74 protein-coding genes (2 of these 74 cut by a window edge) are annotated in these 115,343 nt (G+C 36.3%); 16 read left to right on the top strand and 58 right to left on the bottom strand.

Going from position 1 to position 115,343, the window contains the following annotated elements:
• From GIY83_RS05945 to GIY83_RS05910, 8 genes are all read left to right on the top strand, one after another.
• Positions 1 to 3,465: the 3' portion of a two-component regulator propeller domain-containing protein gene (locus GIY83_RS05945; RefSeq protein ID WP_194616220.1), read on the top strand. 627 nt of this gene lie to the left of the window's left edge; only the last 3,465 of its 4,092 coding nucleotides appear in the window; the start codon falls outside the window, past its left edge; it ends in the stop codon at positions 3,463 to 3,465.
• A 215-nt stretch (positions 3,466 to 3,680) separates the two neighbouring features.
• On the top strand, positions 3,681 to 6,683 hold the full coding sequence (locus GIY83_RS05940) for a TonB-dependent receptor (RefSeq protein WP_194616221.1): 3,003 nt from the start codon (positions 3,681 to 3,683) through the stop codon (positions 6,681 to 6,683).
• Positions 6,684 to 6,699: 16 nt separating this feature from the next.
• On the top strand, positions 6,700 to 8,217 hold the full coding sequence (locus GIY83_RS05935) for a RagB/SusD family nutrient uptake outer membrane protein (protein ID WP_194616222.1): 1,518 nt from the start codon (positions 6,700 to 6,702) through the stop codon (positions 8,215 to 8,217).
• 259 nt (positions 8,218 to 8,476) lie between these two features.
• A complete protein-coding gene (locus GIY83_RS05930; protein WP_194616223.1) occupies positions 8,477 to 9,655 on the top strand; it encodes a glycoside hydrolase family 88 protein in 1,179 nt (392 codons plus the stop codon).
• 92 nt (positions 9,656 to 9,747) lie between these two features.
• Entirely contained in the window at positions 9,748 to 12,165 is a 2,418-nt protein-coding gene (locus GIY83_RS05925) for a glycoside hydrolase family 2 TIM barrel-domain containing protein (RefSeq protein WP_208685652.1), read from the top strand.
• A gap of 62 nt (positions 12,166 to 12,227) precedes the next feature.
• On the top strand, positions 12,228 to 13,085 hold the full coding sequence (locus GIY83_RS05920; protein WP_208685651.1) for a hypothetical protein: 858 nt from the start codon (positions 12,228 to 12,230) through the stop codon (positions 13,083 to 13,085).
• Positions 13,086 to 13,122: 37 nt separating this feature from the next.
• The gene (locus tag GIY83_RS05915) at positions 13,123 to 14,931 is read left to right on the top strand and encodes a glycoside hydrolase family 2 protein (protein ID WP_208685649.1); all 1,809 of its coding nucleotides are present in this window, start codon (positions 13,123 to 13,125) and stop codon (positions 14,929 to 14,931) included.
• Between the two features lie 106 nt (positions 14,932 to 15,037).
• On the top strand, positions 15,038 to 15,601 hold the full coding sequence (locus GIY83_RS05910) for a DUF2911 domain-containing protein (protein WP_194616227.1): 564 nt from the start codon (positions 15,038 to 15,040) through the stop codon (positions 15,599 to 15,601).
• 153 nt (positions 15,602 to 15,754) lie between these two features.
• On the opposite strand, the gene GIY83_RS05905 is transcribed toward GIY83_RS05910, so the two are convergent.
• The 3 genes from GIY83_RS05905 to GIY83_RS05895 are packed head-to-tail and all read right to left on the bottom strand — an operon-like array spanning position 15,755 to position 19,586.
• Complete coding sequence (locus tag GIY83_RS05905; RefSeq protein ID WP_194616228.1) at positions 15,755 to 17,959, bottom strand: xanthine dehydrogenase family protein molybdopterin-binding subunit; 2,205 nt, start codon at positions 17,957 to 17,959, stop codon at positions 15,755 to 15,757.
• Positions 17,960 to 17,967: 8 nt separating this feature from the next.
• Positions 17,968 to 18,948, bottom strand: a complete 981-nt coding sequence (locus GIY83_RS05900; protein WP_194616229.1) for a xanthine dehydrogenase family protein subunit M — start codon at positions 18,946 to 18,948, stop codon at positions 17,968 to 17,970.
• On the bottom strand, positions 18,945 to 19,586 hold the full coding sequence (locus GIY83_RS05895) for a (2Fe-2S)-binding protein (RefSeq protein WP_208685647.1): 642 nt from the start codon (positions 19,584 to 19,586) through the stop codon (positions 18,945 to 18,947). The genes GIY83_RS05900 and GIY83_RS05895 overlap by 4 nt, the downstream gene beginning before the upstream one ends.
• 174 nt (positions 19,587 to 19,760) lie before the next feature.
• Here GIY83_RS05895 and GIY83_RS05890 point away from each other — a divergent pair, with 174 nt between their 5' ends.
• Complete coding sequence (locus tag GIY83_RS05890; protein ID WP_208685644.1) at positions 19,761 to 20,897, top strand: cysteine desulfurase family protein; 1,137 nt, start codon at positions 19,761 to 19,763, stop codon at positions 20,895 to 20,897.
• Positions 20,898 to 21,105: 208 nt separating this feature from the next.
• On the opposite strand, the gene GIY83_RS05885 is transcribed toward GIY83_RS05890, so the two are convergent.
• From GIY83_RS05885 to GIY83_RS05875, 3 genes are all read right to left on the bottom strand, one after another.
• Positions 21,106 to 21,696, bottom strand: coding sequence for an NTP transferase domain-containing protein (locus tag GIY83_RS05885; protein ID WP_208685643.1), 591 nt, complete (start codon positions 21,694 to 21,696; stop codon positions 21,106 to 21,108).
• Positions 21,693 to 22,823, bottom strand: a complete 1,131-nt coding sequence (locus GIY83_RS05880) for an XdhC family protein (protein ID WP_208685641.1) — start codon at positions 22,821 to 22,823, stop codon at positions 21,693 to 21,695. The genes GIY83_RS05885 and GIY83_RS05880 overlap by 4 nt, the downstream gene beginning before the upstream one ends.
• A 101-nt stretch (positions 22,824 to 22,924) precedes the next feature.
• Positions 22,925 to 23,698 carry a response regulator transcription factor gene (locus tag GIY83_RS05875; protein ID WP_208685639.1) on the bottom strand — a complete coding sequence of 258 codons (774 nt, stop codon included), beginning with the start codon at positions 23,696 to 23,698 and terminating at the stop codon, positions 22,925 to 22,927.
• Positions 23,699 to 23,801: 103 nt separating this feature from the next.
• On the opposite strand from GIY83_RS05875, the gene GIY83_RS05870 reads away from it, so the two are divergent.
• On the top strand, positions 23,802 to 24,557 hold the full coding sequence (locus GIY83_RS05870) for a DUF1349 domain-containing protein (RefSeq protein ID WP_208685637.1): 756 nt from the start codon (positions 23,802 to 23,804) through the stop codon (positions 24,555 to 24,557).
• Positions 24,558 to 24,687: 130 nt separating this feature from the next.
• A complete protein-coding gene (locus tag GIY83_RS05865) occupies positions 24,688 to 25,020 on the top strand; it encodes a YegP family protein (protein WP_194616236.1) in 333 nt (110 codons plus the stop codon).
• Between the two features lie 55 nt (positions 25,021 to 25,075).
• Here GIY83_RS05865 and GIY83_RS05860 read toward each other — a convergent pair whose 3' ends face one another.
• The 15 genes from GIY83_RS05860 to GIY83_RS05790 form a co-directional block, all read right to left on the bottom strand.
• Positions 25,076 to 25,462 carry a helix-turn-helix transcriptional regulator gene (locus GIY83_RS05860; RefSeq protein WP_194616237.1) on the bottom strand — a complete coding sequence of 129 codons (387 nt, stop codon included), beginning with the start codon at positions 25,460 to 25,462 and terminating at the stop codon, positions 25,076 to 25,078.
• Positions 25,463 to 25,683: 221 nt separating this feature from the next.
• The gene (locus GIY83_RS05855; RefSeq protein ID WP_208685635.1) at positions 25,684 to 26,097 is read right to left on the bottom strand and encodes a hypothetical protein; all 414 of its coding nucleotides are present in this window, start codon (positions 26,095 to 26,097) and stop codon (positions 25,684 to 25,686) included.
• 348 nt (positions 26,098 to 26,445) lie between these two features.
• Positions 26,446 to 28,380 (bottom strand): family 43 glycosylhydrolase, encoded by a 1,935-nt coding sequence (locus tag GIY83_RS05850; RefSeq protein WP_208685633.1) that lies wholly within the window; start codon positions 28,378 to 28,380, stop codon positions 26,446 to 26,448.
• Between the two features lie 58 nt (positions 28,381 to 28,438).
• Positions 28,439 to 30,985 (bottom strand): alpha-L-arabinofuranosidase C-terminal domain-containing protein, encoded by a 2,547-nt coding sequence (locus GIY83_RS05845; protein WP_208685631.1) that lies wholly within the window; start codon positions 30,983 to 30,985, stop codon positions 28,439 to 28,441.
• Entirely contained in the window at positions 30,985 to 32,355 is a 1,371-nt protein-coding gene (locus GIY83_RS05840) for a glycoside hydrolase family 27 protein (protein ID WP_208685629.1), read from the bottom strand. Before GIY83_RS05840 ends, GIY83_RS05845 begins: the two co-directional genes overlap by 1 nt.
• Positions 32,356 to 32,575: 220 nt before the next feature.
• Positions 32,576 to 34,996 carry a sugar-binding domain-containing protein gene (locus tag GIY83_RS05835; protein WP_208685627.1) on the bottom strand — a complete coding sequence of 807 codons (2,421 nt, stop codon included), beginning with the start codon at positions 34,994 to 34,996 and terminating at the stop codon, positions 32,576 to 32,578.
• A gap of 141 nt (positions 34,997 to 35,137) precedes the next feature.
• Complete coding sequence (locus GIY83_RS05830) at positions 35,138 to 36,724, bottom strand: glycoside hydrolase (RefSeq protein WP_208685624.1); 1,587 nt, start codon at positions 36,722 to 36,724, stop codon at positions 35,138 to 35,140.
• Positions 36,725 to 36,845: 121 nt separating this feature from the next.
• Positions 36,846 to 38,483 carry a glycoside hydrolase gene (locus GIY83_RS05825; protein WP_208685621.1) on the bottom strand — a complete coding sequence of 546 codons (1,638 nt, stop codon included), beginning with the start codon at positions 38,481 to 38,483 and terminating at the stop codon, positions 36,846 to 36,848.
• Between the two features lies 1 nt (position 38,484).
• A complete protein-coding gene (locus GIY83_RS05820) occupies positions 38,485 to 40,086 on the bottom strand; it encodes a RagB/SusD family nutrient uptake outer membrane protein (protein ID WP_208685619.1) in 1,602 nt (533 codons plus the stop codon).
• 11 nt (positions 40,087 to 40,097) lie between these two features.
• Complete coding sequence (locus tag GIY83_RS05815) at positions 40,098 to 43,130, bottom strand: TonB-dependent receptor (RefSeq protein ID WP_208685616.1); 3,033 nt, start codon at positions 43,128 to 43,130, stop codon at positions 40,098 to 40,100.
• A 45-nt stretch (positions 43,131 to 43,175) separates the two neighbouring features.
• Positions 43,176 to 44,573 carry a hypothetical protein gene (locus tag GIY83_RS05810; RefSeq protein ID WP_208685613.1) on the bottom strand — a complete coding sequence of 466 codons (1,398 nt, stop codon included), beginning with the start codon at positions 44,571 to 44,573 and terminating at the stop codon, positions 43,176 to 43,178.
• A 747-nt stretch (positions 44,574 to 45,320) separates the two neighbouring features.
• Positions 45,321 to 49,361 carry a hybrid sensor histidine kinase/response regulator transcription factor gene (locus GIY83_RS05805; RefSeq protein WP_229029230.1) on the bottom strand — a complete coding sequence of 1,347 codons (4,041 nt, stop codon included), beginning with the start codon at positions 49,359 to 49,361 and terminating at the stop codon, positions 45,321 to 45,323.
• Between the two features lie 351 nt (positions 49,362 to 49,712).
• On the bottom strand, positions 49,713 to 52,268 hold the full coding sequence (locus GIY83_RS05800; protein WP_208685610.1) for an adenosylcobalamin-dependent ribonucleoside-diphosphate reductase: 2,556 nt from the start codon (positions 52,266 to 52,268) through the stop codon (positions 49,713 to 49,715).
• A 403-nt stretch (positions 52,269 to 52,671) separates the two neighbouring features.
• Entirely contained in the window at positions 52,672 to 53,856 is a 1,185-nt protein-coding gene (locus GIY83_RS05795) for an MFS transporter (RefSeq protein WP_208685607.1), read from the bottom strand.
• Complete coding sequence (locus GIY83_RS05790; RefSeq protein ID WP_208685604.1) at positions 53,843 to 55,120, bottom strand: serine hydrolase; 1,278 nt, start codon at positions 55,118 to 55,120, stop codon at positions 53,843 to 53,845. The genes GIY83_RS05795 and GIY83_RS05790 overlap by 14 nt, the downstream gene beginning before the upstream one ends.
• 94 nt (positions 55,121 to 55,214) lie before the next feature.
• Between GIY83_RS05790 and GIY83_RS05785 the strand changes: the two genes are divergently transcribed.
• Positions 55,215 to 55,613, top strand: coding sequence for a helix-turn-helix domain-containing protein (locus GIY83_RS05785; RefSeq protein WP_208685600.1), 399 nt, complete (start codon positions 55,215 to 55,217; stop codon positions 55,611 to 55,613).
• An 84-nt stretch (positions 55,614 to 55,697) separates the two neighbouring features.
• Here the strand turns inward: GIY83_RS05785 and GIY83_RS05780 are convergent, their stop codons facing one another.
• The 15 genes from GIY83_RS05780 to rhaT all read right to left on the bottom strand — a co-directional run bounded on the left by GIY83_RS05780 (position 55,698) and on the right by rhaT (position 80,022).
• Entirely contained in the window at positions 55,698 to 56,600 is a 903-nt protein-coding gene (locus GIY83_RS05780) for a carbohydrate kinase family protein (protein ID WP_208685598.1), read from the bottom strand.
• A gap of 23 nt (positions 56,601 to 56,623) precedes the next feature.
• Complete coding sequence (locus tag GIY83_RS05775; protein ID WP_208685595.1) at positions 56,624 to 58,177, bottom strand: glycoside hydrolase family 32 protein; 1,554 nt, start codon at positions 58,175 to 58,177, stop codon at positions 56,624 to 56,626.
• Between the two features lie 21 nt (positions 58,178 to 58,198).
• Positions 58,199 to 59,596 carry a DUF4960 domain-containing protein gene (locus GIY83_RS05770; protein WP_208685593.1) on the bottom strand — a complete coding sequence of 466 codons (1,398 nt, stop codon included), beginning with the start codon at positions 59,594 to 59,596 and terminating at the stop codon, positions 58,199 to 58,201.
• Positions 59,597 to 59,615: 19 nt separating this feature from the next.
• Positions 59,616 to 61,307 (bottom strand): RagB/SusD family nutrient uptake outer membrane protein, encoded by a 1,692-nt coding sequence (locus GIY83_RS05765; RefSeq protein WP_194616254.1) that lies wholly within the window; start codon positions 61,305 to 61,307, stop codon positions 59,616 to 59,618.
• Positions 61,308 to 61,328: 21 nt separating this feature from the next.
• A complete protein-coding gene (locus GIY83_RS05760) occupies positions 61,329 to 64,433 on the bottom strand; it encodes a TonB-dependent receptor (RefSeq protein WP_194616255.1) in 3,105 nt (1,034 codons plus the stop codon).
• A 24-nt stretch (positions 64,434 to 64,457) separates the two neighbouring features.
• Positions 64,458 to 66,065 (bottom strand): glycoside hydrolase family 32 protein, encoded by a 1,608-nt coding sequence (locus GIY83_RS05755; RefSeq protein WP_229029229.1) that lies wholly within the window; start codon positions 66,063 to 66,065, stop codon positions 64,458 to 64,460.
• Entirely contained in the window at positions 66,028 to 67,386 is a 1,359-nt protein-coding gene (locus tag GIY83_RS05750) for a sugar porter family MFS transporter (RefSeq protein WP_208685592.1), read from the bottom strand. Before GIY83_RS05750 ends, GIY83_RS05755 begins: the two co-directional genes overlap by 38 nt.
• A gap of 224 nt (positions 67,387 to 67,610) precedes the next feature.
• Positions 67,611 to 70,355, bottom strand: a complete 2,745-nt coding sequence (locus GIY83_RS05745; RefSeq protein WP_208685589.1) for a substrate-binding domain-containing protein — start codon at positions 70,353 to 70,355, stop codon at positions 67,611 to 67,613.
• 252 nt (positions 70,356 to 70,607) lie between these two features.
• Positions 70,608 to 71,195 (bottom strand): LUD domain-containing protein, encoded by a 588-nt coding sequence (locus GIY83_RS05740; RefSeq protein WP_208685586.1) that lies wholly within the window; start codon positions 71,193 to 71,195, stop codon positions 70,608 to 70,610.
• Positions 71,188 to 72,588: a lactate utilization protein B gene (locus GIY83_RS05735; protein ID WP_208685583.1), complete on the bottom strand. Its 1,401-nt coding sequence runs from the start codon at positions 72,586 to 72,588 to the stop codon at positions 71,188 to 71,190. The genes GIY83_RS05740 and GIY83_RS05735 overlap by 8 nt, the downstream gene beginning before the upstream one ends.
• 105 nt (positions 72,589 to 72,693) lie before the next feature.
• A complete protein-coding gene (locus GIY83_RS05730) occupies positions 72,694 to 73,437 on the bottom strand; it encodes a (Fe-S)-binding protein (RefSeq protein ID WP_208685580.1) in 744 nt (247 codons plus the stop codon).
• A 439-nt stretch (positions 73,438 to 73,876) separates the two neighbouring features.
• Positions 73,877 to 75,238, bottom strand: coding sequence for an FGGY-family carbohydrate kinase (locus GIY83_RS05725; protein ID WP_208685578.1), 1,362 nt, complete (start codon positions 75,236 to 75,238; stop codon positions 73,877 to 73,879).
• A 98-nt stretch (positions 75,239 to 75,336) separates the two neighbouring features.
• Positions 75,337 to 76,611 (bottom strand): TIM barrel protein, encoded by a 1,275-nt coding sequence (locus GIY83_RS05720; RefSeq protein ID WP_208685575.1) that lies wholly within the window; start codon positions 76,609 to 76,611, stop codon positions 75,337 to 75,339.
• 195 nt (positions 76,612 to 76,806) lie between these two features.
• Positions 76,807 to 78,948 carry a bifunctional aldolase/short-chain dehydrogenase gene (locus tag GIY83_RS05715; RefSeq protein WP_208685572.1) on the bottom strand — a complete coding sequence of 714 codons (2,142 nt, stop codon included), beginning with the start codon at positions 78,946 to 78,948 and terminating at the stop codon, positions 76,807 to 76,809.
• A 24-nt stretch (positions 78,949 to 78,972) separates the two neighbouring features.
• Entirely contained in the window at positions 78,973 to 80,022 is a 1,050-nt protein-coding gene (gene rhaT / locus GIY83_RS05710) for an L-rhamnose/proton symporter RhaT (protein WP_208685569.1), read from the bottom strand.
• A 388-nt stretch (positions 80,023 to 80,410) separates the two neighbouring features.
• On the opposite strand from rhaT, the gene GIY83_RS05705 reads away from it, so the two are divergent.
• The gene (locus GIY83_RS05705) at positions 80,411 to 81,451 is read left to right on the top strand and encodes a GntR family transcriptional regulator (protein WP_194616265.1); all 1,041 of its coding nucleotides are present in this window, start codon (positions 80,411 to 80,413) and stop codon (positions 81,449 to 81,451) included.
• A 209-nt stretch (positions 81,452 to 81,660) separates the two neighbouring features.
• On the opposite strand, the gene GIY83_RS05700 is transcribed toward GIY83_RS05705, so the two are convergent.
• The 8 genes from GIY83_RS05700 to GIY83_RS05660 form a co-directional block, all read right to left on the bottom strand.
• Positions 81,661 to 81,921: a hypothetical protein gene (locus tag GIY83_RS05700; protein WP_229029228.1), complete on the bottom strand. Its 261-nt coding sequence runs from the start codon at positions 81,919 to 81,921 to the stop codon at positions 81,661 to 81,663.
• Between the two features lie 140 nt (positions 81,922 to 82,061).
• Complete coding sequence (locus tag GIY83_RS05690) at positions 82,062 to 82,415, bottom strand: hypothetical protein (protein ID WP_208685561.1); 354 nt, start codon at positions 82,413 to 82,415, stop codon at positions 82,062 to 82,064.
• Positions 82,412 to 82,768: a hypothetical protein gene (locus tag GIY83_RS24875; RefSeq protein WP_229029310.1), complete on the bottom strand. Its 357-nt coding sequence runs from the start codon at positions 82,766 to 82,768 to the stop codon at positions 82,412 to 82,414. Before GIY83_RS24875 ends, GIY83_RS05690 begins: the two co-directional genes overlap by 4 nt.
• A gap of 136 nt (positions 82,769 to 82,904) precedes the next feature.
• Positions 82,905 to 83,564 (bottom strand): IS1 family transposase, encoded by a 660-nt coding sequence (locus GIY83_RS05680; protein ID WP_208685559.1) that lies wholly within the window; start codon positions 83,562 to 83,564, stop codon positions 82,905 to 82,907.
• 171 nt (positions 83,565 to 83,735) lie between these two features.
• On the bottom strand, positions 83,736 to 83,882 hold the full coding sequence (locus GIY83_RS05675) for a hypothetical protein (RefSeq protein WP_208685556.1): 147 nt from the start codon (positions 83,880 to 83,882) through the stop codon (positions 83,736 to 83,738).
• 161 nt (positions 83,883 to 84,043) lie between these two features.
• On the bottom strand, positions 84,044 to 84,610 hold the full coding sequence (locus tag GIY83_RS05670) for a sel1 repeat family protein (protein ID WP_208685553.1): 567 nt from the start codon (positions 84,608 to 84,610) through the stop codon (positions 84,044 to 84,046).
• Between the two features lie 392 nt (positions 84,611 to 85,002).
• Positions 85,003 to 85,692, bottom strand: coding sequence for a LytTR family DNA-binding domain-containing protein (locus GIY83_RS05665; protein ID WP_208685550.1), 690 nt, complete (start codon positions 85,690 to 85,692; stop codon positions 85,003 to 85,005).
• Positions 85,689 to 86,711: a sensor histidine kinase gene (locus GIY83_RS05660; RefSeq protein WP_208685547.1), complete on the bottom strand. Its 1,023-nt coding sequence runs from the start codon at positions 86,709 to 86,711 to the stop codon at positions 85,689 to 85,691. Before GIY83_RS05660 ends, GIY83_RS05665 begins: the two co-directional genes overlap by 4 nt.
• Positions 86,712 to 86,852: 141 nt before the next feature.
• Here GIY83_RS05660 and GIY83_RS05655 point away from each other — a divergent pair, with 141 nt between their 5' ends.
• A complete protein-coding gene (locus GIY83_RS05655) occupies positions 86,853 to 89,243 on the top strand; it encodes an outer membrane beta-barrel family protein (protein ID WP_208685544.1) in 2,391 nt (796 codons plus the stop codon).
• A gap of 101 nt (positions 89,244 to 89,344) precedes the next feature.
• Here GIY83_RS05655 and GIY83_RS05650 read toward each other — a convergent pair whose 3' ends face one another.
• The 6 genes from GIY83_RS05650 to GIY83_RS05625 all read right to left on the bottom strand — a co-directional run bounded on the left by GIY83_RS05650 (position 89,345) and on the right by GIY83_RS05625 (position 99,328).
• Positions 89,345 to 90,058 (bottom strand): DUF1266 domain-containing protein, encoded by a 714-nt coding sequence (locus GIY83_RS05650; RefSeq protein WP_208685541.1) that lies wholly within the window; start codon positions 90,056 to 90,058, stop codon positions 89,345 to 89,347.
• 6 nt (positions 90,059 to 90,064) lie between these two features.
• Complete coding sequence (locus tag GIY83_RS05645) at positions 90,065 to 90,763, bottom strand: hypothetical protein (protein ID WP_194616272.1); 699 nt, start codon at positions 90,761 to 90,763, stop codon at positions 90,065 to 90,067.
• Between the two features lie 14 nt (positions 90,764 to 90,777).
• Complete coding sequence (locus GIY83_RS05640; protein WP_208685538.1) at positions 90,778 to 91,239, bottom strand: hypothetical protein; 462 nt, start codon at positions 91,237 to 91,239, stop codon at positions 90,778 to 90,780.
• 279 nt (positions 91,240 to 91,518) lie between these two features.
• Complete coding sequence (locus GIY83_RS05635; protein WP_194616274.1) at positions 91,519 to 93,372, bottom strand: rhamnogalacturonan lyase; 1,854 nt, start codon at positions 93,370 to 93,372, stop codon at positions 91,519 to 91,521.
• 329 nt (positions 93,373 to 93,701) lie between these two features.
• Positions 93,702 to 95,828: a hypothetical protein gene (locus GIY83_RS05630; RefSeq protein ID WP_208685535.1), complete on the bottom strand. Its 2,127-nt coding sequence runs from the start codon at positions 95,826 to 95,828 to the stop codon at positions 93,702 to 93,704.
• An 86-nt stretch (positions 95,829 to 95,914) separates the two neighbouring features.
• Positions 95,915 to 99,328, bottom strand: coding sequence for a DUF4450 domain-containing protein (locus GIY83_RS05625; protein ID WP_208685534.1), 3,414 nt, complete (start codon positions 99,326 to 99,328; stop codon positions 95,915 to 95,917).
• A 538-nt stretch (positions 99,329 to 99,866) separates the two neighbouring features.
• Here GIY83_RS05625 and GIY83_RS05620 point away from each other — a divergent pair.
• Positions 99,867 to 101,366 (top strand): rhamnogalacturonan acetylesterase, encoded by a 1,500-nt coding sequence (locus GIY83_RS05620; RefSeq protein WP_208685531.1) that lies wholly within the window; start codon positions 99,867 to 99,869, stop codon positions 101,364 to 101,366.
• Between the two features lie 139 nt (positions 101,367 to 101,505).
• Here the strand turns inward: GIY83_RS05620 and GIY83_RS05615 are convergent, their stop codons facing one another.
• The 8 genes from GIY83_RS05615 to GIY83_RS05580 all read right to left on the bottom strand — a co-directional run bounded on the left by GIY83_RS05615 (position 101,506) and on the right by GIY83_RS05580 (position 112,549).
• On the bottom strand, positions 101,506 to 101,682 hold the full coding sequence (locus GIY83_RS05615) for a histone H1 (protein ID WP_055095391.1): 177 nt from the start codon (positions 101,680 to 101,682) through the stop codon (positions 101,506 to 101,508).
• Positions 101,683 to 102,000: 318 nt separating this feature from the next.
• Positions 102,001 to 103,329: a glycoside hydrolase family 28 protein gene (locus GIY83_RS05610; protein WP_208685529.1), complete on the bottom strand. Its 1,329-nt coding sequence runs from the start codon at positions 103,327 to 103,329 to the stop codon at positions 102,001 to 102,003.
• Between the two features lie 91 nt (positions 103,330 to 103,420).
• Entirely contained in the window at positions 103,421 to 104,710 is a 1,290-nt protein-coding gene (locus tag GIY83_RS05605; RefSeq protein WP_208685526.1) for a DUF4861 domain-containing protein, read from the bottom strand.
• A gap of 35 nt (positions 104,711 to 104,745) precedes the next feature.
• On the bottom strand, positions 104,746 to 105,075 hold the full coding sequence (gene rhaM, locus GIY83_RS05600) for an L-rhamnose mutarotase (protein ID WP_208685523.1): 330 nt from the start codon (positions 105,073 to 105,075) through the stop codon (positions 104,746 to 104,748).
• Between the two features lie 28 nt (positions 105,076 to 105,103).
• Positions 105,104 to 106,174, bottom strand: a complete 1,071-nt coding sequence (locus GIY83_RS05595; protein ID WP_208685520.1) for a glycoside hydrolase family protein — start codon at positions 106,172 to 106,174, stop codon at positions 105,104 to 105,106.
• Between the two features lie 9 nt (positions 106,175 to 106,183).
• A complete protein-coding gene (locus GIY83_RS05590) occupies positions 106,184 to 107,716 on the bottom strand; it encodes a sialate O-acetylesterase (protein ID WP_208685507.1) in 1,533 nt (510 codons plus the stop codon).
• A gap of 156 nt (positions 107,717 to 107,872) precedes the next feature.
• Complete coding sequence (locus GIY83_RS05585; RefSeq protein ID WP_208685504.1) at positions 107,873 to 109,399, bottom strand: RagB/SusD family nutrient uptake outer membrane protein; 1,527 nt, start codon at positions 109,397 to 109,399, stop codon at positions 107,873 to 107,875.
• 6 nt (positions 109,400 to 109,405) lie between these two features.
• The gene (locus GIY83_RS05580; RefSeq protein ID WP_208685500.1) at positions 109,406 to 112,549 is read right to left on the bottom strand and encodes a TonB-dependent receptor; all 3,144 of its coding nucleotides are present in this window, start codon (positions 112,547 to 112,549) and stop codon (positions 109,406 to 109,408) included.
• A gap of 443 nt (positions 112,550 to 112,992) precedes the next feature.
• Between GIY83_RS05580 and GIY83_RS05575 the strand changes: the two genes are divergently transcribed.
• Positions 112,993 to 115,343: the 5' portion of a glycosyl hydrolase gene (locus GIY83_RS05575; RefSeq protein ID WP_208685497.1), read on the top strand. The gene runs 451 nt beyond the window's last position; only the first 2,351 of its 2,802 coding nucleotides appear in the window; the start codon lies at positions 112,993 to 112,995; its stop codon lies off the right edge, out of view.

Here is a 115,343-nt window from a genome sequence, read left to right as displayed (position 1 = left end):
AATTTTCCTTTAAACCATACGGATCTTCTCAATGTTCAGGCAATTTCCGAAGATTTGTCGGGTAATTTGTGGGTGGGAACAAAAAACAAAGGACTTCTTAAATTTGATAAAACATCCAATACTTTTGTTTCTTTTTTATCGGATGATAAATACCGCGAAATCAATACTGATATTCGTTCTCTGGCCTTTGATAATCAAGGTTCCTTATGGATTGGTGCGTATGACGGAATCTATATTTTAGGAAAAGATAAAAGCGTTCAAAAAATAAACAGCAGCAATAACAGCAACGGAATCGACAAGGTAAAATCGATTTACATGGATCGAAAAGGTTCTGTCTGGATTGGATGTTATTATAAAGGTGTGAATATTTGGGATATTTCGAATGTGAATTTCTCCAATTACAATCAGAATTCTAAAAAGATTTCGATGAGTTTTGATGTTGTGAGTTCTATTATTGCCGATAAAAATCAGAATATTTATTTTGGAACTGAAGGCGGCGGAATCACGATTTACAATAGAAATACCGAAGCTACGAGTTACATCAATAGCAAAAGCGGTCAAACCATTAAAAATGATATCAAATCGATGTGTCTTTCGGGCAATATTTTGTGGATTGGAACTTTCTCAAAAGGATTATCGGCTTATAATATTACTTCAAAACAAATCCAAGACAACAGAATCTCTGCTGAACTTAATCTTTTATTAAGAGAATCCGGCGTTTATTCTATCAAAGCAGAAGGAAATGATATTCTTTGGATTGGTACTTTTGGCAAAGGTTTGATTCGCTACAATATGATTTCTAAAACTTTTGAAGTAGTAGGAAACGACAATACAAAAGCCAATTATCTGACCAATAATATTGTGCGTACTATTTTAGTCGATCAAAAAAAAGGCGTTTGGGTAGGAACTCAAAACGGGCTAAATTATATTCCACTGAACAATTTTGCTCCTAATACATATTCGATTAAACATTACTTTTTCGATTCGGCTTCTTTATCGGGAGATGATATTTTAACTTTGTTTCAGGACAGCCAAAAGAAAATCTGGGTGGGAACAAAAGCAAAAGGTTTGCATTATTTTGATGGAAAAAAATTCAATAAAATCAATTTAAGAATCGGAAACACCGTTATTACTTCGATACATTCTATACTTGAAGACGATGGTAAAAACTTATGGATTAGTACCAATCAGGGTATTATAAAATACAGCACAATACTAAAAACAGTGGTTATTTACGATCAAAAAGATGGTTTGGCAAGTAATGAATTTAATGATAATTCGGCTTTAAAACTCTCTTCGAATCAATTTTATTTCGGAAGTCCGTCTGGCGCTACGTATTTTGATGCCAAGAAAATCTCCCTAAATACTTATGCCCCACAGGTTTTAATTACGAATCTAAAAATCAAAAACCAAAGCATTCATCCTAATGATTCTGTTGGTATTTTAGAGAGAAGTATTGGTTATACCAAGACCATTACCCTCGATTACGACAAGGCCAATTTCTCGATAGATTTTGCGATCCCAAATTACATTCGATCCAAAAACAATCAATACAGTTATCGTTTGGTAGGATTAGAAAACAACTGGACCACAACCAAAAGTACCGAAGCCATTTTTGCCATTCAGAATCCCGGAACTTATACTTTTGAAGTTCGTGGCTCTAATAATGACGGTGTTTGGAATAAAGTCCCTACTACCCTGACCGTTATCGTAAAACCTGCTCCATGGCGCAGTATCTGGGCATTTTTATTGTACGGAATTGTAATTGGTCTGGGATTATACGGCTTGATCTGGATCATGAAATCCAAAGCCAGACTGAAACAAAAACTGGAACTGGAATATTTGGAAACCAAACGAATTGAGGAAAATAATATTGCCAAGCTGGATTTCTTTACTAATATTTCACATGAATTCAGAACGCCGTTAACCTTGATTTTAGGGCCTTTGCAACAAATTCTAGCCAATTATAACGGTACTAACGAAATGTACAAAAAGTTATTGGTGATTGAAGGAAGTGCAAATCATCTTTTGAGTCTGATCAATCGTTTAATGGATTTCAGGAAACTCGAAAACCATCAGGTTACGCTTGAATCTGCTGAAGGAAACATTGTAAAATTTACCAGAGAAATCTTTTTATCTTTTATTGAATATGCCAAAGATGGCGGTTACAACTATACTTTCGAATCCTCTCAAGAAGAAATTCTGGTGTATTTTGATCGTTATAAACTGGAGCGTGTTTTTTATAATCTGATTTCAAATGCTTTTCGATATACTCCAAAAGGCGGAAATATTCACCTAAAAATATCACACGACAAGGAAAATCTTTTTATTGCCATAGAAGATTCAGGAGTTGGAATTGCGCCTGAGCATATTGACAAAATTTTTGATTTGTTTTTTGAAGTTCCAATGCACAACAACGTTCAGAAAAACTATAATAAAGGAACCGGAATTGGGCTTTCAATTGTAAAAAACATTGTAAAACTTCATAAAGGAGATATTGAGGTAACCAATAAAGAAACTCAGGGTGTAGTTTTTAAAGTTACACTCCCCTTAGGCAGAGCGCATCTTTTAGACAACGAAATTATTACCGATTTTAAAATTAGTGATGATATCGACCAATACACTGCTCAATTAGAAAAAACCGAAATAACAGAGCCTGAAGACATTGATGATTTTGTAGTCAACGACGAAAAGCAAACCATCCTGATTGTCGAAGATCACAAGGTTTTACGTTCGTTCATGAAAAATTTACTCAAAGAAGATTACAATATTATTGAAGCCGAAAACGGAAAAGTAGCCTTTGAGAAAGCATTACAGAATGTTCCGAGTTTAATAATAAGTGATGTTATTATGCCTGAAATGGTAGGAACGGAACTTTGTTCGAAAATCAAAGAGAATCTAAAAACAAGCCATATTCCGGTAATTTTGCTGACTTCACGAACTTCATTGGTCTATAAATTTGAAGGTTTAGAAAGTGGCGCAGATGATTATATCAGTAAACCTTTCAATTTAATTGAATTCAAGCTTCGAGTTAAAAACCTGCTGAATTCGACCGAACGATTGAAAAACAAATTCTCCAGCGATGATAATTTCATTCCGTCAGAAATAACGGTTTCTTCACTGGACGAAGATCTATTGAAAAAAGCTTTCAAAATTGTCGAGGAAAATATTTCGAACGAGCAATTCGATATTCCGTTTTTCTGTACAGAATTAGGTGTAAGCCGTACGATGTTATTTCTAAAAATAAAAGCGTGGACAAATTTTACGCCCAACGAGTTCATTCATGAAATACGATTAAAACGCGCCGCTCAATTATTAGAACAAAATAAATTAAACATCTCCGAAATTAGTTATAAAGTCGGTTTCAACAATCCAAAATATTTCAGCAAATGCTTCCAGAAAAAGTATGGGGAAACGCCAACTCAGTTTGCTGACAAATTTTTTAAATCTTCAGAAGTTTTATAGCAAATTCGCTGTTTTAAAGGGTTAAAAAAAGGGTATCTGTATTTTTAGATACCCTTTTTTGTATTTCTATATCGTTTTCGGCTACTACATTTGTCATTATGAAAATCAGAAAAACAAAATTCCTATTACTGCAAATTCTATTTGTGATAGTGATAATCGCAATGAGTTTATTGATTTTCTACTTTATCTGACATTAACCTAAAAAACCAAAATGAATGTTCACAAACCAAAATTTCAAATCGCTTAAATGGTGTTTGCTGGTAGCTTTTTTACTGGTGAATGTTATTGTAAATGCACAGGAGAGAAAAGTCACCGGAAAAGTTACTTCCAGCGAAGATTTACTTGGGCTTCCTGGTGCAAATGTTTATATCAAAGGATCTTCTGTTGGAGGATCTGCGGATATGGATGGGAACTACAGTGTTATCGTTTCAGAGAAAAACGCTGTTTTAGTTTTTAATTATGTAGGATATCAAACCGTTGAAGTTCCTTTGGGAAATAAATCTGTAGTTAATATCAGCCTTAAACCAGATACTAAAAATCTTGACGAAGTAATTGTGGTAGGTTACGGAACCCGTAAAAAGAGCGACATTACCGGTTCAGTTTCTTCGGTAACGGCAAAAGAACTTACTGCGTACCCTACTCTTAATGCAGAACAGGCTTTGCAAGGTCGTGCAGCGGGGGTTTCGGTACAATCTAATAATGGCGGTGAACCAGGTGCTCCGGTAAAAATCAGGGTTCGTGGAGGAACATCAATCAATGCAAGTGGAGACGCTCTTATCGTTGTCGATGGTTTTGCAGGAGTTTCTATGCCGGCACCTCAGGATATTGCTTCTATTGAGGTTCTTAAAGATGCATCGGCTACAGCCATATACGGATCAAGAGGTTCAAACGGGGTTATTATGGTTACAACCAAAAAAGGTAAACCAGGAAAACCGGTAATCGAATTCAGTAATTCAACATCGGTACAATCTGTCAACAACAAATTAGATTTATTAGATGGGCCACAGTTTGTAGCTTATAGAAAAAGTTTTACCACACATACAGATGGCGGAGCAAATACAGACTGGCAGGATGTAATTTATCGCGAAGGACTGATCTCGAATACCTCATTATCGTTCTCTGGAGGTTCTGATAAAATCAGGTATTATGTTTCAGGAAACTATTTCAATCAAAACGGAGTGGTCATTAATTCGGAAATCGATAAATACACCATTGTAAGTAACCTTGAAGCTGATTTAACAGACAAGTTTAAAGTTGGTTTGAATATGTTTCAGAGCAAACAAAACAAACAAGGAATTATCTCCCAGACGGGCGCCGGAGGAACAGGTGCAGCAGGTGTAATTGCAGCGGCTTACAGATTTATGCCTGATAAAGGAGTTTATAATGCCGACGGAACCTATACTACAACGGCTCCAATTGGCGACGATATCGATAATCCGTATGCAACAGCGATGGAAAATATTTTGGAGACCCTTACTACCGTAAACAGAAGCAACTTTTTTGCCTCTTACCAAATTACCAAAGATTTAAACTTTAAAACGACTTTAGGTCTAACCGATAATAATTCTCAAACCGGAAGATATATTCCCTCGACTTTGATTGCAGGAAAAAATGTAAAGGGAGAAGCTTCGATAAACAATACTAAATTTTCCTCTTTCCTTACAGAGAATTACTTAACGTTTAAGCGCGAGATTATCGACAAAGGAATTCTGACGGTTCTTGGAGGATATTCGTATCAAAAAAACAAAAACGACCGCGCTTATGCCGCATCAAGAGGATTTTTGACCAATTCTAATTCTTACCATAATTTAGGTGCCGGAACAGTGTATTTAAAACCGGAATCGAGTTTGTCTGAAACAGAATTAATATCGGCTTTTGGAAGGTTGAATTTTGATTATGACGATAAATATTTATTTACCTTTACAGCGCGTCGTGACGGTTCTTCAAGCTTTAGTGAAAACTACAAATACGGAACTTTTCCTTCTGGAGCAGTTGGATGGAACATCAGCAAAGAAAACTTCTTAAAAGACAACAAAACCATTTCTAATCTTAAATTAAGAGCCAGTTATGGTGCAACGGGAAATCCTTCTATCGATGCCTACTCTACGCTGTCTAAATTTTCTGAAGTGTATGATGTAAGTGGTGATGTAATTGTAAATGCGGTTCAGCTCACTGCAATCAATAACCCTAATTTAAAATGGGAAACATCTTATCAACAGGATTACGGAATTGATTTAGGTTTATTTGACAACAGAGTCAGCATAACAGCCGATTATTATAAAACGATTACCAAAGATTTATTGTTCAACAGACCTTTACCAGGAATCTCAGGAATTGCTTCCCAGCTTCAAAATGTGGGAGAATTAGAAAACAAAGGTTGGGAATTGGGCATTAATACTAAAAACTTTATTGGAGCAGATTTTACCTGGTCAACCAATTTTAACATTTCTTCGAACAAGAATAAAATCCTGAAACTGGCTGACAACAAAGATCTTTTGATCAACTCTGCACCTGGGCATTTCCTTGCAACAGAGTCTCAAATCTTAAGAGTTGGTCAACCGGTTGGTTCCTTCTTTGGGTTTGTGTATGATGGTGTAATTCAGCAGGGAGAAGCGGTTCTTCCCGGAAATTTTGAAACCATAGCCGGAGGAGAAAAATTCAAAGATGTAAATGGTGACGGAAAACTGGATTCTAATGATAAAACAATCATCGGAAACCCGAATCCAGATTTCATTTTCGGATTCAATAATGATTTCACTTATAAAAACATCGACGTAAATATCTTCTTTCAGGGTTCTGAGGGGAATCAGATTTTAAATTATACTTTGATGGAACTGGCTTCAGGAAATAACAATGCCACTACAGAAGTTCTGGATGCCTGGACTCCAACAAACACCGATACCAATGTGCCAATAAATGCGGCTAGAACTAAAAGAATTACTTCAAGATTTGTTTATGATGCAAGTTACATTCGTTTAAAAAACGTGTCTATAGGATATAGTTTAGACGATAAAGTAGTGTCAAAAATCGGCTTGAGTAAAGTTCGTTTCTACATCAGTGCACAAAACCTATGGACCATTACCAACTATCCGGGTTCTGATCCTGAGGTAAATTACTTAAATGATAACAATTCCAGAAGTAATACCAATTTAGGATTGGATTACGGAAGTTACCCTAATGTAAGAACCTTCACTTTTGGTTTCAATTTAAAATTCTAGTTTAAAAAACAACGTTATGAAAAAATATATAGCTTTTCTTTTCCTGGGAATATTCGCTTTTGGATGTTCAGATCTGGAAGAACATCCTGTAGGAACTATACGTCCTGAAAATTTCTTCAATAATACAGATGATCTGCAAGCTGCTGTAAACGGAGCTTTTGCCAACATTGCACACAATAATTATTGGGGAAGAGAATTTACAATAGCACTAATGTTGCGCGATGATATGGCCGATATTGGCGACAGAACCACTCAGGCGGCACGTATCGATGTAAATGATATGAATATGAATGATACTAACGCGCTTGTAGCCAACTTTTGGCCACAATCCTATATCATCATTGGCGCAGCAAATCAGGCCATAGCAGGTGCTAAAAAAACTCCGGGAGATCCAGCAAAAGTAAACGCAATTGTAGCGCAGGCTTATTTTGCAAGAGCTTTTACTTACTATCATTTGGTTCGCATTTTTGGAGATGTTCCTTATATTGATTTTCCTGTAAACGAAGTTTCTCAGGTGGATAAATTAAGCCGAACAAAAGAGTCTGAAATTTATCCCAAAATCATCGCCGATTTAGAATTTGCCAAACAATGGCTTGAGGACAAACCAAAAGTAAAAGCCGTTCCCGGAAAAGGTACAGCTGCGGGTTATTTAGCATCCGTTTATCTGACTTTGGGAAATTACCAAAAAGCGTATGATGAATCGAAATATGTAATTGCAAACGAAGCAAAATTTGGTTTAGGTTTAGATGCTGATTTTCAGGATTTATTTAATGCTACAAAAGCAGCGGCTCTAAAAGAACCTTTGTTTACAATCGACTTTAACAATTTAGTCTCAGGAAATTACGGCCAGGATTATACGGCATTTTTTACAGGATCCTTAAAAGATGACAGCTATAGTTACGGGCAAGGATTCTCAGTAGCAGTTCCTTCACTAAAAGTATTTAATACCTGGGATCAGAGAGATTACAGAAGAGCGGTAAGTTTTGATACGATTATCAGAAAGAAAACCGGTCCGGGCGGAGCCTTACAAATTTATCCTTCGAGCGATAACGAAAAAGCGCCACGTCCGCATATTGCAAAATATTACCGTTTTCCAGGAAAAGCTGGTGCTAACGGAAGAACATCCCAACACAACTATATCACTATGCGTTTTGCCGAAGTATTGCTAACTGCTGCCGAAGCCTTAAACGAAATTACCCCTGGGACTACAGAAGCTGATGGTTATATAAACCGAGTGCGTGCCAGAGCCCGAAACAAGGCCGGAAAACTGGTTTCTTTTCCCGCTAATGTAACACCGGGATTATCTCAGGCCGATTTTAGAAAAATGGTCATTGAGGAAAGAAGACTGGAATTCGCTTTTGAATACATCAGATGGTATGACATCAAAAGACTCAAAAACGGTCCTGAAGTTTTTGGTCCGAATGGTTTAGAGCCACACGCCAATTTTAATCCGGCAAAAGATTATTTATTCCCGTTACCGGGAACTGAGTTGGCGATCAATCCTAATTTAAAACCAAATAATCCCGGGTATTAAAAAGTCTGTTACAGATTAAAGGATTAAAAATGATTGTTTTACGCAGATTCTGCAGATTTTGGCAGATTTAATTTAAAATAAGAATCTGCCGCATCTGCTTAATTTTTTTTTAAAATCTGCGTCAAATAAAAAATTATTACACATTCCTATGTGCATCTTAAATAAGTAAAATACCTTTTTAAACTGCTAAAAACTATGTTTCTATGTGTTTAAAATTATGCCCAACGAAATTTAGATTCCGTTAAAAACAATAATAAGTATGAATAAAGTTAGTAATTTTGCTTTAATCCTGGGGTTTGCATTGCTGGTAACAGCGTGCAAATCAAGGATTAATTCCCCAACAAAAAATACCTCTGCAGCAGCAGATAATCTTCTGGAAACGCGATACAAAATGTTACTCGCTTATCGGGTTGATTCTATGTCGATGCCAAGAAGTATGAACATCAAAACAAATGAGATCAAAAAAGTTCCATCAAGAGACTGGACAAGCGGATTCTTTGCCGGAAATCTTTGGCAGTTGTACCGCTTAACAGGCAACTCTGAATATAAAAAACAAGCCGAAAAATGGACGCCTTTCAGCAAAAAAGAAAGCGTAAACAGAAATTCTCATGATGTAGGTTTCAAAGTATATTGCGCCTATGGAGAAGCATTAAAAGTAGAAAACAAACAAGAATACAAAGACGTCATCATCAAAGGAGCTGAAACTCTATGTACTCGTTTTGATGCAAAAGTTGGCGCAATCCGTTCTTGGGATTTCAATAAGGAAATTTGGGATTATCCTGTAATTATCGATAACATGATGAATCTCGAATTGCTTTTTGAAGCCACAAAACTATCCGGTAATAAAAAGTATCAGGATATTGCGATTCAGCACGCCAATACAACGCTCAAAAATCAATTTAGAAACGATAATAGCTGCTACCATGTTATTGATTACAATCCAACAACAGGAGCTCTTAGAAAGAAAACTACCCTTCAGGGATATAATGACCATTCGGTTTGGGCACGCGGGCAAGGCTGGGCGGTTTACGGATTTACCATGTCGTACCGATACACCAAAGATCCTGCATACCTAAAACAAGCTGAAGCTACCGCAAAGTTTTTTATGACAGATAAAAACCTACCGGAAGACGGAATTCCGTATTGGGATTTTCGAGATCCTGCTATTCCAAATTCGGCGCGTGATGTTTCTGCTGCAACCGTTATGGCTTCTGCTTTATATGAATTATACGGCTACACTAAAAACAACAGTTATTTGGCTTTCGCCGATAAAATAATCGCAACTCTACATTCGGATAAATACATTTTAGATCCAAAGATAAATGCGCCTTTTATATTTGATCACAGCACCGGAAACTGGCCAAAACACGACGAAATCGACGAACCAATAATCTATGCCGACTATTATTTTCTCGAAGCATTACTAAGAAGAAAGTAGCAAAGGTACAGAGTTGCAAAGGGACAAAGGTTTTTAGCCTATGAGCCTCTGTCTCTTTGAACCTTTGAACCTCAAAAAAAGCTTTATAATTTATGAACAACCCATCAAACCACTACAATACATTTTATACTTTTGCACTTTTTGTTTTTTTTCAAATTTGTCTGAGCAGCAGTTTTGCTCAGACAAAAATGAATATCAATGAGAATTGGCAATATCTGGAAAATCATACGCCAAGTCTTAGCGAAGCACAAAAAGCGACCAACTGGACTACTTTAAATTTACCCCATACCTGGAATGCCGAAGATGCGACTGATCTTAATCCGGGTTACAGGCGCGATGCAAGCTGGTATCAAAAAAAGCTAAACATTCCGCAAATAGATCAAAATAAGCGTTATTATCTCTATTTTGAAGGATCGAATGTAACCACAAAAGTATATGTAAACGGTAAAGAAGCCGGCGGACATATTGGCGGCTACATTGGCTTTACCATTGATATTAACAATTTTATCAAAGAAGGAAACAACGACATTTTTGTTAGGGTGGATAACAGTTATGATATTGAAGTTATCCCGTCTCAAAAAAGTGATTTCTTTATTTATGGCGGAATAACCCGCGATGTCTGGTTATTGTCTAAATACAAAAATCATATTGAGAATCTAAAAATTACAACACCAGAAGTTTCGACAAAAAAAGCGTCTTTAAACATTGTGGCTTCTACTGTAAATCCTGGAAATGCAAAAGATTTATCGTTGACGGTAATTCTTAAAAATCCAAAAGGGAAAAAGATTGCCAGTAAAACAATTCCGGTTTCGGATAAAACAACAACCATTAAATTTGAGAATCTAAAGAATCCTGAATTATGGGATACAGAGAAACCCAATTTATATAAAGTCACTGCTTTTTTATCAGAGAAAAATCAAGTTAGAGACAGCATAAACCAGAAAGTAGGTTTTAGATGGTTCGAATTTAAAGATCATGGTCCGTTTTACCTTAACGGAAAACGATTACTGATTCGTGGTACGCATCGTCATGAAGAGCAAGCTGGAGTCGGTGCTGCAATGAGCAACGAGCAACATCGCGCTGATATGGAATCGATTAAAAAAATGGGAGCTAATTTTGTTCGTTTGGCACATTATCCGCAAGATCCTGAAGTTTATGAGGCCTGCGATGAACTGGGTTTATTGGTTTGGGATGAATTGCCTTGGTGTCGCGGCGGAATTGGCGGTGAACTTTGGCAAACGAATACCAAAAATATGCTGGCCGAAATCATCAATCAAAATTACAATCACCCAAGTATTATTATCTGGTCTTTGGGTAACGAAATGAATTGGCTGCCTGATTTTCCTGACGGAGATAATACCGAAAAAACAAATGTATTCCTGACAGAACTCAACGACATCGCTCATAAAATGGATCCAACGCGAAAAACGGCCATTAGAAAATATTATGAAGGTTCGCAAATTGTAGATGTCTTCTCCCCTTCGATCTGGTCAGGATGGTATTCGGGAAGTTATAAAAACTACCAAAAAGCAATTGACCTTTACAAAAAAGAATACAAGCATTTTATTCACGCCGAATATGGTGGGGACAGTCACGTTGGTCGTCATAGCGAAAACCCAATTACAGGCGAAAACATTATAAAATCTGAAGGCTGGGAAGAAGCTATTGTACAAACCAAAGTGGCCAATATTGCACAAATTGGCGATTGGAGTGAGAACTATATCGTTGATTTATTCGACTGGCACTTGCATATATCCGAGAATGACCCAACGTTCGTGGGTAACGTTCAATGGGCATTTAAGGATTTTGCAACGCCGTTAAGACCAGAAGATGATATTCCATACATGAATCAAAAAGGATTGGTAGACCGTAACGGAAATCCAAAAGATGCTTATTATGTTTTTAAAAGTTACTGGAGCAATGAACCTTTTACCTACATCGAATCGCATACCTGGACAGAACGCCAAGGTCCTGAAAATACGCCAAGAACGTTGAGTGTTTTTAGTAACTGCGACAAGGTTACTTTATTTCATCAGGGAAAATCATTGGGACAAAAACAAAGAAACCTTTCGCTTTATCCCGCAAATGGCTTAACTTGGGATGTGAATTTTGTAAAAGGCGAAAATATCCTGATTGCTATTGGAGAAACAAAAGACGCAAAAAAAGTTTCGGACACGATCAAAGTAAATTATCGTTTCAATAAAAATGACACGGCAACTTCTTTACAATTATCATCACAAAAATTAAAAAATGGCAATTATCTGGTAACGGCAATTGCAATTGATAATAACAATTTACGTTGTTTAGATTATGAGGAAAGCGTTTATTTTCAGTGTCTGAAAGGTGGAAAAACCATGAGAAATCAGGGAACTCCAACCGGAAGCGAATCGATAAAAATGGCTAACGGAAAAGCTTCTATCGAAGTGGTTCCTGATGGATCAGGTATTCCGATTGAAATGACGGCTTTGAATCAGAGTTTTAAAGGGGAATATTTGAAGATTGCGAATTAATAATTGGTTTAATGGTTTAGTCGCAAAGTTGCAGAGGCGCAAAATAATAAAGATCAACAACTATGAAAAATACAATCTTCTACGCAATTGCTTTAGCACTCACCAGTCTTGCAACCAATGCACAAGTAACCTTAAATGCTGATGGTCCCGAGGGACTTGGCACCTGTGAATTAATTACAAAAGCATTAGCACCCGGAACAACAAACGGTGCCGTAGAAGCTCCAGATGTTATTCATCCCAGTTTTGGGCGTCATATTACGGAGGTTTATGATAATGATCTGAAGAAATACGTTTTCGAGTTTAATTTACACGTTTCCAATACGCCTTCGGACAATGAACCTGTAAAAGGTAAAACGGACAGGCAGCGTGTTGAAATAAAGTCATTCGAACCTTCTCCTGATAATTTAAAGGGAACAACTAGCGAAACGGTGCAATACAAATGGCGTTTTAAAATACCTACAGGTTTTAAACCTACTAAGGATTTTACCCATATTCACCAGATTAAAGCAGTCGATGGCGATGCGGGCAATCCTTTGTTTACTTTGACTTTAAGGAAAATGACAAATGGTTCGAACAAACTAGAACTTATTTATGTAAAGGACGAAGCCACAAAAATGATAAAATTTCAAACGGTAAATATGTCTCTGTTTGAAGGAATTTGGGTTGAAGCGACAGAAACTATTAAAGTTGCTTTAAAAGGAACTTATGCCATAACTATAAAAAAAGTAAGCGACGGAACTGTTTTAATGAATTACAGCAATCCTAATATTCAAACGATTCGAACTGATAATTCTTTCATTAGACCTAAATGGGGAATGTATCGCAGTTTGAAAGATATCGCTAATATGAAAGATGAAACAATGAGATTCTCTGATTTTTCCATACAAGAATTAACTATTTCTTCTGGAAAAGACAAGTAGTGACCAATAGTATAAAATGATCAAAATAAGTACAAGAATGAAAAAACTAATTACCTTATTACTACTAACAACTGCTTTTATCGGGCAGGCGCAAAATTTAATTTCAAATGTTCCTAATCGAAATACAACATCCTTAAACGGTGTTTGGAATTATATCATCGATCCTTATCAAACGGGATTTTACAGTTTTCACCTCGATCAATACGATAAACAGGCAAAACCATCAAATGGTGCTTTTTTTAATAATTACCATGCTGCAAACAAACAGGAATTGGTAGAATATGATTTTGATAAATCGGCAAAAATCAATATTCCGGGAGATTGGAATTCGCAGGTTCCGGAACTTAAATATTATGAAGGAAACGTGTGGTTCAAGAAATCTTTCGATTATGATTTAAAAGAGAAAAAACGTCTTTTTGTTTATTTTGGAGCGATTAATTATAAAGCCGATGTTTATTTGAACGGAAAAAAATTGGGCACTCATGAAGGCGGTTTTACGCCATTTAATTATGAGATAACTTCGATAATAAAACCAAAAGATAATTATTTGGTGGTAAAAGTCGATAATACACGCCATAAAGAAGATGTTCCTACGGTTAATACCGACTGGTGGAATTATGGCGGAATCACGCGCGATGTTACTTTAATCGAAGAGAATGAATCGTTTATTGAAGATTATAATATTCAGTTAAAAAAAGGAAATGCAGCTTTGATTTCTGGTTTTGTGAAAATCAACAATTTCAATGCGGCACAAAACCAAGTGGCGATTTCGATTCCGGAATTAAAAATCAATTATAAAGGAAAAGTGGGGGCTAACGGAATTGTAAATTTTGAAATTCCTGCTAAGAAAATCTCTTACTGGTCGCCTGAAAATCCAAAATTGTATGATGTCGTAATTGATTTTAACGGACAAAAACTGAAAGATAATATTGGTTTTAGAACCATTGAAACTCAGCAAGACAAAATTTTATTAAACGGAAAACAACTCTTTTTGCGCGGAATATCCATTCATGAAGAAAATGCAAAAGGCGGACGTGCCAATTCTGAACAAGATGCTTTACGTTTATTAAACTGGGCTCAGGAATTGGGTTGCAACTATATCCGTCTGGCACATTATCCGCATAACGAAAACATTATCAGACTTGCCGATAAACTTGGATTAATGGTTTGGGAAGAAATTCCCGTATACTGGACGGTGGAATTTACCAACGAAAAAACATATAAAAATGCCCAAGATCAATTGACAGCGGCCATTACCAGAGATAAAAACAGAGCCAGTATTATTATTTGGTCGATGGCCAATGAAACCCCTATTTCTGATGCCAGAAATACGTTTCTGAAAAATTTGGTGGTACATACAAAATCACTGGATAATACAAGATTAATCAGTGCTGCATTATTAACCCATAATGTAAAAGGTGTTGGAATGATCGATGATGAAATTGGTAAATCTCTTGATATTATTGCTTTCAACCAATATCTGGGCTGGTATGGCGGAAATTTAGAAAATGCTGAAAAGACCTTTTGGGACACGCCATACAACAAACCTGTAATTGTTTCTGAATTTGGTGGAGATGCCAAAGCTGGTTTTCACGGAGAAAAAAACGAACGCTGGACAGAGGAATATCAGGAATATTTATACATTCAGAATTTGAAGATGATCGAAAAAATACCTCATCTTAGCGGATTAAGCCCATGGATTCTGGTAGATTTCAGATCTCCAAAAAGATTGCTTCCGGGAATTCAGGACGGATATAATCGTAAAGGTTTAATTTCGAATGACGGTGAAAAGAAGAAAGCTTTTTATATCATGCAGAATTGGTACGCCAAAAAGAAAGATGAATAATAAAAATTAAGAACTATTATCAATTCATTAACAAAAAACAAACTGTAATGATATGATTTTTATTCATTATTAACTTACTTTGTAGTTATTCTAAAAATTGTAATCTATGAAAAAATTAAGTTTAATGGTAGTTACTTTGTTTGCTGCCTTTACAGTTCAAGCTCAGGAAGTAGTAAAATTTGCTCCGCTTGATGCAAGTCCGGTTGATATTTCTTATTTCCCAAACAAGGCAGTTAAATTCAAAAAAACTGATAATCCGAATCCTGTAGTAAAAGTTACTTACGCAAGACCTTCTGCAAAAGGACGTACAATTTTTGGTGATGTTGTAAAGTTTGGTGAAGTTTGGAGAGTTGGTGCAAACGAAAACACAGAAATCAAATTCTACAAACCAGTAACAATTGGTGGTAAAAAAATTGCAGCGGGTACTTATAGTTTATTTGCTATTCCTGAAAAAGACAAATGGACCATCATCATTAATAAAGAACTTGATTTATGGGGAGGTTATGCTTATGAAGAAAGTAAAGATGTTGTGAGAGTTTCGGTTCCTGTAAAACCAGTATCTGAAGTAATCGAAGCATTATCAATTGCTTTTACAAGTAAAGATTCCCTAGCAAATCTGGTAATTGGCTGGGATAAAACAACTGTTGAATTGCCTATTACGGTTAAATAATCCTTTACAATTGAAACAAAATATAAAGAGACACTAAATAAAAAATAGTGTCTCTTTTTTTGTTTAATATAATGGTTAAGTATATAATACAAATAAACCTAAAACAAACGTTATGAAAAATCAGTACATTTTAGGGATTTTATTTAGAGATAATTAGGCCGTTGCCACAGATGATTCTAATATTTTATCAAGTGTAATTGGCAAATCTCTAACACGTACTCCTGTTGCATTAAATACTGCATTGGCAATTGCCGGAGCCATTCCTACCAAAGCGGTTTCTCCAAGTCCTTTTGTTCCCATTGGGTTACTGATTGGATCTTTTTTATTGACAAAAAACACTTCCTGCTTTTCAATATCAGCGTTTACGGGAACATGATAATCGGCAAAATTATTGTTTATCGGACGGCCAAATCGGTGATCGATTTCCAGGGATTCCATCAATCCCATTCCGATTCCACCAACTGCTCCGCCATACATTTGCCCTGCCGAAGTTTTCTGGTTGATTACAGTTCCAATATCAGCGCAGGAAACCACATGTGCCAATCTGATTTTTCCAAGGTTGGGATTTATCAATACTTTTACAAAATGTACAGAGAAAGAGTAAATCGAATATTTTTTGGCTTCTTCTGAAGCTTTCGATTCATTCTCTACTACTAATTCTGCTAGTTTATTCGAGTTCAATACCGAAGCTAAAGAAACACTTTTTGAACTGTCTTTTTTTGAAGTTACTAAGCCATTAACAAAGGCCAGATCAGCAATTGGTATATTCTTTAATAGCTCTGATTTACTAGCCAGTTCAATAGCTTTGGTGATTAATAACTGACAAGAATCATTAACCGCTGATCCAACTGACGAAGTCGTTGCTGAACCTCCTTGGGTTGGTCCTTTTGCAAGACCGCTTTTTCCCATTTCGACCATAACATTTTCACTTGGCATTCCCATTACATCTGCACCAATTGCAGTCATCATAGTGGCTGTTCCGGGCCCCATATCGTTTACGCTGCATTGTAAAACTAAAGTACCATTGGTTAAAAATTTAGCTTTCACTGAAGTTGGACTTCTATAACAGCCAAAAGTTCCTGTTCCCATTCCGTAACCAACAAGCCATTCGCCTTCACGAACAGATCCGGGTTTGTTCTTACGGTTTTTCCAGCCAATGCGTTCCATACCGCCTTCGTAGCATTCCAGAAGATATTTGCTGCTCCAGGGTTTGTTTTGTTCAAGATCTTTTTCGGCATAATTGAGTTTACGAAATTCAATTGGGTCCATATCTAATTTGTGGGCCAATTCGTCCATAGCACTTTCTAACGCAAAAGAACCTGTTGCTTCTCCCGGACCACGCATCCAGATTGGTGTGCATGTGTCAAGAGGAACAATACGGTATCGGGTTGAAACATTGGCACAATTATAAATAAATCGGGACATGTTTACAGTGCCTTCCATAAAATCTTCATAACTCGAAGTCATTGCCACGGCTTCATGGGTTAATCCTGTTAGTTTGCCTTCTTTGGTTGCACCCAGACCCATTTTCTGAATCGTATAAGGTCGAAACCCTACATTGGTAAACATTTGTTCTCTATGCAATACTAGTTTTACAGGGCGGTTTATTTTTTTAGCGCCAATAAGGGCTGCAATTTCATAAGGCCAGGTGTGTAACCCCATCCCGAAAGCACCTCCCAGATATTCTGAATTTACAGATACATCTGCGGCAGGAATCCCAAATACATCTCCCACACTTCTGCGGGTTCCCTCTACACCCTGACTTTTGGTATAAAGTGTAGGTTTATTTCCGTCCCATTTGGCAATGATATTAGCCAGTTCCATTGGGTTATGGACTTCGGTTGGTATGGTATATTCTTCTTCTAAAATTACCTCTGCATTTTTATAGCCGTCCTCAACGCCACGGTGATAATCTTTTGCACGTTCCGGAGTTTTTCCTTTATCTTTTACTTTTTCAAGTTCTGTCGAGTGGTCTTCTTTTAGATAATCCGCTTTGACCAGACTGGCAGCATATTGCATACGCTCGAAGGTATCTGCAATTACCAAAGCAATGGGCTGATCATAATAACGAACAGAATCATCCTTGAAAATCTGAAGTGGCTGACCTAAATTATCACGTTTTTTGGGTTGTTCGTATCCAACTGGTTTATCGACATTAAGATGTGTAATAACAGCCAAAACTCCCGGAGCCCATTCGGCTTTTTTTGTATCGATGGTTTTAATTCTTCCTTTGGCAATCGTACTTCCTACCAGGCACGCATAAGCCACACCCGGAGTTTTATACTCGGCTGAATATGTGGCTGAACCTGTTACTTTAGCAAATCCGTCAACTCTGTTTATATTACTTGTCTTGCTCATAATTCAAATTATTTAGATGCCGCTATTGTTAATGCTTCAGTAATGGCGTTTGGTCCAAGTGTTAGTTTAAAATCATTATCACCGTAACTTCTTGCGCCATGCATAGCCAAATCAGCTGCTTGCCTGAATGTGGTTTGAGAAACTGTTTTTCCTTTCAAAAATTCTTCTGCTTCTGTAAGTCGCCATGGCTTATGTGCCACTCCTCCCATTGCAAGCCTTGCATCCTTAATTGTATTATTTTGAATATCTAAACCTACGGCAACAGATATTAATGCAAAAGCATAACTGGTTCTGTCGCGAACTTTTAGATAATGACTGTTCTTTGAAAAATTATTATCCGGAATTTCGATTGAAGTTATGATTTCTTTATTTTCAAGTGTATTGTCTTTTTCGGGCATATTGCCTGGAAGTCTATGAAAATCAGTGAACTTAATTTCTCTTTTCCCTTTAGGACCTTCAACAAAAACAGTAGCATCTAAGGCTGCAAGGGCCACACACATATCACTGGGATGCACTGCAATGCAACTATCCGAAGCACCAAAAATCGCATGCATTCTATTGGATCCGCCAATGGCGCCGCACCCACTTTTAGGAGTACGTTTATTGCAGGGCATATCGGTATTATAAAAATACGAACAACGCGTACGCTGTAACATATTTCCTCCTACACTGGCCATATGCCTGATTTGTTGCGATGCACCGGCAGCTAATGCCAAAGCCAGTAAAGGGTATTTTTCCTGTATTACTTTATCTTCGGCAACCTGACTGTTTTTGGCCATTGCGCCAATTGAAACTTTTCCTGTCAGGAATTGTATTTGTTTTAAATCGATTGCATTAATATCAATAAGCTTGTCAGGAGCAACAATATTTTTCTTCATCAAATCGACAAGATTGGTTCCTCCGGCAATAAACATGGCTGAGTTTTCTTTGGCAAGAGTAGTTACTGCTGATTTTGATGATAATGCTCTTATGATCTGAAAGTTTTTCATAATGGCTTCCCTCCTTCCTTAACTTCTGTAATGGCATCGACAATATTATGATAAGCTCCGCATCTGCAAATATTTCCGCTCATATATTCCCTTATTTCTTCTCTGCTGTTGGCATGACCTTCTTTGATACAGGCTATACCTGACATAATTTGTCCGGGAGTGCAATAGCCACATTGAAAACCATCCTTTTTAATGAAAGCTTCCTGCATGGGATGTAGTTTTTTTCCTTTTGAAAGTCCTTCGATAGTGGTTACCTGAGCATTTTGCTGCATGGATGCCAATGAAAGGCAAGAAAGTATTCTGGTGCCATTTACATGAACGGTACAAGCCCCGCACTGTCCATGATCGCAGCCTTTCTTGGTTCCGGTAAGTAACAATTGTTCTCGTAATAAATCAAGCAGCGTGGTTCTGGGCTCAACATTTATATTGTGCTTTACGCCATTTACTTCAAGTGATAAGGGAACGGTCTCTAAATATTCTGCGATTTTTTCATCCCATTTATTATCAGAAGCCATCACCAATGAAGGCGGAGTCAAAGCAAGCGCAGTAAATAAGCCTGATTTTTTTATAAAATCACGTCGGGAAGAACTGGATTCTTCTTCTACTGCTTTGTTAGTAATTGTTTTTTTGGCAGCCATGAATACTGTTTTTAAATTAGTAAAATCTAATGTTACTCCTAACAAATTTAAGAATCCTATGTGACAAAAAATCACAAAATTCACATAAACAACATTTTAAATACAATTTAGAATCATTAAAAAAATTAGATTTAAATTACTAAATTGTATTTTTACTTTATTAAGAATTTAAAAATGTCCCTACAGCAAACCATTTACCTCGATAATAACGCTACAACTCCACTTGATAAACGTGTACTTAATGCCATGCTTCCTTATTTTACTCATTCCTATGCGAATGCGAGCAGTGCTCATTTAGCAGGATTGAACATAAATGAAGCTGTCCAAGAGGCTGCATGGCAAGTTGCAAACCTAATTGGGGCAACTCCGGAAGAAATCATTTTTACGTCGGGCGCAACAGAATCAATCAACCTGGCTATAAAAGGGCTCGTAAATCAAAACAAGAAACATATTGTTACGGTTAGTACAGAACATAAAGCTGTTTTGGATACTTGTCAATTTATGGAAAGTATTGGTTTTGAGCTCACATATTTACCCGCGACTTTTGATGGTATTTTAGATCTTCAGCTTTTAAATGACTCTATTACTAATCAAACTTTAGTGGTTATTGTAATGATGGTCAATAATGAAATTGGTGTAATTCAGGATATTGATGCAATAGCAGAAATCGTTCACTCTAAAAATTCTCTTTTTATGTGCGATGCCACCCAGGCTGTTGGAAAAATGGCTGTTGATGTACAAAAATCAGGGATTGATCTTTTGTCTCTTTCGGCACATAAATTTTACGGACCAAAGGGTGTAGGCGCTTTATATCTTTCCGCGCAAGCGAAAATAAAATTAGCTCCCCAAATACACGGCGGAGGGCAACAACGAAAATTACGCAGCGGAACGCTAAATATTCCTGGAATTATTGGTTTGGGAAAAGTTTGTGAAATTGCCCAAGAGGAAATGAAAACAGATCAGGAAAGAATAAAAAATCTTAGGGATCAGCTAGAAAAATCTTTACTACAAATTGAAGGATCGTTTGTAAACGGAAACACCACCAACAGAATATATAATACGTCGAATATTTGCTTTCCGGGAGTGAATTCTGAAAGTCTGATTCTGGCTTTGCAAAATATTTCGGTTTCTAATGGTTCGTCCTGCTCTGCTGTTACTTCTGAACCTTCGCATGTGTTAAAGGCTTTGGGTTTATCTGATGAAAATGCTTTGAATTCGATTCGTTTTAGTTTAGGAAAATTTACCACTGAAGAAGAAATTTTGGTAGTGATTAAGAGGATTTGTGATTTGGTAGGACAGCTGAGATCTTAGTTTTTCTTCACTGTTAAGATGATTTTTTTAGTCGCTAAAGCGCTAAGATTCTGAAACGGAATTATATTTTGGAAATTTTGCTGAAAACTCAAATTGTTACTTTATCAGACTAAGATTAAACTATCCTTGTGTACCCTATCTCGATCCTTTATTGTTTTTTTTTACTCTGAATCTTTGTTCCTTTGCCTCTTTGAACCTTTAAACCTCCTTAAGAAATAAGCTCATTATAATCCTCTATGGTATCGATATCTATATTTCCTTTTTCAAAAGGAACTGCAATGGTATCTTCTAAGAATCTATTGATTATTTTTTTTGCGCCTTCCTGGCCTTTTAGTTGTAGTAATTCGTTGAAATATTTTTTAGCGAAAAGTACTGGGGTTCCTAAAGTTTCTGAGTATGTACAGGCTACAATTCCTTTTTGTGTTTTTTGATGTTCGCTTATCAGATTCTCAAACACTATACTTGTAAGATAGGGCTGATCACAAACTGCTAAAATTACTTTTTTGATATCAGGATTTAGGCCTAGCAATTCTTTTAAACCTTTTACAATAGAACACGACATACCCAATTCCCAATCAGAGTTAAAAATTGTTTTTATTTTGGTACCTATAATTTCTTTTTGGATCAATTCGTGATTCGATCCTGTCACGACTATAATTGTAGTATTTGGTATCTGAGAAGCTTGGGAAATTGTATTTTTTAAAAGAGAAGTATTTTTATACCAAAGCAATTGTTTGGGTTGTCCCAATCTTGAGGAGCTTCCGGCTGCTAAAACAACAATTCCTGTTAGCTCATTCATATCACACAAGTTCTATTGGTTGGAGTATGTATTTTTTCTGTTTTATATTTTAATGAAATACCTTGCTTACCGCTCATCACTGCTTTAATTTCTGCCAGGATCGATAAGGCTATTTCTTCTGATGTTTCTGCTCCCAAATCAAGTCCTATTGGGCCGTAAATGGTGTTTAGTTTTTCGTCAGTCAATTCTATGCCTTCGTTATTTAAATCATCGAGCATACGATTGAGTTTTGTTTTTGGACCCAAAATTCCAATATAATTACAATTGGTTTTTACCAGAAGTTTTAAAACTGCCAAATCATATCTATAATTGTGCGTGATCAGGACAAAATAAGTCTGTTGATCGATAATTATATTCTCTAATAATTGTTCGGGTTTTACAACTAAAATCTCTTTGGCTTGGGGAAATCTCTTTTTTGTAGCATGTGTGGCTCGGCCTTCGCCAATGGTAATTTCCCAACCTAATAACGAAGTCATTTTTACCAATGGCTGAACGTCATTTCCTGCTCCAACAATAATAAGAGAAACGGGAGGATTTATATAATCTGCCAAAAGCTCATTCTGCTGCTCATCGTGAAGTTTTTTTATCAATGTTGTTTTGGTATTCAATGCCTGTTTTACATCTTCCAGAATATCAGACATACTATCACTTCTGTAGATTGGGGCTTCATTTTCCCTGTAAAACAATATGGTTCCTTGCTGAGTCGCTTGTCTTTTTAATGAAAAAACGGTTGCTATGACAGCATCTTTTCTTTCCAGTTCTAATTGCTGCAAAAGCTTAATTGGATTATTCCCGACCTCATCATCAATATATTCAAAAAGGATATGCACAATTCCGTTGCAACCTAATTGCAAACCTACTTCGCTATCATCTTCATTACTTGTATTATAAGTAATTAATTTGTTTTGTTGCTGATGGATTGAAAGAAGCGCTTTTCGCAATGCATCGCCTTCTAAACAGCCTCCGCTAATGGCGCCTGTAAGCAAGCCATCCTCAGTAACGAGCATTCGTGCTCCGGGCTGACGGTAAGATGAACCCTCGACCTTTACCACAGTGGCAAGTGCTGTCTTTTTTCCGGTAGCTTTTGCCTGGGAATGTGCTTTTAGAATCTCGCTTATTTCCTTCATATTAATAAATCGTGCTTAACAAAAATAGCTAATTATTTTTTTGCCGAAGATCTAAATCTCTTAAAGTATTAATTCAAAAAAAATATTTTTAACCATGATATTTAAATCGATATGATTCCCATAACCATAGCTGTTTTTACCGCTTCGGTAGTATTGGCTACTTTCATTTTTTCGATAATATTTTGCCTGTGGCGCCGTACGGTATAAACCGAAATATTGAGTTGTGTTGCAATTTGTGTGCTGTTGCTTCCTTTTGCTACAAGTGTCAGGATTTCGAGTTCTCTTTTGGAGAGCAGGGTTTGCTGGTAATGTTTGTATTTTTCGATCGCAATAACCTCACCGGTTTCAATGTTTATTATTTTAGGGTCGATTCCTAAACGGGGTTGGGTATCTGCCGATGGCGCGTAAAGACACAGTGCCAGCCACACACTCCCATTACTAAAGCTTTTTAGATAAATGGTTCTGTGATTGATATAGGCACAATTCTCCAGTATATTTTGAGTACGAATACGGCTCGATGTACTGTATTTATGACTGTCCTGATAAGGCAGTGTTTTTAGATATTGAAAATAATTGAGTTCCAAAATATGACGCTCGATTAAATCGTCAGGATGAATTTTAGTAAAAATACATTCTTCGAAGGCAGAATCGATCACGGAGTTTTCTGCCGGTAAACCAAATACTTTGCCGAAATTACCGGCATAAATATAACTGCAATCAGCTTGAAAATCAGATAAAACGGCCACGCATTGATCCAGGCTTACATATCCTGCTACTAATTTTTTGAAGGTTTCTATATCATTGCATTCTTCTATCGAAAATGTTTGTTCTAATAAAGTGGCTGATAATTGACTCTCGACGGATACATTTGACATAAACAGGATTAAAAATGGTTAATTTTACGTATTGTGGCTTCTGGAAAGCAATGGTATTTTTGATAAACTAAAATATAATTTTTCTATTTAAAAAAAGCACTTTATGAAATCAAAATTTTATGTTTTCTGCGTTTTATCCGGTTTAACTTTATTATCGGCCTGCGGAAACAATAACCAAAAAGAAATATCAGAAGTAACTTCAAAAAACAGCCAAAAAACAGATTCTGCCTTTGTAAACGGCAGTTCTTGCGATATTAAACTTGCTAATATTCATTTTACAAAATCCATTAATGGGGCTGATACTTTGGCAAGAGCCGATACAAATGGTAAAGTAATTTTCCGCGCAGGTGAAAAGAAAGATTATTTTTCTGATCCAAATGGCGAATTATCCAACAATAGTGCTCCTATTTTGCTATCGAGAGTCGATAATACAAAACCTTTTACTTTAATTGCTAAAGTAACCCCTGAGTTTACAGAGAAAGGATTGTACAATGCAGGTGTTTTATATATTTATGTCAATGATAATTTCTACCAAAAATTTTGTTTCGAGCAAGACGAACGTGGCAATCATCGTGTGGTAACGGTACGTACCATTGGCACTTCGGACGATAATAATCATGATGTTGTCCAGAATCCAACGATTTATATGAAAATATCATCTGATACCCGCACGGTGGCTAGTTATTATTCTTTGGATAAGAAAAACTGGCAAATGGTTCGTTTGTACAAAAACAATTATCCTAAAACAATCTGGATGGGAATCAGTACACAATGTCCTGTCGATAAAGGAACACGAAGTATTTTTGAAGAAATTAGCCTGGATCAAAAAAGTGTGTCAGATTTTAGAATGGGGAATTAATTGAACCAAAACCTACTGTTTATTAACACCTTAAAAATCAATTATTTTTTGTATTTGTATGATTTATATGATCAAGTTTTGTATTTTTATCTGTAGCAAAATAAATAATATTTAACTTAAATAAAACTACATGGGAAAATTTGTAATTACTAAAAGAACCAATGGTGAATTCCAATTTAATTTAAAGGCAGGTAATGGCCAGACTATTTTAACCAGCGAAGGTTATACGACAAAGGCAGCTTGCTTAAACGGAATTGAATCTGTGAAAACCAATTCCAAGGATGATTCTAAATTTGATAAGCTGGAATCTAAAAGCGGAAAACCGTACTTCAATTTAAAAGCCAGCAACGGTCAAATCATTGGATCGAGCGAAATGTATGAAAGTACAAGCGCGAGAGATAACGGAATTGCATCTGTCAAAACAAATGCGTCCGAGGCAACTACAGATGATCAAACAGTATAATAATAGATTTTATAATTATAGAAAAAACGGGGTTATACTGCCCCGTTTTTTGTTTTTAGATTTGTCCAAATCTGTCTTTATAACGACATAATTCTTCTTCTGTTTTAAGTAGTAATTTTTCTAAAAGCTTTATTTTATCTTCATAAAGCACCTTAAGAGCAGCACTATTATCTGAATTAATTTGAATACTTCCGTTATTGTTTCCTCTAACTTTATTGACATTATTAAAATATCTCTGACTGTCAAAACTAATAACATCCTCTACACTAACTTCGAGAATACGGGCAATTTCGACCAATTTTACATAGGAAAGAATCGTTTTTCCTTTTTCAATTTTACTATAACCTGCCTGTGTAACTCCTAGTTGATCCGCCATATATTCCTGGGTATAATTTTTTAATTCTCTAATGCTTTTGATTTTATTTTTTATCGAAGTGGTCATAATTTTATTTGGGGTATTTTGTATAGCTAAAACTGACCGGTATTAAACTTTTAGTAGTACAGCTATACTATTAGGTTTAATTTCATACTACCACAATAGTAGGTTAGTGTAATAGTGTGTTTTCATTTTTTTTTAGTGGTAATAATAAAACCATATAAAATAGCCGCAGCCATCAAAACTAAATCGTAAGGGGAAATTCCTGATAATAACATGGCTTAATTTTATAGGTTGTTTTTTGTTTTCTGTAATAATCGATTAAAATTCAGAGTTAAGAAATGATCGATCTGTTTTCCTATTACAGAACGATCCATACCATTGATTTTTACTTTGGTTTCTTTTTTATAGATATCTTTGACAATGACATAATATTCAAATTCAATGTCATTGTGAAATCTCAAAATAATAAGAATTGTATATACCAGTAAGGTAGGCCCTATGTAATACAACTCAGATAAATTAGAGAAAACCATGCAATAATACGCTAAGGCTGTTACTGCAATAAAAGCGCAATTTTCAAGAAGATAAGTCTTCTTTTTTTTGAGTAAACCAAGTTCTACAATCTCATTATAGCTGTATTGCCACTGATTTGATCCATACTGAAATTGAACTAGGTCATGAGTAAGTGTAAAGAACATAATAATTGGGGGGATTATTTAAAAAAAATTATGCATTTATTGTAGTAAAGAATTAATAGAAACGGTTAAAACAACGATTTCATTTAATTATTTTAAAACAATATTCATCTTCGCAATATTACGCATTATCTCGTTTTTTTTTCCTACAAACCCTCTTATAGAATATAACTAAAAGTTGTAATTAAATCCAAAATGTAAATTTTTACTTCCAATTAGCTCCCCGCCCTTTACTATTTAGTTTATGAAAACATTTTTCTACTACACCTGTTTTTTAGAATCATACAAAAAAAATAAGGACTATTTCTATCGAAAGAAATAGCCCTTACTGACCAAAATTAATATATAAAATTATTTAATTGCTTTTATGCCCAAATGAGTTGGAATTACTTCTTTAATAGTCCCATCCTGATTAAACTCCAGTTTATCGATGCAAACCTCACGATGAAATCCGCCAGCATCTCCCATTTTTATTCCTGTTGGATATGAAAATCGATGATACACAATATACCACTGGTCTTTGTTTGGAACTTGCAAAACCGAATTATGTCCCGTTGCATAGATTCCCTGACCAGGATTTCCTTGTATGACAATATTGTTCTTAGGAATTTCTATTGGCCCTAAAGGCGATTTAGAAACTCCATATCTTACTTTATAATTTGGGCTTCTGGTATCGTCTTCGCTCCACAAGAAATAATATTGTCCGTTTCTGTAAATAACATACGTTCCTTCTCTATATGTATTGTCTACTTTGATGACTTTTGTAGTTCCTTCTTTAAGCGAAATCATATCGGCATTCAATTCAGCAACGGCCATATATCCATTACCCCAGTAGAGATAACTTTTACCTGTTTTAGGATCTGTAAAAACATCCGGATCGATTTCCTGACCGCCTTTGATACCTTCGGGTCTTGTGCTTATCAGAGCTTTTCCGCTGTCTTTAAAAGGTCCTGTAGGATTCTCTGAGAAAGCTACGCCCACTTTTTGAGCCGCTGTAAAATAATAGAAATATTGGTATTTTCCTTTGATCTTTTTCTCGACAATACAAGGTGCCCAGGCGTTTCTGTTGGCCCAGCTTACATCTTTTCTAAGATCTACAATAATTCCTTCGTCTCTCCAATCGGTTAAATTATCTGATGAAAAGGTTTTAAAATAATTTCCTGACCAGCCATCGAATCCGTCGCTGGTTGGGTAGATATAATATTTCTTAGTTTTATTGGAATACAAAATCTCAGGATCAGCATAATACCCTTCAAGAACCGGGTTATTATTTATTTTTGGAAATTTTTCCGGCATTCCCCATTTGGCAATAAGTTTTTTTAATTCAGAGCGGGTAATAGGTAAAATAGTTCCGTGACGTGGATTAAAATCCATCGAAATATCATTGTCAATTACTGTAAAGTTCTCCAGGTCTTTGGTTTTGGTAAACTGATATTTTCCTTTGGTATATACATCATACATCAGGATATAATCATCAGAATTGTTGAGTTTGAAAACGCTTGACCCCTCAACCCCATCATTAGTTTGTTGCAGATAATTGTCGTTTTCAATCCATTTCCCTGAAGTCAGATCTGTTGTTGTGGCCACTTTTATTCCGGCCTTTCCGCCTTCGGTTTTATAGAAAAGATGGTATACACCGTCTTTCTCGATAATATCTCCGTCGATACAAGCTCTCTGTGATTTTGGTACAAATAACAATTTTGGAGCGCTTTCCAGAGCCGTGAAATCTTTATTGGCATAAGCGTAATAAATTTTATCGGGACCTCCTGCATATTGCAGACTGAAGTAAATCATATATTTTCCTGCTTTAGCATCGTAAATGGTTTGTGGCGCCCAAACACGTTTCAGGTTTTCATTTCCAGGAAAAGTAGTTTGAATATTTACAACATTGCTTTCCCATTTTACAAGATCTGTACTTTTAAGCAAAATCATGGCCCGGTTACTGTCCCAGCCTTTAGACGAAGTCATATCGGTCAAGACCATATAAAATGTTTTACCATCATCGCCACGCAAAATATGCGGATCACGAACCCCGCCAGTTGAACTAATCACTTTACTGTCGATCACCGGTTTGTTATTATTTAAATGATAATAATGATAACCATCGGCACTTATGGCGTATCGTACTGCTTCTTCTTCTACAGAATTCCCTGTAAAATACACAAACAAGTAAGCTGTTAAATCTTTATCAGCAATTACAGGAGGTGTTCCTTTTGGGGTATTCTGGGCTTGTAAGAAATTAAAAATCACTAAAAATAATACAAGGCTAAAATGTGTTTTTTTCATTATCTATTCTGTTTATGTTTTTTCAACTTTTAAAAAATAACTTTAAATAGTCGAAAAATTATTTAGTTTTAATACGAATCACAGTAAATGAATAAGCAGGCAATTCTTTTGAAAAGGCTTCCTTTACTGTTATAGTTTGAGATATTGGTCTGGCGGTTGTGCTCTCAGAATTTCCTGAAAATGTAGTATAACCTGCATTTTCAGTTGTCGCTAAATTCGATACATCTATTGACGGAATCACAGCAACCGGAAGCATATTGACCAACTTTACAATCAAATCTCCCGAAGCATTATCCCGAACCACTGACACGCCAATTCGCTTATGAACTTCATTACTAGCATCTGATAATTTTATTTTATGCTGCAAATAAATATCACCCGGATTCTCTCCGTACAATTTCTGTACAAAATAATTTACTGTGGGTTTTACTTCGTTTCCTGTAAAATAAATCAAATCAGGATTCCATTGTGTGTGTTTCTCACGAGCTAATAAAGGCGCATAAGAAGCCATTGTAACTACATCGCCATTTCGTTCAATAGCAGTAAGATATAGAGCCTCGGCCAAAGCATTGTAAAATTTATTGCCACGAGATGCATATTCTCCCAAATACACTTTTGATTTAGAACGGTCGTAGCTGTCATAAAAATTCTGGTTATTGATAAACCAACCCGGACTTTGATAATAATGTTCGTCTACAATTGGCAGTTTCAAATCATTGGCAATTGCCCATCCTTCGTTATAATCTGTGCCTTCAAAAAAGGGTCCAACAGTACCAATAATGATAATTTCCGGATATTTTTTCTGCACGGCTTTTACAATCATTCTATAACGTTCTTCAAAAACATCACTAATTAAATCTTCATTACCAATACCAACATATTTTAAATTAAAAGCTTTAGGATGCCCTGCTTCAGCACGTTTTTTACCCCAAAGACTTGTTACGGGCCCATTGGCATATTCAATTAAATCCAGAACATCCTGTACGTATTGATCCATGTCCTGCATCGCAATACCAAATTGTTGTCCGGCACCACCGTCAGATGAATTTTGACACGGAACTCCTGCTGCTAAAACCGGAACAGGAAGCGCGCCCAGATCTTCACAAAACTGAAAATATTCAAAATATCCTAATCCAAGTGATTGATGATATCCCCAAATATTACGCATGGGAGTTCGGCTCTCTAAAGGTCCAATAGTATTTTTCCAACGGTAAATATTTCCTATTCCATCGCCATGAGCCACACATCCCCCAGGAAAACGAACAAACTTTGGATGCATATCGGCAATGGTTTGAGCCAAATCAGCACGAAGTCCGTTTTTACGGTTTTTGAAGGTTTTTTCAGGAAAAAGAGACACCATATCAAGGGCAACTTCTCCATCAGAACTAATTTCTAAATGAGCATCGCTTACTGTTTTGGATACTTTTAGCACTGCGCTAATTTTTTTCCACGAAGTATTGGGTTTTAGTGCGGCTTCCGCCAAAGTTTCTCCGCTAGCCCCAATTAGTTTTACCGTAAATTTTGCTCCTTTTGCAAAAACACTGAAATTATATTTTTCATTGGCTTTAAGCGGAATTCCGTCAAAACCTGAATTGCTGATTTTACTCTTTGTAAGTACAGCATAATGCGAATTATTAGGGTGAATTGGATTTTCCTTTTCCAGCTTAAAATTTCCACTCCAAGCCATTGTTTCATTCCAGTTCTTATCGCTGCCTTTTTTATCGTGCAGCGAATATTCAAAATCACGATTCTGGATCAATTCAGCATATAAACCACCATCTGCAGCGTAATTAATATCTTCAAAAAACATTCCCGTAAGCATATTGCTTATTTTTTTAGAATCTTTTGCATCAATGCTAATTTGAGCCCTTACAGGTTTCAGACCAACAAACATTACACTATCACTTTTGGGTGAAGTATTATCTTGTTTGTCCCTAAACTTTGATGATTCCATGTTTTTTATCAGCGAATCCACTAAAGTCCAATCAACTTCAGTAATAGTTCCTTTTTGAGTTTCGCCCTGAAGTGTAATTTCACTAAATCCAGGAGCGTTATTCTCATCAATTATTGCTTTAGAATATGTTTTAAAATCTTTGGTAACACTAGTGTAATTTGCGTTATCTGTCTTCCAATGAATGGTATATTCTCCTTGTTTTTTGCTGACTTTTATGTTTTGAATAATTGATTTTCCTGATTCATTTTTTGTTACATTTTTCATTGCCTGAGTGTAACTTTGTCTTGTCCAATTAATCAAATCTTTACTTGAAGCAGATGCAAAAACATCATCCCGCACTCCCCAAAAACAATGAAAAATTCCGTTATTATCTTCAATTAAAAAAGCTTCAGACATTGATTTACCCTCTGGTCCCCAACTCCCATAATCTGATTTTAAAAAAGAATGTTCAGGACCTACGCCAAACCAGTTTTTCTGATCTGTACTCCAGGCAAAATGAAGTCCGTTTTTTCCATTATTTTTTAATGTGGAGTACGCGAAAAGGTACACCTTACCTGGTTTGTCTTCTTTTGATTTTAAACCAAATGCAAATGAAATAAAAACTGCAAAAAGTACAATCAGAATTCGATGACCCAGTAAAAACTTCTTCATTATTTTTTAGCTTTTAATTGAAAAAGTACTGAGCTATGAGGTTTTAATTCTGCTGAAACTGCCGTAGCTAAAACTGTCGATTTCTCCCCTGTCCATAAATTAACAGCCTGAACCGAACCTGAAATTCCAAGATCTGATAAATTTACCGAAATCGTTTCTGTCGCCGTATCCGAGATATTGAACAACGCCAGATAAACACTTGCATCTTTTGGATTTTTTGAAGTCACCGCTATTTTTGCGTCTTTCTGGAAAAGCTGTTTTACATCGGTACTTTCATTGTGCATTTTTACCACTTCTTTATTGGTTAATAATGATAAAGTGAAAGCGTCGTTACTTGGTAAATCTCCTCCAAAAAACAACGGCGATTTAAAAATATTAAAGAAAGTAATCAAACTATATTGCTCGTCTTTTGTGAGTCGCGACATTCTGTCTTCGCCACGTTCTCCTCTGAGTGAAATACGTCCAAGGGGAATCATATCGCAATCTGGCCATGTTCCCGGCGCAATGTAAGGATACCATTTTTGAGCTACATTCATCAGATGTGTAATGTGTGGCCAGGTGTCCCAAACGTCGTCTACCATTCTCCACATATTGGCGTGAGTGGTTACGTGTGGTGCGGCTTCGATAGGAGTTTCTCCCGGCGAAGTGCTCAATACAATTTTACGTCCGCATTTGTCGATCGCGTTTCTAATCAGGTTGATTTCTCCTTGGTGATACGGTCTTGATAAATCATCAATTTTGATGAAATCAACGCCCCATTGTGCGTACAATTCAAATAATGAATCATAGTACTCCTGTGCTCCCGGCTTGTCTGCAACAACGGTATAATTGTCTCTTAACCATTCGCATTGTAATGCTGTTGAGTAAATCTGATCAGCGGTAATTCCGTTTGTACCTTTGATAGGCAATTTGTCTTCAACGGCTTTTTTAGGAATTCCGCGCATAATGTGAATCCCGAATTTCAATCCTTTTTTATGAATGTAATCTGCCAAAGGTTTAAATCCTTGTCCGTCTTTTGCAGATGGAAAACGATTTAAAGCCGGCAAATATCTTCCGTATTGATCCATTACATAACGTGGATCTGTTTGATTGTATCCTCCTGCTTTGTCATTTTCTACAAACCATCTGATATCAACTACGACATATTCCCAGCCAAATTTTTTCAGGTTTTTTACCATATAATCGGTGTTGGCTTTTACTTCGTGTTCTTCTACTGTCGAACCGTAAGAGTCCCAACTGTTCCAACCCATTGGCGGTGTTTGTGCCCATTGTTTGAATTCCTCTTTTTTGAATGTTGTGCTCTGAGCATTCGATGAAACAGATGCTAAAACAACGCCTATTGCCAAAGCAATTGTATTTTTTATTTTCATTTTAAGCTTGTAAAAATTAATAAATGTAAAACATACACTTCAAATATAATAAAATTTAGTCCTTAAACACAAGAACCTGCCTGTATAAACAGACAGGTTCCTTTTTTATCACAAATTAAAGTGAATTGTAATAAATTTTACTTGTGTTGATTTATTTATTTCTTAGACATTTTGTTAGACTTAACAGGTTTTAAAAACCTGTTAAGTCTTGCCGATTTTATTATTTCACATTAATGGTAACTTCAACGGGTTTTAACCACTGACTTGTAAAGGTTACTTTTATAGGCTGAGCTTCTCCAGTTGCCTGAATGTACGCGGCAATATGACCGTGATATACTCTTTGTACATTATCTGTATAATCAGTCATGTCGCTGTTGTTTCCTGCCTCTAGTCCTAATAAAACTCCAGGTCCGCTAATGGTGCAGGTAACTTCATTATCCGAAAGCATAACCGGCAAACCGTTTTGATCCTTCACCTGAACCATGATTTTAGCAACTCCTTTATCTTTAGAAATTGTGATGTTTTTGTCTGCAATTGTTAACTCTACAGGTTGTTGCGTAGTCGAAATAGCATATCTGCTTACCTCTTTGTCGTCTTTGCTTAAACCAATTGCTTCTAATTTTCCTGAAGCAAATGGAATATCCCAATAGATAATTCCGGTTTTTTCGTCGTAAGCTTTTGCTTCACCCACTACTTTTCCGTTCAGTTCTAAACGTGCTTTGGCTGCATTGGTATACACCACTACGCGAATTTTTTCACCTTGAGTGTAATTCCAAATAGCCCATGCATCTTTAGAAACATCTTTTACATCTTTTAACGGATAAGTTCCGATATATGTCATTGGTTTATCTGACCAAAGTGACTGACGGAAATATCCTCTAGGTTTGATTACTCCTGCAAAATCAACCAATCCTGAGTAAAAACCTCTTGATGGCCATCTTCCTGATTCTCCTAAATAATCAATTCCTGTCCATAAGAATTGTCCAAAGATGTGTTTGTTGTTTTTTACCGCTAACCAAGGTTCCATATCGTGAACATTTTCACTTCCAAAAATAACTCTGTTTGGGTATTTCTCGTGATCCGATTGGTATTTGCTTTCCGTATAATTATATCCTGTAATGTCTAAAGCACCTGGATATTCTGTTTCGTTAGACATTGCAACTCCGGCTAAACCAGCAGTTGTTGGACGTGATTTGTCGTATTTTTTAACCGCAGCTACCAAACGTTTTGCAATTGCTCCAAGGCGCATAGCATCCGGCGCATCTTTTTTGTAACCACCGTAATTGGCTTGTCCGAATCCGTCTTTTCCTTTATCGAGAACCGGGTGAGAATAAGGATCATTTGGATAATCTACCTCATTACCAATACTCCACGCAAAAACCGAAAGGTGGTTTCTGTCACGACGTACAAAATCTTCCAGATCTTTCTCTGCATAGTCTGCAAAAATATCAAAGGTACCTTCGAATCCCGGAGTTCCGTAATTCCATCCTTCCAGCCATTTGCGTTTTGGAAATTCCCATTCGTCGTAAGCTTCGTTTAAAACCAATATTCCTAACTCGTCGCAAAGTTCATAAAAAACAGGCGCTTGCGGATTATGACTGGTACGGATTGCATTTACACCAATTTCTTTTAATGTTTTCAATCTTGTTTCCCAAACTTCTCTTGGTACTGCAGATCCTAAAACTCCCGCGTCGTGGTGCAGACAAACACCTTTCATTTTCATCCATTTTCCGTTTAATGCAAAACCATTATTAGGATCGAATTTGAAATCTCTGAAACCGGTTTTGGTCACCGTTTCATCAATTTGTTTTCCGTCTTTAAAAACAGTGGTTTTAAGTTGATATAGATTCGGATTCTCTAAATCCCATAATTGCGGATTTTTTACATTTATTTTAGTGGAGATTTTTCCGCTTTTATTGGCTGCAATCTCTACTTTGGATGAAGATTTTCCAACCGATTTTCCGTCTTTTGAGATCAGTTCATTTACTACTGTAAGACTTGATTTTGCTGCTGAACCATTTTCTACTTCAACCTCAACATTTAGTGTTCCTGTTCCTTTTTTTACTTCTGGATATGCATAAACGCCCCATTGTGCAATATGGACCTCATTAGAATATACCAACCACACGTCACGATAAATTCCTGAACCTGTGTACCATCTTGAATCGGCACTTTGACTGTGATCTACACGAACCGAAATCGTATTTTCTCCACCATATTTTACATACGCAGTGGCATCATAAGCAAAAGAAATATAACCGTTTGGACGTTTTCCTAATGAATGTCCGTTGATAAAAACTTCGCTTCTGTTGTAAACACCTTCAAAATACAAATAGACTTTTTGGCCCGTTTTACTTTGAGGAATCGTAACTGATTTACGATACCAGCCAATTCCGCCTGGCAAGAAACCGGTACAACTAGCCAATGTTGGGCTCAATTGCCCTTTTACGCTCCAGTCATGAGGAACGTTTACAGATTGCCATTTGCTATCGTTGTAAGCTTGTTTTTGAGCATCCGGGGTATCCTGAAGATTGAATTTCCAGTTGTCATTGATTTTCTTTGAATCTCCAAACGAGATCTGACTGAATGCAGACAAACACGAAAAGAGAAATACGGGAAGTAAGATCTTTTTTGTAAACATTTTTTTTAAGGTGCTAAGTTGCTGAGAATTTGAGGTTCTAAGCTTTTGTTATTTTTAATTATTATTTTTTGTTTCAAGTTTCAGGCTTGAACTAAGACTGTCACTCCGACTCAAAACCTGAAACCTGAAACTTGAAACTTTTTAATATTGTAGCTCCCCCACAAAGGTCACTATCGATTTTGCGGGAATTTCGAGATTGCCGATTTTTTGAGTTGCTGCTCTTTTCAAATTCGAATTTTCTGAGGTTATGTAAGGTGTAAAATCATTGTTTTTCACAGTTCCTTTCGATAAATTGAATTTGTATTTCTGGGCTGATTTTCCAACGTTTACAGCCACTACAATTAGCTTTTTGTTTTCGAGATCTTTGTAAGCGGTTAGCATTACATCGTTTGCTGCTTCGAGATCGTTTTGGTTGGGAACATCGATTCTAAGCATTCCCGGACGTACAAACAAAGAGTAATTTCCTAAAGCCCAAAGTAATTTTGAATCGTGAAATTCTCCGTCATTTTTTACGTAATCCGGCGCTGTTCCTCCGTTGCTTTTTCCGTCATCAAGATAAATCAAACCGTCTTTGTAATCAACACGTGTTAGCGATGTCCACCATTGCCATGAAGCGGCATTGGCAACAGCAATGTCATTGTGAATCAAACGTCCTACAAATAAAGCCGTCTGCATTCCTAAATCTCTTCCTCCGCCTGAACCGCCAGGAATTTCAGCTTCTCCAGGATTCTCTAAAATACAATATTCCGATTGCCAGTATTTTAATCCCGGATTTTCTTTGATCTTGGCGGCAATTAATTTTCTGCTTAAAACCTGTCTTTCAATTGGCCAGGTGGTAAAATAACTATGTCCTAAAATGACGTTTTTTAGATTTGGGAATTTTGAAACGTTTGTTTTTGTTTTTCCAAAGAAATAATCAATTTGCTTGTCGCGGTTTTCCGAATTTACATTTTCGTATAAATAATCGATTTGGGCGGCTTCGGCAATGACTATTTCTGTATTCATTTTATTGGCTTTCAGTTTTTCCGAAAGTGATTTGGTCAAATCGTAAATTTCCTGATTGGTTGCCGGGGTTCCTTCCTGACTGTTGGTGTCGCCATGTTTTGGCATCCATTCCCATTGCGGCTCGTTGATCGGGCTTACATAATCAAATTTGATTGCTTCTTTCTTTTCCAATCCCTGAATACTTTGAACTAGAAAATCGGCAAATTTTGGAATTGCACCATCTTTTAGATTCAGCTTATTCTTTTCAGATGCAAAAGATAATCCGTTTTTGGTCATGTAAACCGGCGCACTATTGGTAAAAATCAGGAATTTTTCCACGCCACGCTTTTTCGCCGCCTGCAGGAACCATCTTTGTCCTTCTTGTTTATTGAAATCGTAAGTGCCATCTGCCTGCAAAAAAGATTCACTTCTTCTCCACTCGTCCGAAACTTTACTTTTTTCGCCTTGCTCTGTACTTCCCGCACCCAGATTAAATCTCCAGATCGAAAGTCCGATTCCTTTTGGATTTCCCTGTGCATCGATTTCTTTGCTAAAAAGTAAATCGGCAATGGCATTCTTTTTTTGTTCCGGCCAATTTTTACCCACAAACTGGCATCTCCAGGCATCAGAGCCTCCAAAACCGTCCATGGTTTGTACTACATTATCAGTGCTAATGGTTACGGTTCGCTGTGCATACGACAGCGAACTCATGACCAATAAAAGCGAGATGTATACTTTTCTCATTTATTCTTTTTGTTTTTTCAACCGCAAAGACGCTAAGTTTTCGCAAGGTTCGCAAAGTTTATATCAGCTTTGCGAACCTTTGCGGTCTTTCTTTGAGCGCTTTGCGGTTAATTTTTTAATCTTATTTATATGTCCCTACATAAGTCACAATTGACTTCGCCGGAATTTCAAAACCAGAAGCTTCAACAGCGGTTCCTTTTTTCAGACTCAAAGTTTCAGAAGTTGTATAAGGTGTCAATTTATTATCTGTTAATGCACCGCCTGAAAGGTTCAGTTTATAGGCTTTCGCCGATTTGCCAACGTTTACTGCTACAACTACTATTTTTTTTGTTGTCGCATCTTTGTATGCAGTTACCATTACACCATTGACCGAAGTGGCATTATCAACACTTGGAATCTGCACTCTGACCATTCCCGGCTTTACGAAGAATGAAAAGTTTCCTAATGCCCAAAGTGTTTTTGCATCTCTGACAAAACCGTCGTTTTTGCAATAATCTGCATTTCCGGCTCCGTTGCTTGAACCATCATCTACGTGAATTAAACCGTCTTTGTAATCTCCGCGGCTAATAGCGGTCCACCATTGCCATGATGAAACACCACCAACGGCAATATCTGTACTGATAATACGAGCTGTCCAAAGTGCAGTCTGGATTCCTAAATCTCTTCCCGGACCTGCTCCGCCTGGTAATTCAGCAGTTCCAGGGCTTTCTAAAACACAATATTCTGATGACCAAAGGCTTAATCCAGGAACTGACTGCGTTCTTGTTGCTGCCAATTGTCTTGAATACACCAACTCTGTCAAAGGCCATGCTTGCCAGTAACTGTGTCCTGAAATGGTCTTTTTTACGTTGGGTAATCCTGCAATATTTTTAGCCGAATTTACTCCGAAGAAATAATCGATCTGGTTTGATCTGTTTTCTTTACCAGAAACCGTTTTGTATAAGTGCTCGTAAGCTGCTGTTTCTCCTACCACAATTTGAGAAGTCAATCCTTTTGATTGTAATTTTGGAGAAAGGACATTTACAAAACTGTAGATATTGGTATTCGTTGCCGGTGAACCTTCTTGTCCTGAACCGTCCCACTCGTATTGTGGCTCATTAAAGGGAGAAATATAATCTATTGTTAAACCGTGTTCTGATTTTAGTTTATCCAAAGAGTTAGTCCAGAAATCAGCTAATTCTGACCATTTTCCATCTTTTAAATTATAAAATTCTTTGATGGATGCGTGCGCTTTTCCGTTTTGTGTTAAATACACCGGAGCACTATTGGTAAAAGCCAGTAATTTCTCTAAGCCACGCTCTTTTGCTGCTTTCATAAACCAAACCTGACCGGCTTGTTTGTTCATGTTATACGTAACTCCATCATTGGTAAAACATTCTGTACGTCTCCATTCATCTGTAATATCACTTGCATCACCTTGCTCAGCACTTCCTGAACCAAGGTTGAAACGCCATAATGATAATCCAATTCCTTTTGGATTTCCCTCTGCATCTAATTCTTTACTGAAAAGTAAATCGGCTATTTTATTTTTTTTATCCGAAGGCCAATTTCTTCCTATAAAATTACATTGCCAAGCATCAGAAGCGCCAAAACTTTCCATTGTTTGAAGATTTGCATCCAGATTGATACTCAACTCTGCTGTAGAATTGTCAGCATCTGAGTTTGTGTTGTTTTCTGAATCGCAGCTTACTAAAAACGAGTTTGCGAAAAGTAAGCCTGCACACAGCAGACTTACTTTATTGTTGTTTATAAATCTCATTTTAGTAATTAGGATTTTGAGTGATTAATCCGCCACTTAAATCAATTTCGATTTGAGGTATTGGCCATAATAAGTGTTTTGCAGGATTAAAATTGATTCCTTTATCCTGAGGTTCTCTTAAATTGGTTGTTTCGTACGGATCTGTAGAATTCAGGTTATACTGAACAAAAGTTCCGTTTGGTCCCATCAAAGATTCGATTACCGGTCTTCCTGTATTTGGATCTTTTTCACGACGAATATCATACAAACGCAATCCTTCGAAAGCCAATTCTAAACGACGCTCTTTGTAGATTTGTCTTAAAAGTGTTGGTCCTGATAATCCTGTTTTTGGATCTAATTTTACACGGGCTCTAATGATGTTGATATCACCTAAAGCATCTCCGCCAGTATGATAGTTAGCTTCTGCTCTTGTAAGATACATTTCGGCCAAACGAATTAGCGGAATATTAAGTGGTAAGTGTCCGTCTTTTTTGTCTAATGCACGACGTGTCGCGATCGGGATGTAATATTTACGAACGATACGTCCTGATTTATTATCGTTTAAACTGAATTTGTGTGTTGGATTCAATACCTCATCTCCGTAAGCAGCTTCTCCCCATTTTGTAATAGTGCTTCTGCGACGAATTACATCATTTTCAGAAAGATAAGCATTCTCTAAATCACTGGTTGGCATACACCATCCCCAACCGTCCAGAACATCTCCTGCATCATTACTCGGAAAGTTTTTCTTGTCTTCACCTCTGGCTCCAGCCAAAGTTGGTAAAGCAGCTCCAAGATTTTTATCCTGAACAGCTGAAGTTTGCGCTTCAAGAATAGATTCAACACCATTATGGTTGTTTACATTCCAGATATTTAAGAAATCAGACTCAAGAGCAAAAGGTCCTTCGGTAATTACTTTGTTTGAATATAATTTGGCTTCAGCCCATTTTTCCTGAAACAACGAAACACGTGCTAGTAAAGCATAAGCAGCCCATTTGTTGATTCTTCCGTTTCTTGCTACCGGAGTTTTATCCAGTTTTGCAGCAGATTCCTTAAGATCGGCTTCAATTTGAGCGTAAACAGCTGCAACAGGACTACGTTGCAGATTAAGATCAGAAGTTCCCAATACTTTTGTATATAAAGGAACTGCTCCATAAAGATTCACCAATTCGTAATAGCAGTAAGCACGAACGAATAAAGATTCTCCCATATATTGATTTTTCTGTGCATCAGGAATTGGCGATGCTGCCATTTTCTCTAACCCAATATTGGCTGATTGAATGGTGTAATAATGAGCGGTATAAGCACCATTCATATCTCCCATATTATCCGGGGTTATCAGGTATTGTGAAGCTGGTCTGTGTGCACTATTATCCTGACCTGTATTCCCCATCCAGGCATCATCAGTAGCCATTTCGTTGGTTACTCTTGGCGCGGTTAGTACCCACCAGTCTTTGGCAAGCAATAAACGTTGTGTAAGTTCATTGGCATAATTCTCACATTCCTGCGCGGTTTGAAAGTAGTTTTCTAAGGTTTGTTTCCCTCTTTCGTCTTTTTCAATAAAATCGCTGCATGAAACTGCAACCAGAGAAAAAGCTAGTATTGATAATATCGTTTTTTTCATGTCGTTTTTTATTAAAATGCTACGTTAAGACCCATCAAAATGGTTGGTTGAACCGGATAGTTCCATCCTCCAAAACCTGATCCTTTTACTCTGTCGCCTTTGTCAGGATCTCCTCCTGCAACTTCAGGATCAACACCATCGTATTTAGTCCATGTCCATAAGTTTTGTCCTGATAATGAGATTCTTAATTTGTCTAAACCAAATTTGTTGTAGAATGAATAACCAATCTGAAGGTTTTTCATGCGCACAAAAGAACCATCTTCAACATACAGAGAAGAGAATTTGGTAAAGTTTTCGTTGTTATCATCTTTTGACAAACGAGGAACACGGTTTGAAGTTCCCTCACCATGCCATGCCATTTGGTCTAATCCGCTTACTTTGTTAGTGAGGCTTGCTCCGTTGTATAAATCCGAAATGTTTTCGTTTACGATTTCGTTTCCAATACTTGAATAAAAGTTGGCCACTAAATCAAATTGTTTGTAAGCAAAATTCAAATTCAGACCTACGTTATAATCTGCCCATGGAGAACCAATTTTTGTACGGTCTTTTTCGTCTATTTTCCCATCACCGTTTACATCTTTAAAACGAACATCTCCCACTTGTGCATACGGCTGTAATTTTGTTCCGTGCTCATCTGTATGAGAATTTAATTGCGTTTGATTTTGAAATAAACCATCGGCTACATATCCGTAAAAGAATCCAGGCTCTTCTCCTTTTATTGTTAGGGTTCTGTTTCCTGATCCGTAAAGTCTTTCTCCTTCAGATGATAATGACAGCATCTCTATGTTTACAGTTGTAAAAGTTACATCAACTCCATAAGAGAAATCTCCTTTTTTATCTTTATAAGAAACCAATAAATCAATACCGCTTGATTGCATAGAACCTACGTTTGACCAGATTCTTGAATTGTCAGGAAAACCACTGTAAGTTGGAAATTGTTTCAGGAACAACATATCCTTGGTTTTCTTTTGATAATATTCTAAAGATCCTGATAGTTTGTTTTTCCATAATCCGAAATCAAGTCCAAAACTCATATCTTCTACTGTTTCCCATTTAATATCTTTATTGGCCATAGATGAGGGGAATGAAGTATCGCCCACTACATCGCCAATAGGATAAAATCCTTGCCCAATGTTTGATTGATAAACCGCTGTTGGCAAACCTTGATTTCCTACTTTACCCCAACCGGCTCTAAATCTTAAATCACTTAAAACATCTTTTGTAGACTCCATAAATCCTTCGTTAAGAATTCTCCATGAAACAGATGCCGATGGGAAATTAGCCCATTTATTGTTCGTCATAAATTTCGAAGATCCGTCACGTCTGAATGTTCCTGTAAAATAATATTTACTGTCATAGTTATACGAGAAACGAGAAATATAAGACATCAAAGAACTTGACCAGCTGTTACCACCACTATTGCGGTTTTTGGTTGCAGCATTTAATTCTCTCATGGCATCAGTATTATTAGGCACGCCTTCTCCGTATCCCCAAAGGTCTTTACCATTGTACTCTTCCATGGTATTGCCCACCATTAAAGAGAAATTATGCTTCTCTGCAAATGCTCTTGAATAGGTAATGGTATTTTGCCATGTCCAGTCAACATTTGTTGTATTCCATCTTTCGATCGTGTTGATCTCTGCTTTTTCGTGTGCAGCATCAATTACGAAATCAGGTGTAAATTTACTTCTTACTTTATCTCCTACTTCTACAGAAGCCTGAGTACGAATTACCAAACCTTTTATTGGCGTATATTGTAAATACCCGTTTGTATTTAAGTTGTACTGATCTGTAAAATCATCATAACGTTTTACAGATGCAACAGGATTCCAAACGTATGAAGGAGAACGTGCAAAAATGCTGTATTCATTTTCTAATCCTGTCAATTGATCTGCCGGTTTGTACACTGGGGTAATAGGATCAATTTTATCAAAATCAGCCCAGTTTCCAGGAGCTCCGTAAGTTTCGTAACGAGGATTTAAAGTAATTCCGGCAGAGAATTTATCAGAGAATTTAAAATCGTTATTGATTCTCATCGTGATTCTTTCCCATCCTCCTACTTCATAAATAGATTCTGAGTTATAGTAGTTTAAACTAATAGCATAGGTATGTTTGTCAGAACCTCCGCTTACTCCCAAAGAAGCATTCGTTACAGGCGCTCCGGACTTAATTCCAGCTTTCCACCAATCAGTCGTTTTTCCTTGGTATTGAGACGGATTTGGCAAATAATCTGCATATCCTGAGTTGTTGTAGGCTTTGTTCATAATAGTAGCATAACCAACAGCATCTGACATATTATAAGGATTGTTCATCATCTGAATCCCTGAACTCATATCAAAATTGAATCTTGTCTGACCGCTTTTACCTTTTTTGGTCGTGATCAGGATAACTCCGTTGGAAGCTCGAGAACCATAAATGGCACTCGCAGAAGCATCTTTTAAAACCTCCATCGATTCAATCTCGTTATTACTTAAAAAGTTGATACTGGTTCCCATCGGGATTCCGTCAACTACATAAAGTGGATCTGTGTTTAAGTTTACCGTAGAGATACCACGAATTAAAACCCTTGGCTGAGCGCCAGGACCACCCTGACCAGTAACCTGGACTCCGGCAACTTTACCCTGCAAAGATTCCGCAACGTTACCCACTGTCATGGTTTGTAATTCTTTTCCTTTTATAGAAGAAATCGAACTGGTAACATCGCTCTTTTTTACCGCGGCGTAACCCACCACAACAATCTCGTCTAAAACCTGACTGGATTCTTCAAGCGTTACATTGAGAACGGTTTGCTCTCCCACCGTGATTGTTTTATTGGCAAAGCCAATGAACGAAAACTCGATCTGGGCATTTTTATTGGGAACAGAAATCGTAAAATTCCCATCAAAATCTGTAGCCGCTGTACTAGCAGTTCCTTTTACCAATAAGTTTACTCCCGGAATGGGCACATTGCCTTTATCCTTAACGCTTCCTTTTACTGTTATTTGACCAAATGTCGCAGCACTGCACAACATGGTGATAAACAACCATATAAATCTATATTTCATATTAAGATATTTTTTAATTAAATGTTATAGCCAGAGTATAACCTACTATTTTTTAGTAACAAAAAGTCTTTCCAATTCGGTATCCAGCACTACTTTGTAAACTCCCGGAGCTGCAGGATATTTAGCATTTCCGTTTTCTCCCGGCGACATTGTGGCAATACCGTTTTTAATTAACCTCCATGATGGATTCCACCACTGACCTGTGAAAGTTGCCTCCATAGTTCCTGTCAGGGTATACTCTCCTACTAATTGGTAAGGGTTATTTGGATTATTGGCTAAGTGCAATCCTGTTTGAACCCAAGCCGTCCAGGTATCCCAGTCAGCACCTTGAATTCCTGATCCGCAAACACTCACAAAAGGTTTTCTTTTTGCTTCCTCATCATGCCATAATCCGTTGGCTACATCTGCCCAGACTTTGCTTGAAGGCGTATACTTAGTGGCAGTATATTTTAAAGTATTTGGATTTACTTTTATTACATAATATCCTTTTGTAGGTAAGATAATTGGTGTCGAAGCCACATCATCTGCCAATTCTCCTGAAGCATTTAAACCAAAACAATGTGGCGCAAAACCAGATTCCTGACCTAAGAAATAAATTTCTTTATTGTCTTTCTCTGCATAATATTTGAATTCGAAATCTTGTCCGTTTTTGTCATGGAAATACATCGGAACTCCAACAGCATCAGTGGTAAGATTTGTTCCTTTTGGCTGATCGCATAAGTAGATGGCCGGATACTCATTTGTAGCAATAACATTTACATTTAATGTTCCGGTATTTGGAATCGCAAATTTGTCTTTTGCCGTAATTGTTAAAGTGTAATTATCAGCCGTTACCGGTAAAGTGTAGGTTTTATTAAAAGTATACGACTGAGGTGATCCTGTTAATTGAACTGTTTCGTCGATACCCAATGCAGCACACTGAATTTGAATAAAATCGATTCCTGAATCGTCATTCACAACAAAATTTACCGGCATTTGATTGCTTGTCGACAATAAAATAACGCCTCCTTCTTTTGGAGTTATCATAGTTATGGATGGCGCAGCAAATTCTCCGTCAAGACGTAAGTTAATGTCTTGATCAATTGCGTTGCCTGAAACATCGGTAATGGTTAATTTTATTTTGAAAGCTTCAGAGGTTCCTCTATTGGCAGGAACTTCAAAAAAATAACTCAAATCGTATGATTTAAGTAAGGGATCAGTTGCAAAAGCAATGACTTTATCGAGTGATAATTCAGGGATTTGAATTCTCACGCTTTTTAATCCTAAATCGTCAGCCAAAGCGGCTTTAATTTCAAATTTCCTGCTTGGTGCTCCGTAAATTTCCTTTGTCGAAACAACAACAGTAGGATTATCAGAACTTGGAAAATCAGATTCGTTATTTTGACATCCTGTAAAAAGAACAGCAAAAACAGCAAGAAAAAATAAAAATACATTTTTTTTCATTTGATTTTTAAGGTTAGGTTAGTTAGGTATTGTAAAGTGATAGTTTAAAAAATTCTGTAGGTTAATTTGTCAGGATATTGTTGCTACTATTTTTTTAGGGGAAAAACAGAAGAACAAAAATTCATTATGTGGTTATTTTCATATTATTGGGTTTGGTTAATTGTTAGCTACTTTTTTTCTTTTTTCTTTATATACTTCTCGTCTTAATAAGACAACTTCTTACGGGTCTAATTGTACAATTAAACTTTATTTTACCCCGCAGCTTTCACTGCGGGTTTGATAAGTAAACATGTAAAACCAACTCTTACTATCTTATTTCAAGGAAGGCTCAATTCCTTTAAACAGATCAAAAAACTTATCGTAAAATAAACACTTATATTATACACAGTAATTCAACTAACAGATTACTATAAGTGCAAAGAAATGTATAATCAACACTTTTAAGGAGGGGTAAAATGGAAAAAAAAGGAGGTCAAAATTGCAATTAACTATTATTTTGGATTAAAAATTAAGGACTATGAAAAAATACTAGTGTATTTTTGAATTATATGTAATTAGTAAATAAAATGATGTTTTACAGCTAAAACGTTTGCGTTTTTTTTTGACAATAAGATATCAACTCAAGATTTATCATTTTGCCGGAGGAGAAATCTCCACGAGAAGCTCTACAAAAATTAGACTTTCGTTGCAGAGTTACTTGCGAAGATTTCTCCCTTCGGTCGAAATGACAAGTTTGAGCTTAAAAATCTATTTAATAACATTAAGATCTGAGTTGAAAGAACTCTTGTACTTTTTGATGTATTCAGAAGGCGTCATTCCGAAGAGTTTTACAAATTGCTGTCTGAAATATTTAGGGTCTTCAAAACCTACTTCGGCACTTGCCTGGGTAATATTGATATCTTCGGTAAGCATTAACATAGCCGCTCTTCGAATTCGAACCGAACGGATAAAAGCATTTAGGGTCTGGCCTGAAATGATTTTAATTTTCGTGTACAATGTTCGATGACTCATTCCCATCTCAAGGGCAAAGTTTTTTATTGTAAAATCTCTTTTATGAATATTGGCCTCGACAATCTCAATACACTTTTTGAGAATTTCCTGATATTCCTGCGGTACTTTCTGGGTATTCTCTTTGAGCGTGATACTATCTAAGAAATAGGTGCGCAAATTGCTGCGGTTTCGCAGCAACGATTCTACGCGCGCAACGAGAATATCATCATCAAAAGGTTTGGTGATATAATCATCGGCTCCGTCATTGATTCCCTGCAGATGGGTTTCGGGATTTTTTGATGCTGTTAGTAAAATAACCGGAATGTGAGACAAAGCGTCATTTTCTTTTATTTTTCGGCACAATTCCAAACCATCCATTTCTTCCATCGTGATATCACTAATCACCAGGTCAGGCATGTGTTTCTTGGTCAGTTTTAGACCTTCTTCCCCATTTTCTGCGCTGTAAACCATATAGGATTCTGAAAATAATTTGATCAGATAAGCTCTTATTTCGACATTATCATCAATAATCAAAACCATCCGTTTATCGGTAAGCATGATTTTTTGGAAATCACTTTCTGAAACTGAAGGATTCGCGGTCTGATTCTCCTGACCATCATCTATAATAAGTTCATCAAACAGCTGGCTTCTTTTTGGGATTTCATTTGTAATTTCTACATTATCAAAATGGCTGTCTCCTTTTAGAAATGTGAGTTTAAAAGTACTTCCTATTCCAATTTCACTTGTACAACTTACGGTTCCTTTGTGTTTGTCGACAAAATGTTTGACGATATAAAGTCCGATTCCAAAACCGGTTCCAATGGATACTTTCGATTTTATTTGTTTGAATTTTTCGAAAATCACTTCAATATCTTTGGCTTCGATTCCGTCTCCGCTATCCGAAATTTCTAAGTGAACCTGGTGATCGCTTTCTGTAAGTTTAAGATTGATTTCTCCGCCAATTGGAGTGTATTTAAAAGCATTTGACATTAAATTGAACAGCGAGATTTCAATTTTTTCATAATCGCCAATGATCACAATTTCATGATCGGGAATACCAAAATTGTATCGAATACTTTTATCTTTTGCCTGATTGACAAAACATTGGTACACTTCATTACAAAGATTATTCACATTTATAGGAGATAATCTGAGCGAATCTGCATCGTTCTCTGCTTTCCTGAAAAGCAACAACTGATCGACCAGACTCAAAAGTCTTCTGGCGTTTCTGTGTGCAATGGCCAAATCACTTCCCGAAGATCCGTTTTGTACACTTTCTTTCTGCACTGCTTTTTTAAGTGGATTTATAATCAGCGAAAGCGGTGTTCTAAACTCATGCGAAATATAGGTAAACATCGAGGATTGTTTCTCGGCAATTTCCTTTTCTTTCTTGCTTTCCAGTTCAGCAATTTTGACTTTATATTTTAGTTTTTCTTTGTTTTTATTGTATTGCAAATAAGCAAAAATAGCACCAATACCTGCCAGTAAATACAAGGCGTATGCCCACCAGGTTCTATACCATGGCGGTAAAACTTCAATAGTAATCAAGCTTACTTCTTTGTTCCAGCCGCCTTTAAAATTGGTTGTTTTTACTTTAAAAACATATTTTCCCTCGGTTAATCGGGCATAATTGGCTTTTCGGGCCTGACCCACATAATTCCATTGTTCGTCCCAGCCTTCTAAATAATAGGCGTAATTTATTTTGTCGGCATTGTTATAATCCAAAGCTACAAACTCGAGTGATAATGTGGTTTGATCATAAGGCAGGCTTACTTGCTTGATCTTACCATTCTCCCATTCCAGGTCGTTTTTACTCTCTTCAATAGGTAAATTGTTGACATAAAAATCAGACAGCAGTAAGTTGTTTTTTTGATTGAATCCTTTTATGGCTTCGGGAAAAAAGGCATTAAAACCGTTTATTCCTCCAAACAAAAATTCTCCTGTAGATAATTTAAGGCCGGCATTAAAACTAAACTGATTGCTTTGCAAACCATCATTGACAGAAAAATTACGGAATGTTTTTCTCTTTTTATCATACCTGCAAATACCGTTGTAGGTACTCATCCAGAGATTGCCTTCTTTATCTTCGAGTAATCTTAAAACCGTGTTAGAAGGTAAACCATCATCTGTGGTTAGTCTTTTAAAAGTGTTTGTTTTTCGGTCAAACAACAACAAACCACCTTCCTGGGTTCCCAGCCAGAGGTTTTTATCCTTGTCTTCATGAATGCATCTTACGGGATTTCCAATGGTAATTTTATTGATTTTTCGGGTTGTTTTTTCGATAGAAAATAAAGAACTATAATTTCCAGCCCACAATTTTCCGTCGCTGGTTTCGGTCATGCATTGCAAATTGGTAACCGAGGGATCAAAAAGTGTAAAACTGTTTTTTATCCTGTCTAAAAAATACAAAGCGCCCTCATTTGTACCACTTGCCCAGATATTGGCTTTTGAATCTTTGTAAACAAACCAAATATTCTTTTCGATTTGTTTGGTGTACGGATTGTAACAGGAATATGGCGTAACCGAATTGGTTTTTGGGTTAATTTTATTTACGCCTCCCGCCCAGGTCGAAAGCCAGATTTCGTTGTTATTGTCGCGTACAATTCCGGTAATGAATTTGCTGGAAAGTTTGCCTGTGTAATTGGTATACGTATTGTTTTTCCTGTCCCAATATTTTAGACCTGCACCATCTGTACCGACCCAAACATTGTTTTTTTCGTCTTCGCAAAAAGACAGGATAAAGTTTTCGACAAGATCTTTTGAATTGTATTTGACGCTTTTAAAATATTTAGGTGTATTACTGAGCATGCTTATTCCACCTCGCAAAGAACCAAACCATTTGTTGCCTGATTTATCTTCGTACAAACTCCAAACCGAATTACTTTTGGCAACCTGATTTTCTTTTATTGCATTTGCCGCAATAGCTTTTTTACTCTTACCAATGACTTTATAAATTCCAGAACCGTCTGTGGTAATCCAGATTTCATTTTTTTTATCTAAGAGAAGATCGGTAACGCTGCTTTTGGTGGAAAAGTAATTCTCAGACAGCGCGCCGGATTTCGTATTAAAGAGAAACAAACCTTCATCGGTTCCTAATAACAAGTTTCCGTCAACGGCCAGTTTCATTGCTTTAACTTCTATAGCAAGCGGGAAAACGACTTTTAAATTTTTAGAGGTATAACTATAACTGCAAACTCCTACATTCCTGATGTAAACCCAACTACGTTTATTTTTTTTATCATCCTGAATCGCAATCGCGTCATAATTATTGACGGTGATTCTGTTTCCCGGAACATTTAAGGCAATGTGTTTCCCTACAAAGGAGCCATTTTCGAAAGCAATTAAACCTAAGTTTTGAGAAGCTACTAAAACCAAATTATCCGAAACAGAACGCATCTGGTGAATAATATCTTTTAAAACCTCGGGCTTTTTACCCGATACAGTATATTGTACATTATGAAATGTGGCTGTGGTTTTATTGTAAATGCAAATACCATTGGAACCGCCGACCCAAATATTTTTTTTAGAGTCTCCCTCAATATTATAAATCGTATTGAACAACAATGATTTTTTATCGTTGATTCGGTTACGGAAAACTTTAAAGTTATAGCCGTCATAACGATTGAGTCCATCATAGGTTCCAAACCACATATAGCCGTCACTATCCTGAAAAATAGTAGTTACGGAATTGTTAGACAATCCATCAGAAATATCAAGAAATTTAACAGGATTGTCCTGTGCATAACTCATTGGAGAAAACCCAATTAGCAATGTAAAAAGCAAAACTAAATACTTCAAAATAAAAGGTGTTTTTTTGATTTTGTGTAAATAGTACAATTATAAGCTAAATTTCTATATATATCATAAAAATATAGTTATAAAAATCACTTTCATCCCAGTGTTTATAGGATTTTACCTTGATCTTAATTTTTAATAAAATAATCCCTACGCGAAAAAAAGTTGATGCCACGAAGAAACAAAGACACTAAGATTCTTTATTGCTTTGGGTAAAATAAAAAGTGCCATGAAGGCACCAAGTCACAAAGCTTTCAATCATTTATAAATTATAAAAAAACTTTGTTATTTGGTACCTTGGTGGCAAAACTTTATAAAAAACTTAGCGTATTAGCGCCTTCGTGGCAAAGAAAATTAACCGCACTTAGACGAACCGCAATCGCTGCAAGTAAGACAACCTTCCTGATAAATAAGATTATCTGAGTTGCAATTGCTGCATTTTTGTCCGCGTACTTCTGTTCCGTCTACGATGTAGCGTTTCAGGGCACGCGATACGCCATTTTTCCAGGTATTTATAGATTCGCTGTCTAGTTGTAAACTGCTAATTAAATCTACTACTTTATCAATAGGCATTCCGTGTCTTAGGGTACTTGAAATTAGTTTGGCATAATTCCAATATTCTGGATTAAATTTATGCGAAAGTCCTTCGATCGTAGTTTTGTATCCTCTTGTATTTTTATATTGAAAATCGTAGCGGGTATTTCCGTCTTCATTTTTATTTTTGATAATCAAGCCTTCAGAAACCCAACGCGGAATCAAAATACCATCTTGATCATCTACCAAACCAGTAAAAATTTCATACGGTTTGCCATCTAATAATCCGATAAAAGCGATCCATTTGTCTTTACTGTTTTGAAAACGCACTACATCGGCTTCTAATATTTGCGGACGTTTGGTTGTAAAAGTACTGGAATGCGTTTCAGTAGGTTCTTCTTTCTTTTCTGTATTCGAAATTAAAACTCCTGAACGTGAACCATCACGATACACAGTAACACCTTTACATCCGGCTTCCCAAGCTTCCATATACAGTTTGTTCACCATTTCCTCTGGTGTTTCGTTGGGTACATTTATGGTTACTGAAATGGAATGATCCACCCATTTCTGGATTTTTCCCTGCATTTTTACTTTATTCAGCCAATCGATATCATTACTGGTAGCTTTGTAATACGGCGATTTTTCGACCAATACATCAATTTCTTCCTCACTGTAGTTTTTAGAAGTATCGTATCCGTTGATCAGCATCCATTCTTTGAATCGGTGATGAAACACCACATATTCTTCCCAACTATCTCCTAATTCATCTACAAAATCAACTCTGGCGTCCTTATCATTTGGATTTACTTTTCTTCTTCGTTTATAAACCGGGAGAAAAACTGGCTCAATACCAGATGTAGTTTGCGTCATCAAACTTGTAGTTCCCGTTGGTGCGATTGTCAATAATGCAATATTACGACGGCCGTATTTTTGCATTTGGTTATATAATTCTGCATCGGCTTTTTTTAATCGAAGTAAAAACGGATTGTTCTTCTCTCTTTTAGCATCGTAGATAGTAAACATTCCGCGTTCTTTTGCCAGATTTACTGATCCGCGGTAGGCTTCCAATGCAAGGGTTTCATGAATTTTTTCAGCAAATAAAATACCTTCGTCGCTTCCGTAACGTAAACCTAATGCTGCCAGCATATCGCCTTCGGCAGTGATTCCAATTCCGGTACGACGGCCTTCATTGGCTTTATGTTTGATGTTTAACCAAAGATTTTTCTCTACCATTTTTACCTCATCACTTTCCGGATCCTGATTGATTTTTTCTAAAATAGCGTCAATTTTTTCCAGTTCAAGATCAATAATATCATCCATTATTCTTTGAGCTGCGGCTACATGTTTTTTGAAAAGTTCAAAATCAAAAGAGGCCACTTTCGTGAAAGGCTGAATGACATACGAAAAAAGGTTTATTGCCAATAAACGACAAGAATCATAAGCACAAAGCGGGATCTCGCCACACGGATTCGTAGATAAGGTTTTGTATCCTAAATCAGCATAACAGTCCGGCAAAGATTCGTTGATAATAGTGTCCCAGAATAAAATTCCAGGCTCAGCCGATTTCCAGGCATTGTGAATGATTTTGTCCCAAAGTTCTTTTGCTTTTATTACTTTAGAATACAACGGTTTATCGCTAAAAATAGGATATTTCTGTTCGTATAAAGCATCGTCTTTTACTGCTTTCATAAAAATATCATCAATTCTCACCGAAACATTGGCACCGGTTACTTTTCCCTGTTCCATTTTGGCATCAATAAAATCGGCAGCATCGGGATGATTTACAGAAACCGAAAGCATCAAAGCGCCTCGACGGCCATCCTGAGCCACTTCGCGAGTTGAGTTTGAATAACGCTCCATAAAAGGAACCAATCCTGTAGAGGTTAAAGCAGAATTTCTAACCGGAGAACCTTTTGGTCGAACATGCGACAAATCATGTCCTACTCCTCCTCTTCGCTTCATTAACTGAACTTGTTCCTGATCGGTTTTCATGATTCCACCATACGAGTCCGAGTTATCATTACCAATTACAAAACAATTCGACAATGACGCCACCTGAAACGGATTTCCTATTCCGGTCATTGGACTTCCCTGAGGCACGAGATATTTAAAATCTTTAATGAGATCAAAAACTTCTTTTTCGCTAAGCGGATTTGCATACCTACTTTCGATTCGCGCAATTTCTGACGCAATACGATGGTGCATATCATTGGGTGATTTTTCGAAAATATTACCCTGAGAATCTTTAAGAGCATACTTGCTTACCCAAACTGTTGCCGCAAGACTATCTCCTTTAAAATATTCTAAAGAAGTCTGAATTGCTTCATCCTGAGTGTAAATAATTGTTTCCTTTTTTGCAGCTAATAATTCATCCATGATTATGATATTTTTGACGTTTTTTACGAGTGGTAAATTTAGAACCAAATAAACTCTAAAAAAAATTAGATTAAAAAAGTTTACAAAAAATAACATCTAATTAATTGACAATAAATATATTAAAAATTTATAAACATCAAAAAGTTAACAAATAAATGTATTTATAACTCACAATTAACAAAAAATATGACAAAAATCATTGAATGATAATAATCGCACTAATACGTTAAATAAAAACATAAATCGATAATTTCTCTTACTTATTTTGAATGATTGATTTTTAACCAAGGGTTTTAGCAAAGCACAACTTTGTTTTAAAAATTAACCACAATTAAATAATAAAAAATACCCTCGAGAAGTAGTTAACTTTTTGAGGGTATTTTCAAATTTATCTGAAAGGATTTTATTTATTGCTCACCACAATGGGTACTACTGTTTTATTCTTCTTTTCTAAAATGCTTCTCCATACTACCATCAATAAAGCTAAAATTCCAAAGGCCATTCCGGCCCAAGGAATATTATTAATCGCGCTATGAGAAATAATCCAGCCTCCGACGGCTGTACCCAGAAATACGCCCAGATTACCAAAAGAAGTAGCCAGACTATTGGCAAACTCTAAAGATTTTGGTGCTGCTGAAATCATATAGGCCGAAGCATTTAAAAAACAGGGCGCATAAAAAAATCCCCAAATGATAATGACAATTACAGTTGTCCAAATGCTATCTCCTGAATAGACCAATATTACAGGAATAATGATGGTTCCGGAAAGAAAAAAAGCAATTGTATTTGTGATGCTTTTAGTGAGCATTTTTCCGGCAAGCCAATTAGAAAAAACGCCGACAACACCAAATAGAAGTAACATATAACTTATAGTTGCCATATCTAATTTTCTTGTTTTTACTAAATAATCGGCAAAATAACTGTAGGTAGAAAACCAGGATGCGATCATAAAAAAATTCATTGCAGTACTTAATATAAAGGGACTGTCTTTTAAAATTCTGATCTGACTTCCATATGATTTTTTCTCCGGTATGTCCCCGGATGGCATTGTTTTAAAAATAGCCACTAATGCTAAAGCACTAACAATTGTCTGAATATAAAACGAAACCTGCCAGCTAAAAATACTAGCCAGATAGGTTGCAAATGGCACGGTTGTAACCATTGCCAATGCAATTCCGCCAAGAACGATTCCCATTAATTGATTCTCCTGACTTTTTTTTCCGGATGCTACGGCAGCTGCAATTGCTGTAGCAATATAAACCGGTTGCAGAAATGCAGGCAACATTCGAACGATCATCAAAAGCCAAAAAGGTGGAGAGAATGCAGAAACAATTGTAGAAAAGAAAAAGATAAAAATAGTCACAAGCATAATTTTTTTTCTGTCAAAACCGGAAAGCAGTAAGGTCATAAACGGGCCTGTAAGTGCAATAACCAACGCAAAAGCACTTAATAAGTAAGCTGCTTTATCAATCGTAATTCCATAATAAACGGCAATTTGTGGCAAGATTCCAATTATCCCAAATTCTGTCGTTATAATCCCAATCATTCCCAAACAGCCAACGTATGCGATTTTTTTATTTAGCTTCATTACTTTTAGAATTAAGTGATGAATAAATGGCATTTTTAATCAACAATCCTAAATCCCAATAAGACTCAGGCATATATTCCTGGGTAAAAATCAGTCCAATAAGTCCTTCTTTAGGATCTGCCCAATAATGTGTATTGAATGCGCCTCCCCAATAAAATGTACCCACACTTGACAAATAGAGGTATTTGTTCTTTTCAGTCACTAGTCCAAATCCTAATCCAAACTGAAAGTCCTCGTCCATTCCATTTATTTTTACCTTGTCATTCAATTGATTCTCCATCATAAGCGCTATCGTTTTTTGCCCAATCAATCGTGTATTATTGTACACTCCTTTGTTTAAAAGCAACTGAAGAAACTTACTGTAATCAGCAGTTGTCGAACTTAACCCTGCTCCTCCTGATGCGTAAACTCCTTTGAATGCAGGATAATTTATTTCATTTCCTTCATAAATTGGAGTCTTTACTTTTTCTAATTTTGTATTTGTATTTTGAAAAACGGATACTAAACGATTCTCCTTTTCTTTTGGTAAAGAGAAATAAGTATCGTTCATATCTAAAGGTTCAAAAATTCTTTCTTTCAGGAAAACATCCAGCTTTTTACCACTCCATATTTCGATTAAATATCCAAGAACATCTGTATTTAAACCATACGTAAATGCCTCTCCGGGATTGTGCAGCAATGGCATATGAGATAATTTTATAATCTCTTGTTTTAAAATTCCTTTACTTCCTATTCCGGTTGCAATTCCGGCTTTGGCATAAATGGCATTAAAACGTTCGTCGATCGAAAATACAGGATAAGTAATTCCCGAAGTGTGGCGAAATAAATCCCGGATCGTAATTTCACGAGAAGCTGGCTTTGTAGTATAACTGCTGTCTTTTGAATTGAAGGAAACCAATACTTTTGGATTTTTAAAAGTTGGTATATATTTAGAAACAGGTTCATCTAAAAGAAATTTTCCTTCTTCAAAAAGCATCATTGCAGCAACAGAAGTAATGGCTTTAGTTTGTGATGCAATTCTAAAAATACTGTTGGTCTGCATTTGTTTTGTAGTTTCTATGTCTGCAAAACCAAATGCTTTATTGTAAATAACTTTATTGTTTTTAAGAAGTAAAATAGAGGCTCCTGCTATTTTATTTTGATCTACAAGTTGCTCTGCAATTTTATCAATTCGTTCATATTTTTCGGTTTTGGTGGTTTGTCCCTGAATGGGAATTCCTGTAATTGCTAATGCCATAATAAGCGTAAAAGTGTATGTAAACATGTTTGTAATTATTTTAGGGTTGCAAAATTACATTCAGTACATTAATTTTGTATGGTAAACCTCCCATTGTAGGGTACTAACAAAAAAGTAAGTAATGGCCAAAAGAAAAGAAAGTTCTACAAATACAGAAAACAGAAATTATATCACAACTTGTGATCTTACCTACGCTGTATGCCTTGTAGGCGGGCGCTGGAAACTCTTGATACTTTGCAAGCTTGAAAAGGGAAAACTGAGATTTGGTGAATTGAGAAACCAAATATGCAACATTACCGAACGTATGCTCACTTTGCAGTTGCGCGAACTGGAACGTGACGGAATGGTAAAACGTACAGTTTATGCCGAAGTTCCGCCAAGAGTAGAATATGAACTTACTGAAATTAGCCAAAAATTAGTTCCAATCTGGGCACAGCTAAGCCATTGGGGATCAGAGCATAAAGCAGGAATGTTATCTAAAATTGCTCTGCAAACAGAAAACTTAACAGAAATAGTATAAAGCTTTTTTAAGCAAAAAAACCACTCCTTATCGGAGTGGTTTTTACTTTAATGTTCTTCAAAAAACAATTATAAAGACTAAATATTATGAAACTTTAGTCATTAAATTTTCAATTTTAGAAGGTGAAATTTCGGGATTGGCACCTGGCGCTTTAGCAACCAAAGCTCCAACTGCACAGGCAAAATCTATAGCAGCCTGAGGTTCTTTTCCGGTAAGCAACGAAGTGGTTAGTGCTGCCAAAAATGAGTCTCCTGCTCCTACTGTATCTGAAACCTCAACAGGGTATCCGCTATTATCATAAAGTGTACCTTCCCACATTAACAATGCGCCATGTTTTCCTTTGGTTACACACATTGCCGTAACATTGGTTTTTTCTGCCATAAAATGCATATTCTCTTCTAAGCCGGTAAAAGGCGAATGCATAGCTTTGGCAATTTCTAATAATTCTTCGTCATTAAACTTTATAAAATTAGCCGAATGCATTAATTGCTCCAAAATCTCGTACGAATAATGTGGCTTTCTTAAATTCACATCAAAAACCTTATATACTTTTGTCTGTAACAATTCTTCCAGAGATTTTCTTGAAACTTCGTCTCTGCAAACCAAACTGCCGTAAATTAACACATCAGCATCGGCAACTATTTTCCTGGCCAAATCATTGAGTACAATTTTATCCCAGGCTGATGGATAGGCGATTTCATATGTTGCAGAACCACGCTCGTTTAATGTTACATTCACCAATCCGGTTGGAAAACTTTCTGACTGCATGATTGCATCTGTTTCAAGTCCCAGACTTTTGACCTGATTGATAATCGCTTCTCCGTCAGTATCTTTTCCTACGCAGCTAATCATGGCTACATCGCAACCTAATGTTTTCATGCGTAAAGCGACATTAAGTGGCGCTCCGCCAATCTTTTTTTCGTTATCAAAAACATCCCAAAGTACTTCTCCGTAGGCTACAGCTTTAAGGTTTTTTCCGTTATTCATTCTAAAACTATTTTATATTAATGTTATTCCGGTTGCGTAATCTGAAGGTTAGAAATACTACTATTTTGTCCTTCAGCAATTAATCCCCATTTATTTTTGTCTCTTCCGTAAATTCTATTCGTTAAAGCCACCTTTCCGTTGATGTAAAATACCACTACACTTCCTTCAACAATTATCTCAACATCGTATTTTGTACTAGTTTGCAGCTTAAACGGTATTGCGGTTGCTTCCTGCGATGCTGAATTATATCCTATTATTTTACCTTTGGTGATATCCAGTACAATTTTATAATAACTTCCGGTTTCATTGGTATGAAAAACAAATCCCGAAGTACCATTTGAACCAGATAAAGTAAGCTCTGCTTTTATTTTTGCTTTTTTACCTATAGTTTTAAACGTTACTAAGGCTTTATTTGTTGCCCCTGACAAGGTATAAGTTCCTGATGTTGCTGTTACATCTCCTAAAGTTGTCTCTACTTCGGGCGTTACTTTTTTAGAAAATAAATCTTTTACCTTTTGCGGTGACTGGATTGCTAAGGTTCCATCTGTATTTTGCGTTAGCTCATGAATTACCATATTTCCGGCCCAATCTTTATTTCCTAAATCATTTTCCGGTGTTTTTCTGGCATTCCATCCAAAAACATATCTTTTGTTTCCGTCAGAAGCTGTTTTTCCGGCATAAAAATATTCTCCATCGATTCTGTCAATTTCCGGCGTTGTCCACGGGCCATTGATCGAACTTGACATTTTGTAATGTGTTCCTTTATTTCCGCTCCAATTTTCAGAAAAAACCAAATACCAGTAACTTCCCATTTTGAAGATATCGGCACATTCCATCATCAGATAATTTTCCTGAGGAGTTGTGGTGTAAATTGGCGTTTGAACGTCCCACTTTCCAGAAACCGGATCAGCACTTGTAAAATGCAGCAGCACTGCTTTTCTTCCCGGTTCTGTTTGTGTACTTACCAACATCGAATACTTTTTAAGCTCATCGTTGTAAAACACATGCGGATCTCTAAAATCATAATTATAATATCCCTCTGGTGCTGTGATCTTAAATGAAGGCACTTTTGTCCAGTTTTTTAAATCAGAACTTGTCGCGCACAAAACACTTTCTCTGGCATTTGACTGCACAAAAGCAGGCGTTTCATTGTGACCTGTATAATAAAAGTAATAAATATTACCCACTTTTACAACTGATCCTGTGCCAACGGCAAAATCAGGATCAGTAGTTTTGCCAAATGGAATCATTTGCCCTTCGTAAGTAAAATGGGCTAAATCCGTACTTAAGTATTCATGAATATCATGAAATCCTTTTCCGGCGGGTTTATTCTGAGCGTCGTGAAGAAAGTAAATATGAAATTTTCCATTCTCGAAAAATGGCATGATATCTCCTGTATAACCCGCGCTATAGTAGGGATCACTGGCTCCCATCCACTGTGAGGGCGGAACAGGAAAGATACTTGCTATCTCGGTATTACCTCCTGAAATCGAACCTCCGGTATAATTATCGTCCTGACTGCATGAGGCAAGGGAAAAGAAGATACAAACTATGGTTATGATGTTTCTGTATTTCATTTTTTTTGAATTGAAAATAGATTATTTTTCAGCCAGATAATTGATGCTGTTTTGTGTCAAAAGCTTAATATTGCCAATAAACTCATTAGACTGACTTGGTACTCCGGAACTATTAGCTTCATTGTACCAATCGTAAGCTCCCATCGAGATCACAATTACATTTTTATTTGTTGCTGTATTAGGAAACTCTGCAATGGTCACTCTTCCGTCAAGGGCATTATCCCAGGCTTCACTGGCCAGGTTGATTCCTCCGGTTTGGTTTCTCCAGCCTTCTCCGTTTGTGTAACCTCCCCATTCGGGTAAAAACCACCATGCGGTATGATTTAACCTGAAAGTTCCGCCTTGCAGCAAATTGGCTTTTCCGGCTTCAAAAGTGGTCAATCCCTGAAATATTGGATGGTTCTCATGACCTACAAAAGACATTCCCCATGAATTTGCATCAACGAATCCGTTTGGAGGAAAATCTCCAAAAACATTATTAGGCCCTTTTCCTGAGGGAACAATTCCTAAAGCGTCCACATATTGTGATGCAAAAGAGGTTAAAAGTAAATTCCCTCCACTAGTTCTGAAATTTTTGAGCGCTGTTGTTACCGCAGGATTATACGCTAGAGCAGGTAAATTTGCAGCCGTATCAAAATGCCACCAGATCACATTAATATCACTTAAATCAGCTCCGTTTAAAACACTTTCGAATGAAATATATCTGGCGCCCGGGAAATTATCAAACAACCAGTTTGATGCTGTAACTTCATCCATATTCGTGATTGCTGATCTTGTTGCTGCCGTTCCTAAAAAGGCTACTACCAAACCTGTTACCGGAAGTCCTACATTGGCGGTATAGTTAACGCTTTTACCCTTTGAGGTTACTACAAAGGTTACCGAACTCGTAAAATCAATCGTAGTTCCTGAGGCCGGCGAAATCGAAACGCCCCCTGTTAATTCAATTACAGGCTGAAGTGCTTTCAGATTTGTATTTTCAGGTAAGGTCATTGTAATGGTTTTACTTACATCGTTTATCGCTGCTGCAACTCCATTAATAGTAAAACTCTTAATTGGACTTGAAACTACCGTTGTCACAGTATAATCTTTATATAAATTACCGTTTACCACTCTGAACTTTACAGGATTTGCAAAGTTTATTGGTGCAGTCAGATCCAGATTTGACCTTGCTCCTTCTGTCAAAACAACTTCAGGTTTTACCCCCGTTATGTCTGATCCGTAAGGCATTGTTATAGTAATTGCACCGGTTTTCTGGTCGATGGTTCCTGCAACTCCGTTTATTTTAAAAGAAGTAACATTCGATGGCGAATTGACATCAAAACCTCCGCTCTCAAAACTATTTTCGCAGGCTGTAAATACAAAAACGATAGCCAATACTGCAGTCACTTTGACCCAGTATGTATTGATGAGTTTTCTCATATTGATTTCTTAAAATAGATTAATAACCTAAATTTTGTTTGTACAATCCCTGACTAAAATTAATTTGCTTTAACGGAATTGGGCAATACTCTTCTTTATGAGCATCAAAAAAGGCATCCTGATAATAGGTACGTTTTGTTTTTTCTTCGCTGTAAAATGCATTCATTACTTCATCTGTAACGCCCCAACGAACCAAATCAAAGAAGCGATTTCCTTCCATCGCCAGCTCTAAACGGCGCTCAAAGCGTAATGCTTTACGGGCAAAATCCTGCGTCCAGTTGCAATTGCTTCCGTCTACATAAGTATTGATTTTAAAGTTTTTTGCATACGGAAGTCTTCCTGTACTTTGCCCCGCACGCTCTCTGATTTGATTGATTAATGGCAAAGCTTCTGATTGTCTTCCCAGTTCAATCAGGGCTTCGGCACGCATCAAAATCACATCGGCATAACGAATCTGGATTCTGTTTTTTGAGTTTCCGTAAAACGGATCAATATTTACAACGCAACTACAGCTTGGCGCTACGTTTTCTTTTAATGAAGCAAAATAACCATATGTTCCCGGAGATCTCACCCAAGCTTCTACGTACAAAAATTCAGGATCGTATTTATATGGTAAACCCGGCATGGCAACAGTATGATACAATCTTGGATCAACCGTATTGGCATCTCTGTTTTTATAATCAAAATCCTGATCGTTATAAGTATCAAATTCCGGCAAACCATTAGCACCTGTTTTAAATGCATTTACTAAATTCTGACTTGGTTTATGAAAATCGCAGCATCCTAAACCCTGAGGCGTAGAGAGTACATCTGAAAAATTTAATCGTCCGTATAAAGTTCCGTCATTATCTGAGAACTGAATAGAGAAAATAGATTCTGTCCCATTTTCAAAAGTTCCCGGCAAAAAGTTATTGGCAAAATCAGGCTCTAAACTTGCTTTCCCAATTACTTTATCTGTCGCTGCAATTACTTCCTGCAAATGTTGTTGATTGATTCCAGTAACTTTATACGTTTCGTCTTGTGTATAGGCCTGATACAAACGGGTTTTGGCTAAATAAGCATAAGCTGCTTTTTGAGTTGCACGACCCACTTGCGGCTGAGTTTCCGGCAGGGCATTTGCTGCAGCCTGAAAATCTTCGGCAATTTTGTTCCAAAGTTCTTCGTTTGAAAGTACTTTGTTTGAGATGGTTTTATAATTTTCAACCGGAATATCTTCTGTGATATAAGGAACACTTCTGAACATAATTTTCAACATAAAATAAAAATGTCCTCTTAAGAAACGCATTTCGGCCATACGTGTTTTCTTGAGCGGATAATCTGCTTCAGAAATTTGCTCTAATGCCTTCAAGGCTTTATTGGCTCTGGAAACCCCAACATAACTGATGTACCAGAAATTGTCTAATTCGGCAAAATCAGGTCTGATATTATTGGACACTTCAAAGAAGTGAAAATCCTGAATGTCGTTTGTTCCGCTTCCGCCTTTGTAAGCATCATCAGAGCGAACGTTTCCAAAAGGCCATAAACTATATGGCGAATCATAATGGTCATTCCCCAATTGTGCATAAGCTGCATTCATAAATCCTTCTACCGATTCCGGTGTCACAATATCTTCTTCTGAAAGTACACCACGAGGATCATTTTCCAGAAAATCTGAGCAGGAACCCAACATTCCAAGCACTAAAAACCCTGTTATATATAGTAATTTTTTCATTTTTTTTGATTTAAGATTTTATTATAAAGTAAAATTAAGACCAGCGGTAAAAGTAGTGGGCTGCGGATATCCAAATCCTGCATTTTCAGGATCTACACCAGTAAAACTTTTGGCGTCAATGATCAATAAATTTTGACCGCTGATGTACAATCTAAAGCTATCTAAATTCATTTTTTTCAATAAATCTTTTGGCAGGCTGTATCCTACTTGTAAAACGCGCAGTTTAAGGTAATTTCCGTTTTCTACATAATAAGTTGAAAATCTTGATTCGCCATTTTTATCAACTGTTGTTAAAGCCGGAATAGTCGAATTTGGATTATCCAATGACCATGCATTCAATAAACGGGTTCCTTTGTTCGAACCTACATCATCTACGCTCCAGAAATCAGTTTGGTATTTGGTATTATTAATCACGTCAACATCACTTGCTCCTTCCCAGAAAGTGGTGAAATCCCAGTTTTTATACCCTAATCCTAAATTAAATCCATAAATCAAACCCGGGTTTGGATTTCCTATCCAGGTACGGTCTTTATCTGTAATTACTCCATCTGCGTTTAAATCTTTGTAACGAATTCTTCCAAGGCCTTTCCCTTCCTGATTGGCCGAGTTGACTACTTCGTCCTGGCTTTTAAATAATCCGTCAGTAACATAGCCGTACATAGAGTTTATAGGGCGACCTAAAATATTATCATTTAGTCCATCTCCTCCATAATTATTTATTACTTCATCTGGTAATTTTGTAATCTTGTTTTTATTGGCCGAAACATTTGCCGAGATATCATATTTTAATCCAAATGATGTTTCATCGTGGTATCCTAAAGTAAATTCCCATCCCTTATTTTCCATTGAAGCACCGTTTACCCAACGATCTCCTCCTTCTCCTTTAACTGCTAAATAAGGTGGTGAAACCAAAATATCTTCTGTTTTCTTGATGTAATAATCAACAGAACCACTTAGTTTTTGTTTGAATAATCCGAAATCTAAACCAATGTTAGTTTGGGTCGTGGTTTCCCATTTTAAGTCATTGTTAGCAGTTTGGGTAGCTCTAAAGCCTGAGGGCAACAAGCCTTTTCCGTTTCCTGTAATATCATAAGCAGTACCAAAAGATGTGGCCCAGGTTGGACTTCCCCCTGCATAATCTGCTTTATAAAGGGAATAAATAGCGAAATTATCAATTTCCTGATTTCCGGTTTGTCCCCAACCTGCCCTTAATTTTAAATCAGAGAAAACAGGTGCATTATTTTTGATGAAATCTTCATTGCTGATTCTCCATCCTGCCGAAACTGCCGGAAAGGTTCCAAATTGATTGTTTTTACCAAAACGAGACGATCCGTCACGACGAATAGTACCCGAAAGTAGGTAACGATTATCAAACTCATAATCTACTTTTCCGAAGAAAGATAACAATGAATACGTTGTTGAGCTTCCGTTTGTAAAGGATTCTCCGGTTCCTGCGTCAGGATACATATAATCAGGCGTTTGGATCAGGAAATCGTTTTTACGCAAAATTGTCGTATCATAAACATCTTTGTTCATCTCTGTTCCTGCCAGCAGATTCAAATTACTTTTTCCAAAATTCAAACTATAAATTGCTGTGTTGGACCACGTCCATTTGTCGCTCAATGACTGATCGATAGTTACCGATGTCTGATCGTTTTGCAAATAACCCGACTGGTAACTTCTTTGCAGCGTACGCTTTTTATACGATCCGTAATCGATACCAAAACTACTCTTGATGTGCAGGTTTTTTATGATTTCCAAATCAGCATACATATTTCCGAAAAGACGCAGGTAATTGTATTTATTGTCTTTGTTATATTCTAAAAGTCGCACCGGATTTTGTCTGTCGTTCATTCCTCCCACTGGTCCTCCCCAGCCTTTTCCGTCAACGGTATGTACCGGAATTATAGGCAAAGCACGAAGCGCAGGATCCAGAACTCCCGGATCAGTAACCTCATTGGTACGGGTCATCGAGAAGTTCTCGCCAATAACCAGTTTGCCATCAAAATATTTGTATGAACCATTCATACGGGCAGAAATTCTTTGAAAATCGGTCGTTTTTACAACACCTTCATTGCCATAATATCCCAAAGAGAAAACATAATTTCCTTTATCTGATGCATTAGAAACTGATAAATCGTACGAATTTGCAATTCCGGTTTGTGAAATGGCATCGTACCAATCGGTATTCGAAGCTTTCAGGGTTTGAGCAGCATCTAAATATTCCGGAACCAAAACCTTGTTCAATTGAGGCTTGTTATTGTTTACTGACCAGTCAAACTGATAACGTAAATTATTGTTGTTCGGGTTTAATCCGTCGTTGATATTGGCCTGCCATAAAGCTTGCCCAAACTGATTGGCATTGAGTACATCAAGCTTTCTTGAATAATCAGACAAAGAAGTATAAGTGCTAAAATTAATTCTCATTTTTCCTTCTTTCCCTTTTTTGGTCGTGATGATAATAACTCCATTTGAAGCTCGCGAACCGTAAATACTTGCCGAAGAAGCATCTTTTAGAACCTGAATTGTTTCAATATCATTGGAATTCAGTTCATGCATTCCGGATTTTGTTGGCATCCCGTCAATTACATACAGAGGATCTGTATTGTTTAAAGTTCCTACACCTCGAATGATCACTTTTGTATTTCCTCCACTTGGCGAACCATCAGAGGATACTTTAACTCCGGCCACTCTTCCTTGCAGCGCTTTTATTGGGTTAGGTTCGGGTTGCTTCATGACTTCCTTCATGTTTACAACGGCAACGGCACCGGTAATATCAGTTTTCTTTTGTTTTGAATATCCTGTTACAACCACTTCATTGAGTTGATTGTTATCTACTTTTAAAGTAATGTTGAATGCTTTTTGTCCTTTTACTTCAATCGATTGCGGGCTGTATCCGATAAAAGAAACCACAATCTTGGCATTGTCAGCTACATTTTGAAAAGAGAAATTCCCGTCAAAATCTGTTACTGTACTTAAATTGGTTCCGGAAATAACAACGGTTGCTCCGGGAAGTGGCATTGCGTCGTCTGAGGAAATTACCGTTCCTTTTATTCCTGTTTCCTGCGCGGTTATCACCAGCATGGGAAAAAAGAAAAATAGAAAATAAATGAGTTTGGTTTTCATAGTTAGTGGTTTTTGGTTTTAAGGTTAGTTTATATTTAATTGGTTAATTTCTAAGTTGCTTAGCTCAACCCCAGTCTTTGAAGAAACAGAAAGAGTTGTATAGGGCTGGTTGGGGAAAAAGATTTCGGTAATTACTTTCTCGCCATTATTGTAAAATATTTCAATAGATGTTTTGTCCAGAATAATTTTAAAAACACCTTCTTTTTGACTTGCGTCTAAAGCTGCTTTGGTAATTGTTGAGGCAAACTTTTCCGAGAAATCAATTTTTCCTGATTTCGATCGATCCAAAAACAAATAGTGCTCTGTATTATTGATCCCGAAACTCACCGCTTCTCCATTTGGATTTGAAAGTGTAAAAGTGTAGGTATCCTGTTTCAGATTCTTGATATTAAACTGAAGCATTGCTTTTGTTAAATCAATTTTTCCTGCTTCAACCACAGCTAATTTCCCTTTTCCTTTCAGGCTTTTTACTTTGATTGTTTTACCAATATATTTATTGATTTCTTTTACAGGATTGTTAATCAAAATGTAATCGTTTCCTTTTTTGATAATCTGCAGCTCACGGGCAATTGTCGTGGCACTTCTCCAGGATTGTGTTGGAACTTGTTGTGCATACTCCCAATTTGACATCCAGCCAATAAATAATCGTCGACCGTCTGCAGCAGGAACATTATTCCAGGTTACGCCAGCATAATTGTCTTTTCCGTAATCCAGCCAGGCTGCTTTTTCTGTATCTATTTTTTTAGCAAAATTAGATTCAAGAGTAAAGGTTGTTCCGTCGAAATCGCCAATAAAATATTGTGTTCCGGATCCTCCGTTGGCTCCGCCGGGATTCAAATTCTGAATCAAAACCCATTTGGTTTCACTAGTTCCTTTTACTTTTATCTCGAAGAAATCCGGACATTCCCAAACACCTCCGTGAGCGCCAATATTTTTCCCAAACTCTGATAAATATTTCCAGTTTTTAAGGTCCTTAGAGGCATAAAACTGAGTTCGGTCTTGCGCCGCCAAGGACATAATCCATTGTTTATGGGCTTGATCCCAGTTTACCTTTGGATCACGAAAATCACGAATTCCAGGGTTTTTAATGACAGGATTTCCTTGTTCAAATTTCTGCCATGTAAAACCATTATCATTCGAATAGGCAATATCCTGCTGCTCCACATCGATCTTACCTTCTTTTTCTTTTGTCATATCATGTAGCGTGTAGATCGCTACAATTGGAGCCTTTTTACCAGTTCCTAAACCTGAAGTATTATGTGTATCTACAACAGCACTTCCCGAAAAAATATATTTGTCTTTGTCGGGATAAAGCGCAATTGGCTGCTCTTCCCATTTAATTAGATCTTTACTTACGGCGTGCCCCCAGTGCATTGGACCCCAAACACTTTTTTCAGGATAATGCTGATAATATAAATGATAAACTCCATCGGCATAGAACATTCCGTTAGGATCGTTCATCCATCCATTTTTTGGTGTAAAGTGAAAATTAGGACGGTACATTTTTTCTTCCGTAGCTATTGATGCTGACACGGCAGTTGTTTGTGCAACAGCCACATATGGCCTGAAAGCTCCTATCGATAATAATACGGCACTATATAATGCCAGGGGCAGATGTTTCTTTGATGTCATGTTTTTTGATGTTTTTTTTGGTTAGATTTTCACTTAAAACTTCTAAAGAGATCCCTTTAGTTTCCGGCATTATAAATATTACAAAGAGTAATTGCAGCACCATCATCAATGCAAAAATTAAGAATACTACTTCTGGTCCAATTTCTGAGAACAACATTGGTATTAGAGATGGAATAATGGCTGCTAAAACCCAGTGCACTGAACTCCCAAAAGCTTGTCCCGAGGCACGAATATGATTGGGAAAAATCTCTGAGATAAACACCCAGATTACAGCTCCCTGGCCAATGGCGTGCGATGCAATAAATAAGAAAAGAAAAGTAGGTACTGATAATCCTCCCCAATTGTAATAAAAAGAAGCAGAAACCAATCCCAAAGAAATAATATATCCAACTGAACCAATGTACATTAACAACTTTCTTCCTAATTTGTCAATTAATGCCACTCCGATCAGGGTAAATATAAGATTGGTTATTCCGATTCCGATACTGCTCAGTAAGGCTGTATTTTGTCCCAAACCTGCTTCTTCAAAAATTCTTGGCGCATAATATAAAAAGGCGTTGATTCCTGAGAACTGATTAAAAAATGCAATTAAAAAAGCCAGAATCAACGGGAAACGGTATTTTTTCATGAAAATATTCTCGTGTTTGGTCACTCCGTTTTCTCTTGAATCATCCATGATGTCTTTAAGATCAGCAGTGGGATCAATTTGAAACAAAACTTTACGGGCCTCTTCATCACGGTTTTTAGACAATAACCATCTTGGACTCTCCGGGATTGTAAGTATGAAAAGAATATAGATAAGAGAGGGAAAAGCCTGAACCCCTACCATCCAACGCCAGGCATTTTGGCCAATATCTTTTAAAAAGTAATTCGATATAAAAGCAATTAGAATTCCCAGTACAATATTAAACTGATACAAGGCTACTAGTCGGCCGCGTTTATCTGCCGGAGCAATTTCAGAGACATAAGCCGGAGCGGCAATTGTCGAGGCGCCAACTCCTAAACCACCAATAAATCTGAAGGCTGCAAAAACAAATGGATCGTTTGCAAAAGCAGCACCAATGGCTGAAATAAAATACAGGATCCCGATCCAGAAGAGTGTTTTTTTACGTCCTATCTTATTGGTTGGAATTCCTCCAAAAATGGCTCCAATAACAGTTCCCCAGAGCGCCATTGCCATAACAACAGAACCGTGAAAAGCATCAGATGAATGCCATAGAAGCTGTAATTGTTTATCAGCTCCAGAAATAACTACGGTATCAAAACCGAATAGAAAACCTGCCAGTGCAGCAGTAACAGACCAAATCAATATCTTATTCATTGTAGATGTATTAAAAACTTGTCGCTAAGATATCCGCAAAAAAAACAACTTATTTTTAATGATGTTACAATTTAATTCTATAATTATTGATAGTTTGACACTTTGAGATCAAAACCTTTATTGACAAGGCTTTACGCTTATTAAAATTTATTTACGAAAACCATGTAGTTTCGATTTTGTTACATTTAATATAAAAATGATACATGAAATGATACGTTTTTATACTAATTGGAATTAGAGGATTTGTATTCTTTTGGCGAAATTCCAAATTTATTCTTAAAAGCGGTCGAAAAATAGTTGGGAGAAGAGAATCCAAGAGAGTATGCAATTTCAGAAATATTCATCTCATTTGATTTTAAAAGCTCTGCGGCTTTCTCTAATTTGACATTATTGATATGATCACTAATATTAATACCGATAATAGCCTTTACTTTTCGATACAACTGAACTCTTGAAACACTTAGTTTGTCTGCCAAATCTTCGACAGAGAACTTAGGGTTTTCCACATTGATCTTAATGATATCATTCATTTTGGTAATGAAGGTTTGTTCCTGATTGCCAAATTTTGATTCGGGTTCGATGCGGTAAATGTTATTGGTATAATAATAACGGAGTTTTTCTCTGTTGAAAAGAAGCCCTGAGATAGATTGTTTTAGAATCGAAAGGCTAAAGGGTTTGGTAAGATATTGATCTACGCCGCTTTGCAAGCCTTTTAAAACAGCTTCTTTATTGCTTTGCGCCGTTAGGATAATAATTGGAATATGCGAAGAGCGTAAATCCTTTTTCAGTTCTTTACTGATCTCATAACCGTCTTTATCAACCAGATTGATATCGCAAATGATGATATCGGGCACTATTTCCATTGCTTTTTCAACAGCGTCGCTTCCATCAGAAGTATAAACGGTATATTCATTGGATAACTTAGCTTTTAGAAAAGTAACCAAATCGTTATTGTCTTCTATAATTAAAATAGCATGTTTCTCTGCATCAGAAATAACGTTCACCTGGTTTACATCTGATTCTATATCTAAATTATCTGTTATTAAATTTGGCGTTATGTTCAAATTTTCAGACTTATTTACAATTTCTGATGGCTGCAGATGGCTGTTACCTTTGAGTAATGTAATGACAAAATCACTTCCCTGCTTGGATTTTAGTTCGATAGTTCCGTGATGCAAAAGCACAAATTCTTTGGATAAATGAAGTCCGATTCCTGAACTGTTTTTATTATTATTTGAGGCCTTAAAAAAAGGACTAAACACGTTAGAGAGTTCATTTTCAGGAATTCCTATTCCGGAATCCTTGCAACTAATCTTAACGGTATTGTCCTGGTTTTCGATAATCGAAATGGTAATTTTTCCGTTATCGGGTGTGAATTTAAAAGCATTGGAAAGCAAATTAAAATATACCTTATCCATGAGTCCCCTATCGATGAACAATTCCAGATTCTTGTTTTTACAAATCAGCTGAAAATCGATGTTTCTACGAACTGCTTCACCTTTAAAATTGGTCATTATTTCATTGGTAAAATCATAAAACTTAGTATTTGAGGCTCTTAAAGTAAATTTTTGCTCTTCTATTTTTCTAAAATCCAGCAACTGATTTATCAAGCGGAGTAATCTGTTTGAGTTTTTATGAATGAGTTTTACCTCGTCAATAAGGGCTGTTCCTTTTATTTTTTCATTTTCGATCAAAGACTCCACATAGCTCATAATAAGGGTTATGGGCGTTTTAAATTCATGGGAAAGTCCGGTAAAGAAATTCAGTTTTGCCTCGTTGCTTTTCTCGGCAACCTTAGCCATTTGCTGAATTTCATTGTTTTGATCGATCACGGTCTGATTAATACGTTCGAGTTGTTTTTTCTTTCTGGAAATAGAAATCGTCGAATAAATACTGTAAATGGTCAAACTCAGAATAATCACTAAGAAAAAACTCAGCAGCCTCACCAAATTGTTTTGCGATGCATATTCTCTTTCCTGTACTTTTATAGCTCCTTGCTGTGACTCGATAACGGTTTGCTGCTGATCGACTTTATCCATTTGGTTCTCGATAATCTCAGCGTTATTATGGTCAATTACAATGGTATTGAGGATATTATTTTTAGAAATAGGTTCTTTATTGTACATTTTCAAAGCCAGTTTTAGCGCTTCGTTTCCTCCCGTAGGATATAAAATGGTTCCGTCTAAAACGCCGCTTTTTACCAGTTCAATTCCGCCATTGACAGAGTTTAATCCGTCGACTCCCAAAAATTTTATTTTATTTTCAAGACCTACTGTTTTAGCTGTTTCCCAGGCGCTTAATGCCATACGATCGTTATGGGCGAAAATGTATTCGACATCAGGATTTTGTAAAAGAATTGTTTTTAATGGTGCGGTTACGGACTCTTTTTCCCAATTGCCCTGAATGGTATTGACAACTCTAAAGCGTTTGTTTCCCTGAATAATCTGAGTAAAACCCAGACTACGTTCATAGGCAGGCGACGATCCGTTTGCGCCTGTAATTTCGATAATTTTACCCGAAGCTTTACTGTGCGAGATAATATACCTGGCTGCAATTCTGCCTATTTCGATATTATCTGCCCCCAGATAAGCGGTGTAGTTTTCGCCATCGATTTTGCGGTCTACCACAAGAACGGGAATTCCGGCTTTTATCGATTTTTCGACAACGGCTGTTAGAGGTTTTGATTCAATAGGCGATACTATAATTACATCTACTCTATTGGCGATGAACCTTTCGATATCATCGATTTGTCTGGCGACATTATTATTGGCATCGCTAATTTTTAAATCAACCTCAGGGCGCAATGAGGCTTCAATTTTCATTGAACTGGTCATTTGTTTGCGCCAATCATCTGTGGTCATGGCCTGAGAGAATCCAACCTTTATTTTATCTCCTTGTTTTTGAGTACAGGAAACTAAACTTAATGATGCTAAAAAAAGCAGCAAAATATATTTTACAAGTGAATACATGAATTATGAGTTTATGTAAATGAAAATGAGTTTTCAAAAAAAAATACCTTCTTAGACCTACAACCTGTCAAAATAATTAGGAAGGATTATTTTTCACTGACAAGTGGGAAGGCAATATATAATAAGGTAAAATTAAACTTTTATTTGATGTACACAAATGTTATAGTTATCTGTAAACAAAAAAAAGAGGATATTGAATCCTCTTATAATTTGTATTTTATAAACTGTAAAAAATTTCTTCTCTTAAATACTTTAATCCAATAAAAAAACAATCAATCCTCTTGCGCCGTGGGCACCTAATACTAATGATTGTTCGATATCAGCTGTTTTGGATGGTCCGGCGATAAAAGTCCCGAAACCGTATTGCTGATTTCCAATTCTTTCATACGCCTGATGCATAGTGGCCAAAATATCTTTTTTATGAACGATAATGGCCAGATATTGTGCGATAAAAGGTGACACACGTTGTCCTAACAAGTCGTCTGTAACCCAAAGCGCACTATTTTCGGCTACGCCAAAATGAGCTTTAATCACATTCAATTCGACATCGGCAAGCGAATGGGGATCATCGTTTCTCCAGTCTAAAGCTGCAATTTCCGAAAGTTCAGCAATTGTGGTTATGATGCGTTTTTGGATCGCATAATTGGCTTTTACATACTGAATAATTTCAGCATAATCGGCAACTTCTACAGGATCTCCTCCTATATTTTTGAGTACTGTTTTGTAGGTTGCTAGCACATCGAGATTCTCTGAGCTTAGAAGATTAAGATCAGGCAAGTCTGTAATTACAGCAGGTTGGTTTTGCTTTATTTTATTTAAAATATCTGCTTTACTACTCATTGTCTTTTGCTTTTGCTTCTCTTGAATTTTTCTTATACCATTCTCTAAAAGATTCTTGCGGGACCTCTGGCATTTCACGCTGATCGTACCATTTGTTCATTTTATTATTGACCAGATCGGGAATGTTTTTCATTACAAAACGACCTGATTTTCCGGCAATATTAAAAATTGTTGGGTTGGCCAGAACACTTGCCATGGTTTTCATTGCAAGAGTTTTGGCTGTTGGCGTATGCCCTTCTTTTACCAAAACCTGACGCCATTTGTACAATTGGTCGTGTATATCAATTTTTACCGGACAAACATTGGTACAAGAACCACAAAGTGTGCTGGCGAATGGTAAGTCGGCATTTTTACTCATGTCCAGATTAGGTGCCAGAATTGAGCCTATTGGCCCCGCAACGGCATTATGATAACTGTGTCCGCCACTTCGTCTGTAAACGGGGCATGTATTCATACACGCGCCACAACGAATGCATTTTAGGGAATTTCTAAAATCTTCTCTCCCTAATTGTGTGCTTCTGCCGTTATCGACTATCACAATATGAATTTCTTTTCCATCTCTTGGTTTCTTAAAATGGCTTGAAAATGTTGTTATAGGTTGCCCTGTAGCACTTCTGGCTAATAATCTCAGGAAAACGCCTAAATGTTTACGTTGCGGAATGAGTTTTTCGAATCCCATGCAGGCAATATGAACATCGGCCAGATGTGCGCCCATATCTGCATTTCCTTCATTGGTACACACCACAAATTCGCCGGTTTCTGCAATCGCAAAGTTCACTCCTGTTAAAGCGACTTTTCGGGTCAGGAATGTATTTCTTAAACTCAAACGAGCCGATTCTGTTAGATATTGGGGATCGATGTTTCCTTTTTCCGTGCCCAAATGTTCATGAAAAGTTTCACTTACATCTTCTTTTTTAAGGTGAATGGCGGGCAAAACAATATGACTTGGCGGTTCTTTACGAAGCTGCACAATATATTCTCCTAAATCAGAATCGATTACTTCGATACCTTTTTCGGCCAGATAATCATTCAAATGGCATTCTTCTGTAAGCATCGATTTTGATTTCACCATTTGCTTTACATCATGTTTTGCCATGATCGAATGCACAATTTGGTTATGCTCTTTGGCATCGGCTGCCCAATGTACTACTATACCGTTCTTTTGAGCATTAGCCTCAAATTCAATCAAATAATCATGAATATTAGAAAGTACATTGTTTTTGATTTGCGATGCAGTTTCACGAAGCAATTCCCAATAGGGGATTTGATGCGCCGATTTATCCCTTTTTTCACGAACAAACCAAAGTGTTTCATCGTGCCAGTTGACGCGTTCTACATCTTTGTTAAAACGTGTTGCGGCCTGACTGTGCGGTATAACTTTTTCTGATGACATCTCTTTCTTTTGTTTTTTTACCATTAAGATATTAAGTTCATAAAGCTTTGCCTTAACTTACTTAATCTCTTAATTGTGAAAAGAAAATTAAGTTTAATTTTAAAATCACTTAGTTTCCAACGAATTTAATATTTCGGCAATATGAATGGTTTTGATCGGGCTTTTTTGCCTTTTCAGAATTCCTTCTAAATGCATCAAACACGACATATCTCCACCGGTAATATAATCTACGTGATGGTTTTCATGATCTTTTATTCGGTCTTGTCCCATCTTTACAGAAACAGCTTCTTCGGTTACACAAAATGTTCCTCCAAAACCACAACATTCATCTTTTCTGGATAAAGAAACCAAATCTAATCCCTTTATATTGTGCAGTAATTTTTCAGGTTTAGAGAAAAATGGCGCATTAAGTTCTGTCATCTGCGAAAGCTTTAATCCGCGTTGGCCGTGACAACTTACATGCATTCCTACTCTGTAAGGAAAATTTCCGTCGATGGAATCTACTTTTAGAATATCGGTAATAAATTCTGTGAGTTCAAAAACTTTCTTTCGCATTTCTGCAGCTACTTTTTCTTGTTTCTGGTCATGCAAATGTTCTTTCACATGCAAAACACAACTTCCGGAAGGGCAAACAATATAATCGAATCCGGCAAAATTGGCGATAAAATTAGCATCACAGCCTTTGGTTAAATATTGGTATCCGCTATTGGCCATAGGTTGTCCGCAGCAGGTTTGCCCCATTGGAAAATGAACCTCGCAGCCCAATTTCTGCAAAAGTTCATAAGTTGCAATCCCTACTTTTGGGTAAAACTGATCGACATAACACGGTATAAATAATCCGATTTTCATATGCTGTCTTTTTAAACGCTTTGAGTTTGTTTATCAATATGAAGCGACTTTTCACTCCAAATAAATCTCAAAGTGCTAATGTAAAAAATTGTACTTCTTTTTTACGCACAAAATTTATGTTTTATGTGTAATCTATTTTTATAATATTATTTCACGCAGATTTTAAAAGATTTAAACAGATGTACACAGATTATTATCTAAAATTAAATCTGTGTAAATCTGCGTGAAACAAAAATCCTTTAATCTCTTGCTGTTTTTTTGTCTCGCAGATCTTGCAGATTAGCCAGATTTTTGCTTCTCTCATTTTTTACAATCCCGAGGAACGAGGGATGACAACATTGTATTAAAAAAAATCATTCTAATCCTTCAATCTGTGGCTATTTTTCTCTCGCAGATCAAGCCGATTTTTAATTTTTAATTCTAAATTTTTAATTAAACATCAATGCTTGTAAAACTTCAAATCAATCAAATCATTCTGGATGGGTTTTGGATTCCAGTTTTGATGAATCGCCAATGCAGCGCCCAAGGCACTCGCCTGCGCCATCGAAGCTGCAAAAACTTCGATATCGGGATAAGCTTCGGCCAATAAATTCATGAAAATGGAATTTTTGCTAAAACCTCCATCTACAAAAATCTTCTTTACCGGACTATTGTGAATGACCAAATTAGTCGAAAAAAACTGCTGTTCTACCAAATCCAGCATCAATTGATGATAGGCGATTTCGTAACTCTTATAATTGTTCAGATCTCTTTTTTGAAATGGACATTCTTTTAGAATATCAAAATCATACTTCTTTGGATAAATAATCTGAAAGTTTAGCGCTCGCAAATTCGACACTATCTTTTTATCAAAATAAACCTCTTTATAAGTATCTACAGGTACTTTAAAATGTTCTGCCAGTCTTTTTGTCTGCACTTCGTGTTCATTGCCTGAAAACAGACGTGCTGCTTTTACAGGCTTTTCAGTGTATTGCATATAACACAAACAATCGTTTTGCAATTCTTCAAAAGTCAATTGTTTATTATTGAAAGGATTCAGCGAAATACTCCAGGTTCCGGTGGACAATAAAACAAAAGGTTCTGTAAAATTTATCGTGTAGGGAATAATAGCCGATGAACTGTCGTGAAGTCCAACACCAATGGCTAGTCCGTCTTGTTTTTTTATAATATCCTTTCCATAGTGAAGCGGTGGGATTTTATCTGAAATACCTTCATTTTTAAGCCATTTATGATACTTCATCTTTTTAAAATTCCAAAGATTGGTATGGCATCCAATACTGGTAATATCAGCGTAAGCTTCACTGGTTAAAAGAAAACTCAAATACTGCGGTAAATGCAAACAGTATTTTACCTGATTAAATAATTCCGGTTTTTCTTCTTTGAGCCTGTAAATCTGCATTCCTGAATTCAGGCTTCCTAATAGGGGAGAAGCTGTTTTGACTGCAAAAGTTTCTTTTCCTTTGTATTTATCATAAAAATCATTTTTTAGCTTCTCCGGATACTCTTTTAAGTAATTATACAGAGGAGTTAAAACTTTTCCTTTTTGATCAATGTAAACAAAACTAGCACCGTAAGTACTAAAATTGATGGCTTTTAAAACATAATCCGATAGGTTTCTAATTTCTGTCAATCGATCGAATATCCAGTTTTCAAGGACTTCGATATCTTCGCAGGGAAAACCATCTTCGTCAAGGGTTTCGTTAAGATTTACTGATTTTTCCCAGACAATTTTATAATTTTCATCAAATAAAAATACTTTCTTGTTTGTTTTACCAATGTCAAAAATTGCAACTACATTCATTTAATTATAAGTTATGAGTTTTGAATTATGAGTTAGGAGTTAGTTTTTTGTTTTATAAAAAACTGCAATAGAGTATTACTATAACTCGTAATTCATAATTACAATCCTGTCGCCAATGTTTTTAATCCTCTTTCACCAATTAGATTTTTTCTAACAGAAAGACTTCTGTACAATTCCACCGGATTCAGTGCCGCTCCTGAGCGCAAACGAGCCTCAGCAACCAGTGCGCGAACATCTGTACGGAAAGCATCCTGAAGAATTTCCTGTGCTTTTACAACATCATTTTCTTGCTGAGCGGTTTCTAAGGCTTTTCTGTCTACCAAAAGTGCCTGGGCATAAGCAATCATAATAGCTTCTACTGATTGTAATAAATCTTCTAATGGATCTTTGATATTGTGTGATGCATCAATCATCCAGCCTAAATCTTTGGCGTGATTCATTCCGCGCGCATCCATTCCTTCTACTAATTCGTTAAAAATCAAGAATAATTGATATGGCTTTAAAGCTCCGGCGGTTAAATCATCATCTCCATATTTTGAATCATTAAAGTGGAATCCTCCGAGTTTTTCTTCCATCAATAATAATGAAACGATTTGCTCGATATTGGCATTTGGCAAATGATGTCCTAAATCGACTAATGTTTGTGCTTTGTCTCCTAATTTTTTCACATAGGAATACGATTGTCCCCAATCGGCCACTGTAGTGGAATAAAAGTTAGGCTCTGCGCATTTATATTCTAAAAACAATTTCCAGTTTGAAGGTAATGCATCGTAGATCTCTTCTAAACTTTCCAGTGTATTTTGGTAGGCTTTTCTAAAGTTTAATTGCCCCGGAAAAGAAGATCCATCGGCTAACCAAATTGTTAGTGATTCTGATCCTAATTCGATTCCGTGTTGAATAACTTCTATATTATGAGCAATAGCTTGTTTGCGAACTGCTTTATTTACGTTTTGTAATGATCCAAATTTATACGAATTGTCCTGACCTGCCTGATCCTGAAAGGTATTGGAGTTCATGGCATCAAATCTTAAATTGTGCTGCGCGGCAAGACTTTTTATGGCTTTGTAATCTTGCGGAATATCCCAGGGAATATGCAATGAGATCGCCCCTGAGGAATTGTTTAAAGCATGAAGCAAACCAACATCTTCGATTTTTTCTTCGATAGAACGTGGTTCCCCACCTCCTGCAAAACGTCCGAATCTTGTTCCTCCTGTTCCTAACGCCCAGGATGGAATTGCGATTTGAAAATCGATTAGTTTTTGAATAATAGATTCTGTATCACCAATTTCTGATACTGTAAAGGCAAATTTATTTTGATGTTTTTTTAATAAATCGTCGTTGTGAGATGCGATATTGTTTGATCCGATTAACATATTATTTTATCTTTTAATAGAGATTACAATATATAAATTATATAAATTGAACTCTGGTTTAACTTTACTCTTTTATGCTATTTGCGCATTTTTGCAGGGAGTTATGTCTAAAAAAATCTAACGTCCGAATGATATCGAACGTTAGACCACAAAAAACCACTTTTGCTTTAAACAAACTTAAAAACTTGAAACAATCTATCTGTAAAAACCCATTGATACTCCGCCGTCTACATTCAGGGCATTTCCTGTTGATTTGTCCAGTAAACCGCCAACGAATGCAAAACAAGCGTTTGCAATATCATCGGGCAATATAATTTCATTTAGTAAGGTACGTTTTGCATAATACGCCGGTAACTCGGCAACCGTAATACCGTATGCTTTTGCACGACCTTCTGCCCAGCCACCAGACCAAATATTAGAGTCTGAGATTACTGCATCAGGATTTACTGTATTTACACGAATTTTATCGGCGCCTAATTCAGCTGCCATGAGTCGTGTTAAATGCGCCTGAGCTGCTTTGGCCGAACCATATCCCGGATTATTTGGACCCGCAACAACTGCATTTTTAGAAACAATGTTTACAATGTCTCCGCCAAATCCTTGTTTGCGCATAACTTCGATTCCGGCTTTTGAAACAATAAATTGTCCTTTTACCAAAATATCATACAATCTGTCCCACTCTTCAAGGGTGTGTTCTGCAATAGATTTAGAAATACTAATTCCTGCATTGTTCACTATAATATCTGCACCTCCAAAAGCTAATGATGCTTCGTCTAATGCTTTTTCTGTACTTTTTTCGTCGGTTACATTTAGCAGTGTACTTGCCACGGTATCTTTACCAAACAAGTTAATAAACTCAGCTGTAGCCTGTTCTAAACGTTCTTCGTTGATGTCGTTGATGACCACACAAGCGCCTTCCTGAGCAAATTTTTTGGCAATTGCTTTGCCAATTCCCCCGGCAGAACCTGTAATTACAGCGACTCTTCCTGAAAGCGCTTTAGGTTTTGGCATACGTTGCAGTTTTGCTTCTTCAAGCAACCAATATTCGATATCAAAAGCTTCCTGATGTGGCAGCGAAGTATATTCTGAAACGGCTTCGGCGCCTTTCATTACATTTACTGCATTGATATAATATTCTGAAGCCAAACGAGCCATTGTTTTATCTTTGGCAAAGGTAAACATACCTACGCCAGGGTATAAAATCACCACGGGATTTGGGTCACGCATGGCCGGCGAATTCGACTTTTTGCAAGCATTGTAATAATCTTTGTACATCGCGCGGTAGCTTTCAAAAGCAGGTGTTAATTTTGCTTTGATCCCATCAACATCTGATAAATCTTCATTGGGTTCTAAAGTTAAAACCAAAGGACTGATTTTGGTACGCAAAAAGTGATCCGGACAAGAAGTTCCAAGTGGCGCTAACTTTGCTAAATCATTAGAATTAATGAATTCCAAAACCCTTGCATCATCTGTATAATGTCCAATCATCTGACGCTCTGACGAACAGAAACCTCTTAAAATTGGTGCTACTTTTGCTGCTTTTCTTTTACGGTCAGCCTCAGGAAGGCTCTCTATTTTTTTACCTCCAAAAACAGGGCGTTTTTTTCCGTAGTTACTTTCTAAATATTCCGCACATTTCTCGATTACTTCGAGTGTGTTTACATAACTTTCGTAAGCTGTATCTCCCCAGGTAAACAAACCGTGAGAACCCAGCATGATACCACGCAGTTTTTTCCCTTTTTTGGTTGCTTCTTCCAGACAGCTTCTCAGTTGAAGCCCTAAGTCAAAACCGGGACGCTGCCATCCTACCCAGCCAATTTCGCCACCAAATAATTCCTGGGTAATTTTAGCTCCGTCTTTGGCCGCTGCGATTGCAATTGCCGCATCAGGATGCAGGTGATCAATATGTTTGAAAGGTAAAAAACCATGTAAAGGCGTATCTATAGAAGGTGCTTTTGAAGCTAAATCGAAAATACAGTGATTGAATAATTCGACCATTTCGTCTTCGAATTCTATTCCTCTGTATACATTTTCAAGATTGCGAAGACGATCCAGATAAAGTGCCGCACAACCCGATTTTGTCAATGTACCAATGTCTCCACCAGAACCTTTAATCCACATTACTTCAGAGGTTTCTCCGGTTAGCGGATCTTTATCGGTAATTTTTACCGAAGTGTTTCCTCCACCATAGTTTGTCAGTCTTAAATCGGCTCCTAATAAATTAGATCGATAAATGAAAAGCGCTACTTCATCTCCTGCCAATGCTGCTGCCTTAGCGTCATCCCAAAGATAGCTTACATGCTTAAAAGTCATATTATTTATATTTATATTCGACATTGTTGTTATGTTATGTTTGTATGTTTATAATGAATTTCCAATTCCGACCAATACAATTGACAGCATGATTAGTGCAATTCCCCAACCAAAGGTTCTAAGTGTTCTTTTAGAAACTCCCGACCATTCTTTAAGATAAAAGCCCCAGAAATTTGCTGTCAGGATAATGGTTGCCATGTGCAGGATCCATGAACTTGCTCCGTTTCCTAATTTACTTTCTCCCATTCCGTAAAAGAAAAATTGTAAAAACCACATCGTTCCGGCAATACCTGAAAAAAGGACGTTTCTGGCAATTGGTGTTTTGGTATTGGTGTAATCCGAGAAGGTTTTATTTTTGAAATTAAGGTACATACACCAGATAAAATTGGTGGTTAAACCTCCCCACATCAAAACGATATAGGTCACGTTGTTTTGAAATAACGCGTTACAGCCATAATTTACTGCGGTTTCGGCCATTGGTTTTCCGGCCTCGATTCCGTAATTAAAAAACGAGCTCAGAATTCCCGAGATAACGGCGATAATTAAACCTTTTACCAAACTAAAATCCTTGTCTTTGTCTTCGTGTCCTTTTGCAAAATCTTTTTCTTTTAAGATTCCGGCTTTTCCTGAAATAGCAATACCTATAAGGCAAACTAAAACCCCTGCCAGAACAAGGCGTCCGCCTGGGTTTGATAGCATATCGGTAAACGAAATTTTACCTTCTGTTGGATATAAATCATAATAGATAGAAGGAACCAAGGCGCCAAAAGCAGAGCAAAACCCAAGGATAATAGAGTTTCCCAGTGACATTCCTAAATAGCGAACTCCCAAGCCGTATGTTAATCCTCCAACTCCCCAAATGAGTCCCATCAAAAACGTGAAAGCTTTTATGGTTGGTGATGCTGTTGCAATGATATCTACAAAATTTGGAATCGTTAAGTAGGCGGCAATGGGCGGTACTATTAGCCAGGAGAAAAATCCTCCCACAATCCAGTAGCTTTCCCAAGCCCACTCTTTTACTTTTTTAAATGGCATATAAAAACTACCTGAAGAGAATCCTCCGATAGAATGAAAAATGATTCCTAATAATGATTCCATTAATAATTTCGTTTTTGGTTAATTTGATAGTTAAATTGGTTTTGTAAAATAATAGAATGTAAAAAAGAAAACTGTCCTGTACTATCCTTTATAGTTTTGTTATTTATGTTAAAACTGAAGATTATTACAAACAACTGCCCGATATTATTGGAAATATAAATTTAAAATTTCTATTTTAGCAATCGATTTCGTAATTATATTATCCTCAATTTGCCTTAAACAAACAAATCAGCAAAAACATACAACAACCCTTATTTAATTTGAAAGCTTTTGTGAGAAAAGTACCGGACTGAATTATTTTTATCATTTTAGGCTAAAGCTTTTTACACAAATTATAACTCAAAATTATATCGCAACTCATTGCTGCATAATTTACAAGACTTACAAAATGATTAAACTTATTAAAATAGATGAAGAGTCCAGGATTCCTAAGTACAAACAAATTGTAGACTCGATCCTGCAAAATATTGCCAACGGAAATTTAAAAATAAATCAAAAAATACCCTCTATAAATAGCTTTAGCGAAGAGTTTTATATGTCCAGAGATACTGTCGAAAAGGCCTATAATATTCTAAAAGAGCGAAAAATCATTTCTTCCATCAGAGGAAAAGGATATTATATTACCCGAACAAAACTGGAATCTAAAGTAAATATTCTCTTTGTACTGAATAAACTTAGTGCGTATAAAATGAAGACGTACAATTCTTTCATCAATACTATTGGAGCAAATGCGCACACTGATTTGCATATTTACCATTGCGACGAGACTTTGTTTTTGAACTTACTGGACAAGTTCGAAGGTGCTTATGATTATTATGTAATCACAACCCATTTTAAAACAGACGAATTAAAACACCTGAGTTTTACAGATGAAGTTGCCAAAGCAATCCAGAGAATTCCCGAAGAAAAACTGGTTTTAATGGATAATATTAAAATTGGAATGGAAGGCGAAATCATCAAAATATATCAGGATTTTGAAAATGATATTTACAATGCCTTAAAGGAAGGACTTGCCAAAATAACAAAATACGAAAAACTTATTCTGGTATATCCGGACAAAGCGGTTTATCCGTATCCGCGCAGAATATTACACGGGTTTAGAAAATTTTGTGTAGAACATGAAATCAATTTTGAAATTTTAAGCGAAGTCTATGACGATATGATTCTTAAAAAAGGAGATTTGTTTATCACCATTGAAGAATCGGATTTGGTGAATTTAATGAAACAAATTCGCGATGAAAAATTTACCCTCGGTAAGGATATTGGCGTGATTTCGTATAATGATACGCCTTTGAAAGAATTACTAGGAATAACGGTAATGTCTACGGATTTTAATGTAATGGGAGAAACTGTTGCCAGAATGATTCTGAATAAAGAAAAAGGACAGGTAAAAGTGCCTTTTAATTTTATTGATCGAAATTCTATTTAGTTTTTTTGCCGCTAAGGCACTAAGTCGCTAAGTTTTTATGATTTGAAATTATATAAATGAAAGCTCTCGATGAATCTGTTTTTTTTTGTTGAAAAAATTGGGAGACTTTTATTAGATGTAAGATTTATTAGAACAAAAAAATTGCGCAAAGTCTAGACTGAGACATTTGAGCCGCTTTTTATGAGGAACTCTTCGGGGAGCGGGGATGCTTAGGATTTAAAATAAAATTCATACCCCCTCATTGAAAGCAAAAATACTCCCATAATTATAAAGAATAGCCAATATTTTTTGACTTTACCAAACATTACTTGATTATTTGATAATCTCATTGTTAGACCAGCAATAATTAATCCTAGTGGAGCAATAAAACTATTAATTTCTTCAAAACTCATATTTTTTATCTCTTTTATCCGATTGCTATGAAAAAATTTACTATCGCTGCGATGATTAGTCCAATTATTATAAGCCAATGTTTAAAAGTTTCAGCATATGTAAAAGGTTTGGATTCATCATTCTCATTTCTTTCTTTTGCCCACCATTTATGCAGCTTAAAAAAACCAAATGATGTAATGCTAAATAAAATAGCATATAATAAATTGTAATTCATAAATTATTTTCTTAATTCGTTAATAGTACTTACTGCTTTATCACTTGCTATAGTTTTTGTCGTTTCTTTCCCTATTTTTGCTAGTTCTTTTACAAACGGTGTTGCAGATGGATTAGGACCAGGAATTAGTTGATTAATTCCAAGACCAACCATTTCTCCGACAACATATTTAGCCCCATCTTTTGCTGCTTCAGGATCTTCAGTGATAAATTTAATCCCTACTTCTAAGGCTTTACCAACACTAGACACTGCTCCTCCTAATCCAGCAACCGTTAAACCTGGAGCCGCTCCCTCGCCACCTACAGGAGCGATGACTATTGCGGCGACCGCCGCACTGGCGAGTCCTGCAGTAGTCATATTATTGCCCTTTTTTGAATCATTTTAGCTCCTGATAACAATTGCTCTTTATGGTCTTTGATAAATTCTTGCCCTTTGTTTAAACCTGTACTAACTGTACTAACTACTTTTGATGTCACTTGTTGAACTTGACTTACAACTGAATCATATTTTCCTTTCGCATAATTTCCAAAACCTGTAGTAAAATCGTGAGGAGCCAATTCTAATCCTTCAAGTTCTCTACCCATTCCCATTTTATTCTCTTGGAATGCGTAAGTTGAATTGTAAGCATATTCTTCTGCTAATGGGTCAATGGACATAAACCTGCCAAGTGCATAATCGTAATTTCTCCACTTGAAGCTGTCCCAATTCAGTGATAGTTCGTCCTGACGTTCTTGCCCCTGGTACTTATACTTATAAGGGTTTGTGACTATTTTTACAAGGTTTTACCTGTTAAATACAATTTTTTTAAGAACATGATTTTAAAGGATAAACTTACTGTTTTATTGCTCAAATCCAAAAATAAATCTTCAAAACAGCAGTAAAAATAACCAAACTTTTACTGAAGCAGATTGTCCTGCGGTTGAGTCTTTTCAGATGAGTTCTGAGTGTCAGATTCTTCCTTTCAATATGATTTGTTCCGAAACGTTTGATAGAATGCACTTTCTCATCAATCAGATACCTATAGTTTTTAAGTCTGTCCGTAAATATCTTCTTAGCGTCAAATAATTTGAGAGTTTCCAAAACACTATTCAGCGTTTTATTATTTCGTTTCCCAACATTAAAACTCACCACATTTTTAGAGTTCTTTTCCAGAGCATAAACCAACCATATATAATTTTTCTTGTGTCTGATATACGTGCACAGCTCATCAACTTCATAAGTTTTGCCTCTGCTGATAATTGGTTTAGTAATACTTCTGGCAATTGAAACAATTCTTTTCAATAATGTTGTGGCTGATATTTTTAATATTCTTGCTGTGCTTCTTATTCCTAATCCTTCTTTTGTGAACAACACTATCTCCTGATTGATATTCCTTTTGTAAGCATTATATCTATAGACAATCTGCTGTCTTTTTTGACAAACACAACATTTATAACGCTGATTTCCGTTAGATTGAAATCCATTTTTTATGCATTTACCATTGCAAAAATTACATTTTATTTTCATGACCTAATTTGAAACACTAAGGTAAGGCAAAAGCATTTTAAGCCTTATTAAAAGATAAAAAACGAAAGAGACGACCTATTGGTCGTCTCTTTCTCTATTCAATAATTAAAATTTTATATTCTTTTTCAGGTAGTTACGTGGTTACATTATAAAAACACCTAATCTGCAACACTACCCGATATCTGCAAAAACAGAATAGACATTTTGATTTGTATGATTATTTTGACATCTATTAAAATTTACATCTAAAACAATACCTGTTTCACAATCTGCCATTAAAACAGTAAATTCATTTTCTTGTAAAGCTGGAAATTTCATAATTATATATTTTTAGCTTTCTAATTTCTCCCTACTCACAATAGCATTGATAGTACCTTCTTCTAAAAATTTCGATTTTAATTTGACTTTAAGAAATATTCTATTTTATTGAATTAAAGCAAAATTCTCGCTATTATAGATTATTTTAACTATACACTCTTTTATTCTAAAATTCCGCCACTTAATTTTTTCGCTTCTTGTAAAAGAGAATTTCCTAATGTGACATTTTTAGGAACATACTTGCCTTGTAAATAATATTTCCCAAGAATATATTTTGCGTTCGGGTTTTCTTTATTAGAAGCTTTCTCTAAATAATGTAAAGCCATCTGTCTGGTTTCTTCATCTAAGAAATCAATTTGAGGTAAATCTGTAGATGAATTTTCTTTATTTAGTCCGGTTAATCCCATAAAAACATTTAATGATGCTTCTGAGTAATCCCATTTATTTGAGACTATTATAGAATATATTAATGAATTTTGATAAGAGCCAACTTTTATTATACTATCGTAAAGCTCTTTATCAAATTTATTGATTAACCTTTCTTTAATTTTTGGAATTAAATTATTTTTACTTTCTATATCAGCTAAGTGAGTGTCATTGAATTCAGCAACATACTTTTTTTCATAATCTTTAACCGCTGAATTAGAAACGTAATCTGTATAATATTTCAATGCTATTACTAAAATTATTAGACCTAGAGCAATACTTAAAAGCAATTTTCTTTTCATATATTTTTTATTAATCTTACTTTTTTGTTGTTCAATATACCTTTCTAAACATAAGAACTTCACAAAGAGTAACTACACTTTTATTAAATATCAATTTTGAAAAATACCCCTAGTAAAATAGACAAAACATAATAAAAAACTAAGAGAAGTAACACTAATGAAGCTATTTTTTCTTTGCTTATTTTATAGTTAAAACGTTTAAATAGATATACTAAAATAAAATATATGACTACTAAAATTATTAACTCAATTAAAAATGGCAGATAATTTTCTTTAATTAATTCCATATATATTATTTATCAAAATGTTAAGATGTAAATTCATACAAATATACATCTTGAAAAATAAATTCAAATTCCTCCAGAGCTTTTTCTTAAATGTTATCAAATCTCCTAACTCAACCAATCACTAACCAACTTTCTATAAGTTTCCCCGATAGGAAGGTATTCCCCGCTGGTTAATTGTATTTGATTCCCTTCGATAATTTTTATTTTATTTTTTGGAATAATATACGAACGATGAATGCGTACAAATTGATTGATGGGAAGTTTCTCCAGTATGTCTTTCATGTTTTCTAAAACCATCACTTTTTCGCCTTTTGTATGAATTCGGATATAGTCTTTTAGTCCTTCGATATAAAGAATATTTTCTGTTGCAATTTTGTGATGTTTTCTGTCGGCTTTTACAAATAGAAAATCTTCGGTTTGATGATTTTGAAAAGTTTCCTGCCAACGGATAAATTTCTCAACGCTTTGATAAAAACGGTTAAAAACAATTGGTTTGAGTAAATAGTCAATCACATGAAACTGAAAAACATCTAAAGCATAATCGGGATAAGCCGATGCAATGACGAAATTATGTTTTTGATTGAACATCTGCATTAACTCAATACCGGTTAATTGCGGCATTTGAATGTCAATAAAAACCAAATCAACGGCTTCGGTATTTAAGATTTCTATTGCTTTAAAAACATCTGAATCTGCGTATAAAACATTCAGTCTTGGCACTTTTGAAGCATAATCTGCCATTAGTTTTACAGCAAATGGTTCATCATCTAATATGATACAATTTATTTTTTTCATTTTAAATCTATTTCGAGTTCAGCCCTAAACTGGTTATTGTGATTGGTTAATTTTATTTGATGTTTTTGTGGATAGTGAATTTCTAATCTTTTTTTTAAATTGTCCAGTCCAATGCCTCCCAGTTTATCTTTCTTTTGTAAAGCAATGTCATTTATGACTTTAAAATTAAGTTTTTTATCTTCTAATTTTAAATCAATTACAATGGGTTTTACATTAGAGGTTACACCATGTTTTAAAGCATTTTCGACTAATGGCGATAAAATATAAGGCGGAATTTCTTCGGAAATATTTTCTGTTTCCACTTTAAAATCAATACAAGTACTTTCTTGATGTCTTAATTGTTCAAGCTCGATATAGGCTTTTATATAATCGATTTCATCTGTTAGTTTAATCTTTTCTTTTTGAGATTCGTAAGTGGTGAAACGCATGATCTGACTTAACTTTTCAATTGCTGTCAAAGATTTATCCGACTGAAAATAAACCATCGAATAGATGTTATTTAATGTATTGAAAATAAAATGCGGGTTAATCTGTGCTTTGAGGAATTTGATTTCGGTATTCTTATTTTCTTCCAGAATAATCTGATTGTATTCAAGCAAACGAATAAAATAAATTACAAACCAAAGCAGCGAACTCAAAATAATAGACATGCTGCTGTAATGCAGATTATCCTCCATATAGCCAAAGAAAGTTGGATTTACGTAATTTATTTTATTAAATAGGATTTTGGTTATTACTTGCTCAAATAGCCATCTTAAAAAAGTAAAAAAGAAATAAGAGACTAATACTCCGGCAAAAAAACGTTTCCATTGAAAGGATTTGAAAACCAGTTTCATCACAACAAAATAATGAAAGTAAAAGGTCATTACAAATACGATCATATAAGTAGAGAGAAATAAATCCGGCATATAATTTTTGGCTAAAACGAGATTTTTGACAAATGTAAAATACCCCATCAAAAGCCAGTATATAATATGAATGAGTACTTCTACCCTTTTTGATAATGTTCCTTTATACATGTTTTTGTAATTTTTTTCAAAGATATACATTCATAAAAAAGTGTAAAGACGGGTTTGTAGATTAATAGAGGGGGTTTGTCGATAAAAGTAGTTTTCGGCGTTTTTTCAGCACAGTTTTGCACTGTAATTAAATCAAAAACCATGAAAAAAATTAGCCTTTTACTACTTGTCTTTTTATATCAAACCTATTGCTTTGCTCAGCAATACGAACTTAAAGGAAAAGTTAATAGTCAAAACAAACAAGCTGTTGAATTTGTAATCAGCAGTTTACTGGACAATCAGAAAAAATTAATCGCACAGGCAACAACGGATAGTTTGGGAAGTTTTTCTATAAAAGCCGAAAAAGGAAATTATCGTTTGATACTCGAACAATTTGGCACGGAATATCTCAACAAAGAAATTACAATGAACCAAAACATGGATCTTGGAATAATCGAAATTAAACAATCAGTACAACTTGAAGGTGTAACTTTAAAAACAAGAAAAAAACTCATTGAACAAAAGGTGGACCGACTTGTTTTTAATGTCGAGAATTCGGTAACGGCAACCGGCGGAACGGCTTTGGATGCTCTAAAAGCTACGCCAACTGTAAGGGTTCAGAATGAGATTATTTCGGTTGTGGGCAAAGGAGAAATTCTTGTTATGATTGATGATCATTTGCAAAGAATGCCACAGGAGGATCTGGCTGCATTTCTGAAATCAATTCCGTCAGATAATATCAAAAGTATCGAAGTGATTACAACTCCTCCTGCAAAGTATGACGCAGAGGGTAACAGCGGACTCATTAATATTAAATTAAAAACGGCAAAAGCAAATTCCTGGAATGCCAATATTGGAACTTCTTACACGCAAAAAACATACGCAGGAGGAAACGTAAACGGATTATTTACTTATAATCATGATAATCTTTCTGTGCAAACTTCTGTTAGTAAAGGAAAACAGACATTATTAACCACTTCTCAGAGCAATATTTTTTATAAAGATGAAACCTGGAAACAAGAAGTAAAAAGCAAATCGATTGCCGATGTATTGAGTGTAGGTTTAGGCTTTGATTATAAACTAACGAGTAAATGGAGTACCGGTGTTAAATACCTGGGAAGTTTTACAGATAAAACGGCATCCAATAACCCGTTTACCACCCGATACAATAACGAAAAAGGAATGATCGATTCTTATATTGCTTCGAATGTTAATGCCGAAAATAATCCAAAAATGAATGCTGTTAATTTTCATAATACTTTCGTACTAGACACTTTAGGAAAAAACATTGCTGTCGATTTGGATTATTTTGATTACAAAAAAAATGATTATCGTTTCTTTTCAGGAAATGAATTAGACGCTAATAAAAATACTATTCCGAAGAGTTTCTTTTCTTCTACCAATTCTAACATGAATACCATCAAAAATTACTCGGCCAATATTGATGTTACGCTACCTTATGAATGGGCTAACATCACTTTTGGAGCAAAAGCTTTTCATAATAATACCCATAATAATCTGGTTGTATACGACAACGAAACAGGAAGCCCGGTTTTCAATATCAATCAGTCGAATGTTTTTAATTATAAAGAATACAATCAGGCGTTGTATTTTTCGGCAAGTAAAAAAATAAATGCCAAATGGGAAACACAAATTGGTTTACGAGCTGAAGCGACACAAACCAAAGGTTATTCTGAAAATCTGGATCAGACCAATACCAATAATTACATGAAGTTATTTCCAACGGCTTATGTAACTTATGTTCCTAACGAAAACAATTCTTTTTCATTAAATTACAGCCGAAGAATACGCCGACCTGATTTTGACTATCTAAATCCTTTTGTAATTAGAACTAGTCCTTATTATTATTCTCAAGGAAATCCGTATTTGAAACCTTCACTGATTGATAATTTCGAATTTTCATTTATCCGAAATCAAAAATGGGTGAACTCTGTTTATTTTTCTCAGGTTTCAGATTTCGGACAGGAATTATCTATCATCGATCCCGATACAAACGTTACCAGAAGTACGCCTATAAATTATGCTAATACGTATCAAATTGGACTTTCCACTTCATATAATTTCAATAAATGGTCGTGGTGGAATAGTTTTACGGGATTTAATCTTAACTATCAAAATGTAAAATCAAAAACAGATTTCATCGCGTCTATTGATGGATATAACGGATACATTTACAGTAATAATGATTTTACAATCAACCAAAACAAAACCTTATTTATTGGGCTGAATTATGGCCTGCAGCTTGCGGGGCGTTATCAAATTTTTAATATCTCAACTTTGAACATTTTAGATATCTCAGTTAAACTATTGACTGTAAAGAAAAACCTGTCCATTACAATTCTTGGCGAAGATTTACTAAACGCCCAAAAACCATTAATTAGCTATAGTTCTAACGGAATTAAAACTAACGTAAAAAGTTATAGTGATACAAGAGGTTTCAGAATTTCGCTGAGTTATAAATTTGGTAACCAAAGCATGAAATCTAAAGAAAGAAACTTTGGAAATGATGAGCAAAGAAATAGAATAAACTAACATATACGACAAAAAAAAGAGACGCAAAGCTATGTTGTAAACACTAGGCTTTGCGACTCTTTTTTTGTATTTATTTCTTCTAAAAACAAATGCATTTGCTTTTACAAATACTTTTTATTTTTTAAAGGGCTTTTTTCGTTATGAAGTAAATCATCTGCAATCTGAATCATTCCGCTGTTGTTTGGTCCTCCCCAAAGTGCTCTTCCAAAAATGTAACTAATGGTGTATTCCTGCCATGTGCTACAATATTTTTTTAGATTTGTAAATGATTTTCTTAGATACTCTTTCATTTCTGATTCTGAAAGATAACCCGCCTCATAACAGCAACGTGATAAAAATGCTCCCCTTCCATAATTCCAGGCAGCATCTTTTATTCTTTTTATTTGGGCAAAATCTTCAATGACATTTTCTTCTATAAGCTCAGGTACGACATTATTTAGATTTCGATAAATATCTAAGTAGCCTCTAAAAATTTCCTCTTCAGCAGGAAGATTTGATTTTAAGATCGTAACGTAATTGCTTTTATTTTCGAAAGCATCATAAACGAAATTTATGTATTTATCCTCGTTTCTATTTTGCAAATCCAAAAGTATTTCGATTGCAGTTTCTTTATCAAAAACGCTCCAATACTCTTCTAAAAGCTTTTTTATTGTGGCTTTACTGAGTCCGGTTTCATACGAATTCAGATAGGCAGATTGTTGTTCTGCATACATCGAACTTACTAATAAATAGTCTAATTGCTGACCAACTACTACATTTTTATCGTTTAATCGAATGCTTTTAAATGCATTGAAAATTTTTGAAAATACGCTCATTTGCTATTATGCTACTTGTAGATTTGGAAACTTATTTTGCAATACTTTTACAAAGTTCTCTCCTACTACCTGATATTTTGCTCTTGTTAGTAATTGTTTGTTCAAGTTTAAAATATCTGTTGGATCCGGTACATAGTGTAATCTGTCGTGAATTTCAAGTGCCAAAGGATTACCATCTATATTAAATGTAATAATATGTGTTTTTGGTAAATACTCCTCAGATGATTTGGAGTACAATCCTAATTGTGATTTTAAAATACCACCATATTCGAGTTGCGCCTCTTCGATACGGAAATTATCAAACACAACGTGCTCGTCTAATTCTCCAACAGCATCAGTGCTAAAAAAATGCAAATCATTACCGCTCAAAACCCAGAAACATTCGGTTTCGACACGTTGAAGCTTTACACCTACAGCAGAAAGGGCAACATTTTTAATTCCGTCAGTTACAACTTCCTGAACTTTATTGGCCTTGGTCTGAGGAACAGATCCAGAGGTGTACGCATCTATTGATTTTCCTTTCATCCATTGTTTTAATTGCGAAAAATCTTGTTTTAAAACTTCTTCTTTATGAAGATCGTATTTGGTTCTTTCAAGATCTAAGTCAATTTCTGTTTTTGCGGCTGCATGTTTTTTATTCATGATTACCATAAAAATGATACCGGCAATTACTAATACAACGGGAATTAAAAAAAGTGGATTCATAATCTAATTATTTATTAAAGGTTAATTGGTTTCACGTCTTTCTTTTTGTCTTTTCCAAAAAGCCCATACAGAATTAAACATACCAGTAAAAACAGAATTATTTTTCCGCCATATTGCGTATAAAATCCTAATTTCAGTAATTGATCTTTGTCTAATTTATTGGTACTGATTATTTTTTCAAGCTCTTTGTTCGAGAGTTCGTAGTATCTGTCAGAATCCGCTTTTGCTAATACCAGCTTCGGCTCCTGGGTGATCCAAACCGGTATCCATGCGATACTATATTGCTGATGTAATCGGGCAAGATCCAAATGTGTATTTGATTCTTCTTTTGAGAGGTATTCGTCTGTATTGGGTAAATCTGAAACAATCTCTAATTTGTCAATTTTACCAATTGGTATTCTTGCTTTAGCTAAAGTCAAATTGTAAGAGCAGAAAGTAATAATCGTTGTTAAGAAAAGTTTCTTGATGTAGGTCATAATTTTATCGCCTCAGTTTAATTTTGGTTTATTTTGGATTACTATTTAATGGATAACACAAAAAAAGTGATGTGTTAATACACCCAAAAAAGCCATTTACTGAAAGCTTCTTTAACAATTTTGTTCAAATATATTTAATTTTTCTTACAACAGACAATAAAAAAATTAGATTTTGCATTTTAATAAAACACAAAATCTAATTTCCAAAATATTTATACTGATGTGCTTTAAATGTTAAAATTATCGTTTAAAAAAATGAATAACATTAAAAATCACGTTTTAATTATCTTTAAATTTAACCAGTACAATATTGGGTTTTGGCGCAGTTTTCATGCCCGCTCCCATATAAAAACTAGTATGTGGCGGCTGATTGTATCCCACATTTTGCCATGCAACACTTAGTCTGTATTGCGGATCGTGCATGAGTGTATATTGCCTTATTTCAGTTGGAATTGTAGTGGAATAAATCCTTAATTGGGTATTATCTTCAGATCTCAGGATTAGTTCTTCGCGCCAGTCTCCCAGAATATCTGCAGAAAGCGCCGGTGTTGATTTTGTGCCATTATTTGATACGGCTCCACTTGCGGTAAATAATCTCCCTGCATTGTATTTATCAATGTAATTAGAATTTAAAAGTTCTCTTGAAGTATCTGCGTCCCAATAAATTAAAAAATTGATAGAACCTGGCGCTTTTCCTATTTCGTTTCCTTTCATATCATGCAAATAAGGAGAGCCTGACCACCAGCATTGTACGCCTTTTCGGGTTGGATCGATATTATCAGCAACTCCGCGACCTACATCTTCGTTGATAGAACTGGTAAACAAAACTTTGCCGTCAGCGGCAGAAAACAATGTTACACCCGGGCCTGTAGTTCCATTTTCTATTTCATGAATTCCAAAAACTTCTAAGCCAGGAACATCAAGATCAAGATCTGAAACATGCAGAGCATCTCCATGTCTAAAACCTGTGGTATACAAACCTTTTCCGTCATCATCCACGCACATTGAGCCGTAGATGATTTCGTCTTTTCCGTCGTTATCCACATCCGCAACCGTTAGACCATGATTTCCCATTCCCGAATATGGATTCTCGGCATCTTTACTATCAAAAACCCATCTCGAGGTCAGTTTCTTATCTTTAAAATCCCAGGCTGCCAAAACGGTTCTTCCGTAATAACCACGGCACATTACCACACTTGGATGAACACCATCCAAATAAGCAATACAAGCCGTAAAACGATCAATTCTGTTTCCTTTAGTATCATTTCCTCCGCTGCCGCCATGTCCGCCCCAACCGGCAAGATCACCGCGCTCGGGAATATAATCTGTAGTAGTAATTAGTTTTCCTGTTCTTCCCTCAAAAACCGAAAGGTATTCAGGACCTTTTAGAATTTTTCCTAAAATAGGAGAATTCGGGTCTCTCTCCACCCAGTCTTTTGAAGCATCACCCACAACATTATTCTCACTGTCTGTTGTACCATCGGCTGTTTTACAGACAAATTCCGATATGCCGTCACCGTCTAAATCGTACACCATAAATTGTGTATAATGAGCCCCTTCGCGAATGTTTTTTCCTAAGTTTATTTGCCATAAAAATTTACCATCTAAAGTGTAAGCCTGGAATATAGGCGGATCAGTAATTCCCGTATGTGAGTTATCATGCGCCTTTCCAGTCATGTGTACAATCAGATCGTATCTTCCGTCTCCGTCTAAATCGCCAACCGAAAGATCATTGGGTATATATCCTTCAACTGGTTTTAATTTTATTGATAAATAGTCTTTGTCGGGACTTTGGGCGGGAATGGTAAAACTTCCTTTTGCATCGGTTTCTTTCCCTTTAAGAACTGTTTTTACAAACCAGGTATTTTCCTGCTGACTACTGGCTTTGGTGTCTACAAAATTGGTTGCGCCCAAAATGGGTTTTTCGTTTAATTTGATGGCTTTCTTAGTACCACTTTTTCGGTATAAATTAAAAGCCAAATTATCTGAGTCTGTTCCTAAAACCCGCCATCCAATAAAAAAATGACCTTTGTCTTTTATTGCAATTACACCACGATCTAAATCTTCCATTTGCCTTTGAGCGAATGAAACTAAGCTTGATAAAAGAAATAATAGTAAAATTTTATGCTTCATGATTGGTGTTTTTTATACTTAGTTATTGGCCACTGATTGAACGGGTTTTAGCTGGTTTTCACGGATTTTTTTTATTTGTCGCAAAGTTTTTAAAATCAAATTTGTCATTTCATACAAACTAGACGAAAATATTGTTATGAAAACGAATGCCCTAGCCCAGATAGAAGTGGAAATCCTTTTGTGGCGGGTTTCGCCACAAAGGATTGCAACGGATAGCGGGATTAGCTCCTGAAAAAAAATATTTTTATCATAGAAATCGAAATGCCAAATTAAACCATAATAAAAACTTAGCAACTCAGAGTCTTAGCAACTTAGTAACTCTAAAAAAATTAAAACATCTTTTTAAATCCTTCACTTTGTATTTTCCAGGTTCCGTCTTTTGGAAAACCCGGATTTTGTTCTGTGCTTCCGTCCCAACCGGCGCACATCATGGCCACAGCGGTTAACAATCCTCCGTTTCCGGGAAGGTAAAGCGTTAATCTTTCTGCCTGATAATTGTGTCCGTTTTTTAAATACGTATTTGTCGTTACATTCATAAACAAGGCATCAACTGCTTTTTCGGGCATTTGCAAACGTGCTGCCGACATGGCTGTCATTGGAAAATCCCATCCCCAGGTTTTATCCCATGTCCATGTTTTCCAAACCAGATCAAAAGTATTTTTCATGATTTTTTTATCTAAAAGCGACGTTTCTGGCAGCATCCCAAAAGTTCCTAATACCGATGGATGATCGGTTTTGAATTCCGGATTGGTATAGGAATCTTTGGCGCTTTCTGTTGCCAGATATACCTGATCTGCAACTGGTAAGGGAGATAATTTAGCCAAAACATTTTCCCATTTTTCAGGTACTGGTTGGTTTAGTTTTTTCTTCCAGGCAATAGCTGTTTTCAAAGCCCAGTTCCAATAGGCTAATTCATAAGTTGGGTTGAAAGTTTCCATTGCTTTAAAACGTTCCTGAGCCGGAATAACACCTGGTCCTAAAACATAACGATCTGTTTTACTGTCGTAGTTGGCAAACGAAGCCATGAAATCAGCCGTTGCAAAAACACGTTCGCTATATAAATTTAAAGTTGCTCTGGTGGGTTTGGCGCGGTAAATCAATTCAGCATAAGTGATAAAATGAGGCTGCTGCCAAATCAAAAATGAGCCTACAGAAGAAGGACTTTCGTTCCCATCAGCATCTACCATTTTTTGCCATCTGGCGCCTTCGAAACCTTGTCTTTTGGCAATGTTTTTGGCTTTATCAAAAACTTTCTGGTACCACGGCAAACTTTTCTCTAACAATTCTGGTCGGTTCCATAGTGCAAAGTGAACACCATGCCACCAATGCATCTCTAAATGCGGTTTTCCGTACCAACTGTTGTAAGTTAAACCCGTTTCCTGAGGCGGCACTTTTCCTGTACATTGTACTTTGGTCAAATATTGCGAAAGGATTACTCTTCGTTCCAATTCTTTGGCACGCGGATCTGTACTGCCTGAAAAATCTACAGCAGCGCCACTTTTCCAGAATTGCTCCCAACCTTTTATACTGCTGTTTTGAATCTCTGCGAAAGAAGAATTGGATATTTTTTTATTGGCTAAAGCAAAAAGACAGCTTAATTCTAAAGTATTGGTATTAGATGCTTCGAGCACAAAATAATGATCAGCAGTTTTTTTAATCTGTGCATTTCCTTTCCAGTTCAAATTCACATTATAAGAGATGCTATCCATTACATGGGTTACAACGGCTTCTGTTTTCGATTTTTCTACAAGATTACTTTTATAATCCTGCTTGCCTTCATATTTTGTTCCCATATCTGCCCAATCTCCTGTTGGAAACGGAATTCTCAGACTAATTTTCAAACGTTTTTGCTGTAATAAATCTGATTTTACTTTTACGCCAATGGCATCTTTTTGCTGATGCGAGGCCGTTAGAACGGTAACCGGAATACCTTCTACTTCAAAATAACTTTCGATTTCTCCTGTCCATAAATTCAGTTTTTGGACAATCGATTTAATGTCTTCGGGTTTTGCTGGACTTCCATCTTTCTTGGTAATCTCAAAACCTAAATTTCCCAATTGCAATAAATGCGGATTCTGACGAAACCAATTCACCGCTTCAACTTTTCTGGCTGGTTCTTTGATCTGAACCGTATATGAAATATCTCTGCCATACTGCTTGTAATCTCTCAGGGTTTCTGAGAATTTATAATTATTGGTGTTTTTATAACTGTCCCAACCCCATTCTGATTGTGTTCCTAAAGGGATTCCGTTTTGATATTTTTTAGGAAAAGTCTGCAAACCGGTAGCATCAACGGTAAAAGCAAAAGCACCGTTACCAACTGTGAGCGAAGCCAAAGTATCGATAGCTGTAATTTGTACATTATGTCTTGTTACCAATGCTTTCCGATCAATTTTTTGTTGGGCCGATAATGAAATCGAGATTAATGATATAATTATTAATAGATGTTTTTTCATATGGTTAAATAGTTTATGATGGTTTCAGGTTTCAGGTTTAATGCTCTAACTTTGTCAAAGTTTACATTTCTCATTATCTAATTGACTCATTCTCTAATTAGCGTCACACTCATCAAACCAATCACCACATCATTGGCAATAGTCTTTAAAGTCAAGCTTTTTAATGTCTTATTTTTATCTAATGGTAAATCTAAAATCGTTCCTGCCCCACCATCGACTCCATAACTTGTGAATCCTTTTATGCTTTTAAAATCTTTGAAATCTCTGGAAATTTCTCCTGTTTTAAAATAAACTCTTGGTGGTTTTGGCGCGCCAGTTGTAAAGGCTAAACCATCAATGAAATAATCCTGTTCGATTGGCCACCAGTTTTCAGGATTTTTTAAAGGCAGGATTTCCGAAGTTCCATCAGTATAATTAATGGTTATTTCTCCGTTTGTGATTCGGCTTTGCATTGGGTTTGTCGTTCCGGCCAGCATGAAAAACGCATGTGACGCTTTTCCGTTTAGCGGAATATTGATACTCTGAGGAAAATTATCCCACATGGAGGTGAAGATGATATTTTTTTGATTTTCATCAGAAGGCGTTTGAAACGGAATTCCGTTTGGCGTTGTAATCTGTCCATTTGCTTTTGCTTTTTCACGTAAACCTTTATCATCTATTTTTACCGAAATATTGGGATAACACCAATTTCCAATTCCTTGTTTTGGCAACTGTAAAGTAACTGTTTGTGGTCTTGGCGATAGATATTCATAATTGAAAATATCGACCACTTTTGAATTGAAAAATGAAGTAAGCGGAATTGTTTCTACACCTGCTGATCTATCCAGCGGCAGATCCCAGTTTGTACTCTCTTTATTGAATTTATTTTCTTCTTTTACATTTACATGAATGGGTTTCCACCAAGATAATTCACCTTGCTTCAATTCTACAAAAAAGAGTTTCTTACCTGCCGAATTCACTTTTGCCCTGAGCGAATTTTCCGTTTTCGAAATTTCACTTAAAACCAGTTGCGGATCGTATATGGATACAATTTTAGCATGAGAAGTCTTCAAATCTAATATTTCATTGACAGCATAATTTTCTTTTGGCTGAACATCTTCTATTCTATTTCCTTTCCATTTAATGGTAATATCATAAACGGTATTATACGGAATTTCTATACTGATTTTAGGATCTCCTATGTTTTCGGGAACCGATTTCCAGGAAACTAATTTTCCATTAACGGTAATACTTTCAACAGTTTCATAAGACGAATTCAAAACCAGATTTAAATTCATTTTAGTCGAAAAATGGTTTTTGATCTGGTATTTTTCCTGCTTATTTTCTCTTTTAAAATCAATTGAAATATCCGGAATTGCTAAAGAAGCCCGATTCCATTTTTTAGGAAATCCGGGTTTGATGGTTAAAACCTCAGCCAAAGCATCGGGCTGAATCCCGAAAAGTCCTTCAACTAGCGTTCTTGAGGCCATACCAATTGGGTCCGCAAAATCGCGATACAATTCCCCACGCATGGCATCCTGATATAAAAGCTGCTCGAATCCACCCGGTGAAGCGCCTAAATACATGCTCTCGACCAGAGCGCTTTCCCACATTGTAAAGGCTTTTTCTGATTGTCCACCTTGCCAAAACGCCAAAGAAGTATGCAATTGTTCGGCCAGTGCCACATTATTAGTTGACCATGTATAAGGCTGCCAATTGGTAGTACTAATGACATATAGGTCTTTTTTATCCAATCCTTCCGCCGAAATCGGAATGTGCGGAATCTGATTGTTGACATAATCCAGCATTTGATAACTCTCAAATGGATTCGATAATTCTGAATCGATCGTGTGGTAAATACTCCAGATTCCCGGCGTATCGTGCAATAATCTGTTTCCTAAAGCATCTTTATATTCGGCAAAAATTCCTTTATTGGCCACCCAAAGCTGGCTATTAGTAGCTTTTAAAATTTTATCTGCTTCTTTGGTAAACGGGTTTTCATCTTGTTGAATTTTCTTCGCAATTTGCGCCACTGTTTTATTGGCATAATAATTATAAGCCGAAGAATGAATGACTCCACCTCCGCTGTATTGCAAAGCATCACTGGCCCAAATTGAGGCGTATGCATCGTATAATCCGTCTGAATCAGGATCAAAATTTCTTTTTTCCCAGTTTAAATGTCTTTGAATGGTTGGCCACATTTCTTTTATGAATGCTGTATCACCCGTCCATTTAAAGTGTCTGAGCATTTGATCTATAAAAACCAAATTCATATCATAATGATGCGCCACGTTATTCTTGTTTGGACTTCGGCTAATATACCCGCTGCTAAACATCGATGTTCCTATTTCTTCTTTTTGGCGGGCTAAATTTCGTTCTTCATCTAATACAATCGGGCCACTATCAGGACTTGTTACCTGAGAATTGCTATAACTGGTAAAATGTGTTTTTGCCCTGTCATGCCAGCCTAAAGGATCAGCTGTATAAGCGCCTCGCCAGGCATTTAGATACATTCTCCAGGCAATGGCACCATGAAGATAAGCTGGACTTTCCCAAATTGCGTCGGCAGCGATGGCAAGCGCAGCTCCTAAAGTATTGATATAAGGATCCGGAGTTGAAACCTTCACTCTATTGGCCAAAAGCTGTGTTTGCTGAACTGACTTTTGGTAAAGTTGTGCTATATTTTTCTGATTGTAATTTGTTTTAGAATCTTCTGCCAAAAACAGCCAATAATCCCCTTTCTCACTAATTGATTTTATTTTTCCTGTAATGAGACTCAGTGATTCTGGATTTGAATTATAAAGTTCTAATGGGGTTTTCTGAGACTTTGCATTGGCTAAATGTGTTACAGATTCCGGGAAAAATCCGGTAAGGTTTTTATTGTTTTCTGTTTTTTGTTTATTGCTTTCAGAGCCATATTCTAATAGAAATGATTGCTTTTTGATCGTGTATTTATTATTGACACAATAATCAGGCTGCAGATAAAAAACCGATTCGGGATCAGCACCAATATCCCCGTCCCGGCTAAACTTTTTTCCAGTTGCTCCGCCAAAAGCCCAAATTAAGCTGATGTTTTTAGATACATTTTTACCGTATACTTTCACGATAAAGCCTTCACTTTCTTTTAAGGCGGCCACATCTACAAATAGTTTTCCGTCTGCTAAAATCGGGTCTTCAATAGTATAATGCATCGTGCCCAAAACATATCGTGTATCAATTTTTGAAGTTTCAGTAATCCATTTGCTTTCATTTCCCTTTACCAGACCTAATTTAAAATTTCCTCCCATACCCGGCATATACATGGCAAACTCAGGCAAATCGCCAGTTTCTACCCTAAATCCTGTATTAGAGCCGTACAACGCTCTGTTGAATTTTCGGGTGCCATTTTTTAAAACAAAACTATTTCCCTGCGGCACATAATGTATTTTGCGTGGTGTTTTATTCTCTTGTGCAAAAATCATCATTGAACACATTAAAAATAAAGCTGTCAGGATTTGAATAGATTGTTTTTTAATTTCCATAGCGTTGTAAAAAATGAATTATCCTTAAATTCGGATAATAAAATTAATAGGTTCTAATTTTATTAATTCGGTAATGCCGATGCAATTTCTTTGTTTTTTAGTGGTATAGTATCCTGTACCTACCTGATTTTGCAATATAATAATTTAGAATACTCTTGTTTTTTTAACATCATAGTACAGGATACTTTATAAAAATAGAACTACTAGTTTTGAAATATCATCAAATTAACTATGCTATAAAAAAGTTTCAGGTTTCAGGTTTCCTGATAATGGCTTTTGCTTCGCTCTGCATGAAAATGTAAATGACTTTTACCACAAAGAGCGCTAAGGTCTAGGCAATCCCGAAGATTCGGGACATAAGGTTTTATTTTTCGCTTTGCTTTGAGCTCGCTAAGGGATTGCGAAAAAAGTACGCAGATGAAACGAGTCGATTGAAATTAAAAACTTCATTGACAGCGAAGGTTGGAGACTGGTTTACTTTTTTGAGTTTAGATTATTAAAATGTGCTAACTATTACTTTAAACAAAATACCTATTTCATGAAATCAATTAAACTATTAGCCCTGTTATCTCTGGCTTTCCTTTTTTTCAATTTCACACTAAAACAAGAAAATAAACCAACTGTTTTTATGGTTGGCGATTCGACTGTAAAAAATGGTAAAGGCGATGGTTCCGGCGGACTTTGGGGATGGGGCGATTATATTGGGCAATTTTTAGATACCACAAAACTCAATATCGAAAATCATGCTTTGGGCGGTACAAGCAGCCGAACTTTTCAGGATAAAGGTTTGTGGATTGCGGTTTTAAATAAACTCAAAAAAGGAGATTACGTCCTGATTCAGTTTGGGCATAATGATGATGGGCCTTTAAATGATAGTCTTCGCGCCCGAGGAACGATCAAAGGAATCGGAAACCAAACTCAGGAAATTGATAATATCCTGACTAAAAAACATGAAATTGTTCACAGCTACGGCTGGTACATTCAAAAGGTGATTCGTGAGGCGAAATCAAAAGGGGCGATTCCGATTGTTTGCTCTCCGATTCCGAGAAACGACTGGAAAGAAGGGAAAGTGCCGCGCAACAATAAATCATACGGTTTATGGGCCAAACAAATTGCTGAGAAAGAGAAAGTAACTTTTATCGATTTGAATGATAAAATGGCTCTGGAAATGGAAAAAGTGGGCGAACAAAAAGTGACGGGAACTTACTTTTATAAAAAAGACCATACGCATACCTCAGCAAAAGGTGCGGTGCTTTCTGCTTCGGTAATTATTGATCAATTAAAAGAAAGCAAAAACTCTTTGAAAAATTATATTTTAAAAGACCCAAAAATTGTGCTTCCTGCCAAAAGGAAAGTGTATTTAATTGGAGATTCTACAATGGCCAACAATAATGGCGATCAAAATGCTGTAGGCTGGGGAGTTCCGTTCCCCACGTATTGTGATACAACCAGAATTGAAGTCATTAACAAAGCCAGAGGCGGCAGAAGTACCCGAACTTATGATCATGAAGGCCTTTGGAATGAAGTTAAAAATGAGTTACAACCCGGAGATTATATACTAATTCAGTTTGGGCATAATGATGCCGGGGCTATTGATAAGGAAAAATTTAGAGGTTCCCTTAAAGGAAATGGCGATGAAACACAAGAAGTTACCCTTACAGATGGCTCTAAAGAAACTGTACATACTTTTGGATGGTACATGACCAAATTTATTCGCGAAGCCAAAGAAAAAGGTGCTATACCTATTGTTTTAAGCCAAACGCCAAGAAATGAATGGCCAAACGATAAAGTAGAAAGAAGAAATGATACGTACGGAAATTGGTCGAAAGAAGCTGCTGAAAAGGAAAATGTCTTTTATATCGATTTAAATGAAATAGTTGCGCTTAAATATGAAGCTTTAGGCAAAGAAAAAGTAAAAGCCTTTTTCCCAAAAGATCATACGCACACTGGCGCAGAAGGCGCTAATCTCAATGCATTGACCGTAGCGGAAAGCATTAAAAAATTAAAAGACTGTGGACTTAGGGATTATGTGTTATGAATTTTGAATTTTGAGTTATGGGTTGCGTGACAATTTTAATTCATTCATAACTTCTAACATCTAACTTCTAAAGTCAAATTTTCCCCATAAAAAAACCTCGTTTAATTGCTTAAACGAGGTTTTATTTTGAATAAAAATATTATTTTTTTGATTCTTCGATAGAAACTTTTCTAAACTCTTTTAAAAGTTTTTCGATTTCTAAAGTAGCTTTACGAGCTCTTGGTCCAGCAGCTTTAACACCTTTTTCTGTTAAAGATTCAGCTTCTGCTCTAAATGTGTCAATTTCGGCGTTGATTTTTACTAATAGATCTTTCATGCTTATAATGATTAAATTAAGCCGCAAAAATAAAAGTTTGATTGATAGTTACAACATATTTCACGTTAAAATTATCAGTGTTTTTCAGGCTTCGGGTTAACATTAAATTTACTTCACTTTTTTTCGTGAAGCCCAGAAGAACCAAACAACTACTAATCAATTACTTATTTATCCAACTCTAAAAACAGAGGCTTACACGACGTGTAAAAACCCGTTGAAAATAATTTTATTTTTTTTCTCCAAATCTTAAAAAACAGTCTCAAATTTTAACTTTTAGGCAATAAACAACCTGAAATAAGATGAGAATTTGAGGAAAAATTACTCAACTAGCTGCTTATTCACGTAAACATTTTTAAAATTCACCCCATTTATTATGCTTTTATCAATGTCGGTTTTCGTTGCCTGGATGTTCAAATTCTCAAATGTAAAATTGGATAAACGAACATTTGGATCATTTTCTACTCCGTAAAAAGTATCACACTTAAGATCGATATTTTTTAAAGTAACATGGTCTGCGTACGATAACGGAACATCAGGGCGTCCTTTTAAGTCAAAAAATTGTTTCCACGCAAAAACAGCCAGACAGGTTTTGGCTTCTCCCTTAATATCTTCTACTCTAATATATTCATATCGTTGTGGTGTGTCAGGTCTCATTTTGAGCCATAATAATCTCGAAGCTCCGTCTATTTTACAATTACGCATAATTACGTTTTTGTTATGAATAGATTCGCTTCCGTTGGTTAGCGCCGAATGACAGAATCCAAAATTGCAATCTTCGATGATAATATTGGCATTGGGTCCGTTGTTTTTATCCTGATCTGCATAAGGTCCTTTTCCTCCTTTTAAGGCAATTGCATCGTCATTAACAGACAAATAACAACCTTTTACCAAAAAGTTAGTGCAAATATCAATATCGATCGCATCTGTACTTGGCGCTTTTGAGGTAATGTGAGGAGAAAAAATATAAAGATCAAGCAGTTTTACATTATTACATTTATAAAAATGATTCGTCCAGAAACCAGAATTAATTAGTCTCACATCCTGAAACTGCACGTTATTGGAGTTCCATATAAAAACCAATCGCGGTCTTGAAACTTCGAGATTGGTGCATTTTGGATTCTCTTTGCGTCGCGCCCAAAAAGCATCCCAATACTTTTTTCCGTTTCCGTTAATGGTTCCTTTTCCTGAAATCGAAAAATTATCGACTCCGTATGCATTGACCAAAGCGGGGAAATAATCTAGATTTTGACCTTCCATTCTCGATGGCATTATTGGGAAATCGTCGATATTATCAGAACCTTTCAAAACTCCGCCTTCTGAAACATATAATGTAGTTTTAGGTTTAAAAAACAACGCGCCGCTTAAGTAAACTCCTTTTGGAATTACAATAACTCCGCCACCATTTGCAGCGGCTTTATCGATTACTTTCTGAATAGCAATTGTTTGAATTTTGGTACTGTCCTTTCCTACTCCAAAATCTGTAATGGTGTATTTTTTGCCCAGATCTTTCAACTGAATTTTAGAATAATCCTTAAACCAATTGGTGATTTCGCTTCCATCCGGAAATGTATCATTGGCATAATTCTGTGCAAAGGAACTCTGCGAAAAACCGACGATACAGATTAAAATTTTAAAAATATTTTTCATTTTGGTTATGTGTTAGTGTTAGTTGTTTTTTTTATGAGCTAATCCCGCTATTATTCTTCATAATAATATTTTATCTAATCGTGTAGTTATCTTACTTCACCTCAACCTTAATTTTAGCCGAAAGCTGCTTGGCTAAAGTCGTGACGTAATTGGTAAAATACTTCGAATCTTTAAAATTACTATCTGCGCTTAATTCCCAGCCCGCTATTGGGTAATAACTCACTTGTTGATTGTTTTTTGCAGAAAGTTTTATCAAATAAGAATCTGTTAACTTTCCTGTTTTAGGCGCCTCGATGTAACCTTTATAAACCGATTTTGGCACAATTACAGCAGTTCCTAAAATCCATTGGCGTTCGTAGGTCAGTTTATCATGCAATATGAAACATACAAAATCTCCGGCATCAATTACCTGCAAAGGGTTTTGGTTGTTTAAATTCGAGTATGCAATTACAAGTGTTTCTTTTCCTTTTAAGCCATTAACCGAAATAGTGTTTTTATAACCGTACATTCCAGGCCAAATCGTTGTAGTTTCCTGTGCCTGATATTTATTTCCTGAAGCTTCCCAATTTTGATAGTTATAACTTAAAACCGAATTTACCGGACCTTCACTTACGATTTTGAATGTTGTTTTCTCGATATTGTTTATGGTATCGCTTCCAATAATTCCAAGTCTGTTAATTTTATTATCGATCAGTAAAGCAAAACCCCCAAGTCCGGCTGAATTTCCGACAGGAAAAATATCTCTTCCCCAATCATGCATCACGTGATAATTATCTTCAACAGCACCTTTGCTGTTTATACCAACATCTTCAGGAGTAATGGCAGGTATTTTTTTTCCGAAAACATCTTTTGAATTTCTTCCATCCAAATAATGCCTGAAGCCTACTTTGTCATTTTCCCAAGATGGGCCATCGGTTTGGTATTTTTGGTAACCTAATTTTTTGTGTACCTCATTGGCCATCAAGACTTCATCTCTTGCCGGATGGACAGGCAGGTTTTTGGCTTCTCTCTTTCCGAATCTTACACTTGTTTTTATTGTAAATTTTGGATCTGTCTCAGACCAGCTTAAGGTTGCAGTTTTTACTTGTTTTGGAGAAAAATCAGTAACGATAAATAATTCATCCCATTTTCCATCTGCATCCAAATCGTTAACCTGTGCCGGAATTGTATCGTTTTTATAAATCAAAACAGGATAAGTTCCTGTTGAATTACTTAGGGAAAGTTGGCTCCTTTTTATCGAAATTGCTCTTTGAGGCACCTCTATTGAAGAGGTGTTTTTTAAAACAATGGTATTTGTGTTTGATTTCTTCTGTGCATTACAACTGGCAAAAATTAATATTGATAATGCAATAGGGGCGTATAATTTTACAGTATTTTTCATTCTTTTTTGTTTTTATTTAATGACAATTTACTCATTTAATCCAAATGAAAAACCTCTTTAAGCACAATGGTTTTTGGCGAATTATCTGCATTTGTTTCCATTATATCTCCCATATAGCTCCACCATTTCTTTACAAGGGGATGATTGGGCAAAAAATTCGTATCGAAATCTTTACTGATTTTCTGAACAGCAAAAAGCGTTAAGGTGTCCTCGTCTAAAAAAATACTATAATCCTGAATTCCACTTTCTGAAAGTAAGGTTTGTAATTCCGGCCAGATTCTATCGTGGCGTAATTTATATTCGGCCTGAAAACCCGGTTTTAATTTCATGGTAAAAGCATTTCTCACTGTGGTATTATTTTCCATCTTTGAATGATATAAATTAATTTTTCTTTTATACTATCTTAAAAATAAATGCCGAAGCGGTCTGGTATTTTCCTCCCTGAGAAGCGGTAAATAAATAAGTCGCTTTTCCGTTTTGAAACAGCAGCTGGGGACGCTCTACCCTACCATACCGATTTAAATGCTTAGGCGCCTGGGGCTGATTGATATATTTGTTTAAGGGCTGATAGGCAATTTGCGGATCACTCCAATTCTTTCCATCCTCAGAATCCATGTACAATCCGTAATCGATCCCGAAAACGCCCATATCTCTTGCCAGCATTTTGAATTTCTTATTTTCATACCATACAAAAGCATCCTCGCATTGTTTATTATCTCCCAGTTTAGAGAAATCAATAACCGGATTGTGTTCGTATTTTTTATAAGGTCCTTCAAGGGATTTAGCTATCGCCAGTCCGTATTTTCTATTGCCTTTTACCGGAAATTTTGGATGCTCGTAATTCTCTGTATCCAATGATTTATAATAAAGCCAATATTCACCGTTTGGATGTTTTAAAAACGAAGGATTTGTAGTTAAAAGATCATCCCATTCGCCTTCTTTTCCCGGAAGTAATAATGGCTCATCGGGTCTTTTCCAGGGTCCGAAAAGAGAATCGGAAGTGGCCAGTCCAATGCGTTTTGTATTCATTTTTCCGTTGGAATTTCCCATGAAAAAAAGCGCATATTTTCCCTCTACAAAATGAATACTCGGATTATGGCAAGTTGTGGCATCCCAAAAACCTTCCCCTCGGGGCGCTAATATAGTGCTGACATATTCATAAGGACCTTCAGGATTCTGGGCAACTGCATGAGCAATTTCAGAGCTGTTGATCCATCCGCTCATTCCTTTTGCTTTGGGCCATCTGGAAAAAAACACATGAATTTTACCATCAGGACCTTCAATTGGGCTGTTGCACCAAACATAATAATCCTCGAATTCTAAAGCGCGTCCCACTGGTCGAAGTCTTTTTTCGAAATCAGAAAGCTTTGGATCATCCCATAAAGTAATGGCTTTCGCTGAAAATGGAAGACACAGCGCCATAAAAGCGAGAGAATTCCCGATTATAAATTGTCTTCTATTCATTTTATCTTCTTAATTTTTCTGCGTATTAATTTCCCAGTCATCTGTTCTAAAAGGTGAAGCCGGTAAATTTTCGTTATTGAACAAATTAGGCTCCGGAACGGCTTTCCAGGCAAAACGAACAGCAAGAGGCTCTTTTACTTTTGAAGAAGAAACTACAATTGTTTTTCCATTAATTTCAGCATCGGCAGGATAAAAAACCTGATCTTTTCCTGCTATTTCAAATTCTTTTAGATGCTCTCCGTTTTGTTTCAAACCAGATTCCGCATAATCAAAGAACAACTGCGCCTTTTGTTTTTTAATTTTCATATGGTTAAAAATAGGTCCTGAATACACCAGTTTATTTTCTCCATAGGTTTTCGCACGGGCAATTAAAGCGAGTCTATAACCCACGGTTTGCTTGTCTATTGGGTGAATATTATTGGCATCTCCAAGATCTGTTGTCACCACCATTCCACTGTTAGGGATTGTTTTTAAAGACATTAATTGTGCTTCGCGTATTTCAGCATTTTGTCCTTTGTGAGGTGTAATTTGTACATAATAAAAAGGGAAGTCACCCTGTTTCCATTCTTCTCTCCAGCTCTTTACCATTGCCGGAAATAAAGACCGGTACAAATAGGCTTTTGCTGAATTGCTCTCTCCCTGATACCAGATAGCGCCTTTTATAGTATAATTTACCAGAGGGTGAAGCATGGCATTGTAGAGGACATACGAGGTTTTGTTGGCTTCTTTTTTAGGCTTTTTTAATTGTCCTTTCTCGGCATTTGCAGCAGCTGCAATTCGCTCGTTGGTAAGACCTAAGTAATAGGCTTCGAGTTTTTCCTGATATACTTTTTCATTTTTTGCATCCTCCTGTAAAATCGGTAAAAAGGCAACATCCCCTTCTAAAACACTCTGAGCGGTCCAGGCTTCTGCTTTTGTTCCTCCCCAGGACGTCGAGATTAACCCGATGGGTACATTTAGTTTTTGATATAAATCCCTGCCAAAGAAATAGGCTACGGCAGAGAATGTCTGAATACTTTCAGGCGTACACACTTTCCAGCTTCCACTAACATCTTCAAGTGGTGTTTGCGCAGCATTAACCGCCACGGTAAAGAATCTAATATTAGGGAAAGAGGCGTTTTTAACTTCTTCTTGGTAATTTTTAACTCCGGTTTTCCAGGTTTTATCTTCTCTTCCCACAGGAAAAAACATATTGGACTGACCCGAACAAAGCCAGACTTCGCCAATTAGAATATTTCTTAAAGAGATAGTATTTGATGCATTGATCAAAATATCATAGGCTTTGTCACTCCCATTGGGCGTGTCAACTGCTGTTTTCCAGTTTCCATTGGCGTCAGCCTGCACCTCAACAGGAAGATTACTCCATCCTAAATGAATTGTTATTTTTTCCCTTGGCGCTGCCCATCCCCATAAATTAACTTTTGCATTTTGCTGCAATACCATATTATCAGCCACTAAAGCTGGAAGTTTAACCTGTGCCCATACGCAGTATTTTGTACTAAAAACCAGTAGAATTAACAGAAGTCTTTTGAAATGCATCATTGGAATATTTTTAAATACTAAAACTTTAAATTTAAAACACTTAAACGGTAAAGGTATCCTGTGCTTTCCTGTTTATTTTGAATTTTAAAGCTAAAAAAAAAGCTGCCTGAAAAAGACAGCTTTTTTCTAAAAAACAAAAATCAAAAAATCAAAATATTAATCGTAACCCGGATTTTGATCATAAAGGCCAGGAACTGCTAAGATCTCTGATAGAGGAATTGGATATAACAACGAGTTGTTTTCGATTGTTCTAATTTTTCCTTCAGTATCTTCTGCCGCTTTCCAGGCGTTCATAGTAGTTACTGCTTTTCCTGATCTTATAAGGTCAAACCATCTTGTTCCTTCTGAGAAGAATTCTTTTCTTCTTTCTGTAAACAATTCATCGAGTGTAATATTAGAGGCATTTGCCGCAACACCTGCTCTTGTTCTTACTTTATTTACAATATCATCTACTTCTGCCTGCGACCCCCCGCCACCGTGAAGCGTACACTCGGCCATAAGCATTAGTACATCGGTGTAACGTGTTACCATAAAATCAACACCCCAGTCTTCACGACCGTTTCCGTATCTGGCAGCATCGATGTATTTTTTGAAAACCGGCAGCGTATAACTTCCTTTATAGGTTCCCGTTGCAACAGTATAACTGGTGGCAATACCATATATTTTTCTTTTGTCTGTTGCTTCAAATAAATTCAAAAAACCAGTTGAAATTGGTTTTGCTTCCAGAGCTCCCTGCGCTGATAAATTTAATGAGGCAAAATAAGGCTCGTAACCTAACTCTACCATAAAATTACCTCCTACGGCAAGCGGCAAACTTTGAGTATAAGGAATTGTCAATACATTTTCTTTATTGGTAATTCCTTCTACTTTAAAAATGGGTTCGTAATCTGTATTAAAGGCATATAAACCACTTAGCTTAATATCGTTTAACTGTTGGTAGGCTTTGTCCCATTCGTTTAAGCCAAGTGTAGCCCCATCAATATTATAAGTTGGGCTTGAGCGGGTCATGTACACTAAACCTAATAATGCCTTTGCTCCATATTTAGTAACGCGGCCAAAATTGGCTGCATCGTATGAGGGAGCAAGATCCACAATGGCTTGTTCAAGATCTGAAATGATCAGTTTATAAACATCTACCACCGGGGTTCTTGGTATTTTTGCAGCTTCGGTAGCCGTCATTGTTTTTTCCATTAAAGGAACCCTTCCAAACCATCTTACTAAATCAAAATAACAGAATGCTCTAAGAAAACGCGCCTCGGCAATCATGGAGGCTTTCTCAGCCGGATTGGTAAAAATCTGATCTCCTTTTTCAGCGATTTTCTCCAGTAACTGATTGGCTTTATTAATGGCATTATAATTACTCAAATAGGCTTCTTTCACGTAAGTGTTCGAACTTATCGAGGTGTAGAAACTATTGATTCCTTCCCAATCTCTTGAAGCCTGAGTGGTTGCCAGCAAATTATCTGATCTTACTTCACTTAAATTCAAAACCCTGTTGGCATAACCGTAGGTTCCCATTCCGTGAAAAGCTACAGAATAGGTTGCATTTCTAGCCTGAACAAAATCGCCCGGTGTAGCATAGAAATTCTCAATTGTTCCCTGTGATAATGGCAATTGCTCCAATTCATCTGTGCAGGATGTCATTGCCAATACAATTGTTAGTAAATAAATATATTTTTTCATTTTATTTTAATTAAAATTAATGTTAAGTCCTATCACTAAAGATTTTGCCAAAGGAGCTCCTCCATAATCTACCGGTACAGAAAAATCGCTATTGGAACTTCCTGAGGTATTTACTGCTTCAGGATTAAAACCTACTTTATATTTGTTCCAGTAGAACCAGTTTTCTCCTGTTACATACAATCTCATATTATCGATTCTGCTGAGTCCTTTTATGGCTTGTCTGAGGTTATATCCAATGGTGATATTTCTAACACTCACATAATCTGATTTGTACAACCAGTCTGAATTGGCCTGATATCCAAAAGAGGTTCTCCAGTTTCCTCTCACCGATGGATCTACATTTAATGAGTTTTCAACTGATCCCATTCCGGTACGGTCAATTGCTCTTCCTGTGAGTCCATAAACTGTTCCTCCGTTTTGTCCCTGAATCAGTATGTTTAGATCAATATCTTTATACTTGAAGGTATTGGTAATTCCCCAGGTATATTTTGGAGTTGGATTCCCTAAATCTACACGGTCATCTGCATTGATTTTTTTATCTCCATTCTGATCAATATATCTTGGATCTCCCAGAACCAGTTTGTTTCCTCCAATTGTAGTTCCTCCCGCGTCGATATCAGCTTGTGTCACTACTCCGTTTTGTTGTAATCCAAATATGGTGTACATGGGTTTTCCAACTTCTAATTTTACAAAGGGAACTCCTCCATCGTAGGCATTGCTAATTTCAATTTTACTCTGACCCGGGCCTAATGCCAATACTTTATTTTCGTTATGACTTAAATTGGCTGATGTTCTCCATTCGAAACTTGGTGTTTTCACATTTAAAGAACTTAGTTCAAATTCCCACCCCTGATTTTGTACTTCTCCCACATTGGTCAGGTAACTTGTAAATCCGGTAGCCCCAACGATAGGCACTCTTAAAAGTAATTCACTATTATTTTTTCTGTAGGTCTCAAATGTACCTGTAACTCTGTTTTTTAATATCCCAAAATCCAATCCAAAATCTACACTTCGTGATTCTTCCCAGTGCAATGAAGGGTTGGCTATTGATGATGCTCCTTGTCCTATTGCTGATGTGCCGCCAATTGAATAATTATAAGTAGCCAGTGTTGCATAAGAGGCGTAACTACCAATATTATTACTTCCGTTAAGACCTCCACTGGCTCTTAGTTTTAAATCACTAAGCCAGTCGATATTTTGCATAAACGCTTCTTGTTTTACTCTCCATGCTAATGATAACGAAGGAAAAACTCCCCACTGTTTGTCCGATCCAAATTTTGAAGAACCATCACGTCTAACACTTGCAGATAAGATGTATTTTTCCTTGTAATTGTATTGCAGCCTTGCAAAATAAGAAAGTAATGTACTTTTCTCTGCATTGGTAGATCCAAGAGATCCTGTTGGCAATGTCTCGACAGTTGAACTGTTATAGAGCGCTCCTGAAGATAAGTTGGATCTCATGATTTCATAGGAACTAAAAGACTGTCCTAAAAGCACATTAAGGTTATGATTTCCAAATGATTTATCCCAGTTCAGGGTATTTTCATTTACTAAATTTTGTCTTCTGTACGTGTTATAAGCTCCTCTAATACTAGCCTGAACATCGTTGGGTGTATAACTCTCTGTTGTATTGTCGGAGTTATCAAAATTCAATGTTGTTTTCCAGGTAAATCCTTTTGCAAACTGATAACTTGCATAGGTAGAGATCAAAGTTCTGTACATGGAGTTTTTTCCTGTTCTGGCCAGTGCGTTTAGCATATTTGTGGTGCTGCTTCCCCAGGCATATCTTGTGGTGTATTTTTCTCCTGCCGCATTAGACGCGCTTTCAAAAACCGGAGTTGCCGTAAGGGCCTTAAATAAGGTATTGTCTTTTCCTTCTACTCCCGGATCATTTTTGATCGAATAGGAAGGGGCAATGTTTATTCCTGTTTTAAAATTTTCTGATAATTTAAAATCTACGTTGGCTCTGGCAGAAAATAAGGTGTAATCAGTTCCGACAATATATCCTGTATTTTTTTGATAATTGGCAGACACATAATAATTCACCACATCTGTAGCTCCCGAGGCCGATAATTGATAGTTATTGAATTCTCCTGTGCGGAAAACTTTATCCTGCCAGTCGATATAATCAAGTCCAGGATGTCCGGGAATATCCCATCTCTCATCATACAAATACGAATAATACCTTGTGTTTGCAGTTGTAAGAGGCGCCGTTGGATTTTTTGCGTTATAAGCTGCAATTCTCTCGGCATTGTTCTGGCTTGCAGAAGCTCCCGCAATTCCTGATCCTACCCACTGGGAATCAATCATGGTTTTCGCCCTGTCGATCCATCCCTGAGCAGATAACATATCTACTCTGTTGGCTTCTTTGTTCACACCACCATACATATTAAAGGTAAATTTAGTTTTTCCCTTTTTACCTTTTTTAGTGGTAATCAACACCACTCCGTTTGAAGCTCTTGATCCATAAATAGAAGCTGCCGCGGCATCTTTTAATACTTCGATCGATTCTACATCATTTGGGTTCATGTTATCCAACGGGCTTCCGCTTGAGAATCCCCCGTTGCTATTTGATCCTTCGGTATAAATAGGAAATCCATCCACCACATACAAAGGCTCGTTTCCTGCCGTAATGGATCCTGATCCCCTGATTTCGATACTAAAAGGCTGACCTGGTAATCCTGTTGTTTGTTTGACACGCACACCGGCTACCTGCCCAATTAAACCCTGATCGATTCTCGAGATAGGTCGTTCTGTAAAATTTTCTGTTTTAATTCCTGAGATGGCCCCTGTAGTTAATTTTTTCTTCTGGGTTCCGTAGCCTATCACTACCACTTCATTTAAGTTAGCGCTTTCTGCATCCAAAGAAACATTATAAGTAGTTGAAGTACCTATTTTTAGTTCTTTTTTCAAAAATCCCACGAAGGAAAAAACCAAAGTTTCTCCCTGGGATGCTTTTATGGTGAACTTTCCATCAAAATCAGTACTGGCTCCCCTGTTGGTTCCCTTAACAATTACGTTGACTCCCGGAATGGAGAGTTTAGAAGGGTCAGTAACTGTTCCTGTAACCGTTTTTTCTTGCCCATAAACCGATCCGTGCAATAAAGCAAAGAGGGCCATAATCAGCAAAAGATTAAGCTTATTTTTCATAAAAGTTAAATTTTGGTTAGTTTAATAGTTTTTCAAATTTATCCAGAACTTGTTTTCGTGGCATCCTGTAGTATCCTGTTAGATTTCAATGCTTTATAGGAAATTTATATTTATTTTAAGACAAAAATCTCACAACTGGTTGATTTACAATCTTTAAAATAATTGAAAGATTATTAAATATCATATCAAAAAATTAATTAAAACATTTTTTAGCATTTCATAATTATTTTTACAAAAAACAAAGAATTATAAAACAAGGAACTGCATTGATTAAACATTCCGTTTTTTGAATATAATTATCAAAAACAGGATGCTACAGGATAGCCTTTTGATACCTTACTAATACTTTTACTTCATTGCTGCTACTAAAAAATTATCCCGACATAATTTTTTAATGCTGTGAAGTGATTAATTTAGTAACCACTAAAACTTTTGAGTAAATAATGAAACTAACCCAATCCAACCTCTTTATTGCCTTCTTGTTTTGCGGCGCTCTTAGCGCTTTTGCGCAAGAAACCTCCACTTCTCCCTGGCCAGAATCCACAAACATTAATCAGCCCTGGGCGCGATGGTGGTGGATGGGAAGCGCTGTGGATAAACCCAACCTGAAAAAGAGCCTGATAGACTTTTATAAGGCCGGAATTGGCGGTGTGGAAATTACCCCCATATACGGTGTAAAAGGAGAAGAAAACAATTTTATTGATTATCTGTCTCCAAAATGGATGGACATGTTAGATTACACTATTCATATTGCCGATAGTCTTCATATGCAGGTTGATATGGTCCTAGGAACAGGCTGGCCTTACGGAGGCTCACATGTTACCTTGCCTTATGCTGCAACAAAGCTAATTGTAGAGAAATATCCCCTTAAGAGAAATGAAACTTTCAATAAAAATATTACCGTTTCGAGCACCAAAGAAAAATTGCCAGCAGAACTTTTATATGTTGTTGCCTACGCAAGCGATGGAACGTATATCAACCTAACGGATCAGTTAAAAAAGAATAAAGTTAATGCCTCCGATAAAGGAATCGAAGGCAGTCATATTGCCTTGCCCAATCAGGCAGAGGCTAGTAAACTGAACTGGAAGGCCCATAAGAAAGATTATACCATTTACGCTGTTTTTAGCGGAAAAACAGGACAGGAAGTAAAAAGGGCCGCCCCTGCAGGCAGCGGCTATACTTTAGACCATTATTCCAAGGAAGCTCTAAGTGCTTATTTGCTTCCTTTTAATACCGCTTTTAAAGGTCGCGAAGGAAAAATAAGAGCCATTTTTAATGATAGTTTTGAGGTATACGGAACTGACTTCACCCCTAATTTCTTTGAGGAATTCAAGGCCCTTCGTGGTTATGATCTTAAAAAAGAGTTACCTGTTTTACTAAGTGAAACCGATAATGAAGTGGCTAACCGAATCAGAAGTGATTACAGAGAGACCATTGGTGATTTATTACTGAGTAAATTTGATAAGTCATGGACCTCATGGGCGCATTCTAAAAACTTCAAAACCAAACTTCAGGCGCACGGATCTCCGGGAAACCTGATCGATTTATATGCCTCGGCAGATATTCCCGAGTGCGAAACTTTTGGATCAATGCCCTTTGATATTCCGGGTTTCAGACGTGAAAAAGAAGACATTCGCGAAGGCGATGCTGATCCGGTCATGCTTAAATTCTCTTCATCTGCGGCTCATATATCAGGCAAAAATTTAGTTTCATCAGAGACTTTTACCTGGCTTAGGGAACATTTTAAAACAGCTTTATCACAATGTAAACCTGAGGTGGAAGATTTAATGCTCAATGGAGTGAATCATGTTTTTCTTCACGGCTCGACGTATTCTCCACAGAGAGCTGCATGGCCGGGATGGCAATTTTATGCTTCTGTAAATTTTAATGCCAATAATAGTATTTGGCAGGACGCTCCTGCTCTTTTCTCTTATATATCCAATTGCCAGTCGTTATTGCAACAAGGAAAATCTGATAATGAAATCCTTTTATACTGGCCTATTTTTGATACCTGGGACAAATATCAAAAAGGTACTTTATTCTTTCAGTTCAAAATACATTCTTTATCAGAATGGTTATACAATACCTCGTTTTATGATACTACCAAAAGTTTAATGAAAAAAGGATATGGCGTAGATTTTATCTCTGATAATTTTATCGCAGATGCAAGCGTTATAGATGGGAAAATTGTTTTACCCGGGGGTAGTTTTAAATCACTTATTGTTCCATCTTGTAAAAAAATGCCTCTTGCCACTTTGCAAAAACTCCTTGAACTTAAAAAAGCGGGCGCATCTATTATTTTTGAAGGATTACCTCAGTCAGTTCCCGGATTTAATGATTATAAAAAACAGGAACAAGAGCTCCAAAATATTTTAACTACAAATGCAGCATTACTGCAACCTACATCAGACATTTTTAAGGCTTTAGAGCATATAAAACTGTATCGCGAATCACTTGTAGATACAGGTTTAAAATATACCCGAAGAGATATTGACGGGGAAAAAATGTATTATTTGGTCAATCATACCCCAAAAACTATTGATACTTTCATTGCGCTTCAAATCGGAAATAAAGAGGTTGTCATTTTCGATCCCCTGACCCGGGCTTACGGTAATGCTCTTGTGACTAAAAATGCCAATACAACACTGGTTAAAGTAAAAATAGAACCGGGTGAATCTTATTTTTTAAAAACAGAAAATACAGCTTCACAAAAAAAATGGTCCTATTATGAGCCTACTGCTGGTGCCATAACACTGAAAGGAAACTGGAAAATAGCCTTTGACAAAGGCGGTCC

The organism is Flavobacterium sp. SLB02, from assembly GCF_009664855.1.
Taxonomy (GTDB): Bacteria; Bacteroidota; Bacteroidia; order Flavobacteriales; family Flavobacteriaceae; genus Flavobacterium.
The sequence above is the reverse complement of the archived record's forward strand: the minus strand, read 5'-3'. Positions and strand labels throughout refer to the sequence as shown.

What these genes read in the sequence shown, in the direction of transcription:
- GIY83_RS05715 (WP_208685572.1), bottom strand. Translation starts at nt 78,948, where the DNA reads ATGTCGAATATAAATATAAATAATATGACTTTTAAGCATGTAAGCTAT.
- GIY83_RS05595 (WP_208685520.1), bottom strand. Translation starts at nt 106,174, where the DNA reads ATGAATAGAAGACAATTTATAATCGGGAATTCTCTCGCTTTTATGGCG.
- GIY83_RS05675 (WP_208685556.1), bottom strand. Translation starts at nt 83,882, where the DNA reads ATGAAATTTCCAGCTTTACAAGAAAATGAATTTACTGTTTTAATGGCA.
- GIY83_RS05635 (WP_194616274.1), bottom strand. Translation starts at nt 93,372, where the DNA reads ATGAAGCATAAAATTTTACTATTATTTCTTTTATCAAGCTTAGTTTCA.
- GIY83_RS05620 (WP_208685531.1), top strand. Translation starts at nt 99,867, where the DNA reads ATGAAATCAATTAAACTATTAGCCCTGTTATCTCTGGCTTTCCTTTTT.
- GIY83_RS05790 (WP_208685604.1), bottom strand. Translation starts at nt 55,120, where the DNA reads ATGTTTACATACACTTTTACGCTTATTATGGCATTAGCAATTACAGGA.
- GIY83_RS05905 (WP_194616228.1), bottom strand. Translation starts at nt 17,959, where the DNA reads ATGAGCAAGACAAGTAATATAAACAGAGTTGACGGATTTGCTAAAGTA.
- GIY83_RS05780 (WP_208685598.1), bottom strand. Translation starts at nt 56,600, where the DNA reads ATGAATAACGGAAAAAACCTTAAAGCTGTAGCCTACGGAGAAGTACTT.
- GIY83_RS05835 (WP_208685627.1), bottom strand. Translation starts at nt 34,996, where the DNA reads ATGTTTACAAAAAAGATCTTACTTCCCGTATTTCTCTTTTCGTGTTTG.
- GIY83_RS05630 (WP_208685535.1), bottom strand. Translation starts at nt 95,828, where the DNA reads ATGAAAAAACATCTATTAATAATTATATCATTAATCTCGATTTCATTA.
- GIY83_RS05785 (WP_208685600.1), top strand. Translation starts at nt 55,215, where the DNA reads ATGGCCAAAAGAAAAGAAAGTTCTACAAATACAGAAAACAGAAATTAT.
- GIY83_RS05770 (WP_208685593.1), bottom strand. Translation starts at nt 59,596, where the DNA reads ATGAGAAAACTCATCAATACATACTGGGTCAAAGTGACTGCAGTATTG.
- GIY83_RS05745 (WP_208685589.1), bottom strand. Translation starts at nt 70,355, where the DNA reads ATGTATTCACTTGTAAAATATATTTTGCTGCTTTTTTTAGCATCATTA.
- GIY83_RS05840 (WP_208685629.1), bottom strand. Translation starts at nt 32,355, where the DNA reads ATGAAAATAAAAAATACAATTGCTTTGGCAATAGGCGTTGTTTTAGCA.
- GIY83_RS05865 (WP_194616236.1), top strand. Translation starts at nt 24,688, where the DNA reads ATGGGAAAATTTGTAATTACTAAAAGAACCAATGGTGAATTCCAATTT.
- GIY83_RS05890 (WP_208685644.1), top strand. Translation starts at nt 19,761, where the DNA reads ATGTCCCTACAGCAAACCATTTACCTCGATAATAACGCTACAACTCCA.
- GIY83_RS05585 (WP_208685504.1), bottom strand. Translation starts at nt 109,399, where the DNA reads ATGAAAAAATATATTTATTTACTAACAATTGTATTGGCAATGACATCC.
- GIY83_RS05750 (WP_208685592.1), bottom strand. Translation starts at nt 67,386, where the DNA reads ATGAATAAGATATTGATTTGGTCTGTTACTGCTGCACTGGCAGGTTTT.
- GIY83_RS05625 (WP_208685534.1), bottom strand. Translation starts at nt 99,328, where the DNA reads ATGGAAATTAAAAAACAATCTATTCAAATCCTGACAGCTTTATTTTTA.
- GIY83_RS05935 (WP_194616222.1), top strand. Translation starts at nt 6,700, where the DNA reads ATGAAAAAATATATAGCTTTTCTTTTCCTGGGAATATTCGCTTTTGGA.
- rhaT (WP_208685569.1), bottom strand. Translation starts at nt 80,022, where the DNA reads ATGGAATCATTATTAGGAATCATTTTTCATTCTATCGGAGGATTCTCT.
- GIY83_RS05725 (WP_208685578.1), bottom strand. Translation starts at nt 75,238, where the DNA reads ATGAATGTAGTTGCAATTTTTGACATTGGTAAAACAAACAAGAAAGTA.
- GIY83_RS05605 (WP_208685526.1), bottom strand. Translation starts at nt 104,710, where the DNA reads ATGAAAAATACTGTAAAATTATACGCCCCTATTGCATTATCAATATTA.
- GIY83_RS05855 (WP_208685635.1), bottom strand. Translation starts at nt 26,097, where the DNA reads ATGTTCTTTACACTTACTCATGACCTAGTTCAATTTCAGTATGGATCA.
- GIY83_RS05590 (WP_208685507.1), bottom strand. Translation starts at nt 107,716, where the DNA reads ATGATGCATTTCAAAAGACTTCTGTTAATTCTACTGGTTTTTAGTACA.
- GIY83_RS05705 (WP_194616265.1), top strand. Translation starts at nt 80,411, where the DNA reads ATGATTAAACTTATTAAAATAGATGAAGAGTCCAGGATTCCTAAGTAC.
- GIY83_RS05655 (WP_208685544.1), top strand. Translation starts at nt 86,853, where the DNA reads ATGAAAAAAATTAGCCTTTTACTACTTGTCTTTTTATATCAAACCTAT.
- GIY83_RS05795 (WP_208685607.1), bottom strand. Translation starts at nt 53,856, where the DNA reads ATGAAGCTAAATAAAAAAATCGCATACGTTGGCTGTTTGGGAATGATT.
- GIY83_RS05875 (WP_208685639.1), bottom strand. Translation starts at nt 23,698, where the DNA reads ATGTCAAATGTATCCGTCGAGAGTCAATTATCAGCCACTTTATTAGAA.
- GIY83_RS05760 (WP_194616255.1), bottom strand. Translation starts at nt 64,433, where the DNA reads ATGAAAACCAAACTCATTTATTTTCTATTTTTCTTTTTTCCCATGCTG.
- GIY83_RS05815 (WP_208685616.1), bottom strand. Translation starts at nt 43,130, where the DNA reads ATGAAATATAGATTTATATGGTTGTTTATCACCATGTTGTGCAGTGCT.
- GIY83_RS05680 (WP_208685559.1), bottom strand. Translation starts at nt 83,564, where the DNA reads ATGAAAATAAAATGTAATTTTTGCAATGGTAAATGCATAAAAAATGGA.
- GIY83_RS05830 (WP_208685624.1), bottom strand. Translation starts at nt 36,724, where the DNA reads ATGAGAAAAGTATACATCTCGCTTTTATTGGTCATGAGTTCGCTGTCG.
- GIY83_RS05810 (WP_208685613.1), bottom strand. Translation starts at nt 44,573, where the DNA reads ATGAAAAAAAATGTATTTTTATTTTTTCTTGCTGTTTTTGCTGTTCTT.
- GIY83_RS05720 (WP_208685575.1), bottom strand. Translation starts at nt 76,611, where the DNA reads ATGTTAATCGGATCAAACAATATCGCATCTCACAACGACGATTTATTA.
- GIY83_RS05930 (WP_194616223.1), top strand. Translation starts at nt 8,477, where the DNA reads ATGAATAAAGTTAGTAATTTTGCTTTAATCCTGGGGTTTGCATTGCTG.
- GIY83_RS05845 (WP_208685631.1), bottom strand. Translation starts at nt 30,985, where the DNA reads ATGAAGAAGTTTTTACTGGGTCATCGAATTCTGATTGTACTTTTTGCA.
- GIY83_RS05765 (WP_194616254.1), bottom strand. Translation starts at nt 61,307, where the DNA reads ATGAAAAAATTACTATATATAACAGGGTTTTTAGTGCTTGGAATGTTG.
- GIY83_RS05880 (WP_208685641.1), bottom strand. Translation starts at nt 22,823, where the DNA reads ATGAAGGAAATAAGCGAGATTCTAAAAGCACATTCCCAGGCAAAAGCT.
- GIY83_RS05670 (WP_208685553.1), bottom strand. Translation starts at nt 84,610, where the DNA reads ATGAAAAGAAAATTGCTTTTAAGTATTGCTCTAGGTCTAATAATTTTA.
- GIY83_RS05940 (WP_194616221.1), top strand. Translation starts at nt 3,681, where the DNA reads ATGTTCACAAACCAAAATTTCAAATCGCTTAAATGGTGTTTGCTGGTA.
- GIY83_RS05885 (WP_208685643.1), bottom strand. Translation starts at nt 21,696, where the DNA reads ATGAATGAGCTAACAGGAATTGTTGTTTTAGCAGCCGGAAGCTCCTCA.
- GIY83_RS05740 (WP_208685586.1), bottom strand. Translation starts at nt 71,195, where the DNA reads ATGAGTAGTAAAGCAGATATTTTAAATAAAATAAAGCAAAACCAACCT.
- GIY83_RS05915 (WP_208685649.1), top strand. Translation starts at nt 13,123, where the DNA reads ATGAAAAAACTAATTACCTTATTACTACTAACAACTGCTTTTATCGGG.
- GIY83_RS05775 (WP_208685595.1), bottom strand. Translation starts at nt 58,177, where the DNA reads ATGAAATACAGAAACATCATAACCATAGTTTGTATCTTCTTTTCCCTT.
- GIY83_RS05615 (WP_055095391.1), bottom strand. Translation starts at nt 101,682, where the DNA reads ATGAAAGATCTATTAGTAAAAATCAACGCCGAAATTGACACATTTAGA.
- GIY83_RS05860 (WP_194616237.1), bottom strand. Translation starts at nt 25,462, where the DNA reads ATGACCACTTCGATAAAAAATAAAATCAAAAGCATTAGAGAATTAAAA.
- GIY83_RS05910 (WP_194616227.1), top strand. Translation starts at nt 15,038, where the DNA reads ATGAAAAAATTAAGTTTAATGGTAGTTACTTTGTTTGCTGCCTTTACA.
- GIY83_RS05660 (WP_208685547.1), bottom strand. Translation starts at nt 86,711, where the DNA reads ATGTATAAAGGAACATTATCAAAAAGGGTAGAAGTACTCATTCATATT.
- GIY83_RS05735 (WP_208685583.1), bottom strand. Translation starts at nt 72,588, where the DNA reads ATGTCATCAGAAAAAGTTATACCGCACAGTCAGGCCGCAACACGTTTT.
- GIY83_RS05650 (WP_208685541.1), bottom strand. Translation starts at nt 90,058, where the DNA reads ATGAGCGTATTTTCAAAAATTTTCAATGCATTTAAAAGCATTCGATTA.
- GIY83_RS05895 (WP_208685647.1), bottom strand. Translation starts at nt 19,586, where the DNA reads ATGGCTGCCAAAAAAACAATTACTAACAAAGCAGTAGAAGAAGAATCC.
- GIY83_RS05800 (WP_208685610.1), bottom strand. Translation starts at nt 52,268, where the DNA reads ATGGATGAATTATTAGCTGCAAAAAAGGAAACAATTATTTACACTCAG.
- GIY83_RS05820 (WP_208685619.1), bottom strand. Translation starts at nt 40,086, where the DNA reads ATGAAAAAAACGATATTATCAATACTAGCTTTTTCTCTGGTTGCAGTT.
- GIY83_RS05900 (WP_194616229.1), bottom strand. Translation starts at nt 18,948, where the DNA reads ATGAAAAACTTTCAGATCATAAGAGCATTATCATCAAAATCAGCAGTA.
- GIY83_RS05870 (WP_208685637.1), top strand. Translation starts at nt 23,802, where the DNA reads ATGAAATCAAAATTTTATGTTTTCTGCGTTTTATCCGGTTTAACTTTA.
- GIY83_RS05645 (WP_194616272.1), bottom strand. Translation starts at nt 90,763, where the DNA reads ATGAATCCACTTTTTTTAATTCCCGTTGTATTAGTAATTGCCGGTATC.
- GIY83_RS05730 (WP_208685580.1), bottom strand. Translation starts at nt 73,437, where the DNA reads ATGAAAATCGGATTATTTATACCGTGTTATGTCGATCAGTTTTACCCA.
- GIY83_RS05690 (WP_208685561.1), bottom strand. Translation starts at nt 82,415, where the DNA reads ATGACTACTGCAGGACTCGCCAGTGCGGCGGTCGCCGCAATAGTCATC.
- GIY83_RS05925 (WP_208685652.1), top strand. Translation starts at nt 9,748, where the DNA reads ATGAACAACCCATCAAACCACTACAATACATTTTATACTTTTGCACTT.
- GIY83_RS05920 (WP_208685651.1), top strand. Translation starts at nt 12,228, where the DNA reads ATGAAAAATACAATCTTCTACGCAATTGCTTTAGCACTCACCAGTCTT.
- GIY83_RS05850 (WP_208685633.1), bottom strand. Translation starts at nt 28,380, where the DNA reads ATGAAAAAAACACATTTTAGCCTTGTATTATTTTTAGTGATTTTTAAT.
- GIY83_RS05580 (WP_208685500.1), bottom strand. Translation starts at nt 112,549, where the DNA reads ATGAAAAATAAGCTTAATCTTTTGCTGATTATGGCCCTCTTTGCTTTA.
- GIY83_RS05755 (WP_229029229.1), bottom strand. Translation starts at nt 66,065, where the DNA reads ATGACATCAAAGAAACATCTGCCCCTGGCATTATATAGTGCCGTATTA.
- rhaM (WP_208685523.1), bottom strand. Translation starts at nt 105,075, where the DNA reads ATGGAAAATAATACCACAGTGAGAAATGCTTTTACCATGAAATTAAAA.
- GIY83_RS05825 (WP_208685621.1), bottom strand. Translation starts at nt 38,483, where the DNA reads ATGAGATTTATAAACAACAATAAAGTAAGTCTGCTGTGTGCAGGCTTA.
- GIY83_RS05640 (WP_208685538.1), bottom strand. Translation starts at nt 91,239, where the DNA reads ATGACCTACATCAAGAAACTTTTCTTAACAACGATTATTACTTTCTGC.
- GIY83_RS05665 (WP_208685550.1), bottom strand. Translation starts at nt 85,692, where the DNA reads ATGAAAAAAATAAATTGTATCATATTAGATGATGAACCATTTGCTGTA.
- GIY83_RS05610 (WP_208685529.1), bottom strand. Translation starts at nt 103,329, where the DNA reads ATGAAAAATATTTTTAAAATTTTAATCTGTATCGTCGGTTTTTCGCAG.